The sequence below is a fragment of the Catenuloplanes sp. NPDC051500 genome, from assembly GCF_044454585.1.
Classification (GTDB): domain Bacteria; phylum Actinomycetota; class Actinomycetes; order Mycobacteriales; family Micromonosporaceae; genus Catenuloplanes.
On record NZ_JBITDX010000007.1, the window covers coordinates 1 to 103,362 of the forward strand.

The window sequence follows — 103,362 nt, forward strand, 5'->3', positions numbered from 1 at the left end:
GGCGGTATGCAAGATCCTTGCGGCTCTGGTGGCCCTTATCGCGCTCGAATAAGGGCCACCAGAGCCGCAAGGATCTTGACGTCGGCCTTCCTGACCCCTTCGGCGTCAGGAAGAACGCACAAGGCGGCGCTTATATAATGAAATATCGGGCGGGCAGCGCTCAGGCCTGGGCATTGACCGCGGGGCCTCCTCCTGACGCGGGTCGTGAGCGCGGGCTGTGTCCTGACATATGCGGATCCGGTGTTGCTTTGCGGTCATGCCCGGCCCTGAGACCTGCCGCAGTGCCACGACTGACCCGCACGCCTGCGAAACCCGCGGCCTCGGTGCCGGCCCTTGTGCCCGCCCAAGCCGCAGCTCTCCCTGTCGTAACGCACCGGGACTGTGCGGCGCACCTGCGGCGCGGGCCGTCAGCGGGCCGGGGGTAGCCACGCGGTAGGTTATGACGTCCGGCGCGGCAGGGCATCGGGGTGCGGCGGAGGCGGGGTTGACTGTGGTTCTGCGGGTGAGTGGCCGTAACGCGCGGTTCCAGCAGTGGGAGGCGCTCCTCGCCAACCGGACCAAACGGCAGCGCCGCGGCGAGTTCCTGGTGCAGGGCGTGCGCCCGATCAGCATGGCCGCCGAGTACGGCTGGGAGATCCGCGAGCTGCTCTACGACGCCGGCGCGCAGCTGTCCGGCTGGGCACGCGACACCCTTGACACGGTTCCGGCCGAGAAGATCGCGGTCGCCCACGACCTGATGCACGACCTCGGCGGCAAGGCGGACACCGTGCCGGAGCTGCTGGCCGTGGTCGCGCTGCCCGACGACGACCTGCACCGCATTCCGGCCGGGCCGGCCATGCACACGGTCGTGTTCGACAGGCCCACAAGTCCGGGCAACATCGGCACGCTCGTGCGGTCCGCGGACGCGTTCGGCGCGTCCGGCGTCATCATCACCGGCCACGCCGCCGACGTGTACGACCCGAAGGCGGTCAGGGCGAGCACCGGATCCCTGTTCGCCCTGCCCGTGGTCCGGGTGCCCGCACACCAGGCCGTGCTGTCCTGGGTCGCCGGCATCCGCGCGGACGGCATCGGCATCACCGTCGTGGGCACCGACGAGCGCGGTGCCGTGGACGCCGCCGAGTACGACTTCACCAGGCCGACGCTGACGGTGATCGGCAACGAGACCACCGGGCTCAGTGCCGGCTGGCGCGAGGTCTGCGACCAGCTCGTCCGCATCCCCATGTTCGGCTCCGCAAGCTCGCTCAACGCGGCCACCGCCGCCACCGTCGTGCTGTACGAGTCGGCACGTCAGCGGACCGCCGGGCGGACGGCGGAAAACCCGGTGCGGACGGCGGAGCCGAACCCCTAACCTCCACCACGGGACCACCACACGAAGAAGGAGATCGATCATGACGGCTATCGGCGGTCACTCCAGCCACCTGATCGTCTTCAACGCCGGAAAGGCACTTCGTGTTACTCGGTCTCTTCGAGAACCCCACTGATCCGTTCCCCGACCGCACCGGCACCCCGGCGCGCACCGTCTGCCGCTTCCTGCTGCAGGAGCTGCGGCCGCTGAGGCTCGTCGTCGTCGCGGCGGTCGCCACCACAGTCCTTGGCGCGCTGCTTGAGGTGTGGCTGATCGGCTACGCCGGGCGGATTGTCGACACGCTCGCCGCGGGCAGCCCGGACACGTTCTGGGCCGCGCACGGCCGTGAACTGATCGCGGTCGCCGCCGTCATCCTGCTGGTCAGGCCGCTGCTCAATCTGGTCGGCGAGGCGCTCGACGACATCGCGTTCCGCGCCAACGCCCGCGCGCTCGCCCGCTGGCGCGCCCACCGGCACGTGTCCCGGCAGTCCGTGGGCTGGTTCCGCGACGACCTCGCCGGGCGCATCGCCACCTACGTCCGGGACGGCGGCGACGCGGCCGCGACCGCGGCGTACAGCGTGATCCACACGCTGATCGCGGTGACCGCGTACATCGCCGGTTCGGTGTGGGTGATGTCCACGGTCGACGTGCGGCTGCTGGTCCCGCTCGGTGCCTGGATCGTCGCCTACTCGCTGCTGATGCGCTGGGCGGTGCCGCACTACCGGCGCGCATCCGAGCGCCTGCAGGACGCGGAGTCCGCGCTGACCGGGCTGCTTGTCGACTCCTACGCGAACGCGGACACGCTCGCGCTGCTCGGTCACCGGCCGGAGGACGACGAGCGGGTCTTCGCCGAGGCCCGCCACGCCCACCTCGGCGTGCAGCGCGTCGAGGTGACGATCAACAGCACGATGACGGCGCTGAGCAGCGCGCTTCTGGTCGGGCTGGCCGGATACGGGATCGTCCTCTGGCGTACCGACGCGGCGCCGTTGGGGTTGATCGCGGCCGCGCTGGCGCTCAGCTTCCAGATCACCGGGATGGCCGAGTGGCTGCTCGACGCTGTGTCGTCGCTGTTCGGCGCGGTCGGCGCGCTCCGGCGGGCACTGCGCACCGTCGCGCAGCCGCTCGCGGTCCAGGACAGACCAGGGGCACCATCGCTCACGGTACGGGGTGGGGCGATCCGGTTCGCGCAGGTCAGCCACCACTACGGACGCGGCACCGGCGGGCTGGACCGGCTGAGCCTGGAGGTGCGGGCGGGGGAGCGGGTCGGGATCGTGGGCCGGTCCGGCGCCGGCAAGTCCACACTGGTCGGGCTGCTGCTGCGCTTCCACGACCCGGAGTCCGGCACGATCACGATCGACGGCGCCGACATCACCGAGGTGACCCAGGAGAGCGCCTGCGGGCGCACATCGCCATGGTCGCGCAGGAGGCCACGCTGCTGCACCGCTCGATCCGGGAGAACATCGGCACCGATCCGGCCGCGGTCGACAGGGCGCTGCGCCGGGCCGCCGCGGACGGCTTCGTGGCGGATCTGCGCGACTCCGACGGCCGGACCGGCCTGGACGCGCACGTCGGCGAGCGGGGCGTGCGGCTCTCCGGCGGGCAGCGGCAGCGGATCGCGCTCGCCCGCGCGTTCTACCGGGACGCGCCGATCCTGGTCCTGGACGAGGCCACGTCCGCGCTCGACTCCGAGTTCGAGGCCGCCATCCACGACACGCTCGGTGAGGTGATGGCCGGCCGTACCGTGATCGCGATCGCCCACCGCCTCTCCACGATCGCCCGGATGGACCGGATCGTTGTCCTGGACGCCGGCCGGATCGCCGAGTCGGGTACGCACGCGGAGCTGCTGGCACGCCACGGCCTCTACGCGGACCTGTGGGCGCGGCAGTCCGGTGGGTTCCTCGGGGACAATCGGGACCGTGCGCGCGTCCCGGCTGATGTCCCTGGTGTTGTTGTTGCAGGCGCGCGGGACGCTGACGGCCGCGCAGATCGCGTCTGAGTTGGGCGTTTCCGAACGGACCGTATATCGGGACGTGGCCGCGCTCGGTGGCGCGGGCATCCCGGTCTACGCGGAGCAGGGCCGGGCCGGTGGCTATCGACTCGTCGACGGCTACCGGTCCCGGCTCACCGGCCTGTCGGCGACCGAGGCCGAGGCGGTGTTCCTGCTCGGCCTGCCCGGCCCGGCGCGTGACCTCGGTCTGGGTGAGCTGGTCACGGCCGCGCACCTGAAGGTGGTGGCCGCGCTGCCGGCGTCCGCGAGGACCACGCAGCGCTTCCACCTGGACGTGCCCGGCTGGTTCGGCGACCGCTCGGTGCCGCCGCTGCTTGCCGAGCTGGCCTCCGCGGTCTGGCGTGATCTCGCGGTGGAGCTGGTGTACCGGTCCGCCCCGCCCGCGCTCCGGGACCGGATGCGTGCGGCCGCCCTGCTCACCGCCGCGCTCTACCGCTGAGCGCAAGCGCCTCGTCGAACACGTCCGCGCCGTCCGCGACCGGCAGCGCCGGCCCGAAGATCCCCATCTGGCGTCCCTGCTCGCCGGACGCGGCCACGAAATCCCTCGTGACGGCCGCGACCGCGGGATCGCACAGGTATTCCTGGCCGGTTGCCTGGGCCAGGTCCCAGCCGTGGAGGGCCAGGTCACTGACGAGCATCGTCACCGCCTCGGGCGCGGTCATCGGCGCACCCATGTCGATCTTGCCGTCCCAGGCGGCCGGCTCGGACCAGGCCTCCAGTGCGTCCCGCCGGTCGTCCTCGAAACGGTCCGCCGGGCCGTCCGCGCCTATCAGGTCGCGCGTCCACAGATCGTCCGGGAACGGCGCGCGCCGGCCGGCCAGCCGGAGCGCGGAGCCGACCTGGAGCACATGGTTGGTCAGGGCCCGCACGTTCCAGTCCGCGCACGGCGTCGCCGCGCCCAGCTGCTCCGGCGTGACGCCGCGCACCACCGCGGCCGTACCCGCGAACGCCCTGACAAGCACTGCGTGAAGTTGCATAAATTGCAGGCTAGGCGGCCTGCGGTGCACCAGGCGCCGAATAGTGGCAACGGAAGTGTCACACCGGGAACGTCACCGGTAGCCGGTGACGTCGGCGGGTCTGCCCGCGTCCTGGACCTCGGTGAGGTACCGCCACGCGTCCGGGCGGCTGCCGTCCAGGTCGGTGAAGCCGTAGACCTGGGCGAGGCCGCCGCTGGACAGGGACCTGCCGTTCCAGCGTGCCCGGTCCGGGTCGGCGGCGAGCGCGGCCACGGCCCGGCCGGTGAACCGCGGCGTCTCCGAGATCGCGAAGTGTGGTTCGCTCGCGAGCGCGTCCCGCCACGTACCCTCGGCGGTGTTGAAGTGGTCGAGCATGATCTCGGAGCGCATCCAGCCGGGGGTGAGCGCCACAGCTGTCGCGCCGAGCGGGCCGATCTCCTGCGCCTGGGCGAACGCCATCCGCAGCACCGACGTCTTCGCCAGGTCGTAGAAGAATGAGACGCGGTAATTGTCCCGGTTGTAGTCGGCGGTGCCGTCGGTCATCTCCACCACCAGACCCCCGGGGGTACGCAGCAGCAGCGGCAACGCGAAGTGGCTGGTCACGATGTGCGTGTCCACGGCCAGCCGGAGGATGCGCAGGCCGTCGTCGAGCGAGTGCTCCCACAGCCGGTCCGTCCAGCTGAACAGCAGCTCGCCGCCCCAGATGTCGTTGACAAGCACGTCCAGCCGGTGGTGGTCCGCGTCGATCCGGTCGACGAGCGCCTTCACCTGCTCCGGGACCAGATGATCCACCCGCACCGGGATGCCGGTGCCACCCGCGGCCGTGACCAGCTCCGCGGTCTCCTCGATCGTCTCCGGCCGGTCCATCTCCGAGCGGCCCGCGCGCGTGCTGCGCCCGGTGACGTAGACGGTCGCGCCGGCCGCGCCCAGCTCGACCGCGATCCCGCGACCGGCCCCGCGCGTGGCGCCGGCGACCAGCGCGACCCTGCCCTCACATGTGCGGTTCATGCGGTCACGGTCGCAGAGAAACCTGACAGACCATGGCAGTCTTTCTACGGCTGGTGCGCGACCGCGTCCTCAAGCTCGTCCACGACCTGCCGCCAGTGCTCGGCCAGCCGGGCCGCGTCGAGTCCGCGCAGCTTCCAGCGGTTCTGCCGGCGCAACGCCTCGTCCAGCTCGTCAAGCAGCGAACCGGGGGCCAGCAGCGTCCACACGTCCAGGTGCAGTGCGTAGGCGAGGTCGCGGGCGATGACGCCGGCCCCGAGGATCAGCTCGGGGATCCACGAGTCGCGGCCGGCGGCCAGATTGTCCGCGACCAGGTCCAGCTCGTAGCGGTGCTCCGGCGCCGGGAACAGCACCGGCGGGCTGACCCAGCGCAGGTACTCCGGCCAGCCCGGACGGTGGCGCAGGTCGTGGGCGGCGTCGCTGTGCAGGTAGGCGACCAGGCCGGCCGCGGTGTCGAAGATCTGCACGCGGCCGTCCGCGGCGAGGAACCGCGGCTCCTCGTGCGTGCCGCCGCTGCCGTCCCCGTCCAGCTCCCGCTCGATCCAGCGCAGCGTGATCCCGGCGGCCCCGTCGATCGCGATCTCGACCGGCTCGACGCGCGGGTAGCCGGGAGCGGGGATGGTGGCGGACTGCCACGGCGCCATCGCGGGCGGCGCGGACTGCCAGGGCGCCGATGCGGGTGCGGGTGCGCCCCAGTGTGGCCCGGCCGGTTGGTGCGGCGCCACCGGGGGCACCGGGCCAGGTGCGGACTGCTCCGGTGTCGGCGCGGGCTGGGTCGCCGCCGGCCACCCCAACGCCAGCGCACCCTGCGCCACCACCAGCTCCGGCCGCTCCGTCAGCACCGGCGTGATCCCGAGCGCGCGATGAAGCAACGACGCCACCAGCGGCGTCCGGCACACCCCACCCGCCAACAGCAGACCCGCCACGGGTACGCTCGCGCGCTGCAACGTCTCCCGGGTCAGCGCCACCGTCCGCTCCAGCAGCGGCGTCGCCTCCGCCTCGAACTGCGCCCGCCCGATCTCCACCGGCGCCCCGAGCATCGGCACCTGCATCAACGCGGACCCCTGCACGGACAGTTGCTCCCGGACCACGCGCGCGGACTCCCACAACCGCACCTGCGCCCGGCGGTCGTCGGTGGTCTGCGGCCGTTCCAGTCGCGCCCACACGTCCGGCGCCGCGCTCGCCGACGCCCGCCGGGCCATGCCGACCACTATCGCGTCCAGGTGCAGGCCGCTCACGTCGGACAGCCCGGCCGAGGCGACCAGCTCGCCGGACCGGACCACCGCGATGTCGAACGTGCCCGCGCCCAGGTCGTAGACGGCGAGGCACTGACCGGGCGGCACCTGGCGCAGCGCCGCGGCCGCGACCGGCTCCGGCACCAGTCGTACCGTGGCGAACCCGGCCCAGGTCGCGGCCTCGGTAAGCGTCGACAGCTGCGCCGGGCCCCACGCGGCCGGGTGGGTGAGCGTGACCGCCCGGTCCTCGCCGCCCACCGCGCGCGTCACCTCTGCCCCGGCCCGGTGCAGGATCGCGCCGACCGTGTACGCGGCCGGCAGCTCACGCCCACCGGCCCGGATCACGCCGTCGCCGACGCGGAGTTTCGGATGCCGGTCCACGCTTTCCGGCGCGCTCGCGGCCGCTTCCGGGCCGGTAAGCATGCCGCCCTCCGCGGTGACCCCGACGGCTGAGTCGAGGACCAGCGGCCGGGGCGGCTCGCCGAACATGGTGACTGTGGACGCGGTACCGAAGTCTATGGCGAGCTGCACCGCCCTAGTGTGCCCACAGCCAGCAAATGTAGGACTGCAACTCGCCGGTGGACGCGATCCAGCCGCGGTCCATATAGGAGATGATCCGGGACACCTCGCCCGGGAGCAGGTCGTAGGCGGTCGCGCCGGTCTCCGGCACACGCGTCTCCGGCGACACCGCGACCGGAACCGGCCACATCGGCACCCGCGCGCCGGCCCGGTCCAGCGCCTTGAGCACTGTCAGATAGGCCCGGAGCAGATGGTACGGCGAGACGACAAGCCCGAAGCTGGCGATCCGCAACGCCTGCACGCGGTCGGCGATCCACAAGGCCTGCAGCGCGGTGTTCGGCGCCGGTTCCGCCTGCACGTGCACACCGTCCATCCGGCGCAGTCCGAGCCCGCGCAGGTAGTCGAGGGTGAGCGCGTCGTAGGTGACCTCGGCCGGGTTCCCGTTCGCGATCAGCAGCAGGCGGAGCCGTGGGTTAGCCTCCCAGAGCCGGATCGCGTGCGTGATCCGCCACTCCTCGCCCTGCCCGCTCGGCACGATCAGTGCGTCCGCCGAGTCCGCCGCGGACTGCGGCAGGCTCAGCACCGCGGTCATCGCCCGCATCACGTCGAGTATCCGCGCCGCCGGGATCCCGTCGAGGTCGTCGTCCCGGACGATCCGCGGCGTCGTGCTGCCGAGCTGCACCTGCACTCCTGATCATGCCGTCGTCGTGTCCCGCCTCCGTGGAGAACGCGTCACCGGCACGCCGCGACACGGTGTCTCACAGGAACTCGACGCGGATGTTCCAGTACGCCATCACCTCCACGATGCCGGACTTGAGAACCGCGAGCACATCCGGCGGTACGACGGTGCCGTCCGTCCAGACCGGCATGGCCGGGATGTAGAAGCCGTAACTTCCGGAACCGCGGTCGACGGGCACGACAAGCGTCGAGTCGTGGTAGTCCACCCGCATGGTGGCCCGGTCGCGGCTGCTCACGGTCACGCCGGCGTCGTTGCGGGCCGACTGGTTGCCGAGTCTCTGCACGGTCACGGTGGCCGCCCTCCTCAGCTCGGGTACGGATCGATGATCCTGATATCGGTCACGTGCGGATTGTTCCGCAGAGCCTCGAGTTCGTGCTGGGTCCAGACGCTGCCCGGCCGGGGATTGTGCACGTAGGCAGTCACGGTACCGGTGGCGCCCTCCGCGTACCGCGTGGACAACGTCTCCCAGATCTGCTGCGCCTGCGGCATGGTGACCGGCGAGTTCGCGCTGAACAGGTCAAGCTCGTCGAAGTACCCGCCGCCCGGCGTCTGCTCGATCGTCACGGTGTTCACGCCGTCGGTGTTGGCCTCCGCCGTGTCCTGCAACGACGTTCCGTCCGGCGCCACCCCGGACCAGAACGTCGCCCCGTTCGGCGGCGTGCTCACGTCCACGGTCTCCGCCTGGCGCAGCAACTCCTGGAAGGCCAGCTCCGGGTCCGCGGGCAGCGCCGGGGCGGGCTCCGGTTCGGCAGTGCGAAGCGACTCCGACACCTGCCGGAGCTGCGCCAGGATCTCAGTCTCGATCATCCCGAGGACCTCGTCGATCAGCCCGCGGAGCACCTCCCTGCTGATCGCCGCCAGCGCGGCGATCGCGAGCGCGGCGACCCCGCCGGAGAAGAACGCGGCAGCGATCGCCGCACCCACCGCCCACGCCAGCGCGGTCAGCTCGGCAACGAACCGGCCTTTGAGCCACAGCACGAACCCGGACATTGCGATCAGCGCCGTGCCGATGACGTCGGCGGCCGCCGCCGCATCCGCCAGGTGCGTGCCGGGTCCGTCGTCGCCGTTCCAGAACCGCTCGAACGCCTCGATCGATTCGCCTTCGTTGTCCCGCCACACCCGCATGGCTGTCGCGTTCGCCTCGTCGCCCTGTGCCCGGAGCGCGGTGCCGTAGTCAAGCCAGGCCTGGCCGTGCCGGGCGAGCGCGTCCTCGTCGCCTTCCGGCCACTCCAGGCCGACAAGCGCCAAGGGCTCGGCCAGCCACGGGTCCAGGGTGATCGTCATCGGGGCGGGCCGCCCGCCTCTCGTACCATCGTGAGGTTGTGGGCCTCGGTGGCCGCCACCTCGCGGGCCTGACGATCCAGCCGGGCCCCGGCGTCGGCGACCTGGGCCACGTAGCTCGCGATCGCCGCCTCCGCGTGCGCGAGCACCTCGACGTAGACCGTGCCGAACTTCGTGCCCGGCTCGTCCGCGCCCCACGGACTGCCGTCGTGCACCGTGGCGGACAGCCGTTGCAACTCGTCGTTCATCCGGGTGGACAGGCCGGTCAGCTCGCGCGCCGCCCGGGCCAGCGCCTCCGGGTCGATGTTCACAGGCGTGCCCGCCGCGCGACCTCGTCGAGGATCGACACGATCTCGTGCATCCGCCGGTCGACCTGCTCCACCGCGCGCACGCTCGCCGCGAGCTGCTCCTCCCGGTCCGGCATCGCCACCATCTCGGCGCCACGCTCCCGGGCCGCCGCCTGCGCCTCCCGCAGCGCCGCGACCACCGCCTCGGCCAGCTCCTGCGACGCCAGCCGCATCGCCCGCGCGTCGAGGTGCACGTCGACGACCCGGCCCACGCCGTCGACCTCCGCCCGGACCAGGCCGTTCGCCGCGCTTCCCCCGGCCCGCAGCTCACCCAGCCGCCCCAGCACATCCTCCATGCCGGGACCATAACCGCGGGGGTACGCCGCGCGCCTGACCCTCGAACAGGGACTGTCCACCCCGCCGCAGCGCGCTCGCCCACCTCGCCGCCCGCTTCACGGCGCAGGCGGGTGGCGATCAACATCGGGTCGACACGAGCCGGCGATCGCAGAACAACTCGGCGCCGGTCAGCACAGTCGCTCGCCATCACGGTCGACTGACCACGTCGAGTAACGTTCGCCCGCGCGGCCTCGTTCGCGAGATGATCAGTGGGTGAACGGGTCCGAGATCCAGGCTGCCTTCGACGACGTCTTCGACCAGGCCCTTGTGTTTCACGGCTTCGCCGACTACATGCGCGACTACGACATGTTCATCTACGCGACCGCCGATCCCCGCACCGGCATCGCCCCCCAGCACCTCCGCTACCGGTTCACCCACTGCGTCCGTGCCTCCACGACCTCAGCGCTGTCACCACAGATCTGGAAACAGTCGCTCGACGAGCGGCTTGTGGACCACGAACAAGGCGCCGACCTCGACGGGTACGTGTGGGGCGTCAAGTGGCAGGCGCTCTACCCGGGCCTGGCACTCGTCGCGTCGTCCTCCGAGGCGCAACAGTGGTCCCGGGACCTCGGCTTGCCGTTCCACGAGGCGACCATCGGGACGAACGGCCACATCATCTCGCTGGTGTTCTCCGACCTGGTCGTTGATGTGCTGGAACCGGGCTACGCACCCTTCGCCGTATCCGACTGAGCTCCGCTCCACGCTCCCGGTAGTCCATGTGCCTGGCTACCGGAAGCTTTTCGTCGGCGAACGACGGACAGATCAGTTGCCGTGCGGTAGGGCTGCTTCAAGCATGTATTGGTGATTGTCGAGACTTACATTGATCGCTGCCATGGTGGGCACGTAGAAAACACGGTATGACATCACTCCGCGTCACTGCCCGGGCGGCACTCGCCGCCGGCCTGCTCATGGTTGCCCAATTCGTCGCGATCCAGCCCGCGCACGCGGGACCCACTTCCGGATCCGGGCTGTTCAGACTGAAGAACTACAACAGTCAAAAGTGCCTCGACCAGACCTTCACCAACAACATCGAGCACCCCGAGGTGATCGCCTTCGACTGCACGGGCGGAACAAACCAGATGTGGTACATCGAGCAGTGGCCCAGCGGCACGCATCTGATCAACGCCAGAAGCGGGAAGTGCCTCGACCAGAACTACACGAACGGCGTGGAGCACCCCGACATCCTCGCCTGGCATTGCAGCGTCGACGCGAACCAGGTGTGGAACGTGCTGAGCCTCGGCACCGGCGGCAACCAATTCCGCGTGCGGAACACCCGCAGCGGCAATTACCTCGATCAGGACTACACGAACAATGTGGAACACCAGGCGGTGCTCGCGTACCCCTTCAAGGGCGACGCCTACAACCAGATCTGGCTGATCACCGAATACTGAGCCGGTCTGGTCGTCCGCTGGGTTCAGGTCGGGGACCGGGGCGCCGCCGAGCGCGCGACGGTAGTCCGTCGCCGAGCCGGACACCGCGGCGGGACCGGGAGCGCGTCGGACGACCAGGCGCATGCTCACCGACGAACCGCTCGTGGCCAGAGCCACCTGATCATCAGTCGAAGACTTCTCTGACACCAACGCTGGCCTAATTATCGGATTGCTAATACCAGTAATCCAATAAACCAATCGCACTACTCAAAACGGACATAACAACCTGACCCGCATGTACACCATAATGACGGTTATGTTGTAGCAACGGACGACGTTGTATGTGCTTGCATGGTTGACCAGCTAAAACAGTGGCCGCCGCTGTGGCGAGGAGAAGCCGCGAGCGGCGTTGGCGCAGCCCACCACGCCCCCGCCGGCTGGCCGTCGACCACGACCACCAGACCGGTGTGGTGCGCCAGCTGCTGTGCCACCGCTGCAACCTGGTCACCCGGGCGGTCGAGGAGGACCCGGCTCTACTCGACGCCATCCGGCACTATCTCGGTCAGCACGGCTCCTGAGGGGAGCCTGAACCGGCTAATCCGAAATCGAGCGGCTCACGAAATCTCAGGAGAATTGTTCTGACAGAACTCTGTGGGCCGATACCGGGTTGAGAAGCCTCACCGAGGACCGGCTCGACGAATTATTCGCCCGCCGTGTCGATTCCGGCCGAGGCCGTTCGAGGGTGGACATGACAACGATCCAGGCCACCCGCTCCTCCGGTGTCCTGCTCGACACCCGAACAACGCACCCCACACGGTGGTACGAGTCGGCGTATCGTTGCCAGGCCCCGAGCGATGGAGGAGCCGCACGTGCCCACCAATCCACAGGAGATCTTCGGGCGGTACATCCACGCCGGTGCCCTGACCCGTGACGCGGACGCGCTGGCCGAGTTGTTCACGCCGGACGGCGTCTACGAGTCGCCGTTCATACCGGACGGCAGGATTTTCCCGCGGCGGCTGGCCGGGCGGGAGGAGATCCGCGCCGGCATGGCCGCCTACTACGCGCACCCGGCCGACAGCGGCGGCGTGGTGGACACGGCGCGGTCCCGGTTCGTGCTGCACACCACCGCGGACCCGGACGTGTTCATCGCCGAGATCGACACGGTCGTGGTCGCGCCGGACGCGACCACGACCACGATGTCGCTGGTGCAGATCTTCCGGATCAGCGACGGGAGGATCGCGCTGCTCCGGGACTATTTCGACCCGAGCACTGTGGACTGAGGTTACGCGTCCGGGTCCCAGGCGAAGAGCTTGTCGAAGACGCGCGGGTCACCGTCCAGCTTCACCGCGTCCGGCGAGATGCGCCCGTAGAAGAACTCGACCAGCTGACTGGCGGTGCCGGTCGCGGTGGCGTCGGCGGCCTCGGCCGTGAGCGGGCCGACCTGGGCGCCATCCGCGGACAGCCGCACCCGCCAAGAGCGGCCCTCGGTGGCGTGGTAGTCGACGACCGCGGGCTCGTGCGGCCAGGCTGCGGTCGTTGCGCAGCAGGTGAACAGGAACTCCTCGACGCCGTCAAGCGCGATCTCCTCCGGCAGCGGCTGCGGCGTACCCACGGTGATCTGGGCGTCGTAGGTGTGGACAGCCATCTGCTGGAGCTGGTGCCGGGCGACGGCGCCGCAGGTCGCCGGCGACTGCGACTGCTCCCACCAGACCCAGCAACCGCGGTCCGGGCCGGCGTCGCGCAGCGCGTCCACGAGCGCCCGGGTCGAGTCGGCCAGCCAGGCGGACAGCTCCGCGCGGTCCACCGGCGCAACCGCGTCCGTGCTCGACTTCGTGGTGGCGTCCGGCCCGGCGGCGACGGTGGCGGCCCAGGCGAAACGGCCCGTGCCGATGTGCTCCGCCAGGTCGAAGAGAGTCCACTCCGGACACGTCGGCACGATCGCGTCCAGGCTGGGCGCGGCGGCGACGACAGCCTGGAATGCGGTCGATCGTTCCTCGATCAGCCGCAGCAGATCCGAGAACTGCAAGGTCTTTTCCACCCCGGCTGTCTACCACCCCGCCGCCCATCCGAACAGCGATTTTCCCCAAGCCCTTTTCACAGATCGCGGGTACGACGTGAGCGTGCCGTTCGGTTCCCGGCGGCACCAACAGAAAGCGGGACCTGCTCGCCCTCCACCGACGCGGATGTCTCCATCGAGGACGCCGACCGAGTCACATTCGGCGCGCCCATCCCGTCCCTGAGGCAGATCATTTCAACTGGAGGTTTCGTGTACGTCGCCTACATCGCGGTCACCGTGCTCGCCATCCTGTTCAACGGGGCCGCCGCCGTCACCTATCTCAGCGGCCACGACTATCCCAAGCGGCAGGCCGACATGAAACGCATCCCGCGCTCCTGGGTGCCGGTGCTCGGCTCGCTGCTCGCCGCGGGCACGATCGGCCTGGCCGCCGGCTTGGTCGTGCCGCTGCTGGGCGTGCTCGCGGCCGGCGGTCTGGTCCTCTACTTCATCGGCGCGCTCATCGCCCACACCCGCGTCGGCTCGCGCGCGCTGATCGGCCCCTCGGTCTTCCTGCTGACCGCGGTCAGCGCCCTGGCCCTGACGCTCCACCAACACTTCTAGAGGACCGCGACCATGTTCCCGCTTCGGCGGTGGCCCAGCCCGCATGCTTCCGACTCTGTTGCCCATTCGCGTGCGGGCGGGCGGTCTGGGGCGTGACGATCGAAGGGCTGGCATCGAGGCCGGGAATGTGGTGGGTCGTTCCGGCTGGTCGGCGGTCTCGCAGCACTCGGGGTAGCGCGGTCATTGCCTAGGCGGCGGCTGGTCCGGGTGGCTGCGGTCTGGGTGGTCGCAAGGGCTGGCACCGAGAGAGCGGGCGTGCCGGTGCACCTCGGCCCGGGTGGTCGCAAGGGCCTGCACCGAGGCCGAGGCTGGCGGGAGAGCGGTTGACCTCGGCCTGGGTGGTCGCAAGGGCGGCACCGAAGCCCGGGGCTGCCGAAGGATCAGTCGATCTTGGCTCTCGCGTGCCGCCGCGCCAGAGATAACGGCAGCTCGGGCGCTCGGCGCCGAGATTGGCTCGTTGTTCGGGATCTCGCGTCCACCTGGCGGGATGCAAGATCCTTGCGGTTCTGGCGGCCCTTATCGAGCTCGAATAAGGGCCACCAGAACCGCAAGGATCTTGACGTGGGCCTTCCTGACCCTTCGCCGTCAGAACGAAACGCAGAGGCTCGACCAAAGCCGCTTCGACACGCGGCCGCCGAGACGACGGCAGTGCTGCTCTCGCCCTCCGCAACCACAACGAACAGCCGAAACAACGCCCCAACCATTCGATCGTCGGTCCCCAGGGCGGCCCGAATGGGCAACAGAGTTGCTGCCGCGGGCAAACCCCCGGTGAGGGAAAGCGGAGCGCCAGCGGAGTCTTCCCGTCACCGGAGGAGCCGGTTCCGCCCTGGCCGGGACGAGCAGGCGAGACCCGCCGCTGGTCACCGTTGACCGTGCGGGTTCCGGGGACGCTCGCGCCCGGTGAGCGAGCGGGGCCGGCGGTTACGAACGGTCGACGACGTAGCGGCCCTTGCCCTGGTGGCCCTCGATGAGGCCCTCCTGTTCCAGCAGCGTGACCGCCATGTAGACGGCGTTGTTGCCGACGCCGTACTGCTCCTGGAGTTCGCGGGTGGACGGGATCTTCGCGCCCGGGGGGAGGTCGCCCTCCTCGATCTGCCGGCGGATCTCGGCGGCGACGCGCCGGTAGTGCGGCGTACGTGACATGCGCGGTGACCACTTTCTGGGCGCGAGGAAAGTCCTGGCTGGCAGAGCCCATGAGATCACGCCCCGACTTACCGCGACAAGCACACGATCGTGTCAGGGCCTCGACGTTTCGCGGTTACCGCGTTAAGTTGCTTCTTGTGACACCTGGCTGGCACCTGGTCGTCACGACCGGGCCGGCATCGCACCGAGCGGCGATGCCGGCCTCCTACAGGCCTTTCGAGACTGACGACCGAAGCCTTTCTCGGCCCACAACCGCGGGCCCGGCGGTTCGCCCCGCCGGGCCCGCGACGTCCACTACAGAACCTCAGGACGCGTAGGTCTCGAACTCTGCCACGCGCGGCGTACCCGATGCGCTGGTGATCTCGAATGTGATCTTTTTGAGGGAGGTGGCGCTGAAGGTGATCGCGCCGGCTCCGCTCCCGGTCTTCAACACGGCGCCGGTGTCGCCGTTGAGCACGCGGTAGGCGCCGATCAGCCCGGTGGCGCCGCTCGCCTCACGGATGATGATCCGGGAGACGCTCGTCGCGGCGGACCACTTGATCGAGATTGTGCCGGTGGTGGCGGCCGGTGACCAGTAGGTGGTCAGGCTGCCGTCGCGCACGTCGCCGTAGCTGGTGCCGCTGGCCTTGCTGGAACCGTCCGAGCCGGCGCCGATGCTGAGGTTCGTGCCGGACGGCGGGGGAGTCGTGCCACCCGGCGTGGTCGGGACCGGGGTGGTCGGGGCCGGAGTCGTGGGCGCAGGCGTGGTCGGGCCCGCGCTCGGCGAGGTCGGCACGCAGTTGCCGTTGGAGACCTGGAGGCCCTTGTTCGCGCCCGCGGTCGCGGTCACGATCTCCGGCACGCAGCTCGCACCGTCGAGCGTGTACGGGTACGGGATGCTGACAGTGGTGTTCGACGTCGGGTTCGGACCGGCCGGCTTGTGGTCGCTGCTCGCCGCCGACCAGGTCACGTTGTCGAAGATGTTGCCGCTGACCTGCCAGTATCCGGCCTCGGTGGTGTAGAACGTGCCGAGTACGTCGACCGAGTTCTTGAAGTAGTTGTTGTCGACGCGAGCCTTGGCGCCGGCCCGGGAGTTGATTCCGGACTCGTTCAGGCTCACGTAGTAGTTGTTGTAGATGTGCGCGGTGCCGCCCCGCAGCAGCGGCGTCCGCGAGTCGATGTTCGTGTACGAGTTGTGGTGGAACGTGATGTAGTTGTTCCCGGTGTCCGTCTCGCTGGACCCGATCAGCCCGCCGCGGCCGGAGTTGCGCAGGATCGCGTAGGACAGCGTCACGTACTCCACGTCGTCCTTGAGGTCGAACAGGCCGTCGTAGCCCGCATCCTCGCCGCCGCTCGCCTCAAGCGTGACGTGGTCGACCCAGACGTTGCGGACCGTGCTCTCCATGCCGATCGCGTCGCCGCCGTTCGACGTGGGCGAGCCGGACTTCTTGACGTTCCGCACTGTCACGTTCTGGATGATGATGTTGCTCGAGTCCCGGATGTGAATGCCGAGCTGGTCGAAGACCGCGCCCGACCCGGTCCCGATGATCGTGACGTTGCTGATCTCCTTCAGCTCGATCTTGTCAGCCGCCGTGTTGCAGCTGTTCCCGGACACCTTCGTGGTGTTCCCGTGGTTGATCGTGCCGGAGACCTGGATAATGATCGGCGTGCTGCTGCTCGCCCTGTTGCACAGCGCGGTGTGGATCGCGGTGCCGGTGCTTGCGGTGACGGTCTGCCCGCCCGCGCCGCCGGTGGTCCCGCCGTTCTGCGTGGCGTAGCCGGTGACGCCGCCGGTCGCCGCGTTCGCCTGCATGGGCAGCGCGACGGCCAGCACACCCCCGATCGCGGTGACGGCGACGGCCGTCCCCAGTCCCAGAGCCGCTCGTGGTGTCATCTGATCCCCTTTTCGGTGGTGCGCGTGCGGCGCCGTGCCTTGGGCGAGGACCGGAGCCGATTGGAAAGCGCTTTCCAGGCAGGATAGAGAGCTGTCGATAGGATTGGCAAGGGGAAGACTCAGCGACGATTCACAGCGGTGGCAGGCCCGCGTACCGGCCGGACGGGCGGAATCGGCTGGGCTGGTCCGCATACTCCTCGATGGCGTGTGCGATCCACCCGGCGGTCCGCGCGATCGCGAAGATCGCCTCCCCGGCCTCGGCAGGCATGTCGTGAAGCATGGTGAACGCGGCAAGCGCCAGGTCGATGTTCGGCGCCGTGCCCGCCCGGGTGCGCATCGCGTCCGCGACCGCGGCGACCGCGTCCGTGACCGGCGACGGCGTGGCCAGCAGGCCGAGCAGCACAGTCGCACGCGGGTCGCCGTGCGGGTAGAGCGGATGGCCGAAGCCGGGCACGCCCCCGCCGGTGCGCAGCCGGTCCGAGACGGTGCCGAGCGGGTCGCCGCCGCGCACGGCCGCGGCGAGCATCTCCACCGCGAGCCCGCTGGCCGCGCCGTGCAGTGGTCCGTCCATCGCGGCCAGCCCGGCGCCGACCACCGCGTACGGGTGCGCCCGGGTGGACGCGGCGACCCGGGCGGCGAACGTGGACGCGGCCAGATCGTGGTCGGCGAGCAGCACCATCGCGGCGTTCAGCGCGTGCACGCCGTCGGGCGTGGGTGGCCGTACGGTGAGCCGGCTCCACAGCAACCCGGCGAGCGAGTCGTCAACAGGCGTGCTGAGCTGCGGCAATGCGGTGATCATGGTGCCGAGGATGGTACGGCCGGTGGCGGTGACCGCGGCCGGTGTGGTGTCGAAGCGCAGCCGGTCCGCCGCGCCGGCCGCCGCGACGATGATCCTGAGCCGGTCGGTGAGCCGGGCCGTCGCCGGGAGTGGCGCGGTGACCGACTCGGCAAGCGTGCGCAACGTCGCGTCCGGCGGGAACGGCGTCTCCCGCAACTCGCCTGTCCACAGCAGTCCGGCGACGGCCTCGTAGGACTCGCGGCGGGCGAGCGCGCCCACGTCGTACCCCCGGTAGAAAAGGTTGTCGGAGGTGATGAGCGTCAGGCCGGTGTGGACCGCGGGCGAGTCGGTGCGCTCCGGCCCTCCCCGGCTGCGGGTCGCCTCGAACGCGCGCACGTCCGCCTCCGCGAACAGGCTCTCCTTGCCGTTGGCGTTGCGGCGGCCGGTCAGCAGGCCGCGGCTGACGTAGGCGTAGACGGTCGCGCGCTTCACGCCCAGCCGCCGGGCCACCTCGTCCGTGCTCAACATCCGGTCGTCCATGTGTCCATCTTCTCATGTTGACTGAATCAACATTGACAGCTGTACGGCATGGGTCGACAGTCATGGCATGACAACCACCGTGCAGCCGGGCCTCGCCGGCGTCGTCGCGTTCGACACCGCCATCGCCGAGCCCGACTCCGACGGCGGCGCGCTGCGCTACCGCGGCATCGACGTGGAGAAGCTCGTCGCCCGCCGGACGTTCGCGGACGTGTGGGGCCTGCTCGTCGACGGCGACTTCACCAGCCCGCTGCCCGCGGCCGAGCCGTTCGCACTGCCGGTCCACTCCGGCAGCATCCGCGCCGACATCCAGGCCGCGACCGCGATGATGGCGCCCTACTGGGGACTGCGCCCGCTGATCGACATCGACGACGCGCAGGCCCGCTCCGACCTGGCGCGTACGTCCACGATGATGCTGTCGTTCGTCGCCCAGTCCGCACGCGGCGTCGGCCTCCCCGCGATCCCGCAACGCCGCATCGACGAGGGCCGCAGCCTCACCGAACGCTTCATGATCCGCTGGCAGGGCGATCCCGATCCACGCCACGTCGAGGCGATCGACCGCTACTGGGTCTGCGCGGCCGAGCACGGCATGAACGCGTCCACGTTCACCGCCCGCGTCATCGCCAGCACCGGCACCGACGTCGCCGCCGCGCTCTCCGGCGCGGTCGCCTCGATGTCCGGCCCGCTGCACGGCGGCGCACCCTCGCGCGCGCTGGGCATGGTCGAAGCAGTCGAAAAGAGCCAGGACCCACGGGGGTACGTCCGGGAGCTGCTCGACTCCGGCCGCCGCCTGATGGGCTTCGGCCACGCGATCTACCGCGCCGAGGACCCCCGGGCCCGCATCCTCCGAGCCGCCGCCCGCGAGCTGGGCGCGCCGCGCTACGAGGTCGCGCTCGCGCTTGAGGAGGCCGCGCTCGCCGAACTCCGCGAGCGCAAGCCCGACCGCGTCCTCGCCACGAACGTCGAATTCTGGGCCGCGATCGTCCTCGACTTCGCAGGTGTCCCCGCCGATTTGTTCACCCCGCTCTTCACCTGCGCGCGTACCGCCGGCTGGAGCGCCCATATCCTTGAGCAGAAACGCCTCGGGAAGATCATCCGTCCGTCCGCCGCCTACGTCGGCCCGGCCGACCGCGACCCGTCCGACGTACCCGGCTGGCATGCGCTCTAGATTCTCAACGCCGCCTGGCCCGGCTGGAGCGCCGCACCCCGCAACGGCGCTGGCGCCTTAAAGACGGCCCGTCGTCTGCTCGGCGACTCCGCATGAGTCGCCAGCGCAGCTGACGATCACCAGTCCCGCCACGAGTCGGTCAGTTCTGCCCGGCTGAGGCCGCGCCGGGCGGTAAGGGCAGCGACATCTACGCCTGCATTCGTCAGAACGGCGTCGATGTACTCGGCAAGCTCTTCGCGCTCCCCGGTCTCGATGGCGCCATGATTCTCATCGGCAGCGTTCAACCCCAGTACCACTCGCTCAACGGCGGCCCAGACCGCGTCGTCCACCGTCGGGTCCAGGGCGGCGGCGTCGTGCTCGTACGCGTCCAAGACGGCGTCGACCTCTGCCGTGAAGTCCGCCGGCCACAACTCAGCGGCGTGCGCCTCAGCCGGATCCACATCTCCGGCGGCTACGGCTGCTTCCTCGGTTGCCACCTTGCGTCGCCAGCCCTGCGTAGGCCTCTCGATCATGGTCGTCAGCGTAAACGCCCTCTACTTCCCGTGACCCACGAAGGCGTGGATGGTAGTCCACGCCTTCAGAGGCAGGAGGACGGCGGCATACCGCCGGTCGTCGGCTATGCCCGGCCGCCCGGGAGAGCAGGTTGACATCACGAACACCCCCCTGTCAGACTCACCCGACAGGGGGGTCATTGATTCCTGACACCCCTGTCGCGGAAGAGGAGGTCCTGGATGAGCGGCGCCCCGCCCACCGGTGACGAGCTGGTGACGGTGCTGGCCGCGCTGGCCAGTCCGCACCGGCTGCGGATCCTCGGCGCCCTGGCGTCGGGACGCACCTATGTCAGCGAGTTGGCGCGGCGGCTGGAGATGAACCGGCCCCTGCTCTACATGCACCTGCAGAAGCTTGAAGCGGCCGGTCTGGTGACAGGCGAACTGGTCACGGCGCGCGACGGCAGCTCGGTGAAGTACATCGAGGCCGTGCCGTTCACCCTGGCGCTGGACCTGGACGCGATCGCGCTGGCCGCGAGCACCCTGACCGGCCCGGCGCCGGCGACAGAACGGGAGAAGTAAGTGATGGAACGCCACCTGGCCGCGGACATGGCTCAGACCTCCACAATCGCGTTGGCGGTGATCCTCGTGGCGGTGATCGTCGTGGGGGGCCTCGTCGGAATAGGCATCTACCGCGCCCGCTACGCCGCGGCCCGCGAAGAGGGTTACCGGACGCTTGCCGGGCGGAGCGCCGACAACGCGCAGGCCACCGCGGAGGAGCTCAAGGGCGTGCGGGCCGAGCTCGGCGAGGTGCGGCAACGCCTGGCCGCGCTGGAGAAACTGCTCAGCCAGATCGGCTGAGCGTCAGCACGTACACGGGGGAGACGTAATGACAACTGCACCACGACGGAAATGGGCGCAACGGCTGGCCGTGGCCTGCGTCGCAACGGCAGTGGCAAGTACAGCCGCGACTGTTCCGGCCGCGGCAGCACCGGTCGATGCGGCGGTGGCCTCCGCCGACGAGCTGGCCGCGGGCGAGGCCTACATGCGCCGGTACATGGAGCAGGTGCAGGCGCCGGGGATGGCGTACGCCGTCGTGCGGGGCGACCGGGTCCTGCTGCAGGGCGCCTGGGGCGTCGACGGCGACGGCCGCCCGATGACCGCGCAGACACCGTTCCTGCTCGGATCCACAAGCAAGTCGTTCACCGCCCTCGCGGTGACGCAGCTGGCCCGGGCCGGCCGGATCGACCTCGACACCCCGGCGCGCACCTACCTGCCGTGGCTGCGGGTGGGCGACGAGGACACCACCCGCACGGTGACTGTGCGACAGCTGCTGACACACACCAGCGGACTGCCGGCCGTGTCCAACTCCACGCTTACCGATCGCTACGACAACAGCTCCGGCGGGCTCGCCCGGTCGGTGCGCGATCTGGCCTCCGTGCGTCCTGTTGCCCCGGCCGGGCAGGGGTACCGGTACAGCGACGCGAACTACATGATCCTGGGGGCGCTTGTCGAGAACGTCACAGGTGAGACCTTCGGCGGGTACCTGCGCCGCCACGTCCTGGACCCGCTCGCGATGACACATTCCGCGGCCACCGCCGAGGAGGCCCGCGCCGTGGACGTACCGGCCGGGCACCGGTACTACCTGGGCCACCCACAGCGACACGACACACCGTTCGACACCGCCGGGGTGCCGTACGGGTTCCTCGCCGCCAGCCTCGACGACCTCACCCACTACGTCAGCGCCCAGATCGGGGGCGGCCGATACGGGGACGCGCAGGTCCTCGACTCCGACGGAGTGCTGCAGATGCACACCGGAACCGCTGACACCGGACACGGCGGCAGTTACGGCCTCGGGTGGAAGAACAACACCCTCGACGGTACGGGCGCCGGCATCGTCTGGCACTCAGGTGCCACGCCGAACTTCTTCAGCCACGTCGTGCTCGTACCGCAGTCGAACCTGGCGGTGGTCGTGCTGACGAACGTCTACGCGCTGCCGATGGACGCGTCGTTCAATGCCGGAGCTTTCGACCTCGCCCGCATTCTGCACGGCCACGCCCCCGCAGCGGCCGCCGCCGAGGATCCGATCTTCCTGTGGGTCCTGGCCGGGCTGCTCACCATCGCGGCCGTACTCCTCGTCCTGCTGGTGGTGACGCTGGTCCGCCTCCTTCGCGCCCGCCGGCGGAACACGGTCCGCTCACGCCGCCGGACTGTCGCCACCACCGCCGCGTGGCTCGGCGGATGCGCCCTCGCCGCAGCCGTTGCCGCCTGGCTGGTACCGACCCTGTGGGGAGCCGGCCTCGCCAAGGTGCAGATGTGGGCCCCCGACATCGGTCACGCCGTCGTTGCCGTGGCGTCCCTGGCCGGCGTCCTCGCGCTGACCAGGATCGGCATCGGCGCGCACGCCCTCGGCCGGTCGGGCCATGGAGGAGGCGATCAATTCTTGACTAACTAGTCCATAATTGCTACGATTACGGACTAGTTAGTCAAGAATGTGGAAGTGGACGCTTGCTGAAGGACGTACTCGTAGCCAAGGTGGCGGCGGAGCACTGAGCCCCGCCGTGTCCAGGCGTTTCGCCGCAGGGATACACGAGTGCTCCTGGCCGATAGCCGCCAGACGCGGCCGTCGCAGCATCGGATCGGCGGCCACCGGCACAGCGAACACGGCCGGCCGAACCAATGCGAAAGCGCACCACGCACCTACACCAGGAGAAAAAGTGGACGCCATCACCGAGATTCAGAAGCGCCGCGAAGAGATTGCTGTCGATTACTTCCGTATGGTGGACGCGGGCAACCCCGCGGTTGTCGACCTCTTCACGGAAGACGCTCGCATGTTCTACCCCAAATTTGGCATCGCGAGCGGGAAGGCACAGATCGGAGCGTTCGCTCAAGGTCTCGGCCGGGGAATCGCGTCGCTCGAGCACGAGATCGACGGCTTCACCGTGCTGTCGTCCGGGAACTACGTGATCGTCGAGGGTGCGGAAAAGGGAACGACGACGTCAGGCGTGAACTTCCCTGACGGCGTTTCCTCGTTCGGGCTGTTTTGCAACGTGTTCGAGTTCCAGGGCGAACTCGTCAAGAGGCTCCACATCTACGTGGACCCGGACTTCGCAAACACGCACACCGAAGGCGTGGCCTGGGGCAAGTCGGTGCAGGACAGCATCACCAGCCTGTAGTCACCCGCCCGCACCGTGGTGTTGTCGCCACTGGTGCGGGCGGCTACATGGCGTCGAGGAGGCAGTCCTCCCGCGCCAGCGAGTGACCAGGGCGTTTCTTGGAGACCCGGGCCACCGCCTCGGCAGTCCTTTCTGTCGTTCTTCGACCACTCACTCGATCTTGAACGCGCGGATCTCGGCGGATCGAATTCTCGTTTGCGAATGCGTTCACGCGCGAGCACGGCACATCTCCCGGCCGCTACCGTCGCCCGAACAACGAAACGTGAACCTCAAACGCGCTCTTCTCGGCAAGAGCGTGCGTTCGCCAGCGTTCCGCGCCCTATATGCAGCGTGACGACCCGCGAGGGCGCCGGCGCACTCGGCGGCAGATGAGCATGTGTCAGAGGCGTTCCACGCGGTCGGCCTGCGGGCCCCGGTCGCTCTGACGCACCGTGTACCGGACCTGGTCGCCCTGCTGCAGCGGTTCCGGCCCGGTGACCACGGAGACGTGGACGAACAGGTCGTCGCCTCCGGCGTCCGGGGTGATGAACCCGAACCCGCGGTCGCCGTCATAACGTGTGACGACGCCGTGGCCCGCGCGTGCGGGCACGCCCCGTGACGGCGACTTACTCCTGGCGGATGACGGCCCGGCCGGTGCCGGGCGTTGCGGTGGCGGCGCGGGCTCGGCCCCTCGGACCAGCTGCACGTCGCGGGCCTGCGGGCCCTTGTCGCTGCTGGCCACCTCGTACGCCACACGGTCGCCCTCTGCCAGCCAGGTGAGACCCTCGGCCAGGGACCGGGCGTGGACGAAGACGTCCGCGGCGCCGGAGTCGGGGGTGATGAAGCCGAAGCCCTTGTCCTCGTCGAACCAGGAGACGGTTCCGTCCGCCCCGTCAGCACCGCCCGCCGTGACGGACAGGCCGGCCCCAGGACCGAGCGGGATCACGTGCGCGGCCTGCGGCCCACGCTCGCCCTCCACGACGACGAAGGCCACCCGCTGCCCCTCGCTGACCACGCCGCCGGTCACGATGGCCGAGCTGTGCACGAAGATGTCGGGGCCGCCACCGTCCGGCGACGCGAACCCGTACCCCTTGGTCGGCTCATACCAGTTGACCGTGCCGAGCACACCCACGGCACCGCCGGCAGCCTGCTCTGCGGAGCCGCGCACGCGCAGCGCCTGTGGACCGCGCTCGTTCGTGCCGGTCTCAAACTCGACAGCCTGGCCCTCACGGAGCACCTTCGAGCCGCCGTCCCCGACGATCTCGGAGGCGTGCACGAACACGTCTGGTGATCCGTCGTCAGGCGCGAGGAAGCCGAACCCCCGTTCGGCGTCGAACCAGCGGACGATCCCGTGCGGCATAGGAAAACTCCAGATCGTTGAAGCGGCATTGCTCCCAGTCTCGCTGACGTCGTCGCACCCGGAACCACCGGGACCGGCCATGGTCAATCGGTTGTCAGCAGGTCATAGGCGGCCAAGGTCTTTCGCCAAGAGCGTGCGTTCGCCAGCGTCCCACGTCCTATACGCAGCGTGACGACCCGCGATGGCGCTGGCGCGCACTGCGGCATGAGAGTGAACCGGCCACGTGGGGCATGCATCGATCCGGCACACTCGTGCGGTGACCGAATTTTCTGTCTCCGTTCCCGCCTATGACGCCATGCGCGGAGTTGTTGCTCCGGCCGAAGGCGGCACCGTCACTGTCGAGATCGTCAATGGCGCCGTAGAGATTTTCGGCGATCCCACGAGCTTTCGGGATCTCGCACGTCTGTGTCTCGCGCTGTCCGACCCGGATGCACCTTCCGGTGCGCACATCCACCTCGACGAAGGCTCCGGCCCGCTCGACCTCGGATCCGCGCCGCTCATGCTCGCTCGAGATCCACGCGCTTAGACGTAGACGTCCGGATCGCGGCATGAGAGTGAACTGTCGGGGGTATATAGGTCGTGATCGACTCAAAGGGCACCGCGAGGGAGGCATCGATCCATGGACGTGCGCACTGAAGGCCCTGGCCCATACAGCAAGAGCGCCATGCGGCTTCTCGGCGGCGCGACCGCGCTGTTCGCCGTCTTGTCGCTCGTGTGGGGCGGCATCCTGGCGGCTGATGACGACTCTCGCGGCGTGAAGCTGATGATCCTCGGTGGTGTGCTGGTCATCGTTGCCGCTGTTGGAATTCCGCTAGGTCTGCGGCGCGGTCGAATGTAGAACCGCACCTCCGTCGGCACGAGCCTCGGCGCGGGTCACCAGGCCCCGGTATCCACGCCGCAACGCCGCCCCTGTCGACCAGCGCGCACGGTCGGCGGCAGATCCGAATGCCGGCGAGCCGCATCAAATACGTCGACGAGCGCTCGCTAACTTGCCGGGATGACCTCTGACCGTCACACACCGGCTCGAACGCTTGACGACGCACAACGTCAGCGAGCGCGCGATCTCATTCAGCGCCTCAGAGACCCGAAGCTGCCGGACGAAGCCAGTAACGAGCTGTTGGAGGCTCTGGAGAAGGTGCTGCTGTACCCCAGGGTCAGCGATCTTCTGTTCTGGCGCACACCCGAGTTCACCGCTGATGAAGTCATCGACGAGGCGCTGCGCTACTGGCCCTTCGTCGGCTAGCCGACGAAGCTCAACACACGCATACGCACACGCACACGCGCTCATCGGCAGATCCGGATGTTGAGTGCAGCCCAGGAAGACTACGCAGCGTCATACCGACGCTGTCAATGAGATGAACACCGACTGTTCGATCAACGGAGCCTGTCAATCTCAAGGGCCGGCTTGAAGCGGTCAGCCATGGATGCCGGCTGTGCGGAGTACCGCGTCAAGTCCGGCGGGACTGCCGGGCCAGTGCTGGCGCAGCGCGTGCGGCCCGGCGCGGCGGGCTACCGACCGCAACGCCAGCGCCACGATGATCGCGTCGTCGGCGTAGCCGATGACCGGGATGAAGTCGGGGATCAGATCGATCGGTACGGCGAGGTAGGCCAGCAGCAGCCACAGCCGGATCCGCACGCCGTGAGGGAGGGCGGCATCGCTTGCGAGCCGCTTGAGCAAGCGCAGGAGATCCGGCAGCAGCCGTAACATCTCGCCGAGCCCCGGGCGCTGGTAACGGCGTCCCGCCAGGAGCAACGCCACGATCAGGGTCAGCCACACCGCAACCACGCCCGCACCGGCGCCGATCACGATCTTCCACACGATGTCCATCGATCGTGACTGTACGGATCGCCGGGCTGCAGCGCCGGTGCGGACGAACGTCCGCGCTGCCACGCCAACCGGCGGATGGCAACCGCTGATCCGGCTCGACGGTCACCACACCAATGGCGGCCGCCTGGGAGAGCCATGGCTGCCTGGCATCGGGTCGTGTCAGTCGAGCCGGGCCGGGCGGCGTTGTCGGCATCTACCTAGGATGTTCACCGAACGATTTTCGATCCTGGGGCAGCCCGTGGCGGAGGGCGTCGAAAAGACTTTCGAGGCGGGCGCGGTGGGCGCTGGTCACGACGCTGAGCGGTTCTGCGGCGATGACCTGGCGCGCCGTGTCGACGAGCAGCGCGCTGTAGCCGGCGATGAAGAACGCGGCCAGCAGGGTGGCATCGCCGTGGAAGGTGTCGTCGTCGGTGAGTTCTTCGGTCAGCACCCGCTGCAGGTCGGCGGCGATTTCCCGGGTACGCGCGATCAGCGCCGGTGAGCCGGCCACGGTCCGGAAGAAGGGCACGGACCGCTCGTCGAGGCCGGACAGCGCGTGCCGGGTGTCGAGCAGGCCGAAGACGGCTTCGCGAAGTGAGTCCTGCACCTCGACGCCGGGTGCTCGCTCGCGTACCGCGGCGCGGACGAGTGCGACGGCGTCGTCGGTGCGATCCAGCAGCAGGTCCTCCTTGCGCGGGAAGTGCTTGAACACCGTGACGCTTGAAACGCCGGCCTCCCGCGCCACGTCGGTCACGGTGACCTCGTCGAACCCACGCTCCAGGAACAACCGGGTCGCGACCTGCGAGATCCGCGCCCGCGTCTGTGGCCCACCTCTCTGGTCTGTCCGGGGCATTCGACCCTCACTCCATTGCGTGACTTAACTTAGTCGCTTAGTTTAGTGGATGTGACCACCACTGCACAGCCTGACATCCCCGCTCACGCCCCCACAGCCCACCGGTCCCTGCGCGACGTGTGGATCGCCCTGGCGGGGCTGTCCGCGGTGTTCCTCTTCGAGATGCTCGACAACTCGATCCTCAACGTCGCCCTGCCCACCATCGGCCGCGACCTGCAGGCCTCCGCGAGCGGGCTGCAGTGGGTCACCGGCGCCTACTCGCTTGTGTTCGGCGGCGCGATGCTGCTGTTCGGCGCGATTGCCGACCGCTTCGGGCGGCGGCGGGTCATGCTCACCGGCCTGGTCCTGCTCGCCGCCACGAGCTGCGCGACAGTCCTGGTCACCTCCGCCGGGCAACTCATCGCGATCCGGGCCGTGATGGGGCTCGCCGCGGCGATGACCACGCCCGGGTCGATGGCGCTGGCCTTCCGGCTGTTCGACACCGACGATCTGCGGGTCCGCGCCCTGACCGTCATCTCCACCGCGGGCCTGGTCGGTCTGGCCCTGGGCCCCACCGCGGGCGGCTTCCTCCTCGCGGTGACCGGGTGGCAGGCCCTGCTGCTGATTAACGTGCCGATCGCCGCGCTCGCCTTCATCGGCATCCGCCTCGGCGTCGGCGCCGATACCGCGAGCGGCCTGCACCGAGACCCGATCGACGTCACAGGTGCCGTGCTCGGTACGGCGACAATCGTGCTGGCCCTGCTCGCACCGACACTGTTCGTCGCCCAGGGCGGCCACTCCTTGGCACCCTGGAGCGTGACCGCCGGCGCGATCGTGGCAGCGGTCGTCTTCACCTGGCGGGAGAGGACGGCGCATCACCCGCTGCTGGACCTGGCCCTGGTCACCCGGCCGATGGTGTCGAGCGGGCTGGCCTACAAGGCTGCCGCAGGTCTGGCCGTGGCGGGCTTGAGCTACCTGGTGACGCTGCAACTGCAGTTCGCCTGGGGGTGGTCACCGGCCGCCGCAGCCCTCGGAATGCTGCCGCAGGTAGTCGTGCTGCTGGCCGGCGGCCGCCTCGTCGGCCCGTTCGTCACGCGCGCCGGCCTGCAGCGGGCCGCCTGGCTCAGCGCCGTGGCGGTCGTGTCAGGCCTGGCCGTGTTCGGCGCGTTGAGCCGATTCGGCTACCCGTGGATCGTCGTCGCGCTCGTGCTCGTCGCAGCCGGAATGCGGGTGGTCGGCGCCGTCGCGGGCAACAACGTCCTGCAGGGTCTGCCACCGAATCGCACCTCCATGGGCGCAGCCCTGGTCGACACCAGCAGCGAACTGGCCTCCGGGATCGGGATCGCCGTTACCGGAACCATCCTCGCCGCACTCTTCACCGGCAGCCTCACCGCACCGGCCTGGAACACCGCGCAGAGCACCCAGTTCCAGGACGCGGTGCAGATCGCCGGCCTCACCCTCACCGTGGTGGCCGCCGCCCTGGTCGGCTTCGGCATCCTGCGCTCCCGGCAGGTACCCACCGACCCGCAGGCGCCCACCGCTGCGCAGCACGCCGCCACACCGTCTGCCTGACCGGAGACGGCCGGCCCGCGCATGAGAACCGTCCACAGTTCCGACAGGAAGAAGCGTTCCGCCATGACCGAGACCATCGCCCGCCCGCCGTTCGATCCCGAACTGGCCACGTTCCTGACCGGGATGCAGCAACACGGCCCGTTCGTGCTCACCACCGAGATGCTGCCCCGGATGCGGGCCCTGGAGATCAGCGAGGCACAGCTCGACGAGAACCTGCGAGCCCGCGGACTCGAACGCCGTACCGTCACCGTTCCCGGCCACCTCGGCGACCCCATCGACCTGGCGGTCATCCAGCGGGCCGGGCGTACCGGGGAGCCTGCCGCCTGCTTTTACACAATCCACGGCGGCGGAATGATGTTCGGGCACTACCTGGGCAACCTCGACTCGTACGACGACTGGCTGCTCACCCACGATGTCGTCCTGATCAGCGTCGACTACCGCCTGGCCCCGGAACACCCCGACCCCTACCCGGTCGAGGACTGCTACGCGGGCCTTGTCTGGACCGCGTCGCATGCCGGCACCCTGGGCATCGACCCCGAACGTATCGTGCTCGTCGGGCAGAGCGCCGGCGCCGGCCTGGCAGCGGGAACCGCCCTGATGGCCCGCGACCGCAACGGCCCCGCAATCATGAGCCAGATCCTCGTCTCACCCATGCTCGACGACAGCGACTCCACCATCTCGACACGGCAGATCGACGGCGTAGGTGTCGCCGACCGGGCCATGACCCGCTTCGCCTGGAACGCCTATCTGGGCGACAGAAGCGGCGGTGGCGACGTGTCCGTCTACGCCGCACCAGCGCGCGCCGATGACCTGTCCGGCCTGCCCCCGACGTACCTCGACTGCGGCAGCGCCGAGGTCTTCCGCGATGAAACGGTCGCCTACGCCGGCAGACTCTGGGCAGCCGGCGTCCACGCCGAACTGCACGTCTGGCCCGGCGCCTTCCACGGCTTCACCTCCATGATGCCGCAGGCGGCCCTGTCCCGGACCGCCATCGCAGCCCTGGCCGACTGGACCGCCCGCATCCTCACCGCCTGAGAACCACATGATCAGCGCGACAGCGACGGCGTCTCCCAGGACGCGAGGATCGGAAGCAGCCGGGCCGTGTCCGATTCCGGCGGGCAGGTGTACACGATGAGCCGTTGGTCGGGCTCGTGCGGGGCGGCCATCACCTCGATGTCGAAGTGCAGGTCGCCGGCGGCCGGGTGCCGCAGATGCTTGACCACGGAGGCGTACTCGCGCACGCCGTGGTCGTCCCACCACGCCGCGACGAGCGGATCCGTGGCGCGCAACTCAGCGATCAGCCGGTGCGTGGCCCGGTCGTGCGGGTCCCGGGCGGTCTCCCGGCGCAGCGCCGCGACAGTGGCCCGCGCGAACGTCGGCCAGTTCACGATCCGTTCCCGGGCGGCCGGGTCCTGGAACAGCCAGCGGACCAGCGACGTACCAGGCGTCATCGGGTGGCCGAGCACGGCCGCGAGCAGGTCGTTGCGGGCCAGGATGCGGCTGTGCCGGCCGAGGATCAGCGCGGGCAGGTGGTCGAGCGCGGTCACCATCCGCAGCAGCCCCGGGTCCGCGCGCTGCGGGCGGCCGGTGGCCCGGACCGGCCTGCCTGGTGCGGCGAGATCGTGCAGGTGGGCGCGTTCGACGTCGTCCAGGCGCAGTACGCGGGCCAGCGCGTCAAGCACCTCGCGCGAGATGTTCGCCTGCCGCCCCTGCTCGACGCGGCTGTAGTAGTCCGGGCTGAGGCCCGCGGCCACGGCCAGCTCCTCCCGGCGCAGCCCCGGCACCCGGCGCGGACCGGGAAACTCCTGGATGCCCGCCTGGGCGGGGGTCAGTTGCGCGCGCCGGGCGCGCAGGAACGCACCGAGCTCCGCTCGATCACGGGCCATCCGTCGAGGGTACGGACCCGGCGCGCGACCTGGGTGGTCATGCCGTGCCCAGGTTGGATGGACTCTGGCGCACCCCCACCAGCCGGGCGTTTCCTGAGCACATGAACAGCACAACTGCCCTCGTCACCGGCTCCACAAGCGGCATCGGTGCCGCCATCGCCCGCTCGCTCGCCGAGGCCGGCATCCTGGTCGCGGTAAGCGGCCGGGACACGGCACGCGGCGAGACACTGGCCGCGGAGATCGGCGGGGTCTTCGTCCCGGCCGACCTGGCCGGCGACTACCAGGGCCTGCGTGACCTCGCGGCCGAGGCGACCGCCCGGCTCGGCGGCCGGATCGACATCCTGGTCAACAACGCCGGCATCTACCCGGCCACGCCGACGGACGCGCTCGCGGACGCCGACCTGGACGCGATGCTTGCCGTGAACGTCCGCGCGCCGCACGTGCTCGTCGCCGCGCTCGCACCCGCGATGGCCGCGCGCGGCGACGGGGTGATCATCAACATCGGTTCCTGGATGGCCCGGGTCGGCGTCCCGTTCGCCGCGGCGTACACCGCCACGAAGGCCGCGCTGGAGCAGATGACCCGTACCTGGTCCGCCGAGTTCGGCCCGCAGGGCGTGCGCGTCAACACTGTCGCGCCCGGCGTCACGCTCACCCCTGGCAACGAGGCGTTCCGGGAGGTCCTCGACCACCAGACCGCGGGCACCCCGGCCGGTGTGGTCATCCGCCCCGAGGACATCGCCGCCGCGGTCCGGTTCCTCGCCTCCGACGACGCCAGGATGATCCACGGCAGCACGCTCGACGTCGACGGCGGCATCCTCGCCACCCGGCTGCGCTGAGGACCGGACGGGGTCTTCCCGGCCGCCCACGGATCAGACGGCCGCGGGAGCTCGCGGAACCGGACCACCGCGGAGGCGGGACAATGATCTGGTGTTGACTCTCCAGCCGCTGGAAGCCGCAGGCTGATCCGTGTGACCGACGAGCTGTACACGATCGGGCAGTTGGCTGGCCGGGCCGGGTTGCCGGTGACTTCCGGGCCCGGACGCGGGAGATGGCGGTGGCGGGTACCCAGCCGCGGCCGGTCGCGCAGGGCGACTACGACTACGGCAGGCTGACCACGCTGTCCGCGGCGGCGCTTGACGAGGGCGTCGCGCCGGATTCCGCCCGCGGCCAGGAGATCGTCCGGGAGGTCGCCGGTGACCTGGACGCCGAGGCCCGCCGCACGCTCGCGGACGAGATGGCGTTGTTCTCGGACGCGCGGGTGGAGCGGTACTGGGCGTTGCTCGGCACGCTCAACGGCTGGGAGCCGTTCACGCCGAAGGTGCCGGTCTTCGAGTGGTTCATCGCGGCCCTGCGCGCCGGCAGCTGAAGGATCACGACCGCGGCCAGGATCGCGGCGCCGCCCACCAGCTGCGCCGCGGTCAGCCGCTCGCCGAACACCAGCGACGTTGACAGGACCGTGATCGCGGGTTCCAGCCCGCACAGGATCGCGGCCGTGGACGCGCCGACCAGGCGCACACCGGCGAACATCCCGGCGATCGGCAGGACCGTGCCGACGACAGCGATGACCGCCACCCAGATCCAGGCGGACGCGGCGTCCGGGGCGTGCAGGCCGCCGGTCGCCGCGCCGCCGATCCCGAGGCTGACCGCCGCGGACGTGCAGACGATCGCGGTCAGCAGGAACAGGTCCAGGTCGGCCGGGAGCGACTCGGACACGGTCAGGTAGATCGCGTAGGTGCCGGCGGCGGTGAGCGCGAGCACGACGCCGAGCACGTCGGCGCCGGCACCTGAGAGCCCGAGCAGCAGGACCAGCCCGGCCGCGGACACCCCCAGCGCGGCGACGCGGCGGCGGTCGGCCCGTGCCCGGCGCAGCACCACGGCCAGGACCAGGGTCAGCGCCGGGTACGTGTAGAGCAGCAGCGCGGCCAGGGACGCGTCGATGACCGCGACCGCGCCGAAGTACGCCGCGCCCTGCACCGCGTAGCCGACCGCGCCGAGCCCCACGCAGAGCGCAAGCGTGCGGGCGCTGATCCGGATCGGCCGGCGCCGGACCGCCACGATGATCCAGAGCAGCAGCGCGGCGAGTGCGAACCGCGCCGTCAACATCGTGGTAACCGAAAGGCCACCCGCGTACGCCTGCTTCGCGAACAGCGGCGCCAGACCGAACCCGGTAGCCGAGACCAGGCACAACACAAAACCCATGGCACAACGCTAAGCCGACACGATCTAGAGAGGTAGCCTTGGTTTCCTTGACCGTCTGAAGGAAAAACCTTGGTCACTTTGCATCAGCTCCGGTGTTTCCTTGCCACCGTCGAGCACGGCTCGTTCACCGCCGCCGCGGCCGCGCTCGGCTACGCCCAGCCGTCCCTGTCCGAGCAGGTCAAAGCGCTCGAACAGAGCCTCGACGCCCGTCTCTTCCGGCGGGCCGGCCGCGGCCTGGTCCCCACCGAGGCCGCACACGCGCTCCAGCCGCACGCGTCCGCCGCGCTGGCCGCGGTCGACGCCGGTGCCCGCGCGGTCGCCGGCGTACGCGAGGTCCTCACCGGCACGGTCCGGTTCGGCGTGTTCGGCACCGCCCGCCTCTACCTCGGCGCCGGGCTGGTCGCGGACGTGCTTGACCGCCACCCCGGCATCCGGCTCGAACTCGCCGGGCTCAACTCCGCGCAGATCGCCGCCCAACTGCGCCGCGGCACGCTTGAGGCGGCGGTGATCGCACTGTCCGGCTCGTCCACCGAAGGGCTTGCGGTCACGCCTGTCATGCGCGACGAGCTGGTCTACGTCAGCGCGGACCCGGACCGGCTCGGCGCGGCGATCACCCCGGCCCGGCTTGCGGCGGCGCAGCTGGTGCTCCCGGACGTCAGCTGGCGCGACGACGACTCCACCCGCCGGATGCTCGCCCGCGACCTGCAGGGCGCCGGACATCAGCTGACCACGCGCGTCGAGGTCGAGGACCCGGAGACCGCGCTGGAGATCGCCGCCCGCGGCCTCGCGGACACCGTCACCTGGCGCGGCGTGCTTCACGCGCAGGGGGACAGGGTGCCGGACGGGCTCGGCTGGGCACCACTGCGACCCCGGCGCTACGAGACGTTCGCGATCGCCCACCGGCCGGACGCGGTGCTCTCCCCGGCGGTCCGGGCGGTCGCTGACCTGGTCGCGGCCCGCATGCGCGCCTTGAACGATCAGCTGACCTGGCAGCGACCGGCCGTACCCCGGTAGGTTTCTGCGAATGAGCACGGAAGTGGGCCTGGACTATGCGGGCCACCTGGCCGCCCTGCGCGGCGCCGTCGGGCACCTCGTCGACCTGGTCGCCGACGCGGATCCGGCCACCCCGGTCCCGGCCTGCCCCGGCTGGGACCTCGGCGCGCTCTCCGGGCACATCGGCGCCACCCACCGCTGGGCCGAGGCGATGGTCGCGTCCGGGATGCCGCGCCGGCTGCCGTTCGACGCGTTCGCCGCGGACGTCCCGCACGACGCCGGCGAGCTGACCGTGTGGCTGCTGCTCGGCGCGCAACAACTGCTTGCCACGCTGGAGTCGACCGACCCGGACCGTCCGGTGTGGACGTTCGGCCACGACCGGCGCGCCGCGGGCTGGCCGCGCCGGATGCTTCACGAGGCGGTCGTGCACGGCGTGGACGCGGCCGAGGCGCTGCGCCTGCCGTCCCGCGTCGACGCGGCCGTGGCCCGGGACGGCATCGAGGAGTTCCTCGGCGTGATGCTTCACCACCCGGCGATCCTGCGCCGCCTGAAACCCGCGGGCGAGGAGCCGCTGACCGGCACGCTCATCCTCGCGGCCGCGGACACCGGCGAGATCTGGCGCGTCGACCTCGGCCGCTCCGGCCCGCTCTGGCGGCGCGTGACAAGCACCGCCGACGGCGACGCGGTGGTCCTCGGCGGCATCTCCGAGCTGTACCTCTACCTCTGGCACCGGATACCGGCCCCGACCGTGATGGGCTCGCCGGACCTGGTCGCCCAGTGGTCGCGCGCCACCACCCTGTAGATTGGGGTCCGACAGCGACTGGCGGCACGGGGATGGCAGCGACCATCGGGGAGCTCATTCGTGGGGTGTCGACCGCCTGGGCGCCCACGGGTGCAGGAGCCGTCATGTCCGCTCGACTTCTTCCCGGCAAGCCGGTCGCCGAGGCCGTCCTCGCCGACGTCTCCACCCGCGTGGCCGCGCTCAAGGCCAAGGGCGTGACGCCCGCGCTCGCCACGGTCCTGGTCGGTGACGACGACGCCAGCGCCGGCTACATCCGGATCAAGCAGAAGCAGGCCGCGGAGCTGGGCTTCGTCTCCCCGCACGCGCACCTGCCCGGCGACACCACGCAGGACGAGCTGGAGCGCGTCATCCGCGGCTTCAACGACGACAAGGACGTGCACGGGCTGCTGCTGCAGTACCCGATCCCCGGCCACCTCGACTACGATCGCGCCCTGCAGGTCCTCGACCCGGACATGGACGTCGACGGCCTCCACCCGCTCAACATGGGCCGTCTCGCGATCGGCCTGCCCGGCCCGCTGCCCTGCACGCCGGCCGGCATCGAGGCGCTGCTGGCCTTCCACGACATCCCGGTCTCCGGCCGTGAGGTCGTCATCCTCGGCCGCGGCGCCACGCTCGGCCGCCCGCTCGCCATGCTCCTCGCGCAGAAGCGCCCCACCGCGAACGCGGCCGTCACGGTCGTCCACACCGGCGTCCCGGACTGGGCCCGCTACACCCAGCGCGCCGACATCCTGATCGCGGCCGCCGGCGTACCCGGCATCATCCAGCCCGAGCACGTCAAGCCCGGCGCGGTAGTCGTCGGCGGCGGCGTCCGCTACGAGGGCCGCCGCATCCTCCCCGACGTCGACGAGTCCTGCGCGGACGTGGCCGGCGCCATCACCCCGCGCGTCGGCGGCGTCGGCCCGACCACAGTCGCCATGCTGTTCCGCAACGCGGTCGCCGCCGCGGAACGCGCCACGGCCTAAACCTTTAGAAGCGGATATTCCCGCTTTCGCCGGGGTCCAGCCCGCATGCTCCCGCGGGCTGGCAGCCTCGTCGCCGGTCGCCCTGAGAGCAAAAGGCGCGGGACTGCCGCCGCATCCTGTTCGAGGCCCGGCGGCCGGCGTGTCATGACAAGCACGCTCGCGGCGGCGATCGGGCCACGCTGCAGGTGTCCCCGCGCTGCGGAGGCACCTGCATCGACGATGGCGGGTCGCTACATGCCGCCGCGGTAGACGCCGTCGCGGCCGGCCGCGCGGGCGAAGCCGGCGAAATCGGTGGTGGCCAGGTCCAGGTTCGTCTGGACGCTGAACAGCTCGGAGGCGATCACGCGGAACGCGCGGCCGGGCTCGTCGGCCAGGTCGACCGCGATGACCGGGTACTCCGGATCGTTGAGCGTCTCGTCGTCGGCGAGGAAGGCGAACGCCAGATCCTCGTCGCCGTCGGCGAGGCGGATCAGGCCGCCGGGGGTCAGGCCCTCGTAGGCACGGTCGCTGACGAACAGCATCGACGCGCGGTAGTCGTCGAGGTGCCGCTGGAGCGTCTTCCGGAACATGTCCCAGGCCGCGTCGTCCGCGAAATCGATGCGGAGGAGCAGGCCTTGCGCGTCCGGGGGGATCGGGAGGGTCATCGTGTCCTCGGGGAAATCGGGTCAGGTGCGGTGAAAAATCACCCCGCCGGGCGGGGTGGGCGCCAGCGTACAACGCGGTGAGCTGCGCACCCTCCGGCGGACCGGGACGCCGCGCCGCCTCGTAAGGTTGAAGAATGCTCATTGACAAGGTCGCCTGGCTCCGGGTCGAGAACGGCCGGGTGCTCAGCACCCGCTCGCACGGCAAGGACGTCTTCTACTTCCCCGGTGGGAAGCGGGAGGCGGGCGAGTCCGACGTGGACACGCTGGTCCGGGAGATCGCCGAGGAGCTGACAGTGACGATCGACCCGGCGAGCGCGACACCGGCCGGCGTGTTCGAGGCGCGGGCGCACGGGCACGCGTCTGACGTGACGGTGCGGATGACCTGCTACACCGCGGACTACACAGGCACGCTCACCGCGGCGGCGGAGATCGCGGAGGTGGTGTGGCTCGGATTCGCGGACCGGGCGCGGACGTCAGCTGTCGATCAGGTCATCTTCGGCCATCTACACAAGGCCGGTCTGCTCACGTGATTGCGCGATCCCGGCGAAGCCCGCTAGAGTCACCGCTCGTGACTGCCGGGTCGGCCTTTGGCCATTACCGGATCGGGCGCCCGGCCGGCGCGTGATCCACCGGCGGGCGAGAAGCCCGCCCGTCCTGTCTGTGTTGCCTCGCCTCGACATCTTCCGAGCGCCGCGAACAGACAGGGGTTACAGCGCGCGTGTCTTACGACTTCAACACAAGCAACATCGCAGAGTTCCGGGCGAACCGGGGCCGGGTCGCCATGTTCGGCGACTCCCGGCTGCTGCTGCTCACCACAATCGGCGCCCGCAGCGGCCGCCCGCACACCACGATCCTCGGCTTCGTGCCGGACGAGGGCAACCGGCTGCTTGTCATCGCCTCGGCCGGCGGCGCGGACACCCATCCGGCCTGGTACCACAACGTCCGGGCGAATCCGGACGTCACCATCGAGGACGGCATCTTCACGTACCCGGGTGTCGCGGAGGTGCTCGGGGGTGCGGAGCGGGACCGTGTCTTCGCCCGGATCGTCGAGGTGCAGCCCGGCTACGGCGACTACCAGCGCAAGACCAGCAGGGTGCTGCCGGTCGTGGCGCTGCGCAACGCACAGGAGGGGCCGCCGCGGGCCGGTAACTCGTTCGGCGAGACGCTGAAGGCGATCCACGACTCGTTCCGGCGCGAGCTGGCGATCATCCGGAACGAGGTCGCCGGCGCCGGGCCGCGGATCGGCGCGCAACTGCGGATCAACTGCCTGGCGCTCTGCGGTGGGCTGCACAATCACCACCGGGGCGAGGATCTCGGCATCTTCCCGGCCGTGCTCGTGAAGAACCCGGAGCTGGCGCCGGTGGTGGAGCGGCTGCGGGCCGAGCACGAGACGGTGGCGCGGCTGATCGGCGAGCTGGAGGCCGCGATTCGCACCGACAACCCGCTGCCGCAGGTGGAGGCGCTTATCGCCGAGCTGGAGGCGCATCTGCGCTATGAGGAGGAGACGATCGTGCCGGCGTTGAGCGCGCCGGCGTAAGACCGTATGCACAGGCCCGGGGCGGGCAGACGTCCGCCCCGGGTGCGGCGCTCTCCGCGTACCCCCGGAGGCTTTCAGGTCTGTGAAGCGGTGATCAGGGCGCGGCCGGCGGCGGTGAGGGAGTAGAGCACGGTGCGGCCGGCGCGGCGGCGCAGCACCAGGCCGGCGTCGAGCAGGATGCCCAGGTGACGGCCGATGGTGCCGAGCGCGAGGCCGGTCAGCGCGCACAGCTGGGTGGTCGATTTCGGCGGGTCGAGCAGCGTCAGCACTGTGGCGCGGACCGGGCCGAGCAGGCGGCCGAGCGCGTCCGGGACCGGGTGCGCGGGACCGTTTGCGGCAAGTGGCGCGGACGCGGGGTAGGCGATCGTGTGCCGGCTCGCGTCGAGCTCGTCCCAAGCCACCCAGCCGTGACCTGTGGTGATCGGCACGAACAGCAGCTGGGTGCCGGAGACGTCCCGGGACGCGTAGGGCGCCGCGTTGACCTGCAGCCGGCCGTTGCCGAGCCAGCGCATGTCCGCCTTCAGGTCCGCGAACGCGGCCACCCAGCCACCCTGGGTGAGCTGCCGGGTGCGCGCGACGATGTCCGCCTCAAGGATCCGGCGGCGGCGCGGCCAGTCCGGCGCGATTGTCGTCTCCCACACCCAGGCCAGCACCTCCGCGACGAGCGGGCCGGGCGAGAGGCGGCGGATCTCGTCCGGCAGCGGCGGCCCGTTCGTGACCGCGAGCGCGCGGGCCAGGTCGTCGCGGGTGCGGTCGTCGGGCAGGTTCCGGATGTCGTCGAGTTCGTCCGCGAGCGGGCGTTCCGTCTCCGCCTGCGGCGGGGAGACGAAATCGGCAAGCCAGCCGGGTCGCATCGCCGTCGCGAGCACGAGTCTCAGGTCGGGCCGGGTCGTGAGCATGCGGTGGTACGTGTCCGCGTGCGCGTCGAGGAACTCGCGCTCGCCGGGCAGGAGCGTCGGCGGGCCGTACCCGTGGAGGCCCTTGTGCAGGCGCAGCAGCGCGCCGGTCGCCTCCGCGCGCGCCGAGATCACGAACCTCGCGCCCGCGAGCGTCTCCGTGTCGACCTGCCACCAGCTCACGTTTCGCCTCCCCGCGAAAGATTAACCGGCGTTTCTCCTGACCGCCCAGACTGCCGATCATGCAGACGTATGGTGCGCTGTTCCGGACGCCCGAGTTCGCCCCGCTGTTCGCGGTGGCGTGCGCGGGCGCGTCCGCGAACACGATCGGCGGGCTCGCGCTCGCCACAGTTGTCTACGCCGGAACCGGATCGCCGCTGCTCAGCGCGATAAGCATGTTCGGTCCCGCGCTCGCCCAACTGCTCGGCGCCACGCTGCTGCTGTCCGTCGCGGACCGGGTGCCGCCACGGGGCGCGCTCGCCACCGTGGCCGCGCTGTCCGGCCTGTGCCTGGCCGTGCTCGCGATCCCGGGCCTGCCGCTGCCCGCGATGTTCGCAGTCCTCGGCGTGATGGGCCTGGTCGCGTCCGTCGGCGGCGGCGTACGGCTGGGGCTGCTCACCGACGTGCTGCCGGTCGAGGGCTATCTGCTGGGCCGGTCGGTGCTGAACATGGCGGGCGGGTCGGTGCAGATCGTCGGGTTCGCGGTCGGCGGGGTGCTGCTCGCGCTGGTCCCGGCGTACGGCGTACTCCTGCTGGCCGCCGCCTGCCAGCTGACCGGCGCGCTCATCGCGTTCGCCGGGCTGCGCCGCCGTCCACCGCGCGCGTCGGGCCGGCCGTCCGTGGCCGCGACCTGGCGGGCGAACGCGCGGCTGCTGTCGTCGGTGCCGCGCCGGTACGTGTTCGCCGCGCTGTGCGTGCCGAACGGCCTGATCGTCGGCTGCGAGGCGCTGTTCGTGCCGTACGCACCGTCGCACGCCGGGATCCTGCTCGCCGCGGCCGCGTTCGGCATGCTGTGCGGGGACGTGCTGGCCGGGCGGTTCCTGCCGAAGGAGTGGCGGGAGCGGGCCGGGGCCGCCCTGCGACTGCTGCTCGCGGTCCCGTACCTGCTGTTCGCCGCCGGGATTCCGCTGTGGCTCGCGGTGGCGCTGACGGCTGTCGCGTCCGTCGGCTACTCGGGAACGCTTGTCCTTCAGGAGCGGCTGATCGAGCTGACGCCGGAGGAGCTGCGCGGGCAGGCGCTGGGGTTGCAGGCGTCGCTGATGATGGGCATGCAGGCGGTCGGCGCCGGGATCGGCGGGGTCGCGGCCGAGGTGACCGGCTCGGCCGCGACCGGGATCAGCGTGATGGCGGTGCTGTCGATCGGGGTGACGCTGCTGCTCGCGGCCGGGCTGCGCACGCCGGCCCCCGTGGCGGCCGGGCTCGCGACCTCCGGGTGAAAAGATCTCGGCATGTACGACTGGAATCCGCCCGGTTCGATCCCGGCCGCGCGTGCGTGGCAGGACACCTTCCTCGACCTGCACGGCAGCAGCCGGTTGACTGTCGCGGATGACGGGCCGTGGGCCGGGCGACTGGACTGGCAGCGGTCGGCGACGTTCGGCATGGTGCTGTGCGGCAACGTCCGGGAGGAGTTCACCAGGCAGCCCCGGCACATCCGGGCCGACCCTCGGGGGACGTTCGAGCTGCTCATGCCGATCGCCGGGACCGCCCGGGTGGAACAGGGAAGCACTGCGGCGCAGATCGGGCCGGGCGCGCTTGCGCTCTGCGAGATCGACCGGCCGGTGGCGTTCGCGCACGCGGCCGACTTCGTGTCGATCGCGATGATCATTCCCGCGGTGGAGGTCGAGCGCCGCAGTCCCGCCGCCACGCGCACCCCACCGGCCGTCGACGGCGCGAACGGGCTCGGGCGGCTGATCCGGCGGATGGCCCTCACCCTGCACGAGGAGCGCGCGCAGCTCACCGAGACGACGTTCGACTTCGCCGGCGGGCAGCTGCTCGACCTGCTGTTCTACGCGGCGGACGGCGGGACCGACACGGCACCGGCCGGGCAGCGCGCCAGGGTCGAGGAGGAGATCCGCCGGTACGTACGCCGGCACGCGGACCGGCCGGAGCTGAGCATCGCCGTGATCGCCGGTGCGCTGGGCTGGTCACCCCGCTACCTGCAGGACGTGCTGCGGGACGCCGGTACCACCGCGCGCGATCTGATCCGCGCGGAACGGCTGCGGCTGGCCCGCACCAGGCTGGGCAGTCCGGCCTGGGGCGGGCGGTCGATCGCGCAGATCGCGTACGCGTGCGGATTCGCAAGCCATGCGGTGTTCACCACCGCGTACCGGCGGGAGTTCGGCGAGACGCCCCGCGACACACGTGCGGTCGCCTGACCGCGCGGCAATCTGCGCAGCAGGCCCTCGCGACCGGCCCGCGGACGTGGCACTCAGGTACGGCGCCCGCCTGCCGAATGCTCCGACGACCCGGATCTGCGATCAGCACGCGAGGTGCCCGAATGCTCTGCTCAGCGTGTGGCGCGCCGCGCCCGTCGGACACCGCGATGCGGTGCGGGCGGTGCGGGGCCGGATTCGGCAGGTCCACGGCGTTGCCCGGACGGCGTCAGGCGACCGCGATCGGCGGCCGCACGTCAGTGCTCGACGGGGTGCTCGTCGTGCCGCCGTCCCGGCAGAACTCGCCGGTCAACCGGCTGCCCGTGCCGCAACCGCTGCTTGTCGCCGGGCCGGGGCCGACAGACCCCGACGAGGACGGCTCGCTGCACTGGCCGCACCTGTTCTCCGGCGTCTGGCACGCCGCGGTGGTGCTTGCCGCTGCGCTGGCCGCGGTCACCACGGTCGTCGCGTTGATCATGGTGCAGCAGCCCGCGTCCGCGCCGCCCACCTACTTCTCGGACTGGCTTGCCACGGCCGTGGCCGCGATCGGCCTGGCGCTGGGCGGCGGGCCGGCCGGCGTGGACCTGGGCAGCGTGACGCTTCACGCGATGCCGATCCTGCTCACCGCCGGGATCGCCGGGCCGCTTGCGGGCCTGGCGATGCGCGACGAGCGCCGCCGCCCGTCCCCGGCTCTGGGGGCGCTTGTCACCCGGTCCGTGGTCACGGCGGGCGCGGTTGCCGGGGCGGTCGGCTTCGCGGCCGGTCTGTCGCCGGTGCCGGCCGTGACCTTCGCGCTGGTCCTGGTCGTGACGCTCGTCGCGCGCGCGACCGCGAGCCCGGCCGCCGCGCCGGAGCGACTTCGGGCCGTGGTCCGCCCGGTCTCCGACGCGCTCGCGCTGGCCGGCCGCTTCGGGGTGACGCTGCTGATCGGCGCGGGCCTCACCGGTGCGGTGCTGGCCGTGGTCACCGGCAGCTCGCCCACGCAGGCGGGTACGGCGCTGACCGTGCTGCCGTCGCTGGTCCTCGCGCTGCTCGGTGTGCGGGTGGTCGCGGCCGAACCCGCAGGCACGGTCTCGCTCGTCACCGACCCGTCGTGGTGGACGCTGCTGCTGCTCGTACCCGCGGGATCTGTGCTTGTCGCCGCCGTGCGGCATGCCCTGTCCCGCCCGGTCGGCGCGCCCCGCAGGCCGCTTGCGACCACCGCCGTGACCACGGCCGCGGTCGTGCTCGCCGCGCTGGCCGGCGCCGGCCCCGCACCGGCCGGCGCCGCCGTGGCCGGTCTGGTCTGGGGTGTGCTGCTCGCGCTGACAGTGCACGTCGCCGGGGATCTCGCGCTGGTGTCCCGCCGGCTGCTGACGCCGGCCGAACCGTCCTGGCGGGCGCTGCTCTACGGGACCGCGCGCGCCCGCGCCTGGGCGGTCACCGCGGTGGCCGCAACGCTTGTCCTGCCCGTGCTCGCGGTCGGCGGTGTCGTGCTCACCAACAGGTCGGTGTTCGGGCCGGACCGGGCCGCCCGTGACTACCTGGCGGCGGTGTCCGCAGGTGACGCCGCGGCCGCGCTCGCGCTGCGCGGTGACAGTCCCGGCGGGCCGCTGCTGACCGGGGCGGTGCTGCGCGCACCCGGCGTGGACCGGCCGGAGAACGTGCGCGTCGTAACCGGCACCGTCGACGGCGGAACCGCGACCGTCACCGCGTCGTTCACGCTCGGCGGCGAGACGCAGGTGATGACGATGGCGCTGGCCGCGGGCGCCCGCCGGTACGACGTGTTCGACGAGTGGCGGGTCGTGTCAGGCCTCGGCACCGTGACGCCTGATTCCGCGCTCCCGGTCACGGTCGGCGGGGTGACGCTTGACGGCGGCGTGACTGTCGCGGCGTTCCCGGCCCGCTACCCGATGGCGTTGGCGGACCCGGCCGGCACGTTCTCCGCCGAGCGGACGTCCCTGCTGGTGCTGGGCGGGGCGACCACGGCCGCGCCTGGTGCGCGGATGTCCGAGCAGACCCGGGAACTGGTGAAGCGGGCGCTCGACGACCGGCTGAGCGCGTGCGCGGCCCGGACCGACATGTTCATGTTCGACTGCCCGTTCGACCTGCGGGCCGCACACATCTTCTTCGCGCGCAGCGCCCGCTACACGTTGCAGCGCACCGCCCAGGTCGAGCTGCGTGCGGCCACGCAGGGCGGCGTCGACCTGGTCACGACCACGCCTGGCACCGTCGAGTACCGGGCGATGATGCCGGACGGCGCGGACGAGACCGGCACCGTCGACTACACCGTCAGCGGGACCGCCACGCTCGGCCCGGACGGCACGGTCACGATCGAACTGGCTTCGTCAGCGCCAGCTGGGTCTTGACGACCGTGTAGCCGCGCTTCTCGTAGAAGCGGTGGGCGCCGGTGCGGGTGCTTCCGGACCGGACGTGCATGGCGGCGGCGCCGTGGCGGGCGGCCCAGCGCTCGGCCGCGGTCAGCAGCGCGGTGCCGGCGCCCTGCTTCTCCGCGGAGACGGCCAGGCCGCCGAGCTCGGCGCGGGTGCCGGCGATCAGGCTGTGCGTGATCAGCACGTGCGCCCAGCCGACGATCCGACCGTGCCCGGCGACCGCGACGAACACGACGTGCGGGCCGGTGAGCGCCCGGAGGCGGTCGCGGACGGAAGCGGCGGGCACGTCGTACCCCATGGTGGTGATCAGATCGTGAATCGCCTCGGCGTCGTCCGGGGTGGCGGTGCGCACGGCAGGGGCGGGGGACAACTGGTGGGCGTAGTCGGTGAAGTCCGAGGCCAGCGGCGGCCGCGTCGACGTGCCGTCCCACTCCTCCCGGGAGGACGCGATCATCGCCGCAGTGCCGTCAGCCCCCAGAAGCACCACCGGGGGTACGGTGTCGACAAGCCACAATGCGATGCAGCTGCCGTCGTCGTGCTCCGCGATCACCCGGAACTCGGCGCCGGACACCTCGGGCGCGGCGGTCCAGCGCCGCCACCAGTCACGGGTCTGCTCCGCGCTCCAGGTGACGGGTGCCCATCCGCTCATCTGCGGGCCAGGAACTCGTCCACAGTGGTACGGAAAAGGTCCGGCTGCTCGACCCACGGGTAGTGGCCACACTCCGGGATCGTCACCGCGCGGCCGTGCGGGAACAGATCCGCGACCGCGAGCACCGGCGCAACCCCGACTGAGTAGTCGTTCCCACCGGCGATGACAAGCACCGGCGCGTCCACCGCACCCAGCCGGGCCGGCAGGTCGTCGGGCGGCGTCACACCGCTCAGGTAGGCTCGGTTCGCCCGGTAGCTGACCGTGCCGACCTGCGCGTGCGCCTGCTCGACCGGCCCCCACGAGGCGTAGCTGACCGGTGCGGCGCCCCGGAACCAGTCGGTGAGCAGCGCGTCATCCGCGGCGTCGTCACCCGTCACCGGGGCGGGACCCGCCTCCCAGACCGCGAGCGCGTAGTCGACGACCGGGTCGCCACGCCGGGGTGCGATGAGCGTCTCCGCATCGGACGGGACCGGGACCAGCCAGGTGGCCGGCGGTGTGATCAGGATGAGCGCGGCCACCCGGTCCGGATGCTGTGCCGCGTAGGCGAGCGCGAGACGGGTCCCGGCGGAGTGCCCCGCGATGATCAGCTTGTCGCTGTGCAGTTCTCGGCGCAGCTCGTCGAGGTCCGCTGCCTGCTCCCAGAACGAGGTAGGCGTCAGGTGAGCGGACCGGCCGACACCCCGCAGGTGCGGCACGACCAGCTGATAGCCGTCCCCGCCGACGCCGGCGAGATCCCCCAGGTAGTCGGGGTGACGCGCAGCGCCGCCGGCAAGCGCGACGATCGGTTCGCCGCCGTCTCGAATCGTTTCATAGGCAAGCATCGCCCAAACGCTATCGCCCAAAGCCCCCACCGCAACACCTTTTCCCCGGTACGACATGGAAGACCGCCCAGCCGGAACGGGTGGCCCGATCGTCCTCAGCCGACCCGCCAACCCGCCACGAACGATCGCGCGGCCACAGACCGCGTCAGATCTAGGACGCCGCACACACCGATCGGTCGGCGCGGAACACGATGTCCAAAACTTCGTCGTGAATGGAGTCCCCATGCAGTCATCCGACCAATGGGAGGGCGCGTGGAACGCGTTTCTTGCCTGTCAGAACGCCTGCGGCCCGCCGATACACATGTGGCTTATCGAGTGCATGGGGCCGGCACCGACCGTGGGGAGGGCATTGGCCTGCGGCGCGGAGGCGGAGACACGACACTGGGCGTGCTTGTTGCAGTGCGGCCTCGTCCTGCAAGCCGAGGGGAATCAACTCGCCGTTGAGGGTCTTCGTCAGAGGCTCGGTGTGTGGCTTGCCGGGCTGAACCCGTTCGACGGCGTGAGTCGATCGGAGGGGGCCGCGATGGCTGATGACCTCTCCACCATCTACTTCGGGCTAGGCGGCACTCTGATCGGAATCGGCTCGCTCGGTGCGGTACTGCCGGTAGCAGGTGTCTTCTTGGCGTCTGCAGGCGTGGCCTTCGTACTGGCTGGGGTGCTCATGGTGATAATTGCCCGCCGGTTACGTACACCAGCACTCACCGGTTCGGCTCAGCCTACGGCCGCTTCCATGTCCGGAGCCCGTGTCGTGCGGCACACAGTTGAGGATCTGTCCGCCATACCTCTTCCCGCCCTGCCGTTCGTGCGGGTACTCACCGCCATCTCCGACCTGGACCGCACCAACGCCGCCGCGCAGCGAACCATTGAGGAGGTCAAGGCACTTGCCGCCGGGAACCCGGCGGAGTCAGTGGACGAATTCGCCTCCCGGCTCGCCGATCAGGCAGGGGCAATGCGGCAGGAGATCGCGAGGGGGCGCGGCATCATCGACGTCCTCAGCGATGAGGACGGCACCGTGCAGCATGCCTGGGACGACCTCCGTCACGCATTTCCGGCCGAGACGGAGACACCCGACGCCGGAACAATCCTCGCCACGGTGAGATCCGAGTTGGCCGTGCGCGGCGCTGCGATGCTTGCGGAGTTGCAGTACGACGAGTCGCAGATCGAGGAGATTCTCACCGTAGCGACGGAGATCACCATCGACACACCGATTCCGCTGACCCAGGAGCAGGCGCTCGGTTCGTCGTTGGCGGGGCGCCTGGCGCCCTATCGCGACGAACTGGACCGCCTTGACGCCGCCGTTCGTAACATCGACGCCATTGCCCGCACGTGAACTGCTGGTCAGTGAAACAGGTGGAATACGCCGCCGCCGGACCGATAGCTACGTGGTCAGGCGGCGGGCGGCACGCTTCCTACCAAGCGACACGGCGGCGGTCAGAAGGTGTGGTGGACGGCCTCGACGTTGTGGCCGTCGGGGTCGCGGAGGAAGACGGCGTAGTAGCCGGGGTGGTATTCGGGCCAGATGCGTGGCGGGTGGAGGACCTGGGCGCCGGCGGCCACCGCGGCCTTGTGGACGGCGTCGACGGAGGCGCGGCCGGGAGCGGTGAACGCGATGTGCAGCTCGCGCGTCTCTCCGCCCGAGGCGGGGCTCAGCCAGAAACCTGCCTCGCCGTCCGCGATGGCCAGGCCGACCACGAACGACGGCGGCACCGGAAACCGCTTCGCCTCCCGCAGCCCGATGGGGGAGAAGACGCCCAGGTAGAAGGCGAGGGAGCGCTCGACGTCCGCGACCGGGACGCCCAGGTGATCGAACATGACGTCACGCTAACAAGCGGGTCCGACAAAAGCGGTTGCGCACACGCCGCCCGCACGGCATGGTGAATCCCGGCAAGAGTCCCCGACCGGGAGGAGTGAGCGCGGAGCATGTGAGTTCTGCCGGGTTCGTGACGTGCCGCCAGCAGCATCAGGGCTGCCGCGGTGTGACTGACACGCGTCCTGCAGGGATATCGCATGATCAAAGCCGTCTCACTGTCCGTCTCGTTCGCCTCTGAGCCGATCTTCGAGGGCGTGGACCTCACGGTCGGCGCCGGCGACCGCATCGGGCTTGTCGGGCCGAACGGTGCCGGGAAATCCACGCTTCTGCGCGTGCTTACCGGCGCCCTCGCACCCGAGGCCGGGCATGTCACCTCCACGCCGGGCAGCACTGTCGGCTACTTCGCCCAGCAGATCCCTGACCCGGAGCAGACCGTCGGCGCGTTTCTCGCGGACGGGCTCGGCGAGGTGCACCAGGTCACGACCCGCATGCATGACCTGGAGCGGCGGCTGGTCAGTTCGCCGGGGGTGCTCGCCGAGTACGGCCGGGTGCAGGAGCGCTGGAGTGACCTGCGCGGCTGGGAGTCGGACAGCCGGCTCACCGAGGTCCGGCAGCGGCTCGACATCGACCATCTCGCGGACGACACGCCGCTGCACCGGGTCAGCGGCGGCGAGCAGGCGCGGCTCACGCTGGCACGGGTGCTGCTGTCCACGCCGGACGTCCTGATCCTTGACGAGCCGACGAATCACCTCGACGCGGACGGCATCGACTGGCTGGGGCGCTGGCTGGCCGGGTTCGGCGGCGGGCTGCTCGTGGTCAGTCACGACCGGGCGTTCCTGGACCGGACCGTGACCCGCATCGTCGAGCTGGACGGCATCCATCCGGACCTGCAGCGGTACGAGGGGGGCTACACCGCCTACCGGGAGGAGAAGACCCGGCGCTGGCAGAAGCTGCTGCTCGACTACGAGGCCCAGCAGAAGGATCTGCGCCGCTGGGAGGAGGACATCGCCCGGACCCGGGACCACGCGCTCGGCGTGGAGACGACCGTGCGCCGCGGCCTGGGCACTGACCAGCTGCGCCGCTACGCGAAGAAGGTGGCGAAGAAGGCGAAGGCCCGGGAGCGGCGCCTGCGTCGGCAGCTGGAGGCCGCGCACTGGATCGCGGAGCCGCAGACCCGGCCGCCGCTGACACTCGCATTCCCGGCGGACGAGGGGACCGCACTCTCCGCGAAGAACCTCTCCGTCCGTACCCTCATCACCGACTTTGATCTTGAAGTGCACGCCCACGAACGCATCCACCTGACCGGGCCGAACGGCTCCGGGAAGACCACGCTGCTGCGGGTGCTCGCCGGGCAGCTGGAGCCGGACACGGGCGAGGTCACCGGCGGGCCGGTCGCGCTGCTGCCGCAGACCCACGACACGCTGCGGACGAAGACGACAGTGTTCGAGCACTTCAGGGCGCACGTGCCGGTCTACGCGGACGACGCGGAGGCGCTGCTGGACGCGCACCTGTTCGGGCCGGAGACCTGGGATGCGCCACTGTCCACGCTCTCCGCGGGGGAGCTGCGCCGGCTGCTGCTCGCCATCATGGTCAACTCCACGCAGCGGGTGCTGCTGCTTGACGAGCCGACGAACTACCTGGACTTCGACGCGCTCGACGTGATCGAGGAAGCGCTGCGCGCGTTCCACGGCACGATCATCGTCGTCACCCACGACGCCTACTTCGCCCGCGCGATCGGGCTCGGCCGGGAGGTGGCACTGTGACCGGGCACGTGGCGCTGGTGACCGGCGCGAACCAGGGGATCGGCGCCGCAGTGGCACAGGCGCTCGCGGCGCGCGGGGACGCGGTGCTGCTCACCTTCCTGGCCATGCCGCCGGAGTCGCACCGGCCGGATCCGACAATGCCGGCGCGGTACGCGGCCGACCGCGCCCGTAACGCGCAGGAGATCGTCGAGAAGATCCGCTACAACGGCGGCACCGCAGCGGCGATCGAGGCCGACCTCACCGACCCGGCGGCCGGGCCGCGGCTGTTCGACAAGGCGGAGCGTGCACTCGGCGGCCCGGTCGACATCCTGGTCAACAACGCCAGCGGCTGGCTCGGCGACTCGTTCGCGGCGCACGAGAAGGACACGTTCGGCCGGCCGCTCACGCCTGTCACCGCGGACGGCTTCGACCACCAGTTCGCGGTGGACGCGCGGGCGCCCGCACTGCTCATCGCGGAATTCGCCAGGCGGCACGTCGCCCGCGGCGCCACCTGGGGGCGGATCGTCGGGCTGATCTCGGGCTCGCCGCAGGGCTTCCCCGGGGAGGCGTCCTACGGCGCCGCGAAGGCCGCACACGAGAACTACATGATGACCGCCGCATCCGAGCTCGCCCAACTCGGCGTCACCGCGAACCTGGTCAAGCCGCCGATCACCGACACCGGCTGGATCAACGACGAGGTGGCGCGGTACGCCGACGACGATCCGCACTGGCTCGGCGTCGCCCAGCCCGACGAGGTCGCCGAGGTCATCACCTGGCTCACCTCTGATGCCGCCCGCCGGATCACCGGTCACCGCATCGACATGCGGTGACCGGCACATCGGGACTACACGTCCCGTAACTCCGCAAGCCGCGCCTCGACCTCGGCGAGCTCCGCACGCAGCTTCTCCGCCTGCGACTCCGCCTCGGCCCGCTCCGAGGACAGGATCGCCTCGACCGCCTCGTGTACGCCCGGCACATCCACCAGCGCGACGATCTTCAGCGCCTCGACCGGCTTCACCACGTACGGCTTGGCGAGCGCCTTCGCACCCTGCTGGGCCGCGACAGTCCACTCGCCGGCCTCGTACGCAAGCGTCACCGTCAGACCCGCCGGGCCCTTCGGCTTGACGGCCTTCGCCGCCGCCTTCTTCACCGGAGGCTTCGGCGCCTCGGGCGTCTCGTCGGTCACGCTCTTCTGCTCCTCGGCGACAGGCATCGGCTTCGGCGGCGCCGGGCGCTCCCGGACCACCATGAACTCCGGCTCCGGGGCGGCCGGCTCCGGCTCGGGCTCCGGCTCCGGCGGCTTGCGCGTGGTCACGCCCTTCGGCGGGATGGCCAGATCGACCGGGGAGAACGGAAGCTCGTCCCGCCCGAACCGGACCACCACGTACTCCTCGGACGCCTCCGGGTCCTGCAGCTCGATCACCTGACCGATCTGCCCCGCGATCTGGCCGGCGGACTCGGTGAACATCACCTTCGGCTTCCGGCCGCCCGCCAGCGTCTGCTTGATCTGTTGCAACTCTTCCGGCGTCAGGCCACGTATAGCGGCTCCTGCGGCAGCCATCGGACTCCATTCCCTCGTCGACGTGCGTCGAACACACGTCCAGTCGCGCATTCTTACCAGGCCCGCCCGACAGTTTCCGCACTCACCCCACGGGCCCCAGCGGTAACAACCTTTTTCGCAGCTCGGCACCGGGGTTACCATGACCGCATGACGCCCGCCACCCGACTGACGGCCCGGCCCGGCCGCGACGCGCTCGTGGTGTCCGCGCTCGACGAGCTCAGCGGCCCCGAGACCGGCGTCGTCGAGCTCCCGCACCGCATGGTCTGGCAGGCCGCCGACCAGCGCCGCTTCGACCTCGACGACCCCTGGTCCCGCGGCCGCGCCTACGAGATCGTGCTCCGCGAGGCGGTCCGGCACGACGAGCTGCGCGCGCTGCTCAGCGCCCGCCTGCTGCGCGCCATCTGGAACGATCTGCACCTGCCACGCGGCGTCCGCAAAGCCTGGCAGGCCCGGTTCCCGCAGCTCACGCCCGCCCTCGACCTGGCATGGCCGACCGCGGCCTGATGCGGCTGCACCCCGCCCACGCACGGATCGCCCGGATCGCGCTCGCCGTGGCGAACCGGCACGGGTTCGCCCTCGGCGGCGGCCTCGCGCTGATCGCCCACGGCGTCGTCCACCGGCCCACCGAGGACGTGGACCTGTTCTCCGACGTCGCCGGCAGCGTGCCCGCCGCGACCCGGCTGGTCACGCACGCACTGCGCGAGGCCGGGTTCCACGTCGAGGAGATCGAGGACGAGACCGGCTACCTCGGCGAGCACCTGTCCGAACTCGAGATCACCGATCCGGAGCGCTCCGGCGTCGCGATCCAGGTCAGCCTCGGCGAGCTGCACCGGGCCCGCTCACCTGTGGTCCTTGACCTGATCGGCCCGGTGATGGACCTCGCGGACCTGCGCGCCTGGAAGGTCTCCGCACTCGTCTCCCGCGCCGAGCCGCGCGACTACATCGACGTGGCAGCGTTCCTGCGGGACACCGACGCGCTGACGCTGATCGGGCTGGCCCGCACCGTCGACCCGGAGATCGAGCCGGAGGACATCGCCCGGATCCGGCCGCGCCTGGACCGCATGCCGGACCGTGAGTTCAAGGCCTACGGCCTCACCGACGATCACGTTGCCGAGCTGCGCACACGCTTCACCGGGTGGCCGCTCTAAAGCAGCTCGGACAGGTGCGCGTCGATCGCGTCGTGCGCGTCCGCGGGGGAGAGGTGACCGAGCAGCAGCGGCGCCCGGAGTCCGTCGATCAGCGCCAGCAGCCGGGTCGCGTCCACCGGCGTGCGGCCGAACCGCGCCAGGTGCCCGACGAAGAACGCGCGCGCGTTCTTGTGTGCGACGCCGAGCGCGGCCGCGACAAGCGGGTCTCCGGCCGCGACGCCCTGGAACGCCAGCGCCACCCGCGCGTCCGCCCGGGCCGGCTCGGAGAACGGCAGCATCTCCGTGACAAGCGTGGTCGCGGCCTCACGCGGGGACGCGCCGGGGGTGACCGCGGCCAGCACGCGTACCCGGAAACGCTCGTTGATCCTGGTCAGCGCGAACAGCACCATCTCCTCGCGGGTGGCGAAACAGCGCTGGACCGCGCCGAGCGACACCCCGGCCGCGGCCGCAGTCTCCCGCATCGTGGCGGCGGCCATGCCCCGCGCCTCGACCAGCCGCAGCAGCGCGTCGGCGATCTCCCGCCGGCGGGCGTCCAGATCCACTGTCCTCGGCACGCGCACACCTTCCCGATACAACTGTATTGATTCGATCACGTCCGCAGTTTACGATACAGGTGTATCGACTCAACGGGGGAGGCGCTCCATGACCGTGCAATACGCCCACAACGGCGACGTCCGCATCGCCTACGAGCGCTTCGGCAACGACGAGGGAGAGCCACTGCTCTTCCTCAACGGGCTCGGCCGCCCGATGACCTGGATCCCGGACGGCCTCTGCCACCTGCTCGTCGCCTACGGATTCAGCGTCGTCCGCTACGACCACCGCGACAGCGGACTCTCCACCCACTTCGACACGCACCGGCCCGAGAGCCACTTCGCCTCGATCCTGCGCCCGAGCCGCCGCCCGCCGTACCCGCTTACCGCGTTCACCGACGACGCGGCCGCGGTCCTCGACACCCTCGGCTGGCCCTCCGCGCACCTGGTCGGCGGCTCGATGGGCGCCGGTCTCGCGCTCCTGCTCGCGGTCCGCGCGCCCGACCGGGTCCGCAGCCTCACCCTCACCACCGCCACCTACCTGCCCGGCGCCCGCGCGTTCTTCCGCCACATCCGGCCCAACGTCTTCTTCGGGCTCGCCGGCAAACGGTTCACCAAGGACGCGGAGGGGGAGGGGGAGATGACCGCGGCCGTCCAGCGCCTCCTCGCCTCACCACACGCCGAGTTCGACGAGGAGGCCGCCCGCGAGGTCGGCCGGCGCAGCTACCACAGGCGCCCCTTCGACCCGCGCGCCGAGCGCCGCCAGCTCTCCGCCGGCCGCACGAACGAGACCTGGGCGTTCGACAGGCTGCCGCAGGTACCCATCCAGGTCATCAACGGGCTCGACGACCCGATCGTGCGCGCCAGCGGCGGGCTCGACCTCGCCCGCCGCCTGCGCGCCCCGATCCGGTTCTACCCCGGCATGGGCCACAACCTGCCGGCCCCGGTCTGGGAGATGCTCGCGACAGACATCCGCGCGCTCATGTCCGACGCGCGATCGACTCGGCGATCCGCCTGATCCGCTGCAGACGCCGATCCCAGTCGGCGCCGACCTCGGCCAGCTGCGCCACCGCACGGGCCAGCTGCGCCTCGTCCACCCGGTACCGCCGCTCACGGCCGGCGGCGGTGCCGTGCACCAGGCCCACCCGGTCCAGCACCACTAGGTGCTTCGCCACCGCCTGACGCGTCACCGGCAGCCGCTCGGCCAGCCCGGTCGCGGTCCCGTCACCATCGGCAAGCAGCAGGTCGAGCATCTGCCGCCGGATCGGATCGCCGATGGCCGACCACAGCGCGTCGTCCACCGCAGTCGTCACGCCGCGATCTTCGCCGCGTACACCGGCAGGCGCGCCAGGAAGAAGTCCCAGCCGGTCACGTGGTCCGCGTGCGCCGCGACCGCTGTCGCCTCGTCCCAGCCGCGCTCCCGGAAGCCGCTCTCCGTCATCCGCAGCAGCGTGCCGCCGTCCACCGGCTCCAGCACGAACACCACAAGGAACGAGTTGCCCGGCGCGGCCGCCTCGCCCTCCGGATGCGTCCACCGGAACGAGAACGTGCGCGGCGGCACCGCGTCGACCACCGTGAACCGCTCCCGCTTGTCCGCGCCGAAGCTGATCCAGCCGTCGCCGCCGGTCAGGTCCGCGTCGTCAGGCCACCACTCACGCAGGTGCTCCGGCTTGCTGAGCACGTCGTAGACGATCTCCGGCGGTGCCTCGATCCTGACCTGCCGCTCAAGCGTGCCGTGTTCCATGAGAACCGCCTTTCGCAACCTTTGGTTGCACATCAGGCTAGCGGAGAACCGGCTCGCTGTGAAGCCGGGGGATGACTACGCTGCGCACCATGTTCCCCCCAGTGAAGATCACCTCCGGCGGGTCGGAGATCCGCGAGTTCGGGCCACAGGACGCGGCACAGGTCACGGCCTTCCTGGCGGCGGGGGACCGGACCGCACTGCCGCCCGGCGGGCCCGCCACCACCGCCGACGTGGATCACTGGCTAGCCGACACCGTCCACCGGCGGCGCCTGGACGGCGACGGCGTGCACCTGGCCATCGTGGATACCGTCAGCGGCGACATCGTCGGCAGCACCGGACTGCGCGACACCGACTGGGCGGCCGGCAGCAGCGAGATCGGCTACGGCGTGCGGACCGACCGGCGCGGCCGCGGACATGCGACGGAGGCAGCCGGCGCGGTGGCGCGATGGGCACTCACCGCGGGCGGCCTGCGCCGGATCGTGCTTCACGCGCGCGCTGACAATGCGGCCTCGCTGCGCGTCGCGGCCAAGGCCGGTTTCCACCGCGAGGGCACGCTGCGCCTGGCCGACTGGGACGGCGAGACCGCCCACGACCTCGCCGCCTTCTCGATGATCGCCACCGACCTGTAGCCGGCGGCGCTGCCGACCCGCTGTCCATGCCGCTCCCCTAGCTGTTCGATAATGCACATTATGTCAACTAGCTAGGGTCAGCCCAGCCGACGCACCCCCGAAAGACCCTCGAAACCCCCAAGACCCACACCCATGATCATCTGGGGGTACGCCGGGCCGCGCGCCTCCTCCGAGACCGGCTCCGCCGTGGACGGACGGTTGAAGAACATGCGTGGCACGGTGGCGCGTCCACAGAACGCCGCGAAGCGCGCGCCGGCAAGGCGTTGTGGAGGTGCAACTACGAAAGGCCCTGTTCGCACTGGAAGCCGGCACCCCACCCCCACCGCGTCATGGCCGCCGGGCACGGTTGCCGGGCGGTTCACCCGCGGCCGCACCCTGAGCCGTCCGGCACCCGGATCCGGCGGAGCCGGGCAAACAGGTCGTGGTGCGCCGGACGCGCGTACCGCTGAGGTGATTTTCTGGTCTTTATGGTTTTTTGCTGCATAATATTCCTTATGCAGCACATAGCGGACGAAACGCTCAGGCGGGACGAGAAGCTCATTGTTCTCATCGAGGACTTCCTCGGGGCGCGGGCGATCCGGAAGCCGTCGGCGCACACGCTTGCGGCCTACCGGCGAGATCTGGTCGCCATCGCCCGGCTGCTCACGGACGGTGACCTCGCGCCGGACGACGCCACTCCCCTCCCCCTGGCCACGCTTCCGATCTCCGCGGTGACCACCCGCCGCCTGCGGGCCGCGTTCGGGCATTTCGCCGCTCCCCGGGCCGCCGCCTCGGTCTATCGCGCCTGGTCGACGTGGAACAGCTTTTTCGCGTTCCTGGTGGCGGACGGGCGGGTGCCGGGCAATCCGATGTCCGCGGTGGACAAGCCGCGGGTGCCGGCGCCGACGCCGAAGCCGCTGCGGGGTGAGGAGACGCCGGAGCGGCTACTTGAGGCGGTTGCGGAGGGTGACGGCCGGCAGCGGCATCCGTGGCCGGAGCGGGATCTCGTCGTGCTCGCGCTGGCGTTGTGCGCGGGGTTGCGGCTGGCGGAGCTGCTTGAGTTGCGGGTCGGTTCGATCGTGGGGCGTGCGGGTGAGCGGCGGGTCGAGGTGATCGGGAAGGGTGGGCGGCCCCGGTCGGTGCCGATCGAGCCGGAGTTGGATGCGATCGTGCAGCGTTATCTGGAGTCGCGGCGGCACCGGTTCGGGGTGCGCAGCGCGGGTGGGGAGTCGCCGTTGCTTGTCGACCGGTTCGCCGCTCCCCTGCGCCGTGGCGGCCTGCAGTATCTGGTGGAGTCGTGTTACCGGCGTGCCGGGATCATGGACCGGGTGCCGGCGGGCGCGCAGTTGCACGCGTTGCGGCACACGTTCGCGACGCGGCTTGCGGAGGACGGGGCGAGCGCGTCGGAGATCATGCGGTTGCTGGGGCATGCGACGTTGACGACGAGTCAGAACTACATCGACGTGACAGCGGGTCAGCAGCGTGCGGCGATCAAGGCGAACCGGACCAATCGGTCGCTGGCGCGGCTCGCGGTGCGCGACAGCGAGTAGGAGGGTGGAGAGCGGGCGGTAGCGGGACGGTGCACACTTGTGGATGTGAGTTACGACCAGGAGCCGCACGATCCCTACGCGGACACCGCGCGCCTGTCCCCCGCGCCGCCGACCTCGCCGTGGCGTGAGCCGGAGCCGTGGCGTGAGCCGGATCCGACGAAGCACGATTTAGAGGCTTACAGTCCCCCGCAGGCGCCGATGAGTCCACCATCTGCGCCGATGCCGCCGGTCTATACCCCGCCGGCTCCGACGTACCAGCAGCAGATGCAGCCCTACCAGCAGCACCCGGGCTATCCCCCGCCCTCCCGGCCGCTGAAGTCGACGTCGGCCGCGGTGATGCTCGAGTTGTTCCTCGGCCTGTTCGGGCTGTTCGGCGTGGGGGCGCTCTATGCGAACCGGTCTGGTCTGGGCATCACGCTGATGGTGAGTTACTGGATCCTGTTCTGGATCAACATGGCGCTTGTGTTCATCGTTGTCGGGCTGTTCACCGCCCCGATCACCTGGCTGTTCTACATGATCCTGTCGCCGGTGCTGGCCGCCCGCGCGGTCGACCAGCACAACGCCGCCTACTGACGTCCGCCGCTGCGCCGGGCCCGGGCCGCCCAGATCGCGTAGGCCGGGTCCCGGTCGAGGTTGTGCCGGTCCCGGTCGTAGCGGCGGGTGGTGCGCGGGTCGGCGTGGCCCATCGCGTCCTGCACGTCTTCGAGCGGCACGCCTTCGGAGCGTGCGGTGGTGGCGAAGGCGTGCCGCAGCGAGTGTGGTGAGAGCTGTTCCCAGGCGGGGAGGCCGGCGTCCCGGGCGAGCTGCCGGACCAGCCGGAACACCGCGTGCCGGTCGAGGCGCCCGCCGCGTGCGGTGACGAGCAGTGGCCCGTCGAGCACGGGCCCGCCTTCGGTGGCGGCGCGGGCGTGCAGGTAGGCGTCGACGGCGGCGGCGGTGCCGGGGGCGAGTGCGCGGCGGCGGGCCTTGCCGCCCTTGCCGGTGAACCGGACCGCGCGGTGTCCCCGTTCGTAGCCGAGGTCTGTCACGTCGAGTCCGCAGAGTTCGCCGACGCGCAGGCCGAGGTCGGCGAGGAGCGCGAGGGCGGCGCGGGTGCGGTCCGCGGTCGGGCCGGTGGCGGCATCCGCGGCGGCGAGGAGCGCGTCGACCTCGGCCGGGGTCAGTCCGACAGTGCCGGAGTGGTCGCGGTCGACGTGCGGGCGGTCCGCGCCGGAGACCGGGTTGGCGGGCAGGGCCTGGAGTTTGGTGAGGAAGTCGTACCAGCTGGACATGGCGGAGAGTTTGCGGGCGACAGTGGTCGCGGCGAGCGTGGTCTCCAGCTCGCGTGCGTACGTGTTGACCTGGAGGAAGGTGACGGCGAGCGGGGAGATGCCGTGGTCGTCGCACCAGGTGAGCCAGCCGGTGATGTCGCGTTTGTAGGCGGCGCGGGTGTGGGCGGAGAGTCGGCGGTTGGCCAGCCACGCGTCGGTGAACTCGGTGGCGGCGCCGCCTCCGGCTTCGAGTGCGCGGCGGGCGGCCGGGACGATAGTGCCGATCTCCACAGTGTTAAGACTATCGGGTGGTCTGCGGCGTTTCGCTCCTACCTGAGGGTGATCTGTCGGCGCTGTCGGCGGCCTACCGTGGCGGTCGTGACGGACACGGATTTGCAGGCGGAATTGATCGAGATGGGCCGGATCGACCTGGAGGTGACGACGGCCGCGCTCGACCAGGAGGACTACGAGGCGCAGTTGGCGTGGCGGCGGGTGACCGCGGCGCACGCGGAGCGGCTGTCGGAGATCCTGGACGTGCACGGCTGGCCGGGTGACGATCTGGTCGGCCGGCCCGCGTCCCAGGCGGCGTGGAAGGTCGCACAGCACGCCGATCATCGGCTTGACGTGCAGCGGCTGGCGTTGACGTTGTTGTCCGAGGCGGTGGCGGAGGGCCGGGCCGGTTCGCGGGATCTGGCCTTCCTGACCGACCGGGTGCGGGTCAACGAGGGGCGGCGGCAGATCTACGGCACCCAGATCGCGGGGGTACGGGACGGCCTGCCGGTCCCGTGGCCGTGCGAGGAGCCGGAGCGCCTGGAGGCGTTGCGGGCGGAGGCCGGCATCGAGTCGTTCGCCGCGCAGGTGTCGCCCGCCGGCTGATGCGGTCGCCCGTTAGCTGATGCGGAGGAGGGCGGCCGTGGCGTTGTCCTGGCCGCCCGCGCGCAGCGAGTCCTCGACCAGCCCCGCCGCGATCTCGGTGAGCGGGGCACGGTCGCTCAGGCGCGCGTCGATGTGCTGGTAGTCGACCTGCTCCGCGATCCCGTCCGTGCAGACCAGGTAGGTGTCACCGGGCCGCAGCGTGACCGCGATCAGGTCGGCTTCCGGCGCGTCCGGGTGTCCCGCGTACCGGAACAGCTGGTAGCGGGCCAAGTGCGCCTGCGGTGAGTCGTGCGGGTACCAGCCGTTGACCGCGCCGAGCCAGGCCGCGGTGTGGTCGGTGGTGAGCAGTTCGAGCAGCGTGCCGCGCCGGCGGTAGACGCGTGAGTCCCCCAGCTGCACAATCCAGGCGAGGTCTGTGGGTCCCGGGATGAGCGCGGAGACCGTACAGCCGGTGAGCTGGCCGCCGAGCTGCCGTCCGGCCTCGCGCACGTCGTGTTGCACGGCCGCGACCGCCTCCCGCAGCGCCTCGGGTGTCCCCTTCGGGTGCGCGGTGAAGGTGGCCATCGCGGTCCGCCCGGCCGTCGCGCTCCCCTCGCTCGCGCCCATCCCGTCCGCGACGGCGAGCAGTTCGTCGCCCACGTGCAGGACGTCGTAGTTGGCCGGGTAGCGGTTGCCGACGCAGGTGCCGCCGGCCGCGGTCAGCCGCAGGGTGGGGTGCGGCAGCATGCGCTCGTCCAGGATCGTGGTAGTCACGTGCACAAGCGTGCCCCACGCCGCCCGGTGACGCGAACCTGCGAGCCTGTGAGCGGGCCGATGCCGGCCCCCGCCACCACGTCGGCCGGCGTGTCACTCCCGGACGAAGGAGAAGGATGATCCGTTCGTTCCGGGTTCGTCGTCGAGGGTGGGCCGATGGTGGAGCGCGAGCCCGACCGCGGCCAGGGACATGACGATGAAGACGAGGACGAGCAGCAGGACCAGCCGGGTGCCGCTGGAGGCGGACCGGAGCGAGAGCGACAGCACCGACGGCTCGGGGGTGGGGTCGGCCGAGGCGTGCAGCATCGGGTCGAGGAGGCCGCGCGCTGCTTCCGGGGAGACTGTGGAGGTCGACGGGACGCGGCCGGCGGGTCTCACCGGCAGGGCGGCGAGCGCCTCCGGTGCGGAGTCCGCGTCGGAGACGACGATGACCGCGCCGGCGAGGCCTCGCCTGTCAAGCAGGCCGAGCGCCTTTGCCGTGTGGTCGGCCGCGTCGGTCGTTTCTCCGGTCACGACGACCACCGGCGCGCCGAGCTGCGCGGCCAGGTCGGTGATGGTCCAGCCTTCACGGCCGGCCTGGGCGAGCAGGCTGGGCACGCCGACGATCAGCACCAGTCCGTGGGTTGCGGAGAACGTGGAGATGAGCGTGATCGCCTCTGCCCGTGATGGCTGGTCGCGGAGGGAGGCCCAGGTGCCCGCCCAGTCGTCCGGTGTGAGATCGCCGCCGATCACGACCCCGGCCACCCGCGCGGACGCGGACGCGGCCAGGGCGGCGACGGCGGCGCTGAGGTTGACGTCCGCGCAGGCCGGGACGATGATCCACGGTCCGCCGGCCGGCCATTGTCTGCCCATGGGAAATCCTAGGAGAGGCCGGGGTGGCGGAGGATCCAGGCGTCGATGCCGCCTGCGGTGACTGTGGCGTCGATGGTCCAGCCGCTGCGCTGGTAGATGCCGACGTTTTCCATGGTGCCGGTCTCCAGGACGGCGGGTACGCCGTCCGCGGCCGCGCGCCGCAGCCCGGGTTCCATGGCCGCGCGCCCGAGCCGTCGTCCGGCGTAGGCCGGGTCGCAGGCGAGGACGCCCAGGTACCAGTGGGGTTCGGTGGGCAGGTGCGGGTGGATCTGGGCGTCGTAGTCGTCGAGCCGGGCGGCGGTGTCGGCCGGGAGATAGGACGAGGGCGGTGCGGAGGGTGCGCCGGGTCCTGGGGCGTCCCACATGGCGACGGCCGCGCCTCCTTCGGCGATCCACACGGTGCCGGCGGCGACGCGCCGGTCGAAGAGGTGGCCGGCGAAGAGCGGGGCCTGGGTGGCGTAGGTGTCGCCGGGGAAGAGGTAGCGCAGGACGGGGTCGGTGGCGAACGCGGCGATGAACGTGCCGATGACCCGATCGCGATCGGAGGGTGTCGCTTGGGTGATCACCTGGTGACGATAACGTCCATGGTCATGGCGATCGACCCGACCCGGCTTCCCCGTACCGAGATGACGGTTCGCGACGCGGATTGGGCGCTTGACGACCTGTCCGGGCAGGTGCATGAGCGGACCGCGTTCGTCGGGGTCGATCTGACGGAGGCGACGAGCACGGGGGCGGTGTTCACCGACTGTGTGTTCACGCAGTGCCGGTTCAATGCGGGGGCGCACGTGCGTACCGCGATGACGAACTGTGTGTTTGTGGGTTGTTCGTTCTTCGAGGTGCGGCTGGAGGAGTGCAAGCTGGTCGGGAGCGTCTTCGAGGAGTGTGCGTTCGGTCTGGTGTCGGTGGTGGGCGGTGACTGGTCGTTCGTGTCGCTCGCCGGTGCGGATCTTCGCAAGGCCCACATCTCGGGGGTACGGATGCGCGAGGCGGATCTGTCCGGGGTGCGGGCGGCGCGCGCGACGCTCACGAACGTGGATCTGAGTGGTGCGTCTCTGCAGCGTGCTGATGTGTCTGGTGCGGATCTGCGCGGTTCGGATCTGACGTCGCTGGATCCGTTGACGGTGTTGCTGAAGGGCGCCGTGATCGACACGGTGCAGGCGGTGCAGATCGCCGGCGCCCTAGGCCTCAGCGTGCGGTGACCGGTCAGGCGCCGCCGACGGCGGAGGCGGTGGGGTGTTCGGGGATGTGGTGGACGCCGATGCGCTTGCGGAAGACCCAGTAGGTCCAGCCCTGGTAGAGCAGCACGATCGGGGTGACCAGGACCGCGACCCAGGTCATGATCTTCAGGGTGTACGGCGTGGACGACGCGTTGTCGACGGTCAGGCCGAATGCGGGGTCGGTGGTGGACGGCATCACGTTCGGGAACAGCACTGTGAACAGCGTGATCACGGCCAGCCCGATGGTGATCGCGGTGCCGACGAAAGCCCAGCCCTCGCGGCCGGCCCGGTTGGCGAGCAGCGCGCCGGCCAGGGCGAGTGCGGCGACGGTGGCGGTGACGACGGCGGCCGCGTTCCCGCCGTGGGCGGTGAGCGTCCAGCCGAGGAACGCGACGGCGAGGACTGCGGCGCCCAGTCCGGCGCGGCCGGCGATCCGGTTGGCGCGGTCGCGGATCTCGCCCTCGGTTTTGAGCGCGAGGAAGACCGCGCCGTGGGTGAGGCAGAGCGCGACCATGGTGACGCCGCCGAGCAGCGCGTACGGGTTGAGGAGGTTGACGAGCCCGCCGGTGTAGTCGTGGTTGGCGTCGAGTGGTACGCCGCGGACGATGTTCGCGAACGCGACGCCCCAGAGCAGCGCGGGCGTGTACGACCCGAAGATGATCGCGGCGTCCCAGTTGCGCTTCCAGCGGGCGTCGTCGCGTTTGCCGCGGTAGTCGAAGCCGGTGGCGCGGACGATGAGCGCGACCAGGATGAGCAGCAGCGGCAGGTAGAAGCCGGAGAAGAGGGTGGCGTACCACTCGGGGTAGGCGGCGAACATGGCGCCGCCGGCGGTGATCAGCCAGACCTCGTTGCCGTCCCAGACCGGGCCGATGGTGTTGATGACGACGCGGCGTTCGCGGTCGGTGCGGCCGACGATGGGCAGGAGCATGCCGACGCCGAAGTCGAAGCCTTCGAGGACGAAGTAGCCGACGAAGAGCACGGCGATGAGGATGAACCAGAAATCAGCGAGTTCCATTGTCGTGTCTGCTCTCAGGCTCAGTAGGCGAACGCGAGCGGGCGGCTGTCGTCGTTCTTCTCGTCGTCGGTCGGCTCCGGGTCGAGTTCGGGCAGGCCGGCCTTGGCGTACTTGAGAAGCAGTTTGACCTCGACGACCGCGAGCGCGGCGTAGAGCAGCGTGAACGTGGTGAACGAGGTGAGGACCTCGGCGAGGGAGACGCTGCGGGAGACGCCGTCGCGGGTGAGCATCTCGCCGAAGACGATCCACGGCTGGCGGCCCATCTCGGTGAAGATCCAGCCGAACGAGTTCGCCGCGAGCGGGAGCAGCGGGAGGGTGAGCGTGAGCCAGAGCAGCGGCTTGTACGTCGGGGTGCGTCCGCCGCGGGTGAACCAGAGTGCGAGCAGCGCGACGCCGGCGGCCGCCAGTCCGAAGAAGATCATCATGCGGAACGACCAGTAGGTGACCGGGATGATCGGCGCGTAGTTGACGCCCGCGCCGTACTGCGCGGTGTACTGCTCCTGGAGGTTGTTGATGCCTTCGATCTCCGCGTGGATGTCGCCCTTGCCGAGCCAGGAGAGCAGGTTTGGGACGGTGATGGCGAAGACTTCGCGGCTGCCGTCGAGGCTGCCGATGGTCAGGATCGAGAGCGGCGCGGAGCTTGTCGTCTCGTAGAGTCCTTCGGCCGCGGCCATCTTCATCGGCTGGACCTCGGTCATGATCTTGCCTTGGAAGTCGCCGGAGATCAGCACGCCTGCCGTGGCGATGAGGGTGACCCAGCCGCCGAACGTCACCGCGGTACGGAACGTGTCCTTCTGCTCCTCGCGGCCCCGGTAGAGGTGCCAGAGCGCGACCGCGACGATGAGTCCGCCCGCGGTCATCAGTGCGCCGAAGAACGTGTGCGGGAACGTGACGAGCGTGACCTTGTTGGTGAGCAGCGCGCCGATCGAGTTCAGCTCCGCGCGGCCGGTGTCCGGGTTGAGGTGGAAGCCGACCGGGTTCTGCATGAACGAGTTCGCCGCGAGGATGAAGTACATGCTCAGGATCGTGCCGATCGACGCGGCCCAGATCGTGGCGAGGTGGATGCGCTTCGGCAGCTTCTCCCACCCGAAGATCCACAGGCCGAGGAACGTCGACTCGAGGAAGAACGCGACGAGCGCCTCGATCGCCAGCAGAGAGCCGAACACGTCCCCGACGAACCGGGAGTAGTCCGACCAGTTCATGCCGAACTGGAACTCCTGCACGATGCCGGTGACGATGCCCATCGCGAAGTTGATCAGGAAGAGCTTCCCGAAGAACTTCGTCAGCCGCAGCCACTTCTCGTCGCGCGTGCGGTACCAGACGGTCTGCATGATCGCCACGAGCAGCGACAGGCCGATCGTGAGCGGTACGAACAGGAAGTGGTAGACGGTCGTCACCCCGAACTGCCACCGCGCGACATCCAACGCGTCCAAAGCTCCCCCACCCTCAGATATCTACTACACGCAATCATACTACGAACCGTAGTAGATGATACGCGCCCCCGGGCCGCCCGCGCAGGGCCGTTGGACCCGAGCCGGCGGGCTCCTTGACTTCGACAGCCTGGGTGTCTAAGTTTTCGTTCGACACCCAGGCTGTCTAGTTTGAGGAGCGTTACCGATGCACGCCACGATCCCCGAGGCCACCCACCACCACGCCGACATCAACGGCACCCGGCTGCACTACGTGTCCGCCGGCGACCAGGGCACACCGGTCCTGCTCGTCCACGGCTGGCCGGAGACCTGGTGGGCGTTCCGCACCCTGATCCCCCTGCTGGCCGGGTCACACCGCGTCTACGCGCTCGACCTGCGCGGCTTCGGCGACTCCGGCAACGCGGACGGCGACTACAGCGAGCCCGCCTTCGCCGAGGACCTGCACCAGCTCGTCGCCCACCTCGGCGCCGGCCCGGTCCACGTGGTCTGCCAGGACATCAGCGGCGGCCTCACCTTCCACTTCGCCGCCACCCACCCGGAAGACGTCCGCAGCTTCACCGCGATCGAGTCGACAATCGCCGGGTACGGCCTGGAGGCCCTCGCCGACGTCCAGAACGGCGGATCCTGGCACGTCGGCTTCCTCGGCGCACCAGGCATCCCGGAGCTGCTGCTGCCCGGCCGCGAGCGGGAACTCCTCGCCGGATGGGCATACCCGATGATGGGCGCAACCCCCGATGCGGTAGGTGAGACCGACGTCGACGAGTTCGTCCGCACCTACTCACGCCCCCACGCGTGGCGCGGAACGGCCGGCCTCTACCAGTCACTCTTCGCCGACAAGGGCCGCACGCGCGCCCTCGCCGAGGCCCACCCGCTCTCGGTCCCGGTCCTCACCGTCGACGCCGCCAGCCACCCATTCACCCAGAACACGTTCCGCCAGGTCACCGCCGGCGAGATAACCGCCGTACACCTGGAGGGCGTCGGCCACCTGGTCGCCCAAGAGGCCCCCGAGCGCCTCGCAGCCGCACTCCTCGAGTTCACCGCCCGCGTCGACGGCTGACCCACCACCGGCCCCGGACCAGCGACCGCATAGTCGAGCCGATCGCCGACAGCCCTTCCCGCCCGCACTCCCCCGGCCACCGCAGAACCGGTTCCTCCGGCGGGGGAACCCCGGAGGTTCGCCCACCGAAGCGACTCTGTTGCACATGCCGGACCCGCTCGGCCACCACCTGATCGACCCAACGCCCGCCAGAAATATCGAGACACCGAGATTTCCCGGACGGGGCCCAAACCGGCACTCCGCGCCCGAAATTTCATAATATAGACCCCCTTGACGCACGATCACCCTGACCGCGCGGTCAACAAATCCCTTGCCGCCGGTACGTCGCACTGCCGTAAATCAGCAACGACCGGTAGATCAACGGCCAGGTGCAGCATGAGCACGTCATTCACCGCGAATAGCGTGCTCACACCTCACCTGAGGTCCGTCGCCACTGCCATCAATCAGCAACAGCCGATAGATCAACGGCCAGGTGAGGCGTGAGCACGTCATTCGCCCCGAATAACGTGCTCACGCCTCACCTGACGCCCTCCATCCTCGTCGCTTCTCCGCATTTCACCCATATCCCCGCCCCGCCGCCCAGCCCGACCCCGCCTTTGATCTTGTGTCGTGTGCGCAGCACACAAAGGTGACCGCCTGGCTGCCCCGTCTGCCATCGACCCGCCCTTCGGGGAGCAGATCATCGGCAGGGCCGCCACCAACGGGCAGATACCAACACCCCGCAGCGCGACCAGAAACACGCGCCCACCCACGAAACCGCAGCCCGGCGAACCCAGCGCGACCAGCAGACCCGTGAGACCCGATCAAGACGGCGTCATCACCACCCAGCCTGGCGGCCCTGCCGATGATCTGCTCGGCTCTGCCCGGGTCGATGGCAGACGGGGCAGACAGGCCACACGAAACCCAACCACAGACAGGCTTTAGCAGCGAAGCTGAAAGTGCTTTCGGTTGCCCCGGAGCCGGAGCACTCCCCCCGGAGGGCCGCCGGAGGCAAAAAGAACCGCCGCCAATCCGCCCAACACCACCGATAGACAAAAATATCGCGCCAGGCCGCCGTCAACGTGATGCGTTTCGTCGTGCCGAAGGGCGCGCTCCGCCACCGGCCAACACAGGCCAACACTTCGGACCGCCCAACACCCGTCTCCGAACCGAGGCCACCGAGAGTCTGAGTCCGGTAGTACAGGCCGAAAAAGCAACGGACACGGCTGACCTGCACTGATGCACGCGCAGGCCACGCGGCCCCGAAGAAATATTCGGCAAGGCCGCCGTCTATTTCACTCACCGTGACGCCGCGATCGACGTGTTCGACATCGGCGGGGAACTAACTGTGTAGGCGTGAACGAGCCACACAGCATGGCCACCCACCGCGACCCGGCACGACTGCGCGCAGGCTCGCCGACCTCGCCGCCGCCAGGCCACCCCCGCGCCTGTTCCATCCATGTCGCCGGCTGGCTATTCGGTGGCGGGCAGAAGCAGTGCCTGCAGCCGGCCTGCCGCCGAGACACCAGGCCCAAACCGTTCCTCACGACGATCCTGAAGCTCCGCATCCGTGATCCCCACCGCCAGCTGACAACGACGGTACTACCGACCTTTCGCGGTCAGGGTGTGGACGCGTCAGGGGCTTCTATATACCGAAATTTCGGGCGCGGAGTGCCCGACTCACACCCCGACCGCGAAACCTCAGTAAACCGTTTTCATGGCGCCGGCGTCCACGAGCCAGTTCGCGCCCATCGCGCTCGGCATGGTCGGGGACGCCAGCAGCAGCACCACGCGGGCGATCTCGTCCGGCTCGATCAGGGCGCCGGTCAGCATGCCGCCCTGCCCGGGCATTGCGGCCACCAGTGCGGCGTGGTCCATGCCAAGGTGCACAGCCAGCTGCGCGACGTAGCCGTCCTTGCCCTCCATGATGGTCGTGCGCGTGCCGCTGGGGGTGACCACGTTGACCCGGACACCCTGCGCGCCCACTTTCTCGGCCAGCCCTCGGGAGAACGCGTTGAGGGCTGCCTTGGCCGTCGCGTAGGGCAGCGGCGCCGCCCCGGGGCGCAGGGCGCTGTCGGAGCTGATGCTGACGACGGCTCCTCGCGACTGGAGCAGGGCGGGCAGCGCGGCCCGGGTGGTACGCACGGCAGCGTTGAGGTTCAGGGCGAACGCGCCGGTCCAGTCGTCGTCGCTGCCGTCGAGCGGATCGGTGAACGACCCGCCGCTCATGGTGCCGCCGCCGGCGTTGTTGACAAGCACATCGAGGCGGGGGTCGGCGGCGAGCGCTGCCTCGACCGCGCGCCGCGGGCCGTCCGGCTCGGCGAGGTCGGCGGCCACGAACGTGGCGCCGGTGGCCTCGAGCTCGGGGGTGCTGGTCCGGGACACTGCGGTGACCGAGGCACCCTCGGCCACGAAGGCCGCGACGATCGCGAGGCCGATGCCCTTGCTCGCCCCGGTGACGAGAACACGCTTGCCTGTCAGTTCAAGATTCATGCCACAACTGCAACACGGCAGTCTCAGTTATGTCAATAACTGTGACATTGACGTCTCATTTAAGCTCGGGTAGAGTGATCCACGATGAGAGCGGACGCGGAACGCAGCACGGACCGGATCCTCAAGGCCGCCGAAGACGTGCTCGCCGCCGACCCGAACGCCTCGTTGGAACGGATCGGCGACGCCGCCGGGGTCGCCCGTGCCACCGTCCACCGCCGCTTCGCCTCCCGCCAGGTGTTGCTGGAGGCGATGCGCACCGGGCTCAATGAGCGCTACCTGCTCGGGCTCGAGCAGGCCCGGGTGCGCACGGCGCCACCCCTGATCGCCCTGCACCGCGTGACGGAGATCGTCTTCGAACTGAAGGCAAGCCATCCGTTCTCGATCAGCCTCGGCCTGTCGACCCACCCCGATGTCCAGGACGGCCTCGACCTCGTGTTCACCCGCCTGCACGCCGACGGCACGATCACCGCCGCCCGCCCGGCCTGGTGCCGCCGGGTCTACCTGGCCCTGATGCACGAGGTCGCCCTCCTCCCCGACGACGCCCCCGAGCTGACCGGCCCCGACGGCCGCCCCGACCTCCTGGTCAAAACCACCCTCGGCGCCCTCGGCGCCGGCTGACCGGTCGCGACCGGCACCGCAGCGGCCCTTGCGGCACCGCAGCGCCCGGGCGACAGGTTCGTGCTCGGCGCCCGCTGACCGGTCGCGACCAGCACCGCAGCGCCCGGGCGACAAATTCGTGCCAAGGGCGGAACACACGGTCCGGTTTCCCCGGCCACGGCGGAACCGGAAGGGAGGAGCCCCCTGGGCGACGAGCGGTGCCCGCGGGAGCACGCGGGCCGGACCGCGGCGTGAGCGGGAAGATCGGGTTCTGGGTTCTCGGGCTGCCCGGTCTTTGACCCTGCCCATGGCAGGATCGTGCCGTGATCGCCACCGCCTCCTGGACCGCGCCGCCCGTCTGGCGCGGGCTTCTGCTTGCCGCGCGCGGTGTGGTCGGTGCGACCGCGAGACTGCGGGTCACCCACCAGCTGCCGGACGCGCTGCGGCGCGGGCCGCTGATCCTGGCGGCGAACCATATCAGCCCTGTCGATCCCGCGGTGATGATGGCCGCCTGCCGGGTGGCCGGGATCGCGCCGCGGATCATGGCGACCGGCGGGGTGTTCCGCACGCCTGTGGTCGGGTCGCTGATGCGGGCGTCCGGGCAGATCAGGGTGGATCGGCGCAGTGCCACTGTCGCCCGCGCGCTTGACGACGCGATGGCGGCGCTTCGGGAGAACTCGGTGGTGCTGATCTACCCGGAGGGGCGGATCGGGCTCGATCCGGACCTGTGGCCGGAGCGCGGGAAGACCGGGGCGGCGCGGCTGGCGCTCGCGACCGGGGCGCCGGTCGTGCCGGTGGCGCAGTGGGGCGGGCACGAGCTGATGCCCTACGACACGGCGGACGTCGGCGCGAACGCGCGGGCGCTGCTGCACGCCGTGCGGCGCAGGCCTGTGGTGCGGGTCGCGTTCGGCACGCCGGTGGACCTGGGCGGCCTGGCAGCGGACACGCCGGGCGACGCGCAGCGGGCCACGGACCGGATCGTCGACGCGATCACTGCCACGCTGGCGCCGCTGCGCGCGGACGAGCCGGGCCGTCCGCGGCACCACGATCCGACGCGGCCTGCGGACACCTCACGCGCGCACCGGCGCGCTACCGGCTGATCCGGGCGCCCGTGTCGAAGACGCCGAGGCCCGCGATCACGTCCGGGAGGCGGCGGCTGATCTCGGTCTCGGCCGCGGTGTCGCCGCGGTCGCGGGCGTCCCAGAGCGCGGCCTTCTCGCGCAGGTAGGCGAGGCGGGCGTGCTGTGCGGCGATCTCGGCCTCGATCTGCGCGGCGTGGCGCAGCAGCAGGTCGCGCTGTTCCGCCGCGGCGCCGCCCTTGATCCGGTTGGCCTGGTAGGTGCGCATGTCCTCGATGCCGACCCCGACCGCGCGCAGGCAGGACAGCACGTCGAGCGCGTCGAGGTCGCCGGTGCTGTACCGGCGGTGCCCGCTGCTCGCGTCCCGGTCGATCGGGCCGATCAGGCCGACCTCCTCGTAGTAGCGCAGGGTGGGCTCGCTCAGCCCGCTGCGCCGGGCTGCGGTCTGGATGGTGAACACGTCCATCCGGGCAGCTTCACACACCTCAAGCGCTTGAGGTCAAGGAGACCGCGCCGGTCACCCGCAGCAGGTCAAGCCTGCCCGCGTCCTCGGAGCCGGCGGCCGCGGTGTAGACGACCAGGCGCAGGTCCGCGCCGTTCGCGGTGAGCACGTCACAGTCGAGCGTGACGTCCCCGACGACCGGGTGCCGGATCGTCGTGTGGTGGCTCTCGTGCCGGGCGGCCGCGCCCGAGTCCCACAGCCGGGCGAACTCGTCGCTGTCCCGCCGCAGAGAGTGGATCATCGCGGTGAGGCGCCGGTCCGCCGGATACGCCGCCGCGGCCGTGCGCAGGTCGGTGATCAGGGTGGCCGCGAGCACGCCCGCGGGCAGGTCCGTGGTCGCGTGGAACGCCAGGTAGGCCGGGTCCGGCGTGTAGACACGGCGCAGCAGGTTCCGCTGGCCGGCGGGCAGCTCGGCCGGGTCGCCGACGAGCGCCGCGTAGAGCGGCGTCCAGGACAGCAGCGTCCAGTCCGCCGACCAGACCGCGATCGGGAGGTCCCCGAGCCGCCCGACCATCCGCTGCACGCCGGGCGGAATGTGCATGCCGACCGTGTTCGCGGACGGCGGCAGCAGCCCCGCGCACCGGAACAGGTGGTCGCGTTCCACCGGGTCGAGCTGCAACGCCAGTGCCAGCGCGGCCACCACCTGCCCGGACGGTCGCCGCGCCCGCCCCTGCTCCAGCCGCACCACATAGTCGACCGACAGCCCCGCCAGCTGCGCCAACTCCTCCCGCCGGAGCCCGCTCGCCCGCCGCCCGAACCCGGCCGGCAACCCGGCGTCCGCGGGGGCCAGCCGATCCCGCCACGTCTTCAGCGCGATCCCGAACGCAGTGTCCATGCCCGTCAGTATCCCGCCGCCGGCATCCGCGATCCTGGTACCGGCGTTCCCACCCGGGCACACTCGTACCGTGATCGCTACCGCGCACCTGCGCCTCGCCCGCCCGACCCGCGACCTGCCCGCCGTGAGGCGTTTCTACACCGAAGGCCTGGGCCTGGACGTGCTGTTCCACAAGGAGGGGGAGCTGGTGATGGTCGGCGCTCCGGGCGCGGCCTGGCATCTGGAGCTGGTCGCCGGCGGCACCCCGACCCCGGCCGACGAGGATCTGCTGGTCCTGTACCTGGACGGCCCGGTCGACGAGGCACTTGTGGAGCGGCTGGTCGCGGCGGGCGGGCGGCGGGTGTCGCAGGGCGAGTACTGGGACCGGTGGGGGGTGACCGTCGCGGATCCTGACGGGTACCGGCTGGTCCTGAGCACGCGTGCCTGGAGCAACTGAGGCCCGGTAAACCGCCCGTACCGCGGAACGGGGGTGGGGTATCGCTCGTTGTCGACGTGAGGAGGTCCGCTGATGCCGACGATCTTCGACTCCGACGATCTCGACGTGGTCTGCGAGATGATGCGGCGGACCTACGGGACGTTGCGGATGTCGGCACGCGAGGGCCCGCACCGGGTACGGATGGCGCGGGACGTGATCGGGACGGCCGAGCTGCATCGGATCAGGTTCTCGATGCGGTGCGATGCGGTGTCGCCGCCGCTTGACACGCTCGTGGTGGGGCGGGTGGTGTCGGGGGCGATGAGGTACCGGGACCGGCAGCGCAGCGACGACTACGGTACCGGCGACATCTACCTGATGGGACAGCCGCAGGAACAGTACGAGACGACTGTCGACGCAGCGGGGGCCGACTTCGCACAGATCGCGCCGGGGATGGTCAACCAGATCGCGGAATCGGCGACGGCCCTGCCGATCCGGTTCCTCGGGTACCGGCCGATGAACGCGGCGGCGGCCCGGCTGTGGACTGTCACCTATGGGTTCGCGCAGGCCAACGCGGTCACGGCCGGGACCGAGCCGCTGCTTGCCGACAGCATCAGCAGACTGCTGGCCGCGGCCGCGCTGTCCACGTTCCCGAGCACGATGCTTCACGATCCGACGATCGAGGACCGGCACGACGCGCATCCGGCGATGCTGCGGCGGGCTGTCGCGTTCATCGAGTCGCAGGCGGACGGGGAGATCGGGCTGGCCGACATCGCGGCGGAGGCGCGGGTGACGATCCGGACGGTGCGGCTGGCGTTCCGGCGGCACCTGGACACCACTCCGCTTGCCTATCTACGCCGGATACGGCTGGCGCGGGCGCACCGGGAGCTGACCGCATCGGAGCCGGATGCGACCACGGTGGCGGCGGTCGCGGCCCGGTGGGGGTTCCTGAGCCGGAGCGGGTTCACCTCCCGCTACCGGGCCACCTACGGCTGCACGCCGTCCCACACGCTCCACAGGCGCTAGCGACGCGGCCGGACCAGGCCCACGTCGTACGCGAGGATTGTGGCCTGGACCCGGTCCCGGACGCCGATCTTGGTGAGGAGCGCGTTGACGTGCGTCTTGACGGTGCCGACGCCCACGCCGAGCCGGCCGGCGATCTCCGCGTTGGACAGGCCCTCCGCGATCAGCGTCAGCACGTCGCGTTCACGCGGGGTGAGCGCGGCCAGTTCGGCAGGCTGCGGTGACGCCTCCGTGGCCCGGCCGGACGCGAACGCGGCGATCAGCCTGCCGGTCACCGCGGGGTCGAGCAGCGCCTCCCCGGCGGCGATCACCCGTATCGCGGAGAGCAGTTCGTCCGGGTCGGCGTCTTTGAGCAGGAAGCCTGATGCGCCGGCGCGCAGCGCCTCGAAGACGTAGGCGTCCAGGTCGAACGTGGTCAGGACCAGCACCTTCGGCGCGTCCTCGGCCGCGGTGATCAGCCGGGTCGCGGCGAGGCCGTCCATGCCCGGCATGCGGATGTCCATCACGACCAGGTCCGGGCGCAGCCGGGCGGCGGCCTCCACCGCGGCGGCGCCGTCCGCGGCGGTGCCGACCACGTCCAGGTCGGGTTCGGCGTCGATGATTGCCGCGAATCCGGCAAGCACGATCGGCTGGTCGTCGACCACGATCACACGGACGGCGATGACGGCACCTCCTCGGGGGTCACCGCGGACAGCGGCAGCCAGATCTCGGTCTCGCCGGCCGGGTGGACTGTCATCGCGCCGCTGACCGCGTCGACCCGGCCGCGCAGTCCGGCGGCGGTGCGCGGGTCGGTGAGCGCCGGGATCCGGTTCAGCAGGATCCGGAGTCCGCCGGTCACCCCGATGACGATCTCCAGGGGGCCGCCGGGGAGCGTCAGGGCCGCTTCGACCAGGCGGTACGCGGACACGTCCACGCCCGGCGGGAGCTGCGGGACCGGGGTCGCGTAGCGCAGCATGACCGGCCGGCCGGCGGCGCGCTGTGCCTCGCAGAGCGCGCCGATCTGGGCGGCGGTCGGCTGCGGGGCGGTCTCCGGGCCCGGTTCGGCCGTGGCGCCGCCGCGCAGGCTGCCGAGCAGGTCCCGCATCGCGGCGAGGGTGGCACGCGCGGCGTCCAGCACCGACCGCAGTCGGGCGGCGGTGTCGGCGGGCGCCGTCTCCGGCAGCGTGCCGATCAAGTGTCCGTCCGAGGCGGCGGTCAGGACCGCGGTCGCGCGGTCCAGGACCGTGGTGCGCAGTTCCGCCGCGATGCGCCACCGTTCCGCCAGGGCCTCGCCGTCCGCGGAGATCGCCGCGGCCGCGACCACGTCCCGTTCGCGGGTCTGCAGGCGGGTGCGGCGGCGTCGCCAGGCCGCGCCGACCAGCCAGGCCGTGATCAGCGGGAGGACGGCGAGCACGCCGGTCAGCACGGCCAGGAACGCGACGTAGACGACCGTCTCGGCCCCGTCGCCGACGTCCGGTGCGGCGGCGGCGGACCGGCCGGCGCCCACGCCGACTGTCACGCCGATCGCCGCGGCGGCACCCGGTGCGCTGAACCAGGTGAGCGCGGGCAGGCCGCGTCCGTGGGCGGCGATCGCGTACACGGCGTAGGCCTCGGCGAGCGCGGCCGGGAACAGTGCGGTGAGCGAGGCGGCGGGCAGCACGTCGGCGGCGCAGAGTCCGCCCCAGCCGAGCAGGACGGCGAGGACCGCGGCCAGCACCCGCCAGGGCGCCCGGTGCACCCAGATCAGCGGCGCCGCATGCAGCGCGAGGAGCACGCCGGTGGCGGTGGTGCCCTGGGCGGGCTCGATGAGCAGCACGGCGATGCTGAGCAGGACGAGCGTGGTCGCGACCAGGCCGTCCGTGACGTATCCGCGTACCGATGCGGCACTTCCCTGCCAGGCGCGTTTGAGTCGTTCGCCGGGTGCGGCAAGCGGCAGCCGGGCGGCGACCTGCCAGCCACCGGCGCCGGACGGGCCGGCGGTGAGCGTGCCGCCGAGGTGTTCGGCGCGGGCGCGGGCACCGGCCAGGCCGCTGCCGGAGCCGACGCCGTCCGCGTCCGAGGCGTGCACGGCGGGACCGTTCGTGATCGACACCGTAAGCGCGCCGGCGTCCGCGGTGAGGCAGATGGTGACGGCGCCGCCGGGGGCGTACCGCACGGTGTTGGTGAGTGCTTCGCGCACGATGGCGAAGGCGGCGTCCGCGACCGGCGGCGGCACCACGCCGAGCGTGCCGCAGTCGGTGGTGACCGGTTGCCCGAGCCGTGCGGTGTCGGCGGCGAGCCCGGCGACGCGGGTCGGCAGGTCACCGTCCGCCTCAGTGCCCCGCATCACCGCCACAAGATCCAAAAGCGTGTCGAGGGTACGCCGTGCCGCCTGCGCCGAGAAGGCCAGCGCGTCCGCGCCCAGCTCCGGCCGGGTCGCCGCCAGCCGGGACGCGGCGGTCACGGTGACCACGATCGCTGTCAGGTGGTGTGCGCTGACGTCGTGAAGTTCGCGGGCGAGCCGGTGGCGTTCGTCCTGCGCGGCCTGGGCGCGCGCCTGCTCGGCCCCTTCGAGGTCCCGGCGCGCCTGTGCCCTGCCCCGCCGCCAGACCTGCCGCCGGTGCCCGAACAGCGCGACGACCGCGGCGAGCAACGCGTCGCCGGCGATCAGCAAGGCCAGCCCGATGCCGCTCTCACCCCCGTAGTAGCCGGGCAGCAGCGCATTGCCGATCACGGTCGTCACGATCAGCAGCGCGGTGGCGGTAACCGTGACGCGCACGCCGGTCCAGGCGGCGGCGGAGTAGAGCGCGACGAGCGGCGCCACGGTGAGCACGTCGAACAGCGACGCGTCGAGCGACGCCACGGCCAGCTGCCCGGCCGTGACCGCGGTGAGCGTGACCGCGAGCGAGGTCAGCGGGCGGACCCGGCGGAAGCCGAGCGTGGCCGTGACGACCGCGGTGACGGCCAGGACCAGCGCGACTGCCGCCGGTGGCTGCCGGAACAGGGCGATCCCGGGCCACACGCCGGTCTGCACGGCGGCGAACGCCAGCGGCAGCAGCCAGTCGGTGCGCTTCGGGCTCATCGCCGCACATCGTAGGGGGCCTCTACCAAGCGATATAGCCAGGGTTCGTGTCCACGGCCGATGGAAATCGCGCGCGGCGCCCGGACGCTTGAGCACATGACGATCACGTGTGAGGACAGGGCGGTCACGCCGGTGCCGTACCACAGGCTCGCGCGCACGGCACGGCACCGCTGGTGGCGGCCGCTGCTCGGCACGCTGCTGGTGGCGGTCGGCGCGATGTGCGCGGTGCTTGTCCCGTTCATCGCCGCGGGGGTCGCCGGGCTGGTGCTGGACCTGCCGCAGGACGCGGACGGCTGGCCGATCCTGGGTGCGGAGGCCGAGCTGGCAGTGGGGCTGGCCGGACTGGGCCTGCTGATCCCGGTGGTGTTCCTGGTCGCGCGGGACGTCCAGAAGCGCCCGGCCGGAACTGTGTCGTCGGTGGCGGGCCGGCTGCGATGGGGCTGGCTGGGGCGGTGCGCGGCGCTCGCCGTACCCCTGGTGGCGCTGATGTATGTGATCGTGGCTTTCATCCCCGGCCAGGACGAGGGCATCGCCTGGGTGGGCTTGGGGCGGTTCGCGGCCGGCGTGGCCGTGGCGGTGGTGCTGGTGCCGTTCCAGGCCGCCGGCGAGGAGTACGTGTTTCGCGGCTGGCTGGTGCAGGCGTTCGGGTCGTGGACGCGGTCACCGTGGCCGGGAATCGTGGTGTCCGCGGTCGGGTTCGGGCTGCTGCACGGCTACGGCACACCGTGGGGGATGGCCGATCTGATCTTCTTCGGCGTGGTCGCGGCCGTGCTGACGATCCGCACCGGCGGCCTGGAGGCGGCGATCGTGCTGCACGTGGTCGGCAATCTGGCCGCGTTCGGGCTGGCGGCCGCGGCCGGGATGCTCGACTCCGAGGAGACTGCCACGGACGCGGGCGCGCTGCTGGTCGCGGCCGACATGACGATGGTGACGCTCTACGCGGTCGCGGTCCTTGTGCTGAACCGCCGTCAGCCCCTGCTCTCCAGGTAGGCCATCACGGCCTCGCGGGTGGTGCGGACGCCGAGGAGCTTGCGGGCCTCGGCGATCCGCCGGTTCGCGGTCCGCAGCGACATGAACTCCGACGCCGCGGCGGCCGCGATCGTCTCGCCGTTGGCCAGGCGTTCCAGCAGCGCGCGCTGCTCCGGGGCGAGCTGGTCGACGGTGCCGGTCTCCTCGACCGGGGGCGTCTCGGTGTCGCGGCGGACCGGGCCGAGGCGGGCCAGGTCGCCGAGCAGCGCCCGGCCGGCCTCCCCGGCCGCGTCGGCGATCGCGACCACGCCGGCACCGCGCGCGGCCGCGAGCACCACCAGCTGGACGGTGTCCACGTCGGGGACGCGGCCGAACAGCACGAGGTTGTTTCCGGTGACGTCCCAGCCGGCCTCGGGCAGCGCGAAGCCCTCCCGGGTCGTCCAGCCGTCGCGGGCGAGCCGCCGCAGCACCACCGTGGCGTCGGTGGTGCTGGGCAGCACGTACCGGGGCGTCTCCGGAAAACTCACGACACCAGCGCCTCTCGGACGCGCACCGCCGCCTCGGTCCGGGTCCGTGCGCCGAGCTTGCGCATCGCGGACCGGATGTGGGTCTCGACAGTCTCGGCGGACACGCCCAGCTGCCCGGCGATCCGGCGGGTCGGGTCACCGGCCGCGACCAGGCGCATCACCTGCTGCTCGCGGGCGGTCAGCTCGTCGCCGGCGCGCGGGCCGCGGATGTCACGGCGCACCGAGTGGCGGCGCAGCGCCCGCTGGGCCCGGCCGCGGAGCACGACCAGCCCGGCGCGCTCGGCCAGGTCCTCGGCCGCGAGCAGCGCCCGGACCGCCAGATCGGACTCGTCCTCGTGCAGACCCTGGGCGATCAGGCAGCGGACCTGTTCGCGCAGCACCACACTTGACCACGCGGCAGCGGACGCGGCGAACGCGGACGGCGCGGCCGCGGACGAGGCTGCCCACGCGGACAGCGTCTGGTGGATCGCGGTCGGGCCGCCCGCGGCGGACTCCAGGCCGGTGGTGTCGATCGGGGCGCCGTCGAGCGCGGCCCAGCGGGCGGTGATCCGGTGCAGGCCGGACAGCAGCGGGATCCGGTCGGCCTCCGGGTCCCAGACCCCGGACCGGTCCGGCTGCCCGTCCAGCCAGGCGATCTCCGCGGCGACCCAGGCGGCGACCGGCGTGGCCGGGGCGGCCTCGATCCGCGCCCGGGCGGCGCCGAGCAGCCCGGCGTCCGCCTCGACCAGCCCGGCCGCGGACGCGGCGTAGGCACGGGCGAGCGCGGGCAGCGACCTGTCCATCAGGTCGGCGGCGCGGTGCACGACCAGGTCGGCCAGGACCGGCTCGACGAGCGTGGGCACGGGCGGCGCGACCGGGACGGTGGCGACGCCGCGGACCGCGTGACCGGGCTGCGGAAGCCCGGCGCCGAACGCGGGGATGGCCGGCATGACCGGCGCGGCGGCCGCCGGGGTGGGGGCAGCGCCGACCGCGTGGCCGCGCAGCGCCGCGCACCACAGGCCGGCCGCGACGAACCGGGTCTGCCAGCTGTACGCCAGGTCGGCCTGGCAGGCGCCGGCCGCGGCCTGCGCCAGGTGGGAGGCCTCGGGCAGCCGGCCGTCCGCGGCGAGCGTCTCGACAAGCACCCACGCGGACCAGCGGGCGGTGAGCGAGTCCCCGGCGTCGCCGGCCGCGGCGGTGGCGGAGGCGAGCGCGTTCTCCCACCCGTAGGCGCGGCGGGCGGCCTGCACCGCGGCGAGCGCGGCCCGCAGCCCGGTGTGGGCCGGCTGGTCGCCGTGCCGGGCGACGACGGACGAGGCCGTACCGACCGCGAGCGCCGGATCGTCAGCGAGGTCGGTCAGCAGCAGCACCCGGTCCCGCGCGGCGAGCAGGCCGGGGGCGAGCGCGGTGGGCACCGCGGCCGCGCTGCGCCGGGCGCCGTCGAGGTCGCCTGACTGCAGCAGCGCCTCGGCACGCAGCACCATCGCCTCGACCACTGTGGAGTCCGAGGCGACCGCGTGTTCGAGCGGCTGGAGCACTGCCGCGGCGGCGGACGGCTGGCCGGCGGCGAGCGCGGCGCGGGCGGCGGCGACGCGCACGTCCGCGTCGGGCATCGCGCCGGGCAGCCGGCAGGCGAGCAGCAGCAGCTCCGCGCGTTCCCCGGCCCGGCCGGTGGTCCGGGCGGCGGAGACGGCCATCCGGTACGCCTCCGCGGTCTCCCCGGCCGCGGCCAGGTGCCGGACCGCCTCGCGCGGCGGGACGAGCCGGGCCAGGCGGCGGTGCAGGGCGGCGCGGGCGTCCGCGTCGAGCATGCCGGCGGCGACCTCGGCCACGTACGGCGAGACGGCCGCGACCATCCCGAGGTCGGCCCGGGTCGGCATGGTTGTCGCGGATACGACAGACAGCGTGCCGGTGATCGACTCGACCGGGTCGCCGGCAGGTATCGCGGACGGCAGCGACACGATCAGCCCGTTGTCCGCGAGTTCGGCGGCGCCGGAGCCGAGCAGCCGGGCCGGGGCCGGGCGGCCGAGCAGGCCGAGCGCGGCCATCGCGGTACGGGCCGGGCGGTTGAGGTCGGCGAGCGCACCGGCCACCGCGTATCGCAGGTCACCGGCCTCGTCCGTGCCCGGGGTGCCGGTCTGCTGGGCGTGCCGGGCCAGCGCCTGGCAGGCCAGCGGTGACCCGCCGGCCGTGGTGACGACCGCGGCGACCGCGGCCGGGTCCAGGCCGGGCGCGACCTGGGAGACGATCGCGGTGGCCTCGGCCGAGGTCAGCGGCGGCAGCGGCAGCCACGCCGCGGCCGCGTCACGAAGCGCCGCGACGGCCGCTCCGGGGAGGCGGTGCGGGGTGCGCAGCGCGATCACGACGCGGGTGTGCGCGGCGATCAGCGGCAGCGCGGCGAGCGTGACCGGGTCGGCCCACTGCAGGTCGTCGAGGACCAGCAGCCCGCCGCGGACGCGGGCGCGCACGGCCTCTGCCAGCAGCGGCGCGTCGTGGCCGGGCAGTCGTACCCGGACCGCCCGGGTGAGCGCGAACGCGGGCGAGTCGCGCAGCACCGCCAGGCCGCCGCCGGTGAAGACCGGGCCGGCGAACGCGTCACCGAGCAGCTTGAGCATCCGGCTGCGCCCGGAGCCGGGGCCTCCGGTGACCACGACCAGCCCGGGTGCGGCCAGGGTTTCCCGCGCCCGGGTCAGCACATCGGGTGTGCCGGTTACCGGACGCGGAACGTCCGGTGGCAGCATCACATGCGTGCTGACCCGCTCAGATGACTCTGTCTCGTGCAAGGGTCCTCCCCCACCAGGCTCGCTGCCGCCGCGCCCATGCTGCCGGTTGCACGGTGGCACGAACATGGGATCCTGCGCCGGCAGGATATTCGTACCGTAGGGCCTAATAGTCTTGGGCCACGCAACCTAGAGGGTGTCACAGACGCTCTTCACCGTTCCGCCGGGAGGGATTGACCAAACGATGGTTAGCACTGCCATTGTTGCTGAGAAGATGGGCGGCTGACCAATCGTGGTGCAAGGTCCCCTCACCAACCGCGTCGCCGCTCTGTGTGACGAGGTCGGCCCGCGTCTGACACCGGCAAGTGCCCAGCAGGTGCTCGCCGTCCGCCGCCGTCTGGACGAGGCGCTGCGCGTCGCGGTCGCCGGCCGGCTCAAGGCCGGCAAGTCCACACTCGTCAACGCGCTCGTCGGCCGCCGGGTCGCGCCGACCGCGGTCGGCGAGTGCACGCGCGTCGTCACCCAGTTCCGCTACGGCACCGCCGACCGCCTCGACGTGGTCCGCCGGGACGGCTCGCGCGTGTCGCGCCCGCTTGAGGAGTCGGGCATGATCCCGATGCAGCTCGGCGTGCCGCGCGAGGAGATCGCGTTCGTCGACGTGACGCTGACAAGCGACCGGCTGCGCGACCTGACAGTGGTCGACACACCCGGTCTGTCCTCGACGAACGAGTCGATCTCGGCCGCGTCCGAGCGCTACCTCACCCCCGATCAGGTGACCGGCAACGATCCGGCCGCACCGCTCGACGACGACCTCGACGACGACTCGGTCGCCGCGGTCTCCGGCGCGGAGGCAGTCCTCTACGTCTTCACCCAGGCCGTGCGCGCGGACGACATCGCGGCGCTGTCGACGTTCCAGTCGATCTCGGCCCGGCTGTCCGGCAACCCGATCAACTCGATCGGCCTGTTCAACAAGGTCGACAAGCTGGTCGTCGGCGGCGCGGACCCGTGGCCGGTCGCCGGGCCGCTCGCCTCCGACCAGGCCGGGGTGCTGCGCCGGGTCGTCTCCGAGGTCGTCCCGATCGCGGGCCTGCTCGCCGAGACCACCGAGGCCGGCCGGCTGACCGCCGCGGACTGCGAGGCGCTGCGCACGCTAGCCGGCCTGTCACAGACCGAGCGGATGGTGCTGATGGCCTCGGTCGACCTGTTCATCAACCGCGACTGCCCGGTCCCGAAACCGCAGCGTGAGCGGCTGCTGAGCCTGCTCGACCTGTACGGGATCGGGTTCGCGCTCGCCCAGTTCGCCACCCGCCCCGACCTCGGCTCCGGTGAGCTGGTCCGGCTGCTGCTGCAGGCGTCCGGGTTCGCCCGGCTGCGCAACACTCTCGACCAGGCGTTCCGCTGGCGTACCGACGCGATCAAGGCGGCCTGGGCGCTGTCGAGCCTGGAGCGCCTGGCCGGCCACGCCGCCGCCCAGCAGGACCGTGAGCTGCTCCGGGACGCGATCGAGCGGGTGCTGCAGCAGCCGGAGTACCACCGGCTGCGCCTGCTTGAGGCGGCCCAGTCGGTCACGTCCGGCGCGGTCGCGCTCCCCGAGCAGATGGAACGCGAACTCACCCGCCTCGCGCTGACCACCGACGCCGCCTGGATCCTGGAGATGCCACAGGCGCACGTGGAGCAGCTGGCCCAGGCCGCGCTCTCCGCCGCGAACCGGTGGCGGGTCTTCGCGGTCGCCGGCGCCAGCCCGGCCCAGGCGCGCGTCGCCCAGGTCGCGCACCGCGGCTTCTTCCTGCTCGCCCAGCAGATCCGTGGTCAGAACTCGGCGCACCCGGTCTCGGGCGCGGCCGCCGGCCTCGGCTGGCAGCAACAACCACCACCCCCACCCCCACCGCCGCCGGGGTACGGGCGAGCGCCCGGCTCCTACACTCCCGGCTACCCTGGCGCGCCTCAGTCCGGGCCGCCGTACTACGACGGCCGGGGAGGCTACCCCGCAGGCCACGGAGGCTACCGATGACGACGGCACCCGCCACCCCCGCGTCCAAGTCCGGCGGTGCCGAGGCCGTGCAGGCGCTGGCCCGGCAGCTGAACGCGACCGCGGACGGCGCGCTGGCGTACCTGCGCTCGGTCGAGCCGGACGCGGCCGCGGACCTGGACGTGCTCGCCCGCCGCGAGTCGGACAAGCCCGCGATCGTCATCGTCGGCGAGACCAAACGCGGAAAGTCTTCCCTGGTCAACGCGCTGATCGGCGCGCCCGGCCTGTCCCCGGTCGACGTCGCGGTCTCCACCTCCGCCTACCTGGAGATGACCGACGCGCCGACGCCGCAGGCCCGCGCCTGGCAGCCCGGCCACGAGAACCCGGTCGAGATCGGCATCGACGGCCTGATCAACTGGGGTACGGCCGGGGGGCGCCTGCCCGAGGGCGCCCGGCCGCCGCGCCGCATCCAGATCGGCTACCCGTCGCCGCTGCTGCAGCACCTGACGCTCATCGACACGCCCGGCACCGGCGGCCTCGACCCGAACCACGCCGAGGTCGCGCTGGCCGCGGCCGAGCAGGCCACCGCGCTGCTGTTCGTCGTGGACGCGTCCTCCCCGCTGTCCAAGCCGGAACTGGACTTCCTGATCCAGGCGTCGAAGCGGGTCAACCTGGTCATGTTCGCGCTGACCAAGACGGACGCGTACCCCGGCTGGCGCACCATCCTCGCCGACGACAAGGCGCACCTGAAGACGCACGCGCCCCGGTTCGGCGCCGCCCCCTGGTTCCCGGTGTCCGCCCGGCTCGCCGAGACCGCCGCGCAGATGCCGCCGGAGGTCGCGGCCGAACTGGCCAAGGAAGCCCGCATCGACGAGCTGTCCAAGGCGCTGCGGCAGGTCGCCGGGCGGCGCGGGCTGCTCGACCGGGCGAACCTGCTGCGCGCGATCCGCTCCGAGATGGTCCGCCGGGACCTGGCGCTCGGCGAGCAGATGACCGCCACCGACCCGGACCCGGCCGACGCGGCCAAGGCCAAGGAGCAGCGGCAGCAGTTGGCGGCGCGCAAGCGTACCGACTCCCGGCAGTGGTCCTTGGCGTTGAACACGCACGTGCAGCGGGCCCGGGTCGAGTCGACCGGCGGCCTGCGGACCGCGCTGTCCGAGCTCCAGGAGGACTACCTGGGCAAGATGGACAAGTACAAGCGCAACGAGCTGGAGGCACTGCCGCAGAGCATCGACACCGCCCTGCACGCCGTGTCCGTCAAACTCTCCGCGGAGCTGCAGCGCCGGTTCCGGCAGGTCGGCGAGGAGGTGCTGTCGCACGCGTTCCCGCCCCGGGAACTCCAGCACGTCCTCGGCCGCCTCAACGCCCAGCTCGGCCACGCCCTGAACACCAAACCCCAGCGCGACGCCGGTACGGACAACGTGATGGTCGCGCTCTCCGCCGGCGGTATCGCGATGATGGCCGGCCGGGGCGCGATGGCCGGCGCATCCGCGCTCGGCGCCGGCGCGGTCATCGGCGGCGGCCTGCTCCTGCCGGTCGTCGGCGTCGGCATCGGCCTGGCCGCAGGCGCGTTCATCCTCTACAAGCGCCGCGTCGCAGGCGACCGCCAGCAGGCCAAGGTCTGGCTGCGCGAGGTCATCGGCGAGTCCCGGGCCGCGCTCACCGACGAGGTCGCCCACCGCTTCACCGACCTGCAGTACGCGCTCACGCTCGCCCTCGACGACGCGATCGAACGCCGCCTGAAGGAACTCGACGAGCACATCGGCAAGATCGACCAGGCGCTCGCCACGGACAAGGCCACCCGCGCGAAGAAGAAGGCCGCGCTGACCACCGAACGCGACGCGCTCCGCGCCCGCGTCAAGCAGGTCGACGAGGTCCTCGCCAAGACCCGCGGCCTGGCCCCCAGCTCCGGCAGTGCCGCGGTCAAGCCCGGCGCCAAGCCCGCCCCCACCCCTGGAGGGACCGCATGACCGACCAGGACTGGCCCGGCGGCGAACAGCCGGACGACGACACCACAGGCGACATCACCGGCCCTCCGCTGTTCTCACACTCGCCGTTCGAGGACGCGCCCGCGTTCACCTACGACGACGCGCCGTCGCTCACCCCACCGGCCGACGCCGCACCCGATGCCGGCGCCGACGCGGAGCCGGCCTCGACAGAGGGGTTCGGGGCCGCGCCCGGCTACAGCGAGGACGACCCGTTCGCGGCGTCGGCCGGGTCCGGGGGCGGCGAGCCCTACGAGTACACGGAAGGCTTCGGCGCGGCCGACGAGCCGTTCACGCCCGGCGACCCGGCGGACGACACCGCGGGCGTCCCGGCGGAGGACGGGTTCGGGGAGGCCGCCGGCGGCGGAAGCGCCCAGGAGCCGGATGCGGTCACGGACGGCGGGGGCGAGTCCGCGCCGGATGCGAAGCGCCCGTCGCTCGGCGACGAGATCAGCCCGTGGGCGGCGGGTCCCGCGTCTTCCGCGGAGGATCCTTCGCTTGCGGCTACCGGCGGCGACGCTCTTGGCGCACCGGGTGACCCTGCGGTTCCGGCCGAGCCCACGCCCGACGGTACGGATTCGGCCGCTGAGCCGGCGGACGCCGATGCGACGGTCTCCGAGCCGTTCGCTCCTGGCGATGACAGCTCCCCCGGCGACGACAGCTCCGACTCGTCGGGCGCCGGTGGGGGCGGGGCGGTTCCGGGCTCGACCGAGGGCTTCGGTGATACCGCTGCGCGCGATGCCGACGCTGAGGGCGATGCACAGGACACCGGTGCCCGCGGTGACGACGCCGACGGGATCTCTGGCGCTGGTGACGCGGACGCCGACCGCGCAGGTTCCGGTGGTGACGCGATTCCCGGCCTGATCGGAGGCTTCGCCGAGCGCGCCGACCTGGGCGACTACGGCGCTGACGAGGCCGGTAGCGCTGGTGGCACCGGTGGCGGTGGCGAGGCGGTTCCCGACTCGACGGAGGGCTTCGGTGACGGCGGCGAGGACAACGCCGACCAGAGCGCCGGTGACGAAGACGCCTTCACGGCCGAGCCGTTCGAGGCGGCCGAGCCGTTCGAGGCGGCCGAGCCGTTCGAGGCGGCCGAGCCGTTCGAGGCGGCCGAGCCGTTCGAGGCGGCCGAGGCCGACATTACTCCTGCTGACAGCGGCGTCACCGATCCGGCCGGGCCCGCCTTCGTCACCGGTCCCGACGCTGCGGACGGCAGCGATCTCACGGACGACTCCGGGATTCCGGGCGCCGAGAGTCCGGAGGCTGGAATCCCGGAGTCTGCGGCGGATCAGTCTTCGACAGGTGAGGGTGAGGAGGCGTCGGACCCCGCCCTGACCGACCCGGAGGCCGGCTTCGGCGCGGCGGGCGAGACGGATTCCGTACCCCCGAATGATTTTGATCTTGAGGGTGAGGAGCCGCCGCTGCCGGAGGAGGACTTCGGGGCGGCGCCGCCGGTCGGCGTGGACCCGGATCTGTCCGATCACGGGGTGGGCGCGGAGTGGGACACGTTCCCGCCGGAGCTGGGTCTGGAGATGCCGGACCCGGTCGACGGCCCGCCGTGGATCGATCCTGACCTGCTCGGTGACCTGACCGCCGCCGACCTGGCCGGCATGCTGTCCCCCGGCGACCTGTCCGCCTGGACCGACCCGCTCTCCGGCCCGGACGACACGGTCCCGGCCGGGGATCTCCTCGACTACGCGGGCGAGTCCGAGACCAGCGGCGACCCGTGGACCACCTTGCAGTCCTCCGACGATCCGGCCACCGCGGCTCTGGCGCGCTGGTGGGCTCCGCCGTCCGCGTGACGCCCGTCCGCGTGACGCCCGTGGGCTGACAGCCGGTGAGGACGCCGGCTGTCAGGCTGACTCCGCCCCAGCGGATAGCGTCTGCGCCGACCGCGCAGCGTGAGCCACCGGCACCCGGACCTCTCCTACAGAGAACGTGCTTGCCCCCGCATCTGCCGGAGCGGCCGCACCACACCTCCGAAAAACTTGCGTGCCCCGCATCTTTGCGGGGCACGCACTTTTGTGTACCGTGGGGGCATGGGGTTGCGGGAGGAGAAGAAGCGGGAGACGCGGGCCGCGCTCAGCTGGGCGGCGATCCGGTTGATCGTGGAGCGTGGCGCCGAGAACGTGCTTGTGGAGGACATCGCGGCCGCGGCCGGGGTGTCGCCGCGGACGTTCAACAACTACTTCTCAAGCAAGGGCGAGGCGGTTGCGGCCCGGCATCTGGACCGCATGGTGCGCTTCGCGGAGGTGCTGCGGGAGCGGCCTACCGGCGAGCCATTGTGGACGGCGATCCTGGTGGCGGCGCTGGCGCAGGTGGAGCCGGGCCCGGAGGTGACCGCGCTCCCGCGGCCTGATCCGGTGCAGTGGGCGGCGGGTGTGCGCGCGATGCTGGCGTCGCCGTCGTTGCAGGCGGAGAGTCTCCGGGCGGGTGTGCGGGCGGAGGCGGAGATCGCTGCTTCCGTCGCGGCCCGGACCGGCACGGACGCCGGCCGTGATCTCTATCCGAACCTGGTGGCCGCCGCGGTGACCGCCGCGAACAACGCGTGCCAGCAGCGGCACATCGCCAGTGACGGTGCCGCGTCGATGCGGGATCTGCTGACCGAGGCGTTCACGCTGCTCGCGGCCGGGCTTCCGGAGCCGGGCCCGCGCTAGCGGAACGTCAACCCCACCACGTCTGACACGGTACGCCGCGGCGCTTCCGTCGCTGTCGCGTGCGCACATCACCACCGGTAGCCGTCGTGCATCCGCATGCCGGACGCTGCACCGTACCCAAAAAAGGGAATTTATCATGGAATTTGATGTCGTGGTGGTCGGGGCTGGGCCGAACGGCCTGATGGCCGCGTGTGAGCTGGCACTTGCCGGTGTCCGCCCGCTGGTCTTGGAGCGTGATCGGGAGCAGCGCACCGAGCAGCGGGCGAACGGCATGGTCGGCCAGGTCGTACGGCTGCTGCACGGGCGGGGGCTGCTGGAGCGGCTGACAGGTGATGCCGCTCCCCCGCGCCCGGCGGACGCCTTCATGTTCGCCGCGTATCCGCTGCCGTTCGGGCGGCTGGGCGCCGCCAATCCGGTCTACACGGTGCTCGTACCCCAGCAGAGGGTGGAGAGGGTTCTCGCGGAGCGGGCGGTGGAGCTCGGCGTCGAGCTACGCCGTGGCGCGGCGGTGACCGGTCTTGATCAGGACGGCGACGGGGTCACGCTGACGCTCGACGGCGGCGCCACGGTCACGGCCCGGTGGGTGATCGGCGCGGACGGGGGCCGCAGCGCGGTCCGGAAGCTGGCCGGGATCGGTTTCCCGGGCGTCACCCACGACCGGACCGTGTCCCGGAGCGCGCACGTGGTCCTGGACGGCGCGTTCCGCGATCCCGGGACCGGCGGGATGCGTGTCCCCGGCTACGGGGTGATCCCGCCGTTTCTGCACACCCGGCTGGAGCGGGGCATGGTGTCGTTCGCGCCGTTCCCGGACGGCCGGGTGATGGTGAACGTGTCCGAGCACGCGGACGTGGACGAGTCGGCGCCGATGAGCGTGGCGGAGTTGGCGGCGGCGTTCACCCGGGTGGTCGGCGTGGACGCCCCGTTCACCGCGCCGGCCACGCCCGGGATGGTCCGGCGGATGTCCGGCGGGAACACCCGGCTGGCGGACCGCTACCGGGCGGGCCGGGTGTTCCTGGCCGGGGATGCCGCGCACGTGCACTCCGCGATCGGCGGGAACGGCCTGAACCTGGGTCTGCAGGACGCGGTCAATCTGGCGTGGAAGCTCGCGGCGGCCGTGCACGGCTGGGCGCCGCCCGGCCTGCTCGACACCTACGAGTCGGAGCGGCGCCCGGCCGGGGAGCGGGTGACGATGCAGACGACCGCGCAGGGTGTGCTTGTCGGCCCGGGTCCGGAGATCACGGCGTTGCGGGCCCTCTTCGGTGAGCTGCTTGCGGACGAGTCGGTGCTGCGGCGGATCGCGGGGCTGATCTCGGGCGCGGACATCGTCTATCCGGGGACGTCGCGGTGGGCGGCGGAGGGGGTGACCGCGGACGCCCGGCCGCTGCTGATCGACGCGAGCGTGGACGGGCGGTACGCGGAGATCGCCGCACCATGGGCCGGCCGGGTGTCGATCGGGACGCGGGGTGCGGCGAGCATGCTGGTACGCCCGGACGGCTATGTGGCCTGGGAGGACGGTCCGGGGCTGGAGGCGGCGCTGCACCGCTGGTTCGGGCCGGCCGCCTAGCGCCCTTTAGCCCGGCAGCCAGGCGGTGAGCAGGCTCGGGTCCGCGACCTCGGCGCGCACCCGGTCCCGCTCCTCGGTGGTCAGGTCGAGGCCGGCGAGCCGGTTTCCCCACGCCGGCACCTGCGCGTCCTCGCCGAGCGCCACGGAGAGTTCGATGAGTGCGGCAAGTGCGGTGGCGACCTCGGCCGCGGTCGCGCCGTCGGCGTGCCGTTTGAGCCCGGAGTTGAGCGCACGCCAGGCGGCCCGGTCGTCGAGTTTGGATTCGCGCAGAATCCGGGCGTTGTCCAGGACCTTGGCGAGACCGCGCAGATGGGCGGCGCCGCCGTACTCCATGGCGGGTTCGTCGCGCTGGATGAAGATCAGCGAGTTGCCGGCCGGGTCGGTGAGCGTGAACCGGGTCGCCCCCGGCCGGTAGCGGGTGATCCGCGGCTGCCCGGTCGCGGGCACCCTGCCGTAGTGCGCGCGCAGCCGGGCGGCGAACGTGGCGTGGTAGGCCGCGACCGCGTCGACCATGACCAGGCAGATACCCACGCCGCCGCCGGTCTGCGCGCCGTAGTGCACGTCGACGCCGCTGAACCGGAACGCGAGGTAGAGGTAGGGCCTGGCCTGCTGGTAGGTGACCTCGGCGCCGAGCGCCTCCCAGAAGGCGCGCATCTCCTCGGGCGCGGAGCACGGCAGCAGCGGCACGACGGTCTCGTTGGCCTCGATCCCGGCGTCGATCTTCTCGTCGATCATGGTGGGGCGCCCTTCGTCGTCCGGGTGTCGCCGGAAAGTCTTCCGCACCCGGCGCCCGTGACGCACATGGAAATCCGCTATGTCGTAGTTTCAGAGCGTCGGAATGTCAGAGACCCAGCGCCGCACGAGCGAGATCAAGAGCTTGGTCCGGGGGTACGCCGAGCGCGCGCATGGCCGTCGCATACTGCCCGGCGAGCCGCAGCGCCTCCTGCGACGCCCCCGCCGCGCGCGCCGTGATCACCGTCCCGTGCCGGCCCCGGGTCTCGACAAGCCCGGCCAGCTCCAGCTCCCGGTAGGCGCGCGCCACCGTGTTGACGGCCACCCCCAGCTCCCCGGCGAGCGCCCGGACCGCGGGCAGCCTGGTGCCCGCGGTCAGCACCCCGTCCCGTGCCTGTGCCGCGACCTGGTCGCGGATCTGCGCGTAGGGCGGGTTGCCGGCGTCAGCGTCGATCTCAATGCGCACGTGTCGACCTTAGAGCCCTGCCGTCCGGAACCCCGGCAGGACACCGCCGGGTCAGAGGAGGCGGGGCGGGGTGTTGCCGGCCGCGATGATGGCCCGGCGGACCGGGACGAACAGCAGCAGCGCGAAGCCGGCCACGAAGAAGATCAGGAGGGAGACGAGGCCGATGCGGTAGCTGTTGGTGAGCTGGAAGACCAGGCCGAACAGCAGCGGGCCGAGCCAGCTGGTGCCCTTGTCGCTGATCTCGTAGAAGCCGTAGTACTCGCCCTCTTTGCCGGCCGGGATGAGCTGACTGAACAGCGAGCGGGACAGCGCCTGGCTGCCGCCGAGGACCAGCCCGATGCACGCGCCGAGGATCATGAACGGGACCGGGGCCTCGCCGGGCAGCCAGAACGCGGCGAGAATGACGAACGTCCAGAGCACCAGGCTGGCGAGGACTGTCTTCCACGCGCCGATCCGGGCGGCGACCCGGCCGAGCAGCAGCGCGCCGCCGAACGCGAGGAACTGCACGATCAGGATGGTGATGATGAGCGTCGACTGCGGCAGGCGCAGCTCCTCGGTGCCGTACTGGCTGGCGAGGTTGATGACTGTCTGGATGCCGTCGTTGTAGATCAGGAACGCGCCGAGGAAGAACAACGTCAGCGGGTACGCGCGCATCTGCCTGATCGTCCGGGACAGCTGCACGAAGCCGTCGGTGAGCACGTTGCGGCGGGCCGGCTCGTCGTCGGCGTGCGGTGCGGCGTGCTGCTTCAGCCAGATCAGCGGCACGATCGTGAACAGCGCCCACCACACGCCCGCGGAGACGATGCTCCAGCGGGCGATGTCGAGCGTGCTCTGCGGATCGTCCGGGTTCTCGAAGATGGTGAGCGCGACCAGGTTCAGCGCGAGGAGCAGCCCGCCGCCGAGGTAGCCGAGGGCCCAGCCGCGGCTGGAGATCGCGTCGCGTTCGTCGGGCCCGCCGAGGTGCGGCAGGAACGAGTTGTAGACGACGACTGAGGCACCGAGCGCGACGTTCGCGACGACGAACAGCGCGCCGCCGAGCAGGTATCTGTCGCCGGTCACGAACGCCATCGCGATCGTCGCGCCCGCGCCGAGGAACGCGGTCCCGGCGAGCATCGCCTTCTTGTGCGCGGACCGGTCCGCGATCGCACCTGTCACCGGCAGGACGAACACGGTGAGCAGCACCGACAGCGACACCAGGTACGGGTAGTACGCGCCGGGCGCGATCGTCAGCCCGAGCGGGTGCACGTACGCGTCGCACGTGTCCGCGCCGAGTTCACACCCGGCGGCCATCTTGGTGACGCTCGTCAGGAACGGGCCGAGGAACACCGTGATCACCGTGGTGGAGAACGCGGACATGGCCCAGTCGTAGAAGTACCAGCCGGTGCGTTCCCGGCGGGTCACGGTTGTCGTCATCGCACGCTTTCCGGAGAGTCAGGAGGGCCAGGCACCGCGCGCGGTGTAGACATCGCGGAGCACGTCGACGCGGTCGGTCATGATCCCGTCGACGCCGAGGTCGAGCAGGGCGTTCATCTGTGCGGGATCATCGATGGTCCAGACGTGCACGTGCAACCCCTGCGCGTGGGCGTGTCTGACGAACCGGGCGTCGACGACCGGCAGCCGCCCGTACCGCACCGGCACCTGCGCGGCCACCACCGACGCGGGCAGTCGCAGTCGCCGGCCGGTCAGCGACGCGACCCGGAGTCGTGCGACCGCGCGCATCCCCATCGAGGTGGCGATCCCCGGGCCGCCGAGCGCCCGGATCCGGGTCAGGCGCGCGTCGGAGAAGCTGGCCAGCAACACCCGGTCCTGCGCGCCGGCCCTGGTGACGGTGGAGACGGCCGGTTCCTCGCCGCCGTCCGCCTTCACGTCGATGTTGAACCGCACCTGCGGCCACGCGTCCAGCACCTCGTCCAGCCGGGGTACGGCCGCCGCACCCGCGACCCGTACCGCGCGCAGATCCGCCCAGGTCAGCTGGGAGATCCGCTCGGGACGGCCGGTGAGGCGCCGCAGATCCGGATCGTGGAAGATCACCGGAATGCCGTCGGAGGTCGCGTGCACGTCCGTCTCGACGTACCGGTAGCCGAGCGCGACCGCACGGGCGAACGCCTCAGCGGTGTTCTCCAGCCCGTCGGCGGCGCCGCCACGATGCGCGAACGCCAGCGGCACGGCCGCATCCAGGTAGGGGTGATCCACCCGCGCAGTATGCCCGGCGATCGTCGTCGTACAGGCGTCCGCACGGTGAACACCGCCTCCACCGTTCGGCTGGGTCGGGAAGCTGACCGTGTCGGCGCGCCTTCCCGGCGTGTCGTCATGATCGGCGGTGCTTTAGGGTGTCCCGATGCGCGTCCTGGCGATCGATTTCGGCACCTCCAACACCGTGGCCGTGGTGCGGGCGAACAACGGCCCGGCACGCGCCCTGGTCTTCGACTCGTCGCCGCTGCTGCCGTCCGCGGTCTACCTGGACCCGTCCGGCCAGATCCGCACCGGCCGGGACGCGGAACGCTCCGCCCTGCACGACCCGTCCCGCTTCGAGCCGAACCCGAAGCGCCGCATCGACGACGGCGCGGTCCTGCTCGGCGGCGGCGAGGTCCCGGTCTCCCAGCTGATCGCCGCGGTGCTGCGCCGGGTCGGCGAGGAGGCCGCCCGGCACCTCGGCGGCCCACCCGACGAGCTGCGCATGACCCACCCCGCCCAGTGGGGTGAGCGCCGCCGCGCCGCCCTGTTCGAGGCCGCCAGGATGGCCGGGCTCCCGCAGCCGCGCCTGATCGCGGAACCGGTCGCGGCCGCCTCCTACTACACCGCAGTCCTCGGCGCGCAGCTCGGGCCGGGCCGCGCCCTCGCCATCTACGACCTCGGCGGCGGCACCTTCGACGCGGCAGTGGTCCGGCACGCCGGCCCCGCCGGGTTCGAGGTTCTCGCCCAGCGCGGCCTGCACGACCTCGGCGGCCTCGACTTCGACCAGCTCCTCGTCGACCACCTCGGCCGCGCCTACAACGCCGGCGCGAACCCGGCCTGGCAGGGCCTGATCGCCCCCCGCGACGCCGCCCAGCGCCGCCAGCGCACCGTCCTCTACGACGACGTACGCGGCGCGAAGGAGTCACTGTCCCGGGCGAACAGCGCGGACGTTCACGTGCCGCAGATGGACATCTCCGCACACGTGACCCGCGAGGAACTCGACGGGCTGCTGCGCCCACACCTCGCCCGTACCGTCGACACGCTCCTGGAGACGGTCGCGGCCGCCCGCCTCGCCCCCACCCACCTGGCCGGCGTGTTCCTGGTCGGCGGATCGTCCCGGATCCCGCTTGTCGCGTCGCTGCTGCACAACCGGATCGGCGTCGCGCCGACCACCCTGGAGCAGCCGGAGACAGTCGTCGCGGAGGGCGCCGCCTACCACGGCGGCCCCGCGCCCACACCGTCGCAGCGCCCGGCACCCGTGTCGGTGCCGCCGTACCAGCCGGTCTCGTCCGGCGGCCCCGCCTACCCGACGTCCGGCCCGCCGCAGATGCAGCCCCCGCCGCCGGTCATGCACCAGCAGCAGCAGCCCGTCTATCACCAGCAGCCGGTCATGCACCCGCCGATGGTGCAGAAGGGCCCGCCGCGCCCGCCGGTGATGACAGGCGGCGGCGCCAAGCGCGTCTGGTACAAGGACCCGCGCTGGATCTGGGCGATCGCCCTCATCAACATCATCTGGATCCTGTGCTGCGTGTGCCTGAACATCTTCGCGCAGGAGGACAACGACACCCCGGGCACCGGCGCCACCCCGACACCGACCGGCGTGACCCGGACGTACTAGGCGCGCTGTTCGGCGGGTCGCGGGCTGATCGCCCACTCGTGACCCGCCGACCCAGGCACAAGCCTTAATTCATCGTCCCGCTTCCGCGGTGGTCCGGCCCGCATGCTCCCGCGGGCTCACCGGCCGCGGTAGCCGGGAACAACCCACCCGCGGGGCCCGACGGTCGCGGGGCGCAGCGTGAACGCGGCTACCGGCACTCGTCGACCTGGGCGGCCGGCCAGCCGACGAACACACCGAGCGCCTCGGAACTCGTGCCGGTCCCGCTCACCCACTGCTGCAGCACCACACCCAGATCGCCGGGAAGACCCTCCTCGGCGGGCAGGAACGCCGGCGCATCGTCGGAGAACGGAATGTGGTCGATGTGCAGCCACCTGTCGTCCGGGTCCAGCCGCTCCCGCACCTCGTCGAACTCGTCGATGCCCTGATCGCCCTCGGCGATGACGTCACCGGACCGCCAGTCGTGCAGGCTCCAGTGCGCGCCGTGCGTCTGCCCGCCGCTGATGATCCGGTGCCCCGCCGCCTCCTCGGCCGCGATCCGGTCGAGTCGGCGCAGCTTGCGGTCCTTGTTGTGCTGCAGCACACGGCGCAGATGCGCGCGTACCGCGTCGGTCGCGTTGTCAGTCACGACGACGATCTTGCCGGAAGGTGAAAACTACACGAGAAACGGGACCCCGGTCAGCTCCTACGACAGCGTCCACAACGCCGCCCCCAGCTCCGGCGACGTCGTACCCGGCGCCGGCGTCAGCACCGCCGGTCCGCCGAACAGATCCGCGATCGCCGGCCCGACGAACGTCCCGGACACCGCATCCGGCGCGGTCGCCGCGAACAACGTCGGCAACGCCCCCGCCGCCGCCGGCCGCGCGAAGACCGGACTCAAGATCCGGCCGAGTGACCGCAGACCCGTGGGGCCACTTGTCAGCAGATTCGTCCGCGCATACCCAGGATGCACGGACAGGCTCGCCGCACTGATCCCGGCCGCCTGGATCCGCCGGTCCAACTCCGACGCGAACACGATGTTCGCGAACTTCGACTGCGCATACGCACCCTCAGGCGAGTACCGGCGCCGCTCCCAGTTCGGATCCGCCAGATCCAGATGACCCTGCCGGTGCAGGAACGACGACACCGTCACCACCCGCGCCCGCACCGCACGCCGCGGCCACAACAACGCGGTCAACGCGAAATGCCCGAGATGATTAGCCCCGAACTGCAACTCGAAACCATCGCGGGTACGGGTCAGCGGCGGCCACATCACCCCCGCATTGTTGATCAGCAGGTCGAACGACTCCACCGACGCCGCGAACTCCCGCACCACCCGCAGATCCGCCAGATCCAGACGCCGCACGTCCGCACCCTCCCCGGCCGCGGCCCGCCCCTTCGCCAGATCACGCACCGCGTGGATGACATGCGCACCCCGCGCCGCCAGCCGCCCCGCCGTGACCTTCCCGAGCCCACTGTTCGTACCGGTCACCACCGCGATACGACCGCTGAGATCCGGAATATCCGCTGCCCGCCACGTCATTCGCCGAGCATAGGTCAACCCAGGCCCGCGACCCGCTCCAGAATGAACTCCGAGACCACCGGAAAATCCCCGCCGACCGCAACAGTCGTCGGCCCCGCACCCAGAAACGACACAAGCGTGTTCCCCCGGCTCGGCCCCGGACCGTAATCGACCTCGATCCGGCACGGCCGGCAGTCGAGCAACCCCGGCCGCACCGCCTCCGCGATCGCCACCGCATCATGGACCGGCACACCGTCGTCGACGCCGGACAGATACTCGGCCAACCCGTCCGCGACCACCCGCCCGGTCCGGCCGCTCCGCGACAACTCCACCGCACGCGCCGGGCTGATCAGCGTCCGCATCGTCACATCAAGGCCGACGCAGGTTCTCCGCAACCAGCGGCCGCGACGCACCGGCCACCACCGGCACCTCCGGGCGGCCCGCGAACGCCAGCACATCAAGCGCATTCCGGGTGGTCAGGAAACCACCCACATTCCCGGCGACTGTCGTCACACCGATCAGGTCCACCTCGGGACTGGCACACGCGAGCAGCAGCGCCACCATGTCGTCGATACCGGGATCACAGTCGATCAGCAGAGGTCTCACGACGGAGATCCTCTCAGGACGGCGCCAGCCACTGGTCATAGGAGAGCTTCACCAACAGCGCCAACACCACCACAAGCAACACCACCCGCACAAAACCGGAACCACGCCGCAACGCCATCCGCGCCCCGAACGTCGCCCCGATCACGTTACAGACCGCCATCGCCGCACCCAGCGCCCACAGAATGTGCCCACCCGCACCGAACACGATCAGCGCACCCAGATTCGTACCCGCGTTCACCATCTTCGCCATCGCGGACGCATGCACGAAATCCGCCCCGATCACCGCGGTGAACGCCAACACCAGAAACGTGCCCGTCCCCGGCCCGATCATCCCGTCATAGAACGCGATCAACCCACCCGCGATCGCGACCACCACAGCCGCACGCGTCCGGGTCCGCTTCTCCGGCACCGAGGTCACCCCCATCTGCGGACGGAACGTCACGAACAACGCCACCGCCGCAAGCACACCCAACACCACCGGCCGGTACGCCGACGCCGGCACACTCCCCGCAAGCACCGCACCCACCCCCGACAGCAGCACCGCACACCCGGCCGCCGGACCCGCCACCCACCAGTCGATCTTCGTCCGGCGCGCGTACGTCACCGCAGCCGTCGCCGTACCCGCGATCGCCGCCAGCTTGTTCGTCCCCAACGCCGTCGCCACCGGCACACCCGGCGCGGCGATCAACAACGCCGGAAGCAACAGCAGACCACCACCACCCACCACCGCATCGACCCAGCCCGCCGCCGCAGCAGCCACAAGCAGCACCGCAACCTGACCCGGGTCCATCTACAAACCCCGCCGATTACGCAGCCACCAACCGGCAGCCGCACCCGCGACAAACACCAGACCGATACAGAACAGGGCTTTAACCAGCACGGACGACACCGTACCCGCCACTCAACGGGCCAGCCGGTCCGGACCGGAACCCCACACCCCTTACCGTGGCAGGGTGCGCCTAGCCACCTTCAACCTCCTCCACGGCCGCTCCCTGCGCGACGGCACCGTCGACGCCGGACGACTCACCGCCGCGATCAAAACCCTCGACGCCGACATCCTCGGACTCCAAGAGGTCGACCGCGCCCAGGAACGCAGCCACCACCTCGACCTCACCGCCCTCGCCGCCACCGCCATGGGCGCCGACCACTACCGCTTCGCCGCCGCGGTCATCGGCACACCCGGCGAAGGATTCCGCGCCCTCACCCACGACGACGACGGCGCCGACCAGCCCAACTACGGCATCGGCCTGATCTCCCGCTGGCCGGTACGACAATGGCGGACCGTCCGGCTACCCGCCGCACCCGTCCGCGCCCCGATCTTCACACCACGGCCGCTGTTCCTCCGCGACGAACCCCGCGTCCTGCTCGCCGCCGTCGTCGAACCACCCTGGGGCGGCACCATGACCGTCGCCACCACCCACCTGTCCTTCGTCCCCGGCTGGAACCTGCTCCAACTCCGCACCGTCATCCGCGCCCTGCGCACCATGCCCGCACCCCGGCTGCTCACCGGCGACCTCAACCTCCCCGCCGCGGTCGCCGGCCGGATCTCCCGCTGGCGCATACTCGCCCGCGCCGCCACCTACCCCAGCCCTTCACCGACACTCCAACTCGACCACCTCCTCCTCGACCCACGCGACGCCGGCGCCTTCGGCCAGGTCCGCAGCATCGACACACCCCAGGTCCCGATCTCAGACCACCGGCCGCTCGTCGTCGAACTCGAGTAGCCCAAGCACCAACGCGAGCGGCGCCCACACCTCCCGGCCACCACGGGTGATCGCATAAGCCCGCATCTCCACCCCCGGGCCGGACAACGGCAGCAGACGCACACCGTCACGCAGCGGCAGACCCACCGGGAGCAGACCGACACCCAGACCAGCCGCGATCAACTCCTGGAGAAGATCCAGACTGTCCGACCGATGGGTCACCTGCGGAACAAAACCCGCCATCGACGCGATCGCCCGCACCACCTGCTCATCAGCGACGTTCCGCGAATTGACGATCCACTCGTACCCCCGGAAAGCCCTGAAGACCGCTACCGCATCACCCTCCGGAACCTCCGCCGCCACGGGAACCCCGAGACCCCACGGCCTCGACCAGATCACGGTGCTCCGCAACCCCGCACCCACGGACGCGGGCGCCAGATTGAAGTCATAGGCGAGCACCAGATCACAACCGTCCGCGCCAAGCAGCGCAAGAGCCTCACCCGGCTCCTGCTCAAGAATCCGCAGACGCACCTGCGGATGCCCGGCGGCAAGCGCCCGCACGACCGGCAACAACGAGACCAGGATGCCGGTCGCGAAACCCGCCACCCGCACCGTGCCCGCCGGGACCGCGGAAGGGTCGAGGTCAAGACGCGCGGCCTCGACCGCGGCCAGAATCCCATCCGCATGCGCGGCCAGCCGCCGCCCCGCCGGAGTCAGCCGCACCCGCCGCCCATCCGGCTCGATCACCGGCGTGCCGACCTCACGCGCCAACGCCGCGATCTGCTGCGACACCGTGCTCGTCGTCGTCTGCAACACATCCGCCACCGCACGCATCGAACCCAGCCGCGCCAGCTCAGTCAAAAACCGCAGTCGTCGCGTCTCCACCATCCAGATCTTACGAACAATTCGTCCATGATCTTCACGTGGACGTGGATGATGTACTGCGCACATGCGCTACGCGGTCACCGCCATGATCTGCATCCAGATCGGCCTCGCCCTCTCCGTCCACCTCCTCGACCACCTCGGCACCGCCGGAGTCGTCTGGCTACGACTGGCCTGGTCCGCGCTCATCCTCCTCGCACTCGCCCGCCCACGCCGCCACCACATCACCCCCACCACAATCACCCTCGGGCTCGTCACCGGCGCCCTGCTCCTCACCTTCATGGCCGCCGCCGCCCGCATGCCACTCGGCACCGCCTCCGCAATCGAATTCCTCGGACCACTCTCCGTCGCCGTCATCCAAGGCCGAGGCCACGCCCGCCTCCTCTGGCCACCACTCGCCGCCGCCGGCGTCGCCTGCATGACCTGGCCCTGGCAGGCCGCCTCCCTCAGCGGAATCGCATTCGCCCTCACCGCCGGCGCCTGCTGGGCCGCCTACATCCTGCTCACCCAACGTGCCGGAGACCAGGCCACCGGACTCGCACCACTCGCCGTCTCCATCCCCGTCGCCGCGCTCGTCGCCACCGCGTTCACACCACTCACCGTCTACCCGACCCTCGACCCGCTCCTACTCCTCGGCGGAGCCGCACTCGCGGTCCTGGTCACCGTCGTGCCGTTCGCACTCGAACTCCTCGCACTCCGCCGGCTCACCGCCACCGCCTTCGGCGTGCTCATGTCCCTGGAACCCGCGATCGCCCTGCTCGCCGGCTGGGCACTGATCTCCCAGACACCCGGATGGGGCCCACTCGCCGGCGTCGCACTCGTCGTCGCAGCCGGCATCGGAGCGGCACGGATGGGCACCCGGCCAGCCGCCGACAACCAGCCCACACCACCCCCGGTAGTCGCGGCCGCAGCCTGACCGCTACTCCTCCGGAGCCGGCGCATGCGGCGCGATCAACGGGCCGGGCGGGCGCAAACCTCCAGGTTGGGAGCCCTTGACGAAACGCCGATCGCACCAAGCCTTCAAACCTTGTTTTTTGGGGGTCGGCGGCGGTTTTTGCCGTCCTTGTAGGCACTTGATGGACCAACGTGGCCAGGCGCACACCGCGTAGTGCATCCTAGGACGCTAGGTTTGAGGGGAGACTGGGGGCGCACGCCGGTCGCGCCCGGTACGGGACGAAAATGGCGGCGGCACAGCTGAAGGGGGCCGATAGGCGATGACAAGCGCGCACACGACCGCGCCGGACGCGGAAAAGACCCGCGACGACCTCACCCGGCTCCGGCCCGACCTGGTGGACCGCTACGACGCGGCGCTCCCGGGCGCACGCGCGGCGATCCTCACCCGCCTGTGGGGGGCGATCGGCCGGGAACCGGTGCCGGGGCTCCACGCACACACCACCGGCGCCGGCCGGGTCACAGTGACGCTTGCGAACGGCGTCACGCTCCACGGCCCGCACACCGCCCCGTTCGCGACGCCTGACGAAGCGGTGCACGGGCCGGACGGGCCGATCACCGACCCGGCCGACCTGGCCACCCTCACCGGCATGCGCGACACGTTCCGCACGGAGCTCGCCAACTCCGTCGCCAACCTCGCACTGGCCAGGGCGGACGCCCACCCCACACCCACGCTCAGCCAGCTCGCGGCCGACCCGGAAGGCGCGGCTGCCGCGGAACAGTCGGTGCTCGACGGACACCCGATCCACCCCGGATGCCGGACCCGGATCGGGCTGTCCACCGAGGAGGTGCTCGCCTACGCACCCGAGCACCGCACCATCGTCGAACTGGCCGAGATCGCGGTCCCGGCCGACAGGTGGTACGGCGAAGGACCCCCGATCCTGCTGGTCCACCCCTGGCAGCGCGACCACGTCCTCGACCACCACCCGGAACTGCGGCCCACCGGCCGTACCCGCGCGGCCCGGCCGTTGATGTCGCTCCGCACGCTCGCACCGGTCGGGCGGCGCAGCCAGCACGTCAAGACCGCGGTCGACGTGCAGATGACCTCCGCGGTCCGCACCGTCTCCCCCGCCGCGGTCCGCAACGGGCCGGTCGTGTCAGTGCTGCTCCACACGCTCGCCACCGACCTGCCGGGCCTCACCGTCCTGCGCGAGACGTTCGCGGGCGCGGTCCTTGTCGACGGCGAACCCAGCCGCAGCCTCGCCTACCTCACCCGCGAAGCACCCCGCCAGGCGCCCGGCGAGGTCATCCTGCCGCTTGCCGCGCTCGCCCAGCCAGCCCTCCAGACCGAGGCCGTCGACACCGGGTTCCACGGAGACGCCGAAGCGTTCCTGCACGCGCTCGTCACCACGATCCTGCCGCCGCTGCTCGTCATGCTCCACCGCGGCGCCGCACTCGAAGCACACGGGCAGAACACGCTCGTCGCGCTCCGGGACGGCGTACCCACCCGCGTCCTCTACCGCGACCTCGGCGGGATCAGGATCAGCCCGGCCCGCCTGCGCCAGCACGGATTCACGCTCGGCGTACCCACCCTCCACGGCGACCTCGGCACCGACGACCCGGACGAGCTGCGCACCAAACTCCTCGCCTCCGCGATCTCCGGGGCGCTCGCCGAGCAGATCACCGTCCTCTCCCGTACCCACGACATCGCCCTTGATCTGCTCTGGAAGCACGTCGCCGCGGTCGCCAGGGACACCTACGCCCGGCTCGGAAGCGGCGCGGACGGCGACGCGGCACGATTCTTCGACGGGCCGCTGCCGCTCAAGGCCACCACCGCGATGCGACTCGCCGCCGACCCGCTCGACGACATCTGGACCCACCTCGACAACCCGATGGCAGGACTGCGATGACCACCGCCGCCCGGCGCGCCCACGACCACCTCTGCGTCCTCGCACCCGTCACCCTCGCGGACGCGGTCCAGCACGCCGCCACCGGCCTCGCCGCGGACGCGCCCGAGCTGCTCCCCGCCTTCCGGGACGCGATTCCCACCGCGGCCCGGACCGTCGGCGCCCGGCTGCTCGGCGCGCTGCTCCGCGAGGACATCGGCGACGCGCGCAGCCGCTACGCCGGGCGCGGCACCCGCCACGCGTTCGACCGCGTCGAGATCGACCCGGCCGAGATGCCCGACGACCCGGTCACGCTCCTGCCCGCCGCGCTTCTCGACACCGGCGGCTGGGCGCTCGCGGCCGAACTCGCGAACGCCGCAACGAACCTCGCCATCGCCTCCGCCCGCCCCGCCACGATCGGCGACGGGTCACGCGACGCGGACGACTGGGCGCTCGCCTACGAACGGCTCGCGATCACCGGCCACAACCTGCACCCCTGCGGCCGCACCCGGCTCGGCTGGGACGTGCCCGACGTGCTCGCCCACGACCTGGAGACGCCCGCGACCACCATGCGGTTCGTCGCCGTCCGCAGTGACCTGCTCGCCGGCCAGCCGCTCCAGCTGCCGCACCACGACATACCGACACCCCCGAGTGGGTACGCCGTCCAGCCGGTCCACGCCTGGCAGTGGGACGCGGTCGTCCGGCACCGGTACGCGGACCTGCCGATCCAGCCCCTCGACGGCACCCTCACCGTCCACCCGACCGCGGCACTGCGCACGGTCCTGCTCCCGCCCGCGCCGGACGGCAGCCGCGGCTACCTCAAGGTGTCGCTCGACATCCAGGTGACCTCCACCCGGCGCAGCATCTCCGTCGCAAGCACCCAGAACGGGCCCGCACTGTCCCGGCTGCTGCACACGCTCGTCGCGGACGACCCGGACGGACACCGGCTGCTGCTGCTCGCCGAGACCGCGGGCACTGCCGTCCCGGCGGCGGGGCGTGATCTCGCGGCCATCCTCCGCCGCGGCATCGACGGGCGGCTCGCCGACGGTGAGACGGTGATCCCGGGCAGCGCGCTCGCCGCGATCGACCCGCGCACCGGGCGCACGGTCCTGGCCGGGCTCGCGGACGCGTACCCCGGCAGCGCTCTTGCGTTCGTCGAGGACTACGCGCGGCTGCTGCTCCCGGCGCTGCTGCGGCTCGCGGCCCGGCACGGGATCGCGCTCGAGGCCCACCTGCAGAACTGCCTGCCCACGTTCCTCGGCGGGCGCCCGCACCGGCTCGTGCTGCGGGACTTCGCCGGGCTGCGACTGCACCGGCCCCGGCTGCTCGCCTCCGGGATCGACCTGCCGCTCTGGCCCGGGTCGGTCACCGCCACCGACGACGAGGAGGCGATGCGGGCCAAGATCGGCTACACCGCGCTGCAGGCCCACCTCGGGGAGATCATCGTGCAGCTGACCAGGTCGCACGATCTCGACGAGCCGCGCGCCTGGCAGCGGGTCCGGGCGGTCGTCGACGAGGTCTACGACGGGCTGCGCACCGTGCCGGGCGCCGCGGCCGACCACGCGGCGTTCACGGCGCCGCACGTCGCGCACAAGGCGCTGGTCCGCATGCGGCTCGCCGGCGCCGGCGACGTCCACCACCCGGTGCGGAACCCGCTCCATGACCACGCCTGAGTTCCTTCCGGTCGCCGAGCGGCCGGTCAGCGCCTACGTGTACTCACGGGCGGCCCTCAAAGCCGCGGCCGCGCGCGTCCGGGAGGCACTGCCGCCGGGGGCGACGCTTCTCTACGCGATGAAGGCCAACGGCCACCCCGACGTCGTGACCACGCTTGCCGCGGCCACGGACGGCCTCGAGGTCGCCTCCGGCGGGGAACTCGCGCTCGCGGTCCGGGCCGGCGCCCAGCGGATCGCGTTCGGCGGGCCGGCAAAGACAGATCAAGAGCTCGAGGCGGGGGTACGGGCCGGAGCGCTCATCCACGTGGAGAGCGTCCTCGAGCTGCGGCGGCTTGACGCGATCGCGACGGCGGCCGGGACCAGGGTGGACGCGGCGCTGCGGGTCAACCGGGCGGTCGCCGGCCCGGACGGCAGCCACCGGATGACCGGCACGCCCACACCGTTCGGGATCGCCGACTCCGACCTGGACGCCGCCTTCGCCGTGCCGTTGTCGTCGGTGGTCCTGCACGGGTTCCACCTGCACGCGGTCTCGAACTCGCTCGACGCGGAGGCGTACGCGGCGTTCGTCGCGGACGCGCTCTCCTGGTCGGTGGCGACGGCCGCGCGCTACCGGCTGGACCTGCGGTACGTCAACGTCGGCGGCGGGCTCGGCGTGTCCTACACCGACCACGCGGTGAGCATCGACCTGTCCGTGCTGCGGGAACGTTTCGCGGCGCTTGCCGTACCCCCGGGGGTCGACCTGGTGTTCGAACCCGGCCGTCTGCTCGCCGCGGACGCCGGGTGGTACGCGGCCGAGGTCGTCGACCTGAAGCGGACGCACGGGCGGTGGTTCGCGGTGCTGCGGGGCGGCACGCACCACTTCCGGCTGCCGGCGGCCTGGGGGTACAGCCATCCGTTCACTGTGCTGCCGGTGGACGACGCCTGGCCGTGGGACTTCGCGCGGCCGGAGGTGACGGAGGTGGCGGTGGACGCGGTGGGCGAGCTGTGCACGCCCCGCGACGTGCTGGCCCGGGGCGTGCACGTGTCGCGGTTGCGGGTCGGGGATGTGCTGGTGTTCGCGCGGACCGGCGCCTACGGGTGGGACATCTCCCACCATGACTTCCTGCGTCACGCACATCCGCAGGTGATCGTGGTCTGAGCGTGGGCGCTGGTCGGCGTCACACCCGCTAAGCGCATCCTAGGAGGCTGGGTTGAAGATGACTCCTCAGGTCGGCGCGGACCCGGCCGAACGTGGGGCTTGTCGCAGACGTTTCTCCCCGGAGTCCTCCCGGAGCGACGCCGTCAGGTCCGTGAAGACCTGTCGCTCCGGGAGGGCGTGGGCTGCGACTCACTCCTGGACGGGGGCGGCGCGGTCACCGTACGCGCCGGTAATCTGCCGCGGTGGAGAACATCCTGTACACGCGCGAGTGGGGCACCGGCGAGCGCGTCGCCGTGCTGATCCACGGCATGATCACCGACTCGGCGTGCTGGCACGAGGTCGGGCCCGCGCTGGCCGGCAAGGGCTACCGGGTGATCGCGGTGGACCTGCCCGGACACGGCCGCTCCCCCGCCGGGAACACCCTCGACGACGCCGTGGAGCTGCTGCTTCGCACCGTCCCGGCCGCACCGGAACTGGCCGTCGGCCACTCACTCGGCGGCGCCGTCCTCGCGGCCGCTGTCGCACGGCTGCGGCCGGCGCGCGCGGTCTACGTCGACTCGCCGCAGCGGCTGAACGACGGCGGGCACGGGCTCCAGGCCGCGATCGACTACCTGAACACACGCCGGACGTCCCGCGAGCCGGACACACTGCTGCGCGAACGCCCCTGGTGGCCGGAGCAGGACCGCCGGAACGAGACCGAGGCGGCACGACTCTGGAACACCACCGCCACCGCACACCTGCTGGCAAGCATGGTCGGCCGGGACCTCGCGCCGGTCGCGGTCGTCCCGTCGCTGCTGATCAGGGCCGACCCCAGCGAATACGTCCCGGACGACGCCGCGGTCAGCCGCCTCACCGACGCCGGTCTCACGGTCCGCACCGTCGCCGGCGCCGGCCACACCGTCTGGTACGGCCGCGTCCCCGACTTCCTCAACGCGCTCGACGGCTGGATCTGACGGAGCTGACGGCCGCGAGGAGGGACATGGACGGGTCACCGCAGCTCCACTCCGTCCCCGCGTTCGGGGAGTCCACAAGCGACTGCCTGCCCCGGGCACGACGCGCGCATCCGGGGCTGCGGGGGCTCGTTCTCGGCTACGCCGGCTTCGGGCGGCCGGGCGCGACACCGCTCGCCCACCGCCTGATGCCACTTGCCGCCACAGTGCTCATCATCGACGTGGACCGCGGCGCCGGGCTGGTCACCGGTCCCCGCGCGGCCGGGCGGCTGTGCGAACGGGAGCGGTGGGGGCACGGCGTGTCGATCGGCCTGAGCCCGGCCGGGGCGTCGGCGCTCCTCGCCGTACCCTCAGCTGATCTTGCCGAAGGCGTTCTGCCCTTGACCGACGTGACCGGGACGCGCGCCGCGGAACTTGTGGACCGCCTGGCCGCGGCGCCGACCTGGGAGGCGCGCTGCGCCACGCTCGACCGGCTGCTGCTGCCGCACGCCGGCGCGGAGGACACGCTCGCGGACGCCGCCTGGCACCGGCTGCATCGTGATTCCGCCCGGGTCCCCGAGGTGGCCGCCGCGCTCGGCGTCAGCCGCCGCCTGCTGGAACGCGTCTGCCGCGCCCGCCTCGGCCACTCCCCCGGCCGGATCGCGCGGATCGCCCGGCTCCAGCGCGCCATCGGACTGATCAGGCGCGGCCTGCCGCTCGCCACGGTCGCCGCACGCGCCGGCTACGCCGACCAGCCACACCTGACCCGCGAGTCAGTCGCGCTGGCCGGGCTCACCCCCGGCTCGCTGTGCACGATCCTTCAAGAGGCCACGGGGGTACGCCGTCGGCGCGCCTCCCGGTGAGGCCTGCCGACTGTGCGCAATCCTTCAAGACGCCGCCGGGGTACGCCGCCTAGCGTGCCCCACATGACGCTCACCGGAAAGATCGCGGCTCGGCGCACGCGTGATCTACACCTACCGGACGACCGCGCCGGGCCGGGCGCGGCCCGGGGGGGGGGGGGGGGCGGCCGCCCAGGGCCGGCGGGGCGCCCCGCGCGCCGGGCGCGCCCGCGGGGGCGCCCGGCCGCGGCG

105 protein-coding genes and 5 pseudogenes are annotated in these 103,362 nt (G+C 71.5%); 57 read left to right on the forward strand and 53 right to left on the reverse strand.

The features are described from left to right. Positions 1–484 precede the first annotated feature (484 nt). From ACIA8K_RS15790 to ACIA8K_RS15800, 3 genes and pseudogenes are all read left to right on the forward strand, one after another. Entirely contained in the window at positions 485–1,348 is an 864-nt protein-coding gene (locus ACIA8K_RS15790; RefSeq protein WP_396059275.1) for a TrmH family RNA methyltransferase, read from the forward strand. A 260-nt stretch (positions 1,349–1,608) separates the two neighbouring features. Further along, positions 1,609–3,341, forward strand: a pseudogene (locus ACIA8K_RS15795) (ABC transporter ATP-binding protein). Further along, positions 3,280–3,721: pseudogene (locus tag ACIA8K_RS15800) on the forward strand (helix-turn-helix transcriptional regulator); the annotation flags it as partial. The pseudogenes ACIA8K_RS15795 and ACIA8K_RS15800, both read left to right, overlap by 62 nt. Positions 3,722–3,769: 48 nt before the next feature. Here ACIA8K_RS15800 and ACIA8K_RS15805 read toward each other — a convergent pair. From ACIA8K_RS15805 to ACIA8K_RS15840, 8 genes are all read right to left on the reverse strand, one after another. Continuing rightward, positions 3,770–4,330 (reverse strand): TIGR03086 family metal-binding protein, encoded by a 561-nt coding sequence (locus ACIA8K_RS15805; protein ID WP_396059277.1) that lies wholly within the window; start codon positions 4,328–4,330, stop codon positions 3,770–3,772. Positions 4,331–4,402: 72 nt separating this feature from the next. Further along, positions 4,403–5,317 carry an SDR family oxidoreductase gene (locus ACIA8K_RS15810; protein WP_396059279.1) on the reverse strand — a complete coding sequence of 305 codons (915 nt, stop codon included), beginning with the start codon at positions 5,315–5,317 and terminating at the stop codon, positions 4,403–4,405. A 44-nt stretch (positions 5,318–5,361) separates the two neighbouring features. Next, positions 5,362–7,080, reverse strand: coding sequence for an Hsp70 family protein (locus ACIA8K_RS15815; RefSeq protein WP_396059281.1), 1,719 nt, complete (start codon positions 7,078–7,080; stop codon positions 5,362–5,364). A gap of 4 nt (positions 7,081–7,084) precedes the next feature. Continuing rightward, positions 7,085–7,750, reverse strand: coding sequence for a YdcF family protein (locus ACIA8K_RS15820; protein ID WP_396059283.1), 666 nt, complete (start codon positions 7,748–7,750; stop codon positions 7,085–7,087). Between the two features lie 76 nt (positions 7,751–7,826). Next, the gene (locus ACIA8K_RS15825; protein WP_396059285.1) at positions 7,827–8,096 is read right to left on the reverse strand and encodes a hypothetical protein; all 270 of its coding nucleotides are present in this window, start codon (positions 8,094–8,096) and stop codon (positions 7,827–7,829) included. A gap of 14 nt (positions 8,097–8,110) precedes the next feature. After that, positions 8,111–9,091 carry a hypothetical protein gene (locus ACIA8K_RS15830; RefSeq protein ID WP_396059287.1) on the reverse strand — a complete coding sequence of 327 codons (981 nt, stop codon included), beginning with the start codon at positions 9,089–9,091 and terminating at the stop codon, positions 8,111–8,113. Then, a complete protein-coding gene (locus ACIA8K_RS15835) occupies positions 9,088–9,399 on the reverse strand; it encodes a WXG100 family type VII secretion target (RefSeq protein WP_396059289.1) in 312 nt (103 codons plus the stop codon). The genes ACIA8K_RS15830 and ACIA8K_RS15835 overlap by 4 nt, the downstream gene beginning before the upstream one ends. Further along, complete coding sequence (locus tag ACIA8K_RS15840) at positions 9,396–9,731, reverse strand: YbaB/EbfC family nucleoid-associated protein (protein ID WP_396059291.1); 336 nt, start codon at positions 9,729–9,731, stop codon at positions 9,396–9,398. Before ACIA8K_RS15840 ends, ACIA8K_RS15835 begins: the two co-directional genes overlap by 4 nt. A gap of 253 nt (positions 9,732–9,984) precedes the next feature. On the opposite strand from ACIA8K_RS15840, the gene ACIA8K_RS15845 reads away from it, so the two are divergent. The 4 genes from ACIA8K_RS15845 (at position 9,985) to ACIA8K_RS15860 (ending at position 12,421) form a co-directional block, all read left to right on the forward strand. After that, positions 9,985–10,461 (forward strand): hypothetical protein, encoded by a 477-nt coding sequence (locus ACIA8K_RS15845; protein WP_396059293.1) that lies wholly within the window; start codon positions 9,985–9,987, stop codon positions 10,459–10,461. 167 nt (positions 10,462–10,628) lie between these two features. After that, positions 10,629–11,162 (forward strand): RICIN domain-containing protein, encoded by a 534-nt coding sequence (locus ACIA8K_RS15850; protein WP_396059295.1) that lies wholly within the window; start codon positions 10,629–10,631, stop codon positions 11,160–11,162. A gap of 362 nt (positions 11,163–11,524) precedes the next feature. Continuing rightward, positions 11,525–11,719 (forward strand): endonuclease domain-containing protein, encoded by a 195-nt coding sequence (locus ACIA8K_RS15855; RefSeq protein ID WP_396059297.1) that lies wholly within the window; start codon positions 11,525–11,527, stop codon positions 11,717–11,719. A 291-nt stretch (positions 11,720–12,010) separates the two neighbouring features. Next, positions 12,011–12,421, forward strand: a complete 411-nt coding sequence (locus tag ACIA8K_RS15860) for a nuclear transport factor 2 family protein (RefSeq protein ID WP_396059299.1) — start codon at positions 12,011–12,013, stop codon at positions 12,419–12,421. A gap of 2 nt (positions 12,422–12,423) precedes the next feature. On the opposite strand, the gene ACIA8K_RS15865 is transcribed toward ACIA8K_RS15860, so the two are convergent. Beyond that, positions 12,424–13,179: a maleylpyruvate isomerase family mycothiol-dependent enzyme gene (locus tag ACIA8K_RS15865; RefSeq protein WP_396059301.1), complete on the reverse strand. Its 756-nt coding sequence runs from the start codon at positions 13,177–13,179 to the stop codon at positions 12,424–12,426. A 228-nt stretch (positions 13,180–13,407) separates the two neighbouring features. Between ACIA8K_RS15865 and ACIA8K_RS15870 the strand changes: the two genes are divergently transcribed. Further along, positions 13,408–13,758 carry a DoxX family protein gene (locus ACIA8K_RS15870; protein WP_396059303.1) on the forward strand — a complete coding sequence of 117 codons (351 nt, stop codon included), beginning with the start codon at positions 13,408–13,410 and terminating at the stop codon, positions 13,756–13,758. Between the two features lie 921 nt (positions 13,759–14,679). On the opposite strand, the gene ACIA8K_RS15875 is transcribed toward ACIA8K_RS15870, so the two are convergent. From ACIA8K_RS15875 to ACIA8K_RS15885, 3 genes are all read right to left on the reverse strand, one after another. Then, positions 14,680–14,901 (reverse strand): GntR family transcriptional regulator, encoded by a 222-nt coding sequence (locus ACIA8K_RS15875; RefSeq protein WP_396059305.1) that lies wholly within the window; start codon positions 14,899–14,901, stop codon positions 14,680–14,682. 304 nt (positions 14,902–15,205) lie between these two features. Next, positions 15,206–16,774, reverse strand: coding sequence for a polysaccharide lyase family 1 protein (locus tag ACIA8K_RS15880; RefSeq protein ID WP_396059307.1), 1,569 nt, complete (start codon positions 16,772–16,774; stop codon positions 15,206–15,208). A gap of 130 nt (positions 16,775–16,904) precedes the next feature. Next, positions 16,905–18,092 (reverse strand): citrate/2-methylcitrate synthase, encoded by a 1,188-nt coding sequence (locus ACIA8K_RS15885; RefSeq protein WP_396059309.1) that lies wholly within the window; start codon positions 18,090–18,092, stop codon positions 16,905–16,907. A gap of 67 nt (positions 18,093–18,159) precedes the next feature. Here ACIA8K_RS15885 and ACIA8K_RS15890 point away from each other — a divergent pair, with 67 nt between their 5' ends. Next, on the forward strand, positions 18,160–19,257 hold the full coding sequence (locus tag ACIA8K_RS15890) for a citrate synthase 2 (protein WP_396059311.1): 1,098 nt from the start codon (positions 18,160–18,162) through the stop codon (positions 19,255–19,257). 116 nt (positions 19,258–19,373) lie between these two features. Here ACIA8K_RS15890 and ACIA8K_RS15895 read toward each other — a convergent pair whose 3' ends face one another. After that, positions 19,374–19,769 (reverse strand): hypothetical protein, encoded by a 396-nt coding sequence (locus ACIA8K_RS15895; protein ID WP_396059313.1) that lies wholly within the window; start codon positions 19,767–19,769, stop codon positions 19,374–19,376. Positions 19,770–19,988: 219 nt separating this feature from the next. On the opposite strand from ACIA8K_RS15895, the gene ACIA8K_RS15900 reads away from it, so the two are divergent. From ACIA8K_RS15900 to ACIA8K_RS15915, 4 genes are all read left to right on the forward strand, one after another. Beyond that, the gene (locus tag ACIA8K_RS15900; protein ID WP_396059315.1) at positions 19,989–20,327 is read left to right on the forward strand and encodes an ArsR/SmtB family transcription factor; all 339 of its coding nucleotides are present in this window, start codon (positions 19,989–19,991) and stop codon (positions 20,325–20,327) included. 3 nt (positions 20,328–20,330) lie between these two features. Then, positions 20,331–20,606: a hypothetical protein gene (locus ACIA8K_RS15905; RefSeq protein ID WP_396059317.1), complete on the forward strand. Its 276-nt coding sequence runs from the start codon at positions 20,331–20,333 to the stop codon at positions 20,604–20,606. Positions 20,607–20,634: 28 nt separating this feature from the next. Then, positions 20,635–22,200, forward strand: a complete 1,566-nt coding sequence (locus tag ACIA8K_RS15910) for a serine hydrolase domain-containing protein (protein WP_396059319.1) — start codon at positions 20,635–20,637, stop codon at positions 22,198–22,200. Positions 22,201–22,462: 262 nt separating this feature from the next. Next, positions 22,463–22,921 (forward strand): nuclear transport factor 2 family protein, encoded by a 459-nt coding sequence (locus tag ACIA8K_RS15915; RefSeq protein WP_396059321.1) that lies wholly within the window; start codon positions 22,463–22,465, stop codon positions 22,919–22,921. Positions 22,922–23,300: 379 nt separating this feature from the next. Here ACIA8K_RS15915 and ACIA8K_RS15920 read toward each other — a convergent pair whose 3' ends face one another. The 4 genes and pseudogenes from ACIA8K_RS15920 to ACIA8K_RS15935 all read right to left on the reverse strand — a co-directional run. Next, positions 23,301–23,606, reverse strand: coding sequence for a cold-shock protein (locus ACIA8K_RS15920; RefSeq protein ID WP_396059971.1), 306 nt, complete (start codon positions 23,604–23,606; stop codon positions 23,301–23,303). Beyond that, a pseudogene (locus ACIA8K_RS15925) lies at positions 23,595–23,819 on the reverse strand (cold-shock protein); the annotation flags it as partial. The pseudogene ACIA8K_RS15925 and the gene ACIA8K_RS15920, both read right to left, overlap by 12 nt. A 15-nt stretch (positions 23,820–23,834) precedes the next feature. Further along, positions 23,835–24,026 (reverse strand): annotated as a pseudogene (locus ACIA8K_RS15930) (cold-shock protein); the annotation flags it as partial. A gap of 36 nt (positions 24,027–24,062) precedes the next feature. Continuing rightward, a pseudogene (locus ACIA8K_RS15935) lies at positions 24,063–24,260 on the reverse strand (cold-shock protein); the annotation flags it as partial. Between the two features lie 256 nt (positions 24,261–24,516). Here ACIA8K_RS15935 and ACIA8K_RS15940 point away from each other — a divergent pair. From ACIA8K_RS15940 to ACIA8K_RS15950, 3 genes are all read left to right on the forward strand, one after another. Next, positions 24,517–24,786: a hypothetical protein gene (locus tag ACIA8K_RS15940; RefSeq protein WP_396059323.1), complete on the forward strand. Its 270-nt coding sequence runs from the start codon at positions 24,517–24,519 to the stop codon at positions 24,784–24,786. 93 nt (positions 24,787–24,879) lie between these two features. Continuing rightward, positions 24,880–25,098 (forward strand): hypothetical protein, encoded by a 219-nt coding sequence (locus tag ACIA8K_RS15945; RefSeq protein ID WP_396059325.1) that lies wholly within the window; start codon positions 24,880–24,882, stop codon positions 25,096–25,098. A gap of 159 nt (positions 25,099–25,257) precedes the next feature. Then, on the forward strand, positions 25,258–25,503 hold the full coding sequence (locus tag ACIA8K_RS15950) for an e9imm peptide (protein ID WP_396059327.1): 246 nt from the start codon (positions 25,258–25,260) through the stop codon (positions 25,501–25,503). Between the two features lie 171 nt (positions 25,504–25,674). Here ACIA8K_RS15950 and ACIA8K_RS15955 read toward each other — a convergent pair whose 3' ends face one another. Further along, on the reverse strand, positions 25,675–26,088 hold the full coding sequence (locus ACIA8K_RS15955) for a YkvA family protein (protein WP_396059329.1): 414 nt from the start codon (positions 26,086–26,088) through the stop codon (positions 25,675–25,677). Between the two features lie 193 nt (positions 26,089–26,281). Then, positions 26,282–26,920, reverse strand: a complete 639-nt coding sequence (locus ACIA8K_RS15960; RefSeq protein WP_396059331.1) for a TetR/AcrR family transcriptional regulator — start codon at positions 26,918–26,920, stop codon at positions 26,282–26,284. Between the two features lie 51 nt (positions 26,921–26,971). Here ACIA8K_RS15960 and ACIA8K_RS15965 point away from each other — a divergent pair, with 51 nt between their 5' ends. Beyond that, on the forward strand, positions 26,972–28,471 hold the full coding sequence (locus ACIA8K_RS15965; RefSeq protein WP_396059333.1) for an MFS transporter: 1,500 nt from the start codon (positions 26,972–26,974) through the stop codon (positions 28,469–28,471). A 63-nt stretch (positions 28,472–28,534) separates the two neighbouring features. Further along, positions 28,535–29,506, forward strand: coding sequence for an alpha/beta hydrolase (locus ACIA8K_RS15970; RefSeq protein ID WP_396059335.1), 972 nt, complete (start codon positions 28,535–28,537; stop codon positions 29,504–29,506). Between the two features lie 11 nt (positions 29,507–29,517). Here the strand turns inward: ACIA8K_RS15970 and ACIA8K_RS15975 are convergent, their stop codons facing one another. Then, positions 29,518–30,357 (reverse strand): helix-turn-helix transcriptional regulator, encoded by an 840-nt coding sequence (locus ACIA8K_RS15975; protein WP_396059337.1) that lies wholly within the window; start codon positions 30,355–30,357, stop codon positions 29,518–29,520. 101 nt (positions 30,358–30,458) lie between these two features. Between ACIA8K_RS15975 and ACIA8K_RS15980 the strand changes: the two genes are divergently transcribed. After that, a complete protein-coding gene (locus tag ACIA8K_RS15980) occupies positions 30,459–31,193 on the forward strand; it encodes an SDR family NAD(P)-dependent oxidoreductase (protein WP_396059339.1) in 735 nt (244 codons plus the stop codon). Between the two features lie 262 nt (positions 31,194–31,455). On the opposite strand, the gene ACIA8K_RS15985 is transcribed toward ACIA8K_RS15980, so the two are convergent. Beyond that, positions 31,456–32,556 carry a DMT family transporter gene (locus tag ACIA8K_RS15985; RefSeq protein WP_396059341.1) on the reverse strand — a complete coding sequence of 367 codons (1,101 nt, stop codon included), beginning with the start codon at positions 32,554–32,556 and terminating at the stop codon, positions 31,456–31,458. Positions 32,557–32,625: 69 nt separating this feature from the next. Between ACIA8K_RS15985 and ACIA8K_RS15990 the strand changes: the two genes are divergently transcribed. From ACIA8K_RS15990 to ACIA8K_RS16000, 3 genes are all read left to right on the forward strand, one after another. Continuing rightward, complete coding sequence (locus tag ACIA8K_RS15990) at positions 32,626–33,570, forward strand: LysR family transcriptional regulator (RefSeq protein WP_396059343.1); 945 nt, start codon at positions 32,626–32,628, stop codon at positions 33,568–33,570. Positions 33,571–33,580: 10 nt separating this feature from the next. Beyond that, positions 33,581–34,351, forward strand: a complete 771-nt coding sequence (locus tag ACIA8K_RS15995) for a maleylpyruvate isomerase family mycothiol-dependent enzyme (protein WP_396059345.1) — start codon at positions 33,581–33,583, stop codon at positions 34,349–34,351. Between the two features lie 104 nt (positions 34,352–34,455). Further along, the gene (locus tag ACIA8K_RS16000) at positions 34,456–35,313 is read left to right on the forward strand and encodes a bifunctional 5,10-methylenetetrahydrofolate dehydrogenase/5,10-methenyltetrahydrofolate cyclohydrolase (protein ID WP_396059347.1); all 858 of its coding nucleotides are present in this window, start codon (positions 34,456–34,458) and stop codon (positions 35,311–35,313) included. A 230-nt stretch (positions 35,314–35,543) separates the two neighbouring features. Here the strand turns inward: ACIA8K_RS16000 and ACIA8K_RS16005 are convergent, their stop codons facing one another. Then, the gene (locus ACIA8K_RS16005) at positions 35,544–35,957 is read right to left on the reverse strand and encodes a DUF6924 domain-containing protein (RefSeq protein ID WP_396059349.1); all 414 of its coding nucleotides are present in this window, start codon (positions 35,955–35,957) and stop codon (positions 35,544–35,546) included. A gap of 134 nt (positions 35,958–36,091) precedes the next feature. Here ACIA8K_RS16005 and ACIA8K_RS16010 point away from each other — a divergent pair, with 134 nt between their 5' ends. Together ACIA8K_RS16010 and ACIA8K_RS16015 are read left to right on the forward strand one after the other, a co-directional pair. Next, positions 36,092–36,487, forward strand: a complete 396-nt coding sequence (locus ACIA8K_RS16010; protein WP_396059351.1) for an NUDIX domain-containing protein — start codon at positions 36,092–36,094, stop codon at positions 36,485–36,487. 188 nt (positions 36,488–36,675) lie between these two features. After that, the gene (locus ACIA8K_RS16015) at positions 36,676–37,494 is read left to right on the forward strand and encodes a nitroreductase/quinone reductase family protein (RefSeq protein ID WP_396059353.1); all 819 of its coding nucleotides are present in this window, start codon (positions 36,676–36,678) and stop codon (positions 37,492–37,494) included. Positions 37,495–37,568: 74 nt separating this feature from the next. Here the strand turns inward: ACIA8K_RS16015 and ACIA8K_RS16020 are convergent, their stop codons facing one another. After that, on the reverse strand, positions 37,569–38,573 hold the full coding sequence (locus ACIA8K_RS16020; protein WP_396059355.1) for a winged helix-turn-helix domain-containing protein: 1,005 nt from the start codon (positions 38,571–38,573) through the stop codon (positions 37,569–37,571). A 59-nt stretch (positions 38,574–38,632) separates the two neighbouring features. Here ACIA8K_RS16020 and ACIA8K_RS16025 point away from each other — a divergent pair, with 59 nt between their 5' ends. From ACIA8K_RS16025 to ACIA8K_RS16035, 3 genes are all read left to right on the forward strand, one after another. Continuing rightward, positions 38,633–39,826, forward strand: coding sequence for an MFS transporter (locus ACIA8K_RS16025; protein WP_396059357.1), 1,194 nt, complete (start codon positions 38,633–38,635; stop codon positions 39,824–39,826). A gap of 12 nt (positions 39,827–39,838) precedes the next feature. Next, positions 39,839–40,765, forward strand: coding sequence for an AraC family transcriptional regulator (locus ACIA8K_RS16030; RefSeq protein ID WP_396059359.1), 927 nt, complete (start codon positions 39,839–39,841; stop codon positions 40,763–40,765). Positions 40,766–40,977: 212 nt separating this feature from the next. After that, positions 40,978–43,110, forward strand: a complete 2,133-nt coding sequence (locus ACIA8K_RS16035; protein ID WP_396059361.1) for a hypothetical protein — start codon at positions 40,978–40,980, stop codon at positions 43,108–43,110. Here ACIA8K_RS16035 and ACIA8K_RS16040 read toward each other — a convergent pair. After that, complete coding sequence (locus ACIA8K_RS16040) at positions 43,070–43,783, reverse strand: GNAT family N-acetyltransferase (RefSeq protein ID WP_396059363.1); 714 nt, start codon at positions 43,781–43,783, stop codon at positions 43,070–43,072. The two genes, ACIA8K_RS16035 and ACIA8K_RS16040, sit on opposite strands and share 41 nt — an antisense overlap. Next, positions 43,780–44,604 (reverse strand): alpha/beta fold hydrolase, encoded by an 825-nt coding sequence (locus ACIA8K_RS16045; protein WP_396059365.1) that lies wholly within the window; start codon positions 44,602–44,604, stop codon positions 43,780–43,782. Before ACIA8K_RS16045 ends, ACIA8K_RS16040 begins: the two co-directional genes overlap by 4 nt. Before the next feature lie 223 nt (positions 44,605–44,827). On the opposite strand from ACIA8K_RS16045, the gene ACIA8K_RS16050 reads away from it, so the two are divergent. After that, the gene (locus tag ACIA8K_RS16050; protein WP_396059367.1) at positions 44,828–45,934 is read left to right on the forward strand and encodes a hypothetical protein; all 1,107 of its coding nucleotides are present in this window, start codon (positions 44,828–44,830) and stop codon (positions 45,932–45,934) included. Positions 45,935–46,035: 101 nt separating this feature from the next. Here ACIA8K_RS16050 and ACIA8K_RS16055 read toward each other — a convergent pair whose 3' ends face one another. Next, the gene (locus ACIA8K_RS16055; protein ID WP_396059369.1) at positions 46,036–46,416 is read right to left on the reverse strand and encodes a VOC family protein; all 381 of its coding nucleotides are present in this window, start codon (positions 46,414–46,416) and stop codon (positions 46,036–46,038) included. Between the two features lie 195 nt (positions 46,417–46,611). On the opposite strand from ACIA8K_RS16055, the gene ACIA8K_RS16060 reads away from it, so the two are divergent. Both ACIA8K_RS16060 and ACIA8K_RS16065 read left to right on the forward strand, forming a co-directional pair. After that, positions 46,612–48,177: an ABC-F family ATP-binding cassette domain-containing protein gene (locus ACIA8K_RS16060; RefSeq protein WP_396059371.1), complete on the forward strand. Its 1,566-nt coding sequence runs from the start codon at positions 46,612–46,614 to the stop codon at positions 48,175–48,177. Then, the gene (locus ACIA8K_RS16065) at positions 48,174–48,986 is read left to right on the forward strand and encodes an SDR family NAD(P)-dependent oxidoreductase (protein WP_396059373.1); all 813 of its coding nucleotides are present in this window, start codon (positions 48,174–48,176) and stop codon (positions 48,984–48,986) included. The genes ACIA8K_RS16060 and ACIA8K_RS16065 overlap by 4 nt, the downstream gene beginning before the upstream one ends. Positions 48,987–49,000: 14 nt before the next feature. Here the strand turns inward: ACIA8K_RS16065 and ACIA8K_RS16070 are convergent, their stop codons facing one another. Next, positions 49,001–49,717 carry a hypothetical protein gene (locus ACIA8K_RS16070; protein ID WP_396059375.1) on the reverse strand — a complete coding sequence of 239 codons (717 nt, stop codon included), beginning with the start codon at positions 49,715–49,717 and terminating at the stop codon, positions 49,001–49,003. Between the two features lie 147 nt (positions 49,718–49,864). Between ACIA8K_RS16070 and ACIA8K_RS16075 the strand changes: the two genes are divergently transcribed. Next, entirely contained in the window at positions 49,865–50,221 is a 357-nt protein-coding gene (locus ACIA8K_RS16075) for a hypothetical protein (RefSeq protein WP_396059377.1), read from the forward strand. Next, the gene (locus ACIA8K_RS16080; RefSeq protein ID WP_396059379.1) at positions 50,203–50,865 is read left to right on the forward strand and encodes a nucleotidyl transferase AbiEii/AbiGii toxin family protein; all 663 of its coding nucleotides are present in this window, start codon (positions 50,203–50,205) and stop codon (positions 50,863–50,865) included. Before ACIA8K_RS16075 ends, ACIA8K_RS16080 begins: the two co-directional genes overlap by 19 nt. On the opposite strand, the gene ACIA8K_RS16085 is transcribed toward ACIA8K_RS16080, so the two are convergent. Beyond that, complete coding sequence (locus ACIA8K_RS16085; protein ID WP_396059381.1) at positions 50,862–51,419, reverse strand: TetR/AcrR family transcriptional regulator; 558 nt, start codon at positions 51,417–51,419, stop codon at positions 50,862–50,864. The genes ACIA8K_RS16080 and ACIA8K_RS16085 overlap by 4 nt on opposite strands. Before the next feature lie 88 nt (positions 51,420–51,507). Between ACIA8K_RS16085 and ACIA8K_RS16090 the strand changes: the two genes are divergently transcribed. After that, entirely contained in the window at positions 51,508–52,413 is a 906-nt protein-coding gene (locus ACIA8K_RS16090; protein ID WP_396059383.1) for an alpha/beta fold hydrolase, read from the forward strand. Here ACIA8K_RS16090 and ACIA8K_RS16095 read toward each other — a convergent pair. Continuing rightward, positions 52,376–52,708 carry an ArsR/SmtB family transcription factor gene (locus ACIA8K_RS16095; protein ID WP_396059385.1) on the reverse strand — a complete coding sequence of 111 codons (333 nt, stop codon included), beginning with the start codon at positions 52,706–52,708 and terminating at the stop codon, positions 52,376–52,378. The two genes, ACIA8K_RS16090 and ACIA8K_RS16095, sit on opposite strands and share 38 nt — an antisense overlap. Next, on the reverse strand, positions 52,705–53,139 hold the full coding sequence (locus tag ACIA8K_RS16100) for an SRPBCC domain-containing protein (protein ID WP_396059387.1): 435 nt from the start codon (positions 53,137–53,139) through the stop codon (positions 52,705–52,707). Before ACIA8K_RS16100 ends, ACIA8K_RS16095 begins: the two co-directional genes overlap by 4 nt. An 89-nt stretch (positions 53,140–53,228) precedes the next feature. On the opposite strand from ACIA8K_RS16100, the gene ACIA8K_RS16105 reads away from it, so the two are divergent. From ACIA8K_RS16105 to ACIA8K_RS16115, 3 genes are all read left to right on the forward strand, one after another. Next, complete coding sequence (locus ACIA8K_RS16105) at positions 53,229–53,768, forward strand: GNAT family N-acetyltransferase (RefSeq protein WP_396059389.1); 540 nt, start codon at positions 53,229–53,231, stop codon at positions 53,766–53,768. 494 nt (positions 53,769–54,262) lie between these two features. Further along, complete coding sequence (locus tag ACIA8K_RS16110) at positions 54,263–55,297, forward strand: tyrosine-type recombinase/integrase (RefSeq protein ID WP_396059391.1); 1,035 nt, start codon at positions 54,263–54,265, stop codon at positions 55,295–55,297. A gap of 45 nt (positions 55,298–55,342) precedes the next feature. Continuing rightward, the gene (locus ACIA8K_RS16115) at positions 55,343–55,870 is read left to right on the forward strand and encodes a hypothetical protein (RefSeq protein WP_396059393.1); all 528 of its coding nucleotides are present in this window, start codon (positions 55,343–55,345) and stop codon (positions 55,868–55,870) included. Here ACIA8K_RS16115 and ACIA8K_RS16120 read toward each other — a convergent pair. Beyond that, positions 55,864–56,832 (reverse strand): tyrosine-type recombinase/integrase, encoded by a 969-nt coding sequence (locus tag ACIA8K_RS16120; RefSeq protein ID WP_396059973.1) that lies wholly within the window; start codon positions 56,830–56,832, stop codon positions 55,864–55,866. The genes ACIA8K_RS16115 and ACIA8K_RS16120 overlap by 7 nt on opposite strands. 93 nt (positions 56,833–56,925) lie before the next feature. Here ACIA8K_RS16120 and ACIA8K_RS16125 point away from each other — a divergent pair, with 93 nt between their 5' ends. Next, positions 56,926–57,423 (forward strand): DUF6624 domain-containing protein, encoded by a 498-nt coding sequence (locus ACIA8K_RS16125; RefSeq protein ID WP_396059395.1) that lies wholly within the window; start codon positions 56,926–56,928, stop codon positions 57,421–57,423. 12 nt (positions 57,424–57,435) lie between these two features. Here the strand turns inward: ACIA8K_RS16125 and ACIA8K_RS16130 are convergent, their stop codons facing one another. The 3 genes from ACIA8K_RS16130 to ACIA8K_RS16140 form a co-directional block, all read right to left on the reverse strand. Continuing rightward, complete coding sequence (locus tag ACIA8K_RS16130) at positions 57,436–58,176, reverse strand: PP2C family protein-serine/threonine phosphatase (RefSeq protein WP_396059397.1); 741 nt, start codon at positions 58,174–58,176, stop codon at positions 57,436–57,438. A gap of 93 nt (positions 58,177–58,269) precedes the next feature. Continuing rightward, positions 58,270–59,028, reverse strand: coding sequence for an AAA family ATPase (locus tag ACIA8K_RS16135; RefSeq protein ID WP_396059399.1), 759 nt, complete (start codon positions 59,026–59,028; stop codon positions 58,270–58,272). 8 nt (positions 59,029–59,036) lie between these two features. Further along, on the reverse strand, positions 59,037–59,594 hold the full coding sequence (locus tag ACIA8K_RS16140; protein WP_396059401.1) for a GNAT family N-acetyltransferase: 558 nt from the start codon (positions 59,592–59,594) through the stop codon (positions 59,037–59,039). A gap of 24 nt (positions 59,595–59,618) precedes the next feature. On the opposite strand from ACIA8K_RS16140, the gene ACIA8K_RS16145 reads away from it, so the two are divergent. Beyond that, positions 59,619–60,227 (forward strand): pentapeptide repeat-containing protein, encoded by a 609-nt coding sequence (locus ACIA8K_RS16145; protein WP_396059403.1) that lies wholly within the window; start codon positions 59,619–59,621, stop codon positions 60,225–60,227. A gap of 4 nt (positions 60,228–60,231) precedes the next feature. Here the strand turns inward: ACIA8K_RS16145 and cydB are convergent, their stop codons facing one another. Together cydB and ACIA8K_RS16155 are read right to left on the reverse strand one after the other, a co-directional pair. Continuing rightward, positions 60,232–61,260, reverse strand: coding sequence for a cytochrome d ubiquinol oxidase subunit II (cydB, locus tag ACIA8K_RS16150; protein WP_396059405.1), 1,029 nt, complete (start codon positions 61,258–61,260; stop codon positions 60,232–60,234). Positions 61,261–61,280: 20 nt separating this feature from the next. Then, a complete protein-coding gene (locus tag ACIA8K_RS16155) occupies positions 61,281–62,693 on the reverse strand; it encodes a cytochrome ubiquinol oxidase subunit I (RefSeq protein WP_396059407.1) in 1,413 nt (470 codons plus the stop codon). 184 nt (positions 62,694–62,877) lie between these two features. Here ACIA8K_RS16155 and ACIA8K_RS16160 point away from each other — a divergent pair, with 184 nt between their 5' ends. Beyond that, positions 62,878–63,747 carry an alpha/beta fold hydrolase gene (locus tag ACIA8K_RS16160; RefSeq protein WP_396059409.1) on the forward strand — a complete coding sequence of 290 codons (870 nt, stop codon included), beginning with the start codon at positions 62,878–62,880 and terminating at the stop codon, positions 63,745–63,747. A gap of 1,680 nt (positions 63,748–65,427) precedes the next feature. On the opposite strand, the gene ACIA8K_RS16165 is transcribed toward ACIA8K_RS16160, so the two are convergent. After that, on the reverse strand, positions 65,428–66,219 hold the full coding sequence (locus ACIA8K_RS16165) for an SDR family NAD(P)-dependent oxidoreductase (protein WP_396059411.1): 792 nt from the start codon (positions 66,217–66,219) through the stop codon (positions 65,428–65,430). Positions 66,220–66,303: 84 nt separating this feature from the next. Here ACIA8K_RS16165 and ACIA8K_RS16170 point away from each other — a divergent pair, with 84 nt between their 5' ends. Continuing rightward, the gene (locus tag ACIA8K_RS16170; protein ID WP_396059413.1) at positions 66,304–66,837 is read left to right on the forward strand and encodes a TetR/AcrR family transcriptional regulator; all 534 of its coding nucleotides are present in this window, start codon (positions 66,304–66,306) and stop codon (positions 66,835–66,837) included. 305 nt (positions 66,838–67,142) lie between these two features. Continuing rightward, a complete protein-coding gene (locus ACIA8K_RS16175; RefSeq protein WP_396059975.1) occupies positions 67,143–67,916 on the forward strand; it encodes a lysophospholipid acyltransferase family protein in 774 nt (257 codons plus the stop codon). Here the strand turns inward: ACIA8K_RS16175 and ACIA8K_RS16180 are convergent. Then, positions 67,906–68,361: a MerR family transcriptional regulator gene (locus ACIA8K_RS16180; protein WP_396059415.1), complete on the reverse strand. Its 456-nt coding sequence runs from the start codon at positions 68,359–68,361 to the stop codon at positions 67,906–67,908. The two genes, ACIA8K_RS16175 and ACIA8K_RS16180, sit on opposite strands and share 11 nt — an antisense overlap. Positions 68,362–68,380: 19 nt before the next feature. Then, a complete protein-coding gene (locus tag ACIA8K_RS16185) occupies positions 68,381–69,232 on the reverse strand; it encodes a helix-turn-helix transcriptional regulator (protein WP_396059417.1) in 852 nt (283 codons plus the stop codon). Between the two features lie 70 nt (positions 69,233–69,302). Between ACIA8K_RS16185 and ACIA8K_RS16190 the strand changes: the two genes are divergently transcribed. Both ACIA8K_RS16190 and ACIA8K_RS16195 read left to right on the forward strand, forming a co-directional pair. Then, positions 69,303–69,668, forward strand: coding sequence for a VOC family protein (locus ACIA8K_RS16190; RefSeq protein ID WP_396059419.1), 366 nt, complete (start codon positions 69,303–69,305; stop codon positions 69,666–69,668). Positions 69,669–69,740: 72 nt separating this feature from the next. Continuing rightward, entirely contained in the window at positions 69,741–70,670 is a 930-nt protein-coding gene (locus tag ACIA8K_RS16195; protein ID WP_396059421.1) for a helix-turn-helix transcriptional regulator, read from the forward strand. On the opposite strand, the gene ACIA8K_RS16200 is transcribed toward ACIA8K_RS16195, so the two are convergent. After that, positions 70,667–71,317 carry a response regulator gene (locus ACIA8K_RS16200; protein ID WP_396059423.1) on the reverse strand — a complete coding sequence of 217 codons (651 nt, stop codon included), beginning with the start codon at positions 71,315–71,317 and terminating at the stop codon, positions 70,667–70,669. The genes ACIA8K_RS16195 and ACIA8K_RS16200 overlap by 4 nt on opposite strands. Then, complete coding sequence (locus ACIA8K_RS16205) at positions 71,314–73,707, reverse strand: histidine kinase (protein ID WP_396059425.1); 2,394 nt, start codon at positions 73,705–73,707, stop codon at positions 71,314–71,316. The genes ACIA8K_RS16200 and ACIA8K_RS16205 overlap by 4 nt, the downstream gene beginning before the upstream one ends. Before the next feature lie 96 nt (positions 73,708–73,803). On the opposite strand from ACIA8K_RS16205, the gene ACIA8K_RS16210 reads away from it, so the two are divergent. Continuing rightward, positions 73,804–74,697 carry a lysostaphin resistance A-like protein gene (locus ACIA8K_RS16210; protein ID WP_396059427.1) on the forward strand — a complete coding sequence of 298 codons (894 nt, stop codon included), beginning with the start codon at positions 73,804–73,806 and terminating at the stop codon, positions 74,695–74,697. Here ACIA8K_RS16210 and ACIA8K_RS16215 read toward each other — a convergent pair. Further along, on the reverse strand, positions 74,676–75,203 hold the full coding sequence (locus tag ACIA8K_RS16215) for a helix-turn-helix transcriptional regulator (protein WP_396059429.1): 528 nt from the start codon (positions 75,201–75,203) through the stop codon (positions 74,676–74,678). The two genes, ACIA8K_RS16210 and ACIA8K_RS16215, sit on opposite strands and share 22 nt — an antisense overlap. Beyond that, positions 75,200–77,965, reverse strand: coding sequence for a LuxR C-terminal-related transcriptional regulator (locus ACIA8K_RS16220; RefSeq protein ID WP_396059431.1), 2,766 nt, complete (start codon positions 77,963–77,965; stop codon positions 75,200–75,202). Before ACIA8K_RS16220 ends, ACIA8K_RS16215 begins: the two co-directional genes overlap by 4 nt. Before the next feature lie 229 nt (positions 77,966–78,194). On the opposite strand from ACIA8K_RS16220, the gene ACIA8K_RS16225 reads away from it, so the two are divergent. From ACIA8K_RS16225 to ACIA8K_RS16245, 5 genes are all read left to right on the forward strand, one after another. Then, on the forward strand, positions 78,195–79,913 hold the full coding sequence (locus tag ACIA8K_RS16225; RefSeq protein ID WP_396059433.1) for a dynamin family protein: 1,719 nt from the start codon (positions 78,195–78,197) through the stop codon (positions 79,911–79,913). After that, positions 79,910–81,841 carry a dynamin family protein gene (locus ACIA8K_RS16230; protein ID WP_396059435.1) on the forward strand — a complete coding sequence of 644 codons (1,932 nt, stop codon included), beginning with the start codon at positions 79,910–79,912 and terminating at the stop codon, positions 81,839–81,841. Before ACIA8K_RS16225 ends, ACIA8K_RS16230 begins: the two co-directional genes overlap by 4 nt. Next, on the forward strand, positions 81,838–83,655 hold the full coding sequence (locus tag ACIA8K_RS16235) for a hypothetical protein (protein ID WP_396059437.1): 1,818 nt from the start codon (positions 81,838–81,840) through the stop codon (positions 83,653–83,655). The genes ACIA8K_RS16230 and ACIA8K_RS16235 overlap by 4 nt, the downstream gene beginning before the upstream one ends. Before the next feature lie 237 nt (positions 83,656–83,892). Continuing rightward, the gene (locus tag ACIA8K_RS16240) at positions 83,893–84,510 is read left to right on the forward strand and encodes a TetR/AcrR family transcriptional regulator (RefSeq protein WP_396059439.1); all 618 of its coding nucleotides are present in this window, start codon (positions 83,893–83,895) and stop codon (positions 84,508–84,510) included. Positions 84,511–84,646: 136 nt separating this feature from the next. Then, positions 84,647–86,074, forward strand: coding sequence for an FAD-dependent oxidoreductase (locus ACIA8K_RS16245; RefSeq protein ID WP_396059441.1), 1,428 nt, complete (start codon positions 84,647–84,649; stop codon positions 86,072–86,074). Positions 86,075–86,080: 6 nt separating this feature from the next. On the opposite strand, the gene ACIA8K_RS16250 is transcribed toward ACIA8K_RS16245, so the two are convergent. The 4 genes from ACIA8K_RS16250 to ACIA8K_RS16265 form a co-directional block, all read right to left on the reverse strand. Further along, positions 86,081–86,809, reverse strand: coding sequence for a glyoxalase (locus tag ACIA8K_RS16250; protein ID WP_396059443.1), 729 nt, complete (start codon positions 86,807–86,809; stop codon positions 86,081–86,083). Positions 86,810–86,915: 106 nt separating this feature from the next. Further along, positions 86,916–87,272 carry a GntR family transcriptional regulator gene (locus tag ACIA8K_RS16255; RefSeq protein WP_396059445.1) on the reverse strand — a complete coding sequence of 119 codons (357 nt, stop codon included), beginning with the start codon at positions 87,270–87,272 and terminating at the stop codon, positions 86,916–86,918. A 51-nt stretch (positions 87,273–87,323) separates the two neighbouring features. Further along, on the reverse strand, positions 87,324–88,685 hold the full coding sequence (locus tag ACIA8K_RS16260) for an MFS transporter (protein WP_396059447.1): 1,362 nt from the start codon (positions 88,683–88,685) through the stop codon (positions 87,324–87,326). Positions 88,686–88,703: 18 nt separating this feature from the next. Further along, positions 88,704–89,465 carry a glycerophosphodiester phosphodiesterase gene (locus ACIA8K_RS16265; protein ID WP_396059449.1) on the reverse strand — a complete coding sequence of 254 codons (762 nt, stop codon included), beginning with the start codon at positions 89,463–89,465 and terminating at the stop codon, positions 88,704–88,706. Between the two features lie 145 nt (positions 89,466–89,610). Here ACIA8K_RS16265 and ACIA8K_RS16270 point away from each other — a divergent pair, with 145 nt between their 5' ends. Further along, entirely contained in the window at positions 89,611–91,065 is a 1,455-nt protein-coding gene (locus ACIA8K_RS16270; RefSeq protein WP_396059451.1) for an Hsp70 family protein, read from the forward strand. A 187-nt stretch (positions 91,066–91,252) separates the two neighbouring features. On the opposite strand, the gene ACIA8K_RS16275 is transcribed toward ACIA8K_RS16270, so the two are convergent. The 5 genes from ACIA8K_RS16275 to ACIA8K_RS16295 are packed head-to-tail and all read right to left on the reverse strand — an operon-like array spanning position 91,253 to position 93,959. Next, a complete protein-coding gene (locus ACIA8K_RS16275; RefSeq protein ID WP_396059453.1) occupies positions 91,253–91,690 on the reverse strand; it encodes a hypothetical protein in 438 nt (145 codons plus the stop codon). A 57-nt stretch (positions 91,691–91,747) separates the two neighbouring features. Beyond that, entirely contained in the window at positions 91,748–92,584 is an 837-nt protein-coding gene (locus ACIA8K_RS16280; protein ID WP_396059455.1) for an oxidoreductase, read from the reverse strand. A 14-nt stretch (positions 92,585–92,598) separates the two neighbouring features. After that, complete coding sequence (locus tag ACIA8K_RS16285; protein ID WP_396059457.1) at positions 92,599–92,925, reverse strand: hypothetical protein; 327 nt, start codon at positions 92,923–92,925, stop codon at positions 92,599–92,601. Positions 92,926–92,932: 7 nt separating this feature from the next. Beyond that, a complete protein-coding gene (locus ACIA8K_RS16290; RefSeq protein WP_396059459.1) occupies positions 92,933–93,169 on the reverse strand; it encodes a nucleoside hydrolase in 237 nt (78 codons plus the stop codon). Between the two features lie 13 nt (positions 93,170–93,182). Next, positions 93,183–93,959, reverse strand: a complete 777-nt coding sequence (locus tag ACIA8K_RS16295) for a sulfite exporter TauE/SafE family protein (protein ID WP_396059461.1) — start codon at positions 93,957–93,959, stop codon at positions 93,183–93,185. Between the two features lie 163 nt (positions 93,960–94,122). Here ACIA8K_RS16295 and ACIA8K_RS16300 point away from each other — a divergent pair, with 163 nt between their 5' ends. Then, a complete protein-coding gene (locus tag ACIA8K_RS16300) occupies positions 94,123–94,893 on the forward strand; it encodes an endonuclease/exonuclease/phosphatase family protein (protein WP_396059463.1) in 771 nt (256 codons plus the stop codon). On the opposite strand, the gene ACIA8K_RS16305 is transcribed toward ACIA8K_RS16300, so the two are convergent. Next, positions 94,858–95,757, reverse strand: a complete 900-nt coding sequence (locus ACIA8K_RS16305; protein ID WP_396059465.1) for a LysR family transcriptional regulator — start codon at positions 95,755–95,757, stop codon at positions 94,858–94,860. The two genes, ACIA8K_RS16300 and ACIA8K_RS16305, sit on opposite strands and share 36 nt — an antisense overlap. A gap of 64 nt (positions 95,758–95,821) precedes the next feature. Here ACIA8K_RS16305 and ACIA8K_RS16310 point away from each other — a divergent pair, with 64 nt between their 5' ends. The 6 genes from ACIA8K_RS16310 to ACIA8K_RS16335 all read left to right on the forward strand — a co-directional run bounded on the left by ACIA8K_RS16310 (position 95,822) and on the right by ACIA8K_RS16335 (position 103,134). Further along, entirely contained in the window at positions 95,822–96,670 is an 849-nt protein-coding gene (locus ACIA8K_RS16310) for an EamA family transporter (RefSeq protein WP_396059467.1), read from the forward strand. A gap of 298 nt (positions 96,671–96,968) precedes the next feature. Next, positions 96,969–98,555, forward strand: a complete 1,587-nt coding sequence (locus ACIA8K_RS16315; RefSeq protein ID WP_396059469.1) for an IucA/IucC family protein — start codon at positions 96,969–96,971, stop codon at positions 98,553–98,555. Beyond that, positions 98,552–100,204, forward strand: coding sequence for an IucA/IucC family protein (locus ACIA8K_RS16320; RefSeq protein ID WP_396059471.1), 1,653 nt, complete (start codon positions 98,552–98,554; stop codon positions 100,202–100,204). Before ACIA8K_RS16315 ends, ACIA8K_RS16320 begins: the two co-directional genes overlap by 4 nt. Beyond that, positions 100,191–101,342, forward strand: a complete 1,152-nt coding sequence (locus ACIA8K_RS16325) for a type III PLP-dependent enzyme (RefSeq protein WP_396059473.1) — start codon at positions 100,191–100,193, stop codon at positions 101,340–101,342. The genes ACIA8K_RS16320 and ACIA8K_RS16325 overlap by 14 nt, the downstream gene beginning before the upstream one ends. A 242-nt stretch (positions 101,343–101,584) precedes the next feature. Beyond that, the gene (locus ACIA8K_RS16330; RefSeq protein WP_396059475.1) at positions 101,585–102,295 is read left to right on the forward strand and encodes an alpha/beta fold hydrolase; all 711 of its coding nucleotides are present in this window, start codon (positions 101,585–101,587) and stop codon (positions 102,293–102,295) included. A 26-nt stretch (positions 102,296–102,321) separates the two neighbouring features. Then, positions 102,322–103,134, forward strand: a complete 813-nt coding sequence (locus ACIA8K_RS16335; RefSeq protein WP_396059477.1) for a helix-turn-helix transcriptional regulator — start codon at positions 102,322–102,324, stop codon at positions 103,132–103,134. The last annotated feature ends 228 nt before the right edge of the window (positions 103,135–103,362 follow it).

Coding starts and splice junctions, on each gene's coding strand:
- ACIA8K_RS15805 (WP_396059277.1), bottom strand. CDS start 4,330: ATGCAACTTCACGCAGTGCTTGTCAGGGCGTTCGCGGGTACGGCCGCG.
- ACIA8K_RS15810 (WP_396059279.1), bottom strand. CDS start 5,317: ATGAACCGCACATGTGAGGGCAGGGTCGCGCTGGTCGCCGGCGCCACG.
- ACIA8K_RS15830 (WP_396059287.1), bottom strand. CDS start 9,091: ATGACGATCACCCTGGACCCGTGGCTGGCCGAGCCCTTGGCGCTTGTC.
- ACIA8K_RS15840 (WP_396059291.1), bottom strand. CDS start 9,731: ATGGAGGATGTGCTGGGGCGGCTGGGTGAGCTGCGGGCCGGGGGAAGC.
- ACIA8K_RS15850 (WP_396059295.1), top strand. CDS start 10,629: ATGACATCACTCCGCGTCACTGCCCGGGCGGCACTCGCCGCCGGCCTG.
- ACIA8K_RS15875 (WP_396059305.1), bottom strand. CDS start 14,901: ATGTCACGTACGCCGCACTACCGGCGCGTCGCCGCCGAGATCCGCCGG.
- ACIA8K_RS15880 (WP_396059307.1), bottom strand. CDS start 16,774: ATGACACCACGAGCGGCTCTGGGACTGGGGACGGCCGTCGCCGTCACC.
- ACIA8K_RS15885 (WP_396059309.1), bottom strand. CDS start 18,092: ATGGACGACCGGATGTTGAGCACGGACGAGGTGGCCCGGCGGCTGGGC.
- ACIA8K_RS15890 (WP_396059311.1), top strand. CDS start 18,160: ATGACAACCACCGTGCAGCCGGGCCTCGCCGGCGTCGTCGCGTTCGAC.
- ACIA8K_RS15895 (WP_396059313.1), bottom strand. CDS start 19,769: ATGATCGAGAGGCCTACGCAGGGCTGGCGACGCAAGGTGGCAACCGAG.
- ACIA8K_RS15900 (WP_396059315.1), top strand. CDS start 19,989: ATGAGCGGCGCCCCGCCCACCGGTGACGAGCTGGTGACGGTGCTGGCC.
- ACIA8K_RS15905 (WP_396059317.1), top strand. CDS start 20,331: ATGGAACGCCACCTGGCCGCGGACATGGCTCAGACCTCCACAATCGCG.
- ACIA8K_RS15910 (WP_396059319.1), top strand. CDS start 20,635: ATGACAACTGCACCACGACGGAAATGGGCGCAACGGCTGGCCGTGGCC.
- ACIA8K_RS15945 (WP_396059325.1), top strand. CDS start 24,880: ATGGACGTGCGCACTGAAGGCCCTGGCCCATACAGCAAGAGCGCCATG.
- ACIA8K_RS15950 (WP_396059327.1), top strand. CDS start 25,258: ATGACCTCTGACCGTCACACACCGGCTCGAACGCTTGACGACGCACAA.
- ACIA8K_RS15955 (WP_396059329.1), bottom strand. CDS start 26,088: ATGGACATCGTGTGGAAGATCGTGATCGGCGCCGGTGCGGGCGTGGTT.
- ACIA8K_RS15960 (WP_396059331.1), bottom strand. CDS start 26,920: ATGCCCCGGACAGACCAGAGAGGTGGGCCACAGACGCGGGCGCGGATC.
- ACIA8K_RS15970 (WP_396059335.1), top strand. CDS start 28,535: ATGACCGAGACCATCGCCCGCCCGCCGTTCGATCCCGAACTGGCCACG.
- ACIA8K_RS15975 (WP_396059337.1), bottom strand. CDS start 30,357: ATGGCCCGTGATCGAGCGGAGCTCGGTGCGTTCCTGCGCGCCCGGCGC.
- ACIA8K_RS15980 (WP_396059339.1), top strand. CDS start 30,459: ATGAACAGCACAACTGCCCTCGTCACCGGCTCCACAAGCGGCATCGGT.
- ACIA8K_RS15985 (WP_396059341.1), bottom strand. CDS start 32,556: ATGGGTTTTGTGTTGTGCCTGGTCTCGGCTACCGGGTTCGGTCTGGCG.
- ACIA8K_RS15995 (WP_396059345.1), top strand. CDS start 33,581: ATGAGCACGGAAGTGGGCCTGGACTATGCGGGCCACCTGGCCGCCCTG.
- ACIA8K_RS16000 (WP_396059347.1), top strand. CDS start 34,456: ATGTCCGCTCGACTTCTTCCCGGCAAGCCGGTCGCCGAGGCCGTCCTC.
- ACIA8K_RS16005 (WP_396059349.1), bottom strand. CDS start 35,957: ATGACCCTCCCGATCCCCCCGGACGCGCAAGGCCTGCTCCTCCGCATC.
- ACIA8K_RS16010 (WP_396059351.1), top strand. CDS start 36,092: ATGCTCATTGACAAGGTCGCCTGGCTCCGGGTCGAGAACGGCCGGGTG.
- ACIA8K_RS16025 (WP_396059357.1), top strand. CDS start 38,633: ATGCAGACGTATGGTGCGCTGTTCCGGACGCCCGAGTTCGCCCCGCTG.
- ACIA8K_RS16030 (WP_396059359.1), top strand. CDS start 39,839: ATGTACGACTGGAATCCGCCCGGTTCGATCCCGGCCGCGCGTGCGTGG.
- ACIA8K_RS16040 (WP_396059363.1), bottom strand. CDS start 43,783: ATGAGCGGATGGGCACCCGTCACCTGGAGCGCGGAGCAGACCCGTGAC.
- ACIA8K_RS16045 (WP_396059365.1), bottom strand. CDS start 44,604: ATGCTTGCCTATGAAACGATTCGAGACGGCGGCGAACCGATCGTCGCG.
- ACIA8K_RS16050 (WP_396059367.1), top strand. CDS start 44,828: ATGCAGTCATCCGACCAATGGGAGGGCGCGTGGAACGCGTTTCTTGCC.
- ACIA8K_RS16055 (WP_396059369.1), bottom strand. CDS start 46,416: ATGTTCGATCACCTGGGCGTCCCGGTCGCGGACGTCGAGCGCTCCCTC.
- ACIA8K_RS16060 (WP_396059371.1), top strand. CDS start 46,612: ATGATCAAAGCCGTCTCACTGTCCGTCTCGTTCGCCTCTGAGCCGATC.
- ACIA8K_RS16070 (WP_396059375.1), bottom strand. CDS start 49,717: ATGGCTGCCGCAGGAGCCGCTATACGTGGCCTGACGCCGGAAGAGTTG.
- ACIA8K_RS16075 (WP_396059377.1), top strand. CDS start 49,865: ATGACGCCCGCCACCCGACTGACGGCCCGGCCCGGCCGCGACGCGCTC.
- ACIA8K_RS16080 (WP_396059379.1), top strand. CDS start 50,203: ATGGCCGACCGCGGCCTGATGCGGCTGCACCCCGCCCACGCACGGATC.
- ACIA8K_RS16090 (WP_396059383.1), top strand. CDS start 51,508: ATGACCGTGCAATACGCCCACAACGGCGACGTCCGCATCGCCTACGAG.
- ACIA8K_RS16100 (WP_396059387.1), bottom strand. CDS start 53,139: ATGGAACACGGCACGCTTGAGCGGCAGGTCAGGATCGAGGCACCGCCG.
- ACIA8K_RS16105 (WP_396059389.1), top strand. CDS start 53,229: ATGTTCCCCCCAGTGAAGATCACCTCCGGCGGGTCGGAGATCCGCGAG.
- ACIA8K_RS16110 (WP_396059391.1), top strand. CDS start 54,263: ATGCAGCACATAGCGGACGAAACGCTCAGGCGGGACGAGAAGCTCATT.
- ACIA8K_RS16135 (WP_396059399.1), bottom strand. CDS start 59,028: ATGGGCAGACAATGGCCGGCCGGCGGACCGTGGATCATCGTCCCGGCC.
- ACIA8K_RS16145 (WP_396059403.1), top strand. CDS start 59,619: ATGGCGATCGACCCGACCCGGCTTCCCCGTACCGAGATGACGGTTCGC.
- cydB (WP_396059405.1), bottom strand. CDS start 61,260: ATGGAACTCGCTGATTTCTGGTTCATCCTCATCGCCGTGCTCTTCGTC.
- ACIA8K_RS16160 (WP_396059409.1), top strand. CDS start 62,878: ATGCACGCCACGATCCCCGAGGCCACCCACCACCACGCCGACATCAAC.
- ACIA8K_RS16165 (WP_396059411.1), bottom strand. CDS start 66,219: ATGAATCTTGAACTGACAGGCAAGCGTGTTCTCGTCACCGGGGCGAGC.
- ACIA8K_RS16170 (WP_396059413.1), top strand. CDS start 66,304: ATGAGAGCGGACGCGGAACGCAGCACGGACCGGATCCTCAAGGCCGCC.
- ACIA8K_RS16180 (WP_396059415.1), bottom strand. CDS start 68,361: ATGGACGTGTTCACCATCCAGACCGCAGCCCGGCGCAGCGGGCTGAGC.
- ACIA8K_RS16185 (WP_396059417.1), bottom strand. CDS start 69,232: ATGGACACTGCGTTCGGGATCGCGCTGAAGACGTGGCGGGATCGGCTG.
- ACIA8K_RS16195 (WP_396059421.1), top strand. CDS start 69,741: ATGCCGACGATCTTCGACTCCGACGATCTCGACGTGGTCTGCGAGATG.
- ACIA8K_RS16205 (WP_396059425.1), bottom strand. CDS start 73,707: ATGAGCCCGAAGCGCACCGACTGGCTGCTGCCGCTGGCGTTCGCCGCC.
- ACIA8K_RS16210 (WP_396059427.1), top strand. CDS start 73,804: ATGACGATCACGTGTGAGGACAGGGCGGTCACGCCGGTGCCGTACCAC.
- ACIA8K_RS16230 (WP_396059435.1), top strand. CDS start 79,910: ATGACGACGGCACCCGCCACCCCCGCGTCCAAGTCCGGCGGTGCCGAG.
- ACIA8K_RS16235 (WP_396059437.1), top strand. CDS start 81,838: ATGACCGACCAGGACTGGCCCGGCGGCGAACAGCCGGACGACGACACC.
- ACIA8K_RS16240 (WP_396059439.1), top strand. CDS start 83,893: ATGGGGTTGCGGGAGGAGAAGAAGCGGGAGACGCGGGCCGCGCTCAGC.
- ACIA8K_RS16245 (WP_396059441.1), top strand. CDS start 84,647: ATGGAATTTGATGTCGTGGTGGTCGGGGCTGGGCCGAACGGCCTGATG.
- ACIA8K_RS16250 (WP_396059443.1), bottom strand. CDS start 86,809: ATGATCGACGAGAAGATCGACGCCGGGATCGAGGCCAACGAGACCGTC.
- ACIA8K_RS16260 (WP_396059447.1), bottom strand. CDS start 88,685: ATGACGACAACCGTGACCCGCCGGGAACGCACCGGCTGGTACTTCTAC.
- ACIA8K_RS16270 (WP_396059451.1), top strand. CDS start 89,611: ATGCGCGTCCTGGCGATCGATTTCGGCACCTCCAACACCGTGGCCGTG.
- ACIA8K_RS16280 (WP_396059455.1), bottom strand. CDS start 92,584: ATGACGTGGCGGGCAGCGGATATTCCGGATCTCAGCGGTCGTATCGCG.
- ACIA8K_RS16285 (WP_396059457.1), bottom strand. CDS start 92,925: ATGCGGACGCTGATCAGCCCGGCGCGTGCGGTGGAGTTGTCGCGGAGC.
- ACIA8K_RS16295 (WP_396059461.1), bottom strand. CDS start 93,959: ATGGACCCGGGTCAGGTTGCGGTGCTGCTTGTGGCTGCTGCGGCGGCG.
- ACIA8K_RS16310 (WP_396059467.1), top strand. CDS start 95,822: ATGCGCTACGCGGTCACCGCCATGATCTGCATCCAGATCGGCCTCGCC.
- ACIA8K_RS16315 (WP_396059469.1), top strand. CDS start 96,969: ATGACAAGCGCGCACACGACCGCGCCGGACGCGGAAAAGACCCGCGAC.
- ACIA8K_RS16320 (WP_396059471.1), top strand. CDS start 98,552: ATGACCACCGCCGCCCGGCGCGCCCACGACCACCTCTGCGTCCTCGCA.
- ACIA8K_RS16325 (WP_396059473.1), top strand. CDS start 100,191: ATGACCACGCCTGAGTTCCTTCCGGTCGCCGAGCGGCCGGTCAGCGCC.
- ACIA8K_RS16335 (WP_396059477.1), top strand. CDS start 102,322: ATGGACGGGTCACCGCAGCTCCACTCCGTCCCCGCGTTCGGGGAGTCC.